The sequence below is a fragment of the Acidovorax sp. 107 genome, from assembly GCF_003058055.1.
Lineage (GTDB): Bacteria > Pseudomonadota > Gammaproteobacteria > Burkholderiales > Burkholderiaceae_C > Acidovorax.
Genome location: NZ_QBTZ01000001.1, coordinates 169876 through 283808 on the forward strand (window position 1 = coordinate 169876; position 113933 = coordinate 283808).

97 protein-coding genes, 1 tRNA gene and 1 pseudogene (2 of these 99 only partly in view) are annotated in these 113933 nt (G+C 64.9%); 60 read left to right on the forward strand and 39 right to left on the reverse strand.

Features of this window, described 5'->3' with window-relative positions; translation table 11 throughout:
- Nucleotides 1–635, reverse strand: partial view of a helix-turn-helix domain-containing protein gene (locus C8C99_RS00775; protein WP_233247134.1) — the 5' portion only. 277 nt of this gene lie to the left of the window's left edge; the window shows 635 of its 912 coding nt (coding positions 1–635); it begins with the start codon at nucleotides 633–635; its stop codon lies beyond the left edge, outside the window.
- A gap of 76 nt (nucleotides 636–711) precedes the next feature.
- Between C8C99_RS00775 and C8C99_RS00780 the strand changes: the two genes are divergently transcribed.
- A complete protein-coding gene (locus C8C99_RS00780; protein ID WP_233247135.1) occupies nucleotides 712–2166 on the forward strand; it encodes a cytochrome P450 in 1455 nt (484 codons plus the stop codon).
- A 27-nt stretch (nucleotides 2167–2193) separates the two neighbouring features.
- On the opposite strand, the gene mtgA is transcribed toward C8C99_RS00780, so the two are convergent.
- The 4 genes from mtgA to C8C99_RS00800 are packed head-to-tail and all read right to left on the reverse strand — an operon-like array spanning nucleotide 2194 to nucleotide 6815.
- Entirely contained in the window at nucleotides 2194–2928 is a 735-nt protein-coding gene (mtgA, locus tag C8C99_RS00785; protein ID WP_108624629.1) for a monofunctional biosynthetic peptidoglycan transglycosylase, read from the reverse strand.
- Between the two features lie 17 nt (nucleotides 2929–2945).
- On the reverse strand, nucleotides 2946–3791 hold the full coding sequence (gene aroE, locus C8C99_RS00790) for a shikimate dehydrogenase (protein WP_108624630.1): 846 nt from the start codon (nucleotides 3789–3791) through the stop codon (nucleotides 2946–2948).
- Nucleotides 3792–3836: 45 nt separating this feature from the next.
- Nucleotides 3837–4697: a TonB family protein gene (locus C8C99_RS00795; RefSeq protein ID WP_056637400.1), complete on the reverse strand. Its 861-nt coding sequence runs from the start codon at nucleotides 4695–4697 to the stop codon at nucleotides 3837–3839.
- Between the two features lie 42 nt (nucleotides 4698–4739).
- Entirely contained in the window at nucleotides 4740–6815 is a 2076-nt protein-coding gene (locus C8C99_RS00800) for a ribonuclease catalytic domain-containing protein (protein ID WP_056637397.1), read from the reverse strand.
- Between the two features lie 90 nt (nucleotides 6816–6905).
- On the opposite strand from C8C99_RS00800, the gene C8C99_RS00805 reads away from it, so the two are divergent.
- Entirely contained in the window at nucleotides 6906–8501 is a 1596-nt protein-coding gene (locus tag C8C99_RS00805; protein WP_108624631.1) for a Wzy polymerase domain-containing protein, read from the forward strand.
- A 30-nt stretch (nucleotides 8502–8531) separates the two neighbouring features.
- On the opposite strand, the gene C8C99_RS00810 is transcribed toward C8C99_RS00805, so the two are convergent.
- The gene (locus C8C99_RS00810; protein WP_056637395.1) at nucleotides 8532–9116 is read right to left on the reverse strand and encodes a YqiA/YcfP family alpha/beta fold hydrolase; all 585 of its coding nucleotides are present in this window, start codon (nucleotides 9114–9116) and stop codon (nucleotides 8532–8534) included.
- 113 nt (nucleotides 9117–9229) lie between these two features.
- Here C8C99_RS00810 and C8C99_RS00815 point away from each other — a divergent pair, with 113 nt between their 5' ends.
- The 7 genes from C8C99_RS00815 (at nucleotide 9230) to C8C99_RS00845 (ending at nucleotide 17346) form a co-directional block, all read left to right on the forward strand.
- On the forward strand, nucleotides 9230–11668 hold the full coding sequence (locus C8C99_RS00815) for a serine/threonine protein kinase (RefSeq protein ID WP_108624632.1): 2439 nt from the start codon (nucleotides 9230–9232) through the stop codon (nucleotides 11666–11668).
- Nucleotides 11669–11697: 29 nt separating this feature from the next.
- Nucleotides 11698–12873, forward strand: coding sequence for a rod shape-determining protein RodA (gene rodA, locus C8C99_RS00820; RefSeq protein ID WP_056637389.1), 1176 nt, complete (start codon nucleotides 11698–11700; stop codon nucleotides 12871–12873).
- Nucleotides 12874–12967: 94 nt separating this feature from the next.
- Complete coding sequence (locus C8C99_RS00825; protein ID WP_108624633.1) at nucleotides 12968–13306, forward strand: YegP family protein; 339 nt, start codon at nucleotides 12968–12970, stop codon at nucleotides 13304–13306.
- A gap of 91 nt (nucleotides 13307–13397) precedes the next feature.
- A complete protein-coding gene (tldD, locus tag C8C99_RS00830; RefSeq protein WP_108624634.1) occupies nucleotides 13398–14882 on the forward strand; it encodes a metalloprotease TldD in 1485 nt (494 codons plus the stop codon).
- A 111-nt stretch (nucleotides 14883–14993) separates the two neighbouring features.
- Nucleotides 14994–15533, forward strand: coding sequence for a hypothetical protein (locus C8C99_RS00835; protein WP_056637659.1), 540 nt, complete (start codon nucleotides 14994–14996; stop codon nucleotides 15531–15533).
- 282 nt (nucleotides 15534–15815) lie between these two features.
- A complete protein-coding gene (locus C8C99_RS00840) occupies nucleotides 15816–16937 on the forward strand; it encodes a 3-deoxy-7-phosphoheptulonate synthase (protein ID WP_056637379.1) in 1122 nt (373 codons plus the stop codon).
- Nucleotides 16938–17037: 100 nt separating this feature from the next.
- The gene (locus tag C8C99_RS00845; RefSeq protein ID WP_056637375.1) at nucleotides 17038–17346 is read left to right on the forward strand and encodes a hypothetical protein; all 309 of its coding nucleotides are present in this window, start codon (nucleotides 17038–17040) and stop codon (nucleotides 17344–17346) included.
- A gap of 55 nt (nucleotides 17347–17401) precedes the next feature.
- On the opposite strand, the gene mpl is transcribed toward C8C99_RS00845, so the two are convergent.
- Complete coding sequence (mpl, locus tag C8C99_RS00850; RefSeq protein ID WP_056637372.1) at nucleotides 17402–18823, reverse strand: UDP-N-acetylmuramate:L-alanyl-gamma-D-glutamyl-meso-diaminopimelate ligase; 1422 nt, start codon at nucleotides 18821–18823, stop codon at nucleotides 17402–17404.
- 205 nt (nucleotides 18824–19028) lie between these two features.
- Between mpl and C8C99_RS00855 the strand changes: the two genes are divergently transcribed.
- The 8 genes and pseudogenes from C8C99_RS00855 to C8C99_RS00885 all read left to right on the forward strand — a co-directional run bounded on the left by C8C99_RS00855 (nucleotide 19029) and on the right by C8C99_RS00885 (nucleotide 25807).
- Complete coding sequence (locus C8C99_RS00855; protein WP_056637369.1) at nucleotides 19029–19628, forward strand: hypothetical protein; 600 nt, start codon at nucleotides 19029–19031, stop codon at nucleotides 19626–19628.
- Entirely contained in the window at nucleotides 19625–20203 is a 579-nt protein-coding gene (locus tag C8C99_RS00860; protein WP_056637366.1) for a TlpA disulfide reductase family protein, read from the forward strand. The genes C8C99_RS00855 and C8C99_RS00860 overlap by 4 nt, the downstream gene beginning before the upstream one ends.
- A 169-nt stretch (nucleotides 20204–20372) precedes the next feature.
- A complete protein-coding gene (accB, locus tag C8C99_RS00865) occupies nucleotides 20373–20825 on the forward strand; it encodes an acetyl-CoA carboxylase biotin carboxyl carrier protein (RefSeq protein WP_056637365.1) in 453 nt (150 codons plus the stop codon).
- A 7-nt stretch (nucleotides 20826–20832) separates the two neighbouring features.
- On the forward strand, nucleotides 20833–22182 hold the full coding sequence (gene accC, locus C8C99_RS00870) for an acetyl-CoA carboxylase biotin carboxylase subunit (RefSeq protein ID WP_056637364.1): 1350 nt from the start codon (nucleotides 20833–20835) through the stop codon (nucleotides 22180–22182).
- 77 nt (nucleotides 22183–22259) lie between these two features.
- Entirely contained in the window at nucleotides 22260–23162 is a 903-nt protein-coding gene (gene prmA, locus C8C99_RS00875) for a 50S ribosomal protein L11 methyltransferase (RefSeq protein WP_056637363.1), read from the forward strand.
- 53 nt (nucleotides 23163–23215) lie between these two features.
- Nucleotides 23216–23281 (forward strand): annotated as a pseudogene (locus C8C99_RS24375) (zinc-ribbon domain-containing protein); the annotation flags it as partial.
- 582 nt (nucleotides 23282–23863) lie between these two features.
- Entirely contained in the window at nucleotides 23864–24874 is a 1011-nt protein-coding gene (locus C8C99_RS24110; protein WP_233247292.1) for a DUF3426 domain-containing protein, read from the forward strand.
- Nucleotides 24875–24907: 33 nt separating this feature from the next.
- Nucleotides 24908–25807 (forward strand): carbohydrate kinase family protein, encoded by a 900-nt coding sequence (locus C8C99_RS00885; protein WP_056637361.1) that lies wholly within the window; start codon nucleotides 24908–24910, stop codon nucleotides 25805–25807.
- 148 nt (nucleotides 25808–25955) lie between these two features.
- Here the strand turns inward: C8C99_RS00885 and C8C99_RS00890 are convergent, their stop codons facing one another.
- From C8C99_RS00890 to C8C99_RS00925, 8 genes are all read right to left on the reverse strand, one after another.
- Entirely contained in the window at nucleotides 25956–26564 is a 609-nt protein-coding gene (locus tag C8C99_RS00890) for a histone (RefSeq protein WP_108624635.1), read from the reverse strand.
- 187 nt (nucleotides 26565–26751) lie between these two features.
- Entirely contained in the window at nucleotides 26752–27948 is a 1197-nt protein-coding gene (locus tag C8C99_RS00895) for a ribonucleotide-diphosphate reductase subunit beta (protein WP_056637356.1), read from the reverse strand.
- 135 nt (nucleotides 27949–28083) lie between these two features.
- Entirely contained in the window at nucleotides 28084–31017 is a 2934-nt protein-coding gene (locus C8C99_RS00900; RefSeq protein WP_108624636.1) for a ribonucleoside-diphosphate reductase subunit alpha, read from the reverse strand.
- A gap of 376 nt (nucleotides 31018–31393) precedes the next feature.
- The gene (ampD, locus tag C8C99_RS00905) at nucleotides 31394–32026 is read right to left on the reverse strand and encodes a 1,6-anhydro-N-acetylmuramyl-L-alanine amidase AmpD (protein ID WP_056637352.1); all 633 of its coding nucleotides are present in this window, start codon (nucleotides 32024–32026) and stop codon (nucleotides 31394–31396) included.
- Nucleotides 32010–33569, reverse strand: a complete 1560-nt coding sequence (locus C8C99_RS00910; protein WP_108624637.1) for a sigma-54 dependent transcriptional regulator — start codon at nucleotides 33567–33569, stop codon at nucleotides 32010–32012. The genes ampD and C8C99_RS00910 overlap by 17 nt, the downstream gene beginning before the upstream one ends.
- A gap of 11 nt (nucleotides 33570–33580) precedes the next feature.
- Nucleotides 33581–35284: a nitrogen regulation protein NR(II) gene (locus C8C99_RS00915; RefSeq protein WP_056637347.1), complete on the reverse strand. Its 1704-nt coding sequence runs from the start codon at nucleotides 35282–35284 to the stop codon at nucleotides 33581–33583.
- A 22-nt stretch (nucleotides 35285–35306) separates the two neighbouring features.
- Nucleotides 35307–35534, reverse strand: a complete 228-nt coding sequence (locus tag C8C99_RS00920) for a PP0621 family protein (RefSeq protein WP_056637344.1) — start codon at nucleotides 35532–35534, stop codon at nucleotides 35307–35309.
- The gene (locus C8C99_RS00925) at nucleotides 35531–36328 is read right to left on the reverse strand and encodes an inner membrane protein YpjD (protein WP_056637342.1); all 798 of its coding nucleotides are present in this window, start codon (nucleotides 36326–36328) and stop codon (nucleotides 35531–35533) included. Before C8C99_RS00925 ends, C8C99_RS00920 begins: the two co-directional genes overlap by 4 nt.
- A 98-nt stretch (nucleotides 36329–36426) precedes the next feature.
- Between C8C99_RS00925 and ffh the strand changes: the two genes are divergently transcribed.
- Nucleotides 36427–37806, forward strand: a complete 1380-nt coding sequence (gene ffh, locus C8C99_RS00930) for a signal recognition particle protein (protein ID WP_056637341.1) — start codon at nucleotides 36427–36429, stop codon at nucleotides 37804–37806.
- A gap of 140 nt (nucleotides 37807–37946) precedes the next feature.
- On the opposite strand, the gene mdoH is transcribed toward ffh, so the two are convergent.
- From mdoH to C8C99_RS00990, 12 genes are all read right to left on the reverse strand, one after another.
- Nucleotides 37947–40034 (reverse strand): glucans biosynthesis glucosyltransferase MdoH, encoded by a 2088-nt coding sequence (gene mdoH, locus C8C99_RS00935; protein ID WP_233247136.1) that lies wholly within the window; start codon nucleotides 40032–40034, stop codon nucleotides 37947–37949.
- The gene (locus tag C8C99_RS00940; RefSeq protein ID WP_108624639.1) at nucleotides 40007–41521 is read right to left on the reverse strand and encodes a glucan biosynthesis protein G; all 1515 of its coding nucleotides are present in this window, start codon (nucleotides 41519–41521) and stop codon (nucleotides 40007–40009) included. The genes mdoH and C8C99_RS00940 overlap by 28 nt, the downstream gene beginning before the upstream one ends.
- A 239-nt stretch (nucleotides 41522–41760) precedes the next feature.
- Nucleotides 41761–43173, reverse strand: a complete 1413-nt coding sequence (locus tag C8C99_RS00945; RefSeq protein WP_108624640.1) for a sigma 54-interacting transcriptional regulator — start codon at nucleotides 43171–43173, stop codon at nucleotides 41761–41763.
- A gap of 14 nt (nucleotides 43174–43187) precedes the next feature.
- Nucleotides 43188–43859: a hypothetical protein gene (locus tag C8C99_RS00950; protein WP_233247137.1), complete on the reverse strand. Its 672-nt coding sequence runs from the start codon at nucleotides 43857–43859 to the stop codon at nucleotides 43188–43190.
- Nucleotides 43849–45312 carry an ATP-binding protein gene (locus C8C99_RS00955; RefSeq protein ID WP_108624641.1) on the reverse strand — a complete coding sequence of 488 codons (1464 nt, stop codon included), beginning with the start codon at nucleotides 45310–45312 and terminating at the stop codon, nucleotides 43849–43851. The genes C8C99_RS00950 and C8C99_RS00955 overlap by 11 nt, the downstream gene beginning before the upstream one ends.
- Nucleotides 45313–45357: 45 nt before the next feature.
- Entirely contained in the window at nucleotides 45358–46704 is a 1347-nt protein-coding gene (gene miaB, locus C8C99_RS00960; RefSeq protein ID WP_108624642.1) for a tRNA (N6-isopentenyl adenosine(37)-C2)-methylthiotransferase MiaB, read from the reverse strand.
- Between the two features lie 100 nt (nucleotides 46705–46804).
- Complete coding sequence (locus C8C99_RS00965; RefSeq protein ID WP_233247138.1) at nucleotides 46805–47260, reverse strand: hypothetical protein; 456 nt, start codon at nucleotides 47258–47260, stop codon at nucleotides 46805–46807.
- 168 nt (nucleotides 47261–47428) lie between these two features.
- Nucleotides 47429–47505, reverse strand: a tRNA-Met gene (locus C8C99_RS00970).
- 25 nt (nucleotides 47506–47530) lie between these two features.
- The gene (locus tag C8C99_RS00975; protein WP_108624643.1) at nucleotides 47531–48310 is read right to left on the reverse strand and encodes an enoyl-CoA hydratase; all 780 of its coding nucleotides are present in this window, start codon (nucleotides 48308–48310) and stop codon (nucleotides 47531–47533) included.
- Nucleotides 48311–48383: 73 nt separating this feature from the next.
- On the reverse strand, nucleotides 48384–50195 hold the full coding sequence (locus C8C99_RS00980; RefSeq protein WP_108624644.1) for a M61 family metallopeptidase: 1812 nt from the start codon (nucleotides 50193–50195) through the stop codon (nucleotides 48384–48386).
- A gap of 57 nt (nucleotides 50196–50252) precedes the next feature.
- Nucleotides 50253–50981 (reverse strand): DsbC family protein, encoded by a 729-nt coding sequence (locus tag C8C99_RS00985; RefSeq protein ID WP_056637652.1) that lies wholly within the window; start codon nucleotides 50979–50981, stop codon nucleotides 50253–50255.
- Nucleotides 50982–51009: 28 nt separating this feature from the next.
- Nucleotides 51010–52143 carry an FAD-dependent monooxygenase gene (locus tag C8C99_RS00990; protein ID WP_108626994.1) on the reverse strand — a complete coding sequence of 378 codons (1134 nt, stop codon included), beginning with the start codon at nucleotides 52141–52143 and terminating at the stop codon, nucleotides 51010–51012.
- Between the two features lie 92 nt (nucleotides 52144–52235).
- Between C8C99_RS00990 and C8C99_RS00995 the strand changes: the two genes are divergently transcribed.
- From C8C99_RS00995 to C8C99_RS01020, 6 genes are all read left to right on the forward strand, one after another.
- Entirely contained in the window at nucleotides 52236–53108 is an 873-nt protein-coding gene (locus C8C99_RS00995; protein ID WP_108624645.1) for an MOSC domain-containing protein, read from the forward strand.
- 85 nt (nucleotides 53109–53193) lie between these two features.
- Nucleotides 53194–54288, forward strand: coding sequence for a redox-regulated ATPase YchF (ychF, locus tag C8C99_RS01000; protein ID WP_056637318.1), 1095 nt, complete (start codon nucleotides 53194–53196; stop codon nucleotides 54286–54288).
- Nucleotides 54289–54459: 171 nt separating this feature from the next.
- A complete protein-coding gene (locus C8C99_RS01005; protein WP_233247139.1) occupies nucleotides 54460–55740 on the forward strand; it encodes a tyrosine-type recombinase/integrase in 1281 nt (426 codons plus the stop codon).
- 39 nt (nucleotides 55741–55779) lie between these two features.
- Nucleotides 55780–56052 (forward strand): helix-turn-helix domain-containing protein, encoded by a 273-nt coding sequence (locus tag C8C99_RS01010; protein ID WP_108624647.1) that lies wholly within the window; start codon nucleotides 55780–55782, stop codon nucleotides 56050–56052.
- Complete coding sequence (locus C8C99_RS23780) at nucleotides 56049–56567, forward strand: hypothetical protein (RefSeq protein WP_146185997.1); 519 nt, start codon at nucleotides 56049–56051, stop codon at nucleotides 56565–56567. Before C8C99_RS01010 ends, C8C99_RS23780 begins: the two co-directional genes overlap by 4 nt.
- A gap of 70 nt (nucleotides 56568–56637) precedes the next feature.
- Nucleotides 56638–56838, forward strand: coding sequence for a helix-turn-helix domain-containing protein (locus tag C8C99_RS01020; RefSeq protein ID WP_108626995.1), 201 nt, complete (start codon nucleotides 56638–56640; stop codon nucleotides 56836–56838).
- Nucleotides 56839–57345: 507 nt separating this feature from the next.
- On the opposite strand, the gene C8C99_RS23785 is transcribed toward C8C99_RS01020, so the two are convergent.
- Nucleotides 57346–58518: a hypothetical protein gene (locus C8C99_RS23785; RefSeq protein ID WP_146185998.1), complete on the reverse strand. Its 1173-nt coding sequence runs from the start codon at nucleotides 58516–58518 to the stop codon at nucleotides 57346–57348.
- A gap of 222 nt (nucleotides 58519–58740) precedes the next feature.
- Between C8C99_RS23785 and C8C99_RS01025 the strand changes: the two genes are divergently transcribed.
- The 4 genes from C8C99_RS01025 to C8C99_RS01040 all read left to right on the forward strand — a co-directional run bounded on the left by C8C99_RS01025 (nucleotide 58741) and on the right by C8C99_RS01040 (nucleotide 63897).
- Entirely contained in the window at nucleotides 58741–59652 is a 912-nt protein-coding gene (locus C8C99_RS01025) for a hypothetical protein (RefSeq protein WP_369867742.1), read from the forward strand.
- 132 nt (nucleotides 59653–59784) lie between these two features.
- On the forward strand, nucleotides 59785–60780 hold the full coding sequence (locus C8C99_RS01030) for a hypothetical protein (RefSeq protein WP_108624649.1): 996 nt from the start codon (nucleotides 59785–59787) through the stop codon (nucleotides 60778–60780).
- Nucleotides 60781–61119: 339 nt separating this feature from the next.
- The gene (gene rarD / locus C8C99_RS01035) at nucleotides 61120–61998 is read left to right on the forward strand and encodes an EamA family transporter RarD (protein WP_108624650.1); all 879 of its coding nucleotides are present in this window, start codon (nucleotides 61120–61122) and stop codon (nucleotides 61996–61998) included.
- Between the two features lie 261 nt (nucleotides 61999–62259).
- Complete coding sequence (locus C8C99_RS01040) at nucleotides 62260–63897, forward strand: bifunctional aminoglycoside phosphotransferase/ATP-binding protein (protein ID WP_108624651.1); 1638 nt, start codon at nucleotides 62260–62262, stop codon at nucleotides 63895–63897.
- A gap of 21 nt (nucleotides 63898–63918) precedes the next feature.
- Here the strand turns inward: C8C99_RS01040 and C8C99_RS01045 are convergent, their stop codons facing one another.
- Nucleotides 63919–64389, reverse strand: coding sequence for a YqaA family protein (locus C8C99_RS01045; protein ID WP_199226269.1), 471 nt, complete (start codon nucleotides 64387–64389; stop codon nucleotides 63919–63921).
- A gap of 163 nt (nucleotides 64390–64552) precedes the next feature.
- Between C8C99_RS01045 and C8C99_RS01050 the strand changes: the two genes are divergently transcribed.
- The 5 genes from C8C99_RS01050 (at nucleotide 64553) to C8C99_RS01070 (ending at nucleotide 68820) form a co-directional block, all read left to right on the forward strand.
- Entirely contained in the window at nucleotides 64553–65131 is a 579-nt protein-coding gene (locus C8C99_RS01050) for a M15 family metallopeptidase (RefSeq protein WP_108624653.1), read from the forward strand.
- A gap of 197 nt (nucleotides 65132–65328) precedes the next feature.
- The gene (gene dusB, locus C8C99_RS01055) at nucleotides 65329–66375 is read left to right on the forward strand and encodes a tRNA dihydrouridine synthase DusB (protein WP_108624654.1); all 1047 of its coding nucleotides are present in this window, start codon (nucleotides 65329–65331) and stop codon (nucleotides 66373–66375) included.
- Nucleotides 66372–66605, forward strand: a complete 234-nt coding sequence (locus C8C99_RS01060; protein WP_015015597.1) for a Fis family transcriptional regulator — start codon at nucleotides 66372–66374, stop codon at nucleotides 66603–66605. Before dusB ends, C8C99_RS01060 begins: the two co-directional genes overlap by 4 nt.
- Before the next feature lie 95 nt (nucleotides 66606–66700).
- Nucleotides 66701–68302, forward strand: a complete 1602-nt coding sequence (gene purH / locus C8C99_RS01065; protein ID WP_108624655.1) for a bifunctional phosphoribosylaminoimidazolecarboxamide formyltransferase/IMP cyclohydrolase — start codon at nucleotides 66701–66703, stop codon at nucleotides 68300–68302.
- A 41-nt stretch (nucleotides 68303–68343) separates the two neighbouring features.
- The gene (locus C8C99_RS01070; RefSeq protein WP_108624656.1) at nucleotides 68344–68820 is read left to right on the forward strand and encodes a c-type cytochrome; all 477 of its coding nucleotides are present in this window, start codon (nucleotides 68344–68346) and stop codon (nucleotides 68818–68820) included.
- 52 nt (nucleotides 68821–68872) lie between these two features.
- Here the strand turns inward: C8C99_RS01070 and pobA are convergent, their stop codons facing one another.
- Complete coding sequence (pobA, locus tag C8C99_RS01075; RefSeq protein ID WP_056637299.1) at nucleotides 68873–70057, reverse strand: 4-hydroxybenzoate 3-monooxygenase; 1185 nt, start codon at nucleotides 70055–70057, stop codon at nucleotides 68873–68875.
- 260 nt (nucleotides 70058–70317) lie between these two features.
- Between pobA and C8C99_RS01080 the strand changes: the two genes are divergently transcribed.
- Nucleotides 70318–71097, forward strand: coding sequence for an IclR family transcriptional regulator C-terminal domain-containing protein (locus tag C8C99_RS01080; protein ID WP_108624657.1), 780 nt, complete (start codon nucleotides 70318–70320; stop codon nucleotides 71095–71097).
- Between the two features lie 103 nt (nucleotides 71098–71200).
- Here the strand turns inward: C8C99_RS01080 and hemL are convergent, their stop codons facing one another.
- Nucleotides 71201–72511: a glutamate-1-semialdehyde 2,1-aminomutase gene (hemL, locus tag C8C99_RS01085; RefSeq protein ID WP_108624658.1), complete on the reverse strand. Its 1311-nt coding sequence runs from the start codon at nucleotides 72509–72511 to the stop codon at nucleotides 71201–71203.
- Complete coding sequence (locus C8C99_RS01090; protein WP_108624659.1) at nucleotides 72495–73451, reverse strand: bifunctional hydroxymethylpyrimidine kinase/phosphomethylpyrimidine kinase; 957 nt, start codon at nucleotides 73449–73451, stop codon at nucleotides 72495–72497. Before C8C99_RS01090 ends, hemL begins: the two co-directional genes overlap by 17 nt.
- Before the next feature lie 94 nt (nucleotides 73452–73545).
- On the opposite strand from C8C99_RS01090, the gene C8C99_RS01095 reads away from it, so the two are divergent.
- From C8C99_RS01095 to C8C99_RS01125, 7 genes are all read left to right on the forward strand, one after another.
- Nucleotides 73546–73719 (forward strand): rubredoxin, encoded by a 174-nt coding sequence (locus C8C99_RS01095; protein WP_082576697.1) that lies wholly within the window; start codon nucleotides 73546–73548, stop codon nucleotides 73717–73719.
- A 59-nt stretch (nucleotides 73720–73778) separates the two neighbouring features.
- On the forward strand, nucleotides 73779–74177 hold the full coding sequence (locus tag C8C99_RS01100) for a PleD family two-component system response regulator (protein ID WP_005796099.1): 399 nt from the start codon (nucleotides 73779–73781) through the stop codon (nucleotides 74175–74177).
- Complete coding sequence (locus tag C8C99_RS01105; protein ID WP_005796104.1) at nucleotides 74177–74542, forward strand: PleD family two-component system response regulator; 366 nt, start codon at nucleotides 74177–74179, stop codon at nucleotides 74540–74542. The genes C8C99_RS01100 and C8C99_RS01105 overlap by 1 nt, the downstream gene beginning before the upstream one ends.
- 15 nt (nucleotides 74543–74557) lie before the next feature.
- A complete protein-coding gene (locus C8C99_RS01110) occupies nucleotides 74558–75085 on the forward strand; it encodes a chemotaxis protein CheW (RefSeq protein ID WP_056637289.1) in 528 nt (175 codons plus the stop codon).
- Nucleotides 75086–75106: 21 nt separating this feature from the next.
- Complete coding sequence (locus tag C8C99_RS01115; protein ID WP_056637286.1) at nucleotides 75107–77395, forward strand: methyl-accepting chemotaxis protein; 2289 nt, start codon at nucleotides 75107–75109, stop codon at nucleotides 77393–77395.
- A gap of 51 nt (nucleotides 77396–77446) precedes the next feature.
- On the forward strand, nucleotides 77447–83665 hold the full coding sequence (locus tag C8C99_RS01120; protein ID WP_108624660.1) for an Hpt domain-containing protein: 6219 nt from the start codon (nucleotides 77447–77449) through the stop codon (nucleotides 83663–83665).
- A 109-nt stretch (nucleotides 83666–83774) separates the two neighbouring features.
- On the forward strand, nucleotides 83775–84947 hold the full coding sequence (locus C8C99_RS01125) for a PilT/PilU family type 4a pilus ATPase (RefSeq protein WP_108624661.1): 1173 nt from the start codon (nucleotides 83775–83777) through the stop codon (nucleotides 84945–84947).
- Between the two features lie 54 nt (nucleotides 84948–85001).
- Here C8C99_RS01125 and C8C99_RS01130 read toward each other — a convergent pair whose 3' ends face one another.
- Entirely contained in the window at nucleotides 85002–86486 is a 1485-nt protein-coding gene (locus C8C99_RS01130) for a deoxyribodipyrimidine photo-lyase (RefSeq protein WP_199226271.1), read from the reverse strand.
- A gap of 21 nt (nucleotides 86487–86507) precedes the next feature.
- Between C8C99_RS01130 and C8C99_RS01135 the strand changes: the two genes are divergently transcribed.
- The 7 genes from C8C99_RS01135 to C8C99_RS01165 all read left to right on the forward strand — a co-directional run bounded on the left by C8C99_RS01135 (nucleotide 86508) and on the right by C8C99_RS01165 (nucleotide 92589).
- Nucleotides 86508–87107: a YqgE/AlgH family protein gene (locus C8C99_RS01135; RefSeq protein ID WP_108624663.1), complete on the forward strand. Its 600-nt coding sequence runs from the start codon at nucleotides 86508–86510 to the stop codon at nucleotides 87105–87107.
- Entirely contained in the window at nucleotides 87104–87535 is a 432-nt protein-coding gene (gene ruvX / locus C8C99_RS01140; RefSeq protein ID WP_056637272.1) for a Holliday junction resolvase RuvX, read from the forward strand. The genes C8C99_RS01135 and ruvX overlap by 4 nt, the downstream gene beginning before the upstream one ends.
- Nucleotides 87532–88053, forward strand: a complete 522-nt coding sequence (pyrR, locus tag C8C99_RS01145; RefSeq protein ID WP_056637269.1) for a bifunctional pyr operon transcriptional regulator/uracil phosphoribosyltransferase PyrR — start codon at nucleotides 87532–87534, stop codon at nucleotides 88051–88053. The genes ruvX and pyrR overlap by 4 nt, the downstream gene beginning before the upstream one ends.
- A gap of 2 nt (nucleotides 88054–88055) precedes the next feature.
- Nucleotides 88056–89018, forward strand: a complete 963-nt coding sequence (locus tag C8C99_RS01150; protein WP_056066217.1) for an aspartate carbamoyltransferase catalytic subunit — start codon at nucleotides 88056–88058, stop codon at nucleotides 89016–89018.
- Between the two features lie 79 nt (nucleotides 89019–89097).
- Nucleotides 89098–90393 (forward strand): dihydroorotase, encoded by a 1296-nt coding sequence (locus C8C99_RS01155; protein ID WP_056637264.1) that lies wholly within the window; start codon nucleotides 89098–89100, stop codon nucleotides 90391–90393.
- Nucleotides 90394–90432: 39 nt separating this feature from the next.
- Nucleotides 90433–91170, forward strand: a complete 738-nt coding sequence (locus tag C8C99_RS01160; protein WP_108624664.1) for a 1-acyl-sn-glycerol-3-phosphate acyltransferase — start codon at nucleotides 90433–90435, stop codon at nucleotides 91168–91170.
- Nucleotides 91171–91356: 186 nt separating this feature from the next.
- Nucleotides 91357–92589, forward strand: coding sequence for a Yip1 family protein (locus C8C99_RS01165; RefSeq protein WP_108624665.1), 1233 nt, complete (start codon nucleotides 91357–91359; stop codon nucleotides 92587–92589).
- An 84-nt stretch (nucleotides 92590–92673) separates the two neighbouring features.
- On the opposite strand, the gene C8C99_RS01170 is transcribed toward C8C99_RS01165, so the two are convergent.
- The gene (locus tag C8C99_RS01170) at nucleotides 92674–93738 is read right to left on the reverse strand and encodes an ABC transporter ATP-binding protein (RefSeq protein WP_108624666.1); all 1065 of its coding nucleotides are present in this window, start codon (nucleotides 93736–93738) and stop codon (nucleotides 92674–92676) included.
- Nucleotides 93739–93859: 121 nt separating this feature from the next.
- On the opposite strand from C8C99_RS01170, the gene C8C99_RS01175 reads away from it, so the two are divergent.
- Nucleotides 93860–95500, forward strand: a complete 1641-nt coding sequence (locus C8C99_RS01175; protein ID WP_108624667.1) for an iron ABC transporter permease — start codon at nucleotides 93860–93862, stop codon at nucleotides 95498–95500.
- Between the two features lie 43 nt (nucleotides 95501–95543).
- On the opposite strand, the gene C8C99_RS01180 is transcribed toward C8C99_RS01175, so the two are convergent.
- The 3 genes from C8C99_RS01180 to C8C99_RS01190 all read right to left on the reverse strand — a co-directional run bounded on the left by C8C99_RS01180 (nucleotide 95544) and on the right by C8C99_RS01190 (nucleotide 100215).
- A complete protein-coding gene (locus tag C8C99_RS01180) occupies nucleotides 95544–97334 on the reverse strand; it encodes an ATP-binding protein (protein ID WP_233247140.1) in 1791 nt (596 codons plus the stop codon).
- Between the two features lie 432 nt (nucleotides 97335–97766).
- The gene (locus C8C99_RS01185) at nucleotides 97767–99206 is read right to left on the reverse strand and encodes an aldehyde dehydrogenase family protein (RefSeq protein ID WP_108624669.1); all 1440 of its coding nucleotides are present in this window, start codon (nucleotides 99204–99206) and stop codon (nucleotides 97767–97769) included.
- Between the two features lie 280 nt (nucleotides 99207–99486).
- Nucleotides 99487–100215, reverse strand: coding sequence for a FadR/GntR family transcriptional regulator (locus tag C8C99_RS01190; protein ID WP_056637252.1), 729 nt, complete (start codon nucleotides 100213–100215; stop codon nucleotides 99487–99489).
- A gap of 122 nt (nucleotides 100216–100337) precedes the next feature.
- On the opposite strand from C8C99_RS01190, the gene C8C99_RS01195 reads away from it, so the two are divergent.
- From C8C99_RS01195 to C8C99_RS01230, 8 genes are all read left to right on the forward strand, one after another.
- A complete protein-coding gene (locus C8C99_RS01195) occupies nucleotides 100338–101156 on the forward strand; it encodes an NAD(P)-dependent oxidoreductase (RefSeq protein WP_108624670.1) in 819 nt (272 codons plus the stop codon).
- An 8-nt stretch (nucleotides 101157–101164) separates the two neighbouring features.
- Nucleotides 101165–102046, forward strand: a complete 882-nt coding sequence (locus C8C99_RS01200) for an SMP-30/gluconolactonase/LRE family protein (RefSeq protein ID WP_108624671.1) — start codon at nucleotides 101165–101167, stop codon at nucleotides 102044–102046.
- A 42-nt stretch (nucleotides 102047–102088) separates the two neighbouring features.
- Nucleotides 102089–103066: a TRAP transporter substrate-binding protein gene (locus tag C8C99_RS01205; protein ID WP_056637245.1), complete on the forward strand. Its 978-nt coding sequence runs from the start codon at nucleotides 102089–102091 to the stop codon at nucleotides 103064–103066.
- A gap of 71 nt (nucleotides 103067–103137) precedes the next feature.
- Nucleotides 103138–103626, forward strand: a complete 489-nt coding sequence (locus tag C8C99_RS01210) for a TRAP transporter small permease (protein ID WP_056637243.1) — start codon at nucleotides 103138–103140, stop codon at nucleotides 103624–103626.
- A gap of 204 nt (nucleotides 103627–103830) precedes the next feature.
- Complete coding sequence (locus tag C8C99_RS01215) at nucleotides 103831–105123, forward strand: TRAP transporter large permease (protein ID WP_108624672.1); 1293 nt, start codon at nucleotides 103831–103833, stop codon at nucleotides 105121–105123.
- Nucleotides 105124–105168: 45 nt separating this feature from the next.
- Entirely contained in the window at nucleotides 105169–106743 is a 1575-nt protein-coding gene (garD, locus tag C8C99_RS01220) for a galactarate dehydratase (protein WP_369866885.1), read from the forward strand.
- An 83-nt stretch (nucleotides 106744–106826) separates the two neighbouring features.
- On the forward strand, nucleotides 106827–107765 hold the full coding sequence (locus C8C99_RS01225) for a DMT family transporter (protein ID WP_108624674.1): 939 nt from the start codon (nucleotides 106827–106829) through the stop codon (nucleotides 107763–107765).
- A 10-nt stretch (nucleotides 107766–107775) separates the two neighbouring features.
- Entirely contained in the window at nucleotides 107776–108846 is a 1071-nt protein-coding gene (locus C8C99_RS01230; protein ID WP_108626997.1) for an aldose epimerase family protein, read from the forward strand.
- Nucleotides 108847–108934: 88 nt separating this feature from the next.
- On the opposite strand, the gene C8C99_RS01235 is transcribed toward C8C99_RS01230, so the two are convergent.
- Nucleotides 108935–109861: a LysR family transcriptional regulator gene (locus tag C8C99_RS01235; RefSeq protein WP_199226275.1), complete on the reverse strand. Its 927-nt coding sequence runs from the start codon at nucleotides 109859–109861 to the stop codon at nucleotides 108935–108937.
- Nucleotides 109862–109998: 137 nt separating this feature from the next.
- On the opposite strand from C8C99_RS01235, the gene C8C99_RS01240 reads away from it, so the two are divergent.
- Together C8C99_RS01240 and C8C99_RS01245 are read left to right on the forward strand one after the other, a co-directional pair.
- Nucleotides 109999–110778 carry an SDR family NAD(P)-dependent oxidoreductase gene (locus C8C99_RS01240; RefSeq protein WP_056637228.1) on the forward strand — a complete coding sequence of 260 codons (780 nt, stop codon included), beginning with the start codon at nucleotides 109999–110001 and terminating at the stop codon, nucleotides 110776–110778.
- Between the two features lie 133 nt (nucleotides 110779–110911).
- Entirely contained in the window at nucleotides 110912–112435 is a 1524-nt protein-coding gene (locus C8C99_RS01245; protein WP_108624675.1) for a DegQ family serine endoprotease, read from the forward strand.
- Nucleotides 112436–112486: 51 nt separating this feature from the next.
- Here C8C99_RS01245 and C8C99_RS01250 read toward each other — a convergent pair whose 3' ends face one another.
- The gene (locus tag C8C99_RS01250) at nucleotides 112487–113530 is read right to left on the reverse strand and encodes an ABC transporter substrate-binding protein (RefSeq protein WP_108624676.1); all 1044 of its coding nucleotides are present in this window, start codon (nucleotides 113528–113530) and stop codon (nucleotides 112487–112489) included.
- A gap of 203 nt (nucleotides 113531–113733) precedes the next feature.
- Here C8C99_RS01250 and C8C99_RS01255 point away from each other — a divergent pair, with 203 nt between their 5' ends.
- Nucleotides 113734–113933, forward strand: the start of a protein-coding gene (locus C8C99_RS01255) for a response regulator transcription factor (RefSeq protein ID WP_015015552.1). Its footprint extends 460 nt past the window's final position; the window shows 200 of its 660 coding nt (coding positions 1–200); its start codon is at nucleotides 113734–113736; its stop codon lies off the right edge, out of view.

The following is a 113933-nucleotide window of genomic DNA, read 5'->3' on the forward strand; positions in this document are numbered from 1 at the left end:
CTGCGGCCAGGGGCGGACAGGGCGGCGCGCTGTGCGAGGTGTGCGGCCCAGTCGCCGTAGCGCTGTGTGGGCAAGGGTTGTGCGGGGCGGCATGCTTGCCAGCGGGGCTCCAGGAAGTCTTCCAGGTGCTGCATACGCGTAGCGTTGTCCGGTAGGTTCTGCACCGTCTCGCACAGGGCCAGCCAGTCGGGCGGCAAGACGGACTGCGCGTCCACCATGCGGTCGGTCAGGGCACCAGGGTCCACGCCGGTGAGTTGGTTCAGCGCGTCGGGCATGAACATCACCATCATGGCGTGCGTGGGGCCTGCGCAGTAGCTGGAGGTGGGGCGGGTCTGCGGGCCGGCCAGCACCCACCGGCCGGGGTAGGCCTCGCGCGGGCTGTGCTCTGTGGGCATGGTGTCGGGGCGCTCGGCCACCAGGGCCTCGCCGCGGCCTTCAAACCACCAGCTCAGGCTGCACAGCGGCGAGGCCGGAAAGCGGTTGATGCGCTGTGCATCGCTGAGCGTGTGGCCCACCGTGCTGCGCGCCATGGCGGCCCGCACGCAGGCAGTGAGGCTGGCGCGCGGCAGCCACAGTTCGCCCGAGGGGATCAACCCGGCGGGGTGCCGGGGGGAGAGGGGGGCCAAGCTTGCCATGGGGCGCGAGTGTAGGCGACGGGGGCTGTCGCAATCGTTCAATACGGCCCGGCTGCTGCGCTGCAGCATGCGTGGCATGAACTCGACCACCGCCCCTGTCGCGCCTGCCGCCACGGCCTCTGCCAGCGCCCCCACTGTTCCACCCACTCCCATTCAGCCCGGCGGCCCGCGCAGCCGCTGGTGGGGCCTGCCGCTGCTGCGCGCCATGCGGGCCGACTACCTGGGTTTTGTGACCCAGCTGCAGCGCGAGCATGGCGACCTGACCCGCATGCGCTTGGGGTACGAAGACGCGTGGGACCTGATGCATCCCGACCTGGTGCGCGAGGCGCTGGTCACCCATGCCGACCAGCTCATCCGCTGGGAGCGTGGCATGGAGGTGTTCGAGGAAGTGTTTGGCCAGAGCGTGCTGGTGACTGAGGGCGCCACCTGGCAGCGCCAGCGCCGCATGCTGATGCCCGCCTTCACGCCCAAGCGGGTGGCAGGCTACGCGCAGCTGATGACCGATGCCGCCCGCAGCGCGCTCGACGCGGCCGTGCCCCCGGGCCAGGCCGGCGCCCAGGTGGCGGTGGATGCGCTGTGGACGGACGTGGCCATGGACGTGATCCTGCGCACGCTGTTCAGCACCTCTGCGCAGGCCGATGCGCGCGAAGCCGCTTGGGCCACGCAGACGCTGTCGGAAACCGCCTTTCGCGAAATGTTCATGCCCTTCACCCTGCCCGACTGGCTGCCCCTGCCGGGCAAGGCCGCCAAGCGGCGCGCGATCCGGTCGTTGAAGAGGCTGGTCTGGCGCCACATCCACGCCCGCCAGGCCGAGGTGGCCGCACCCGGGGCCCCGGACCGCTCAGACCTGCTTCACATGCTGCTGGCTTTGCGTGATGAGTCAACGGGCGATGCCTTGTCGGCGCAAGATGTGTTTGACCAGTGCATCGTCAGCTTCCAGGCGGGGCACGAAACCAGTGCCACCACGCTGCTGTGGTGGACCCTGCTCATGGCCCAGCACCCCGAAGCCGCGCAGCGCGCCCAGTCCGAGGTCGATGCCGTGCTGAAGGGCGGCACCCCCGGTCCCGAGCACCTGGTCCAGCTGCCCTGGCTGGGCGCCACGCTCAAAGAGGCGCTGCGCCTGTACCCACCGATTGCCGCGCTGATGAGCCGCCGCACCACTGCGCCCATCACGCTGGGCGGCGTGCCGGTGCCCCAAGGCGCCATGCTGCGCATCACTCCCTGGGTGCTGCACCGCGATGCGCGCTGGTTTGTCGCGCCGGACCGTTTTGCGCCCGAGCGGTTTCTGGACGGCGCGCCACCCATCCCCCGGGGCGCGTGGATTCCGTTCGGCCTGGGGCCGCGTGTGTGTATTGGCCAGCACTTTGCGATGCTCGAGATGACGCTGTTGGCGGCCATGCTGCTGCAGCGCTACACGGTGCGGCTGCTGGAGGGGCGCGCCGTGGGAGCGCCCAGGTTTCAAGTGACACTGCGGCCAGAGGGGCCGTCTGCGCTGTGGCTGCAGCGGCGCGAGGCGCCGCAGGGGCGATAAGGCGCGCTGCTTACGTGTGGACGATGTTCAGGGCAGCTCCGCGCCGCCCATCCGTGCCAGGATCGTGCGCGTGCGCCCCGCCAGGTAGGCAGATCCGGGCGTTTTCTCGAACCGCTTGGGCGCAGGCAGCATCACCGCCAGGCGTGCGGCCTCGGCGGTGCTCAGGCGGCTGGCGCTCTTGCGAAAGTAATGCTGCGCGGCCGCCTCGGCGCCGAACACGCCTTCGCCCCATTCCACGTTGTTGAGGTAGATCTCCAGGATGCGCTGCTTGGAGAGCAACTGCTCCAGCGCCAGCGTGAGCACAAATTCCTGCCCCTTGCGCAGCAGCGTGCGTTCGCCCGACAGCAGCAGGTTCTTGGCCAGTTGCTGGGTGATGGTGGAGCCGCCGCGGATCTTGGCTGTGCGCACGGGGCGGTCGGGGGCGCGGGCCTGCGCCTTGCTGGCCTGGGCTTCGGCCTTGGCGTTGCGCTCCCAGGCCTTTTCGATGGCGTTCCAGTCCACACCATCGTGGTTCACAAAACCATCGTCTTCCGATGCGATCACGGCGCGTTTGAGGTGGTCGGAGAGGCTGGCATACGGCACCCACTGCTGGCGCCAGGGCACATGGCCTTTGCTGGCCAGCAGCGTCCAGGCTTCGGAGCGTTGGAAGGTGGTGGACTCGGGGTTGATCGCCTCCATGGCGGCAATGCGCAACACAAAGAACAGCTGCAGCGCCACGAAGGCGATCAACAGCAGTCCCAGCCAGCGCAACACGGCTTTCATCGTGGCGTCCCCGGGGTTCAGGCGGCGGTGGATGGCTGCATTTCGCGCAGCACCTGGGCCGAAGGCGGGCGTACACCGCGCCACAGCAAGAAGGCTTCAGCAGCCTGTTCCACCAGCATGCCCAGGCCGTCGCGGGGCACGGCGCCGTGCTGGCGCGCCCAGTCGAGGAAGCCTTGCGCAGCGGGGCCGTACATCATGTCGTAGGCCAGGGCGCCGGGGCGCAGCACACTGGCGAGCACCGGGATGCCGCCGCCAGAGAGGCTGCTGGCCGTGGCGTTGATGATGACGTCGAAATTGGTCGATAGCGCTAGTGGGTCTTGCGCTGACAGCTCTGTTTTTTGTAGCGTTGCCAGGGCGCTGTGCGACTGCACCAGCGCCTGCGCCTTGGCCAGGGTGCGGTTGGCCACAGTGATGTGGCGGGCCCCCGCCAGCAACAGCGGGCCCAGCACGCCCGCGGCGGCGCCCCCCGCGCCCACCAGCAGCACATCGCGCCCGGCCAGCGACACGCCCGCGTTGCGGGTGATGTCGGCCACCAGGCCCAGGCCATCGGTGTTGTCGGCGTAGATGCTGCCGTCGGCGCGGAAGGTGAGGGTGTTGGCTGCGCCGGCGAGCTGCACGCGCTCGCTGCACTCGGTGGCCAGGGCGGGCGCTTCGGTCTTGAAGGGCACGGTGACGTTGCAGCCACGACCGCCCTCTGCAGCGAACGCGCGCACGCCCTGGGCAAAACCATCCATGGGCACCAGACGGCGCTCGTAGGCAATGTGTTCGCCGGTCAGCTCGGAAAAACGGGCGTGGATGGCGGGCGAGCGGCTGTGGGCGACAGGGTTGCCCATCACGCAGTACAGATCGGGGGATTGGCTCATGGCAAAAGCTTGTGGGGGTGGCCCTGTGCGGAGCCGTGCCGGGAACTACCGGACGCTGGTTTCGAGGGTCTGGTCGCGGGTGAACTTGAAGCGCGCCACCATCGCGATCTGGTCGGCCTTTTTGCGCATCTCGGCATTGAAGGGGCCGAACGGGCCAGCGGCGCGGGCAATGGCTTCTGCACGGCGGTCCAGCGTGGCGTTGCCCGAGCCTTGCGCGATCTCGGTGCCCAGTACACGGCCGTCGTGGTTGACGGTGACGATCATCGTCAGCTCGCCGTACAGCTTCTTGCCGCCTTGCTCGGGGAAGTTCTCGGTGCCCTTGTCTTCCACCTTGCGGCGCAGCGCGTCGTAGTACACGGCGTAGGCCTCTTCGCGCGTGGCGGGGCTGATGTAGCGCTTCTTGGGGCGCGAGTTCTCTTCGTTGATGCGCTTTTCGATCTCGGCCAGCAGCTTGACGAGCTGACGGCGCTTTTCCTGCTCGCTGGCCTGGTCGGCGCTCTGGGCGGCCTGGCGCGGGTCGGGCGCGGGCATGGTCGCCAGTTGCTTGCGCAGCTGCGCCAGCAACTGGGTCTGCTGCTCCTGCATCGCATCCATCTTGCGCTGGGCTTCTTCGAAGTCGTCCCCGACCGTTGTCAGCGCGGTATAGGGCAGCGGGCTGGTGGCCCGGCCTTTCTCTGCGTCACCGCCGCCTGCCAGGTTGGCCTGGGCAATCGCCTGGGCCTTGTCGGGGCGCTCATTGGACTTGGCGTTGACCAGGATGACTTCGAGCGGCGTGTCCTGGAACACGCGGTTGAAGCCCTCAGGGTCGATGAAGCGCACCGAGATCAGTGCGGCGTGCACGGCAATCGACACGCCCAGCGCCAGCTGCAGCGTGCTGAAGGTGCGGAGGAAGGCGGGGAGTTTCATCGCCGGCAATTATCAAGGGGGATTCAAGGGGTTCGGGGGATATCAGGGCGCCGTGGCTGCCGCAGCGGCGTCGGCGGGTGCCTCGTTCACGTCCACGGCAATCGCAATCGGCCCGGCCACGGTGTCGTCGTCCTCGGCATCGTCCACCGGGCCGTCGTCGCTGGTGTCGGCCGGGTCGTCCAGGCGCTCGATCACGGTGCCGTGGATATCGAGGGTGATCTCGTCCACCTCACCCAGCTTGACCTTCAGGCGCGCGCCGCGCGGCAGGTTCTGCGCGCCCAGCACCGGGAAGACCAGCGGAATATCGTCCGCCCGCACCAAGAAGCTGCCGCCCGGGCCTTCCTTGAAGACGGTGGCGTTCAGCTCGGTGATGCCGTTCTGCTCTACATACTTGAGCGTCCAGAAGCGTTCCATGCCCGCCTGGTAGCCGTTGTAGGCGCTGTAGGCCGCGTCAAAACTGCTGATGATGGAGAACAGGTCGGCGTCCTTGGGCTTGAAGGGCGCGGCCAGCGCGGCCGTCTTGCCGTGGCGCGCGCAGGCAATGATCTGCCACTGGTTGACCAGGTCGGTGTAGCGGCGCAGGGGCGACGTGGCCCACGAATAGGCCTTCACGCCGATGCCCGCGTGCGGCAGCGCCTTGGTGCCCATGCGCACCTTCACGCCCGGCGCCATGCTGGCCTGGCTGCGGTAGATGCCGGGCACGCCCAGCTCCGCCATCCAGCTGCCCCAGGTGCTGTTGGCCACGATCATGGCCTCGGCCACGATCAGGTCGAGCGGTGCACCGCGCTGGCGCACGCTGATCTGCACCTGCTCGCTGCCCGTGGGCTCGGCGCCGTTGTTGCCCACCAGGCGGAAGTTGTAGTCCGGCCGGTTGAAGTTCTCGGGCTTGCCACGCACCACCTCGCGGCGGGCCTTGAGGTCCTTGGCGAGGCGGTGCAAAAATGATAGCTGTGGGCGCAATTCGGACAAGCGCTTGGGGTCGTTTTGGTGTTCAAACGACGGATCGGCCAGCCATTCTTCGGTCACCACGCTGTCGAGTTGGTCGTGGCGCAGGTTGGCGGCCACGTGCACGCGCTCCAGCTTGGTCTCGGAGCCCTTGAACTCCAGCGTGGCTTCGTCGATGGTGACGTAGAGCGACACGGCGGGGTTGGCGCGGCCTTCGTCCAGCGTGTAGGTCTGGACCACGTCGTCGGGCAGCATGGTGATCTTGTAGCCCGGCATGTAGACCGTGGACAGGCGCGCGCGGCCGAGCTGGTCGATGGCGCTGCCCGGCTGGATGGCCAGGCCGGGCGCTGCGATGTGGATGCCCAGCACCACGGTGCCGGTGCCCAGGCCCTGGACGGACAACGCATCGTCGATTTCAGTGGTCTGAGAGTCATCGATGGAGTACGCCTGCGCGGTGGACAGCGGCAGCTCGTCGGCAATGACGGGCGCCGTGACGGCCGGAAAGCCCGTGCCCTTGGGGAAGTTCTCGAACAAGAACCGCTTCCAGTGGAATTGGTAGCTGGAATCGATGGCGCCCGCCTTTTGCAGCAGGTCGAGCGGCGCGGTGTGCGTGGCGCGGCTGGCGTCGACCACGGCCTTGTACTCGGGCGCGTTCTTGTCGGGCTTGAACAGAATCTTGTAGAGCTGGTCGCGGATGGGCTGCGGGCATTCGCCCCGGCCCAGTTGCGCGGCCCATTCGTCGATCTGCGCGAGGAGGGCCTTCTTCTTCTCGATGGCGGCCAGCGCCTGCTGCAGGATCTCGGCCGATGCTTTCTTGAAACGGCCCTTGCCCGCGCGGCGGAAGTAATGCGGCGCGTCGTACAGGCGGAACAGCGCACCGGCCTGCTGGGCCAGGGTGGCGTTGTCGGAGAAATAGTCGCGCGCCAGGTCGGCAAAGCCGAACTCGTCTTCGGGCGCGAATTCCCAGGCCAGATCCAGTTCGATGGTCTCGGCCACGGCCTGGGCCTGGGCAACGAGTTCTGCCGGGGCGGGTTTTTCGAACTTCAGGAGGATGTGGGCGGCCTTGACCTTGACCCGTTTGCCAGAGTCCAGCTCGACCTGGGCGGAGGTATCGGCTTCGGACAGGATACGGCCGGCGAGGAATTTGCCGGCTTCTTCAAACAATGCGTGCATGGCGGCGATTGTCCCATGGGCGCCATCAGGCTCCCTGGTAGCGGCGCATATGATCCACGGCGCGTCATTTTTGCCCCTACCTGCCATCCCATGCCCTTTGCCACCATGGCCACGCCGCTGACACTGCTGGCTTTGGCGCTGCCTTTCCTGTTCTGTTTCGCGCAGGCGCCCATCAACAATTTCTGGCCCTTGCTGGCGTCCTGGGTCTGCGGCGCAGTGCTGGTGCTGCTGGCCTTGGCGCGCTCCGGCGGCTCGCAGGCGCAGGATCAGGAGGGGGAGACCGGGGTTGCGCCAGCCCTGGTGTCGAGCAGGCTGCTGGCGGCCGGCCTTCTGGTGGCGGCGCTGGTGGCGGCGGTCATTGGGCTGCTGCAGTATTTTCAGGGCGACCCCGGACTGCCGGGGATGCAGCCCTCTACCCTGGGGCAGGCCGTTGGCAACCTGCGCCAGCGCAATCAGCAGGCGACGCTGCTGAGTCTGGGCGTATGGGCTTTGCTGTGGGGCCTGGTGCAGGTGCGGGGGCATCTGGAACGCCCGTCCCACGCTGCGCCACCGCGTGGGCGGATGGAGTGGCCGGGCTGGCTGATCGGTCTGCTGATGGCCTGGGGGCTGGCATTGCTCGCGATGTCGGGTGCGGCCACAGCGTCGCGCACTGGGGCGGCGCAGTGGCTGTTGATGCTGGGTCTGATGCTGTGCTGGCGCGCGTCATGGGGGCGCCTGGTGCTGGGGTTGGGCGTGGTTGGTCTGGTGCTGTACGGTGCGGCGGCGTGGTGGCTGCCCCGTCTACTGCTGGATTGGACCGGGTTTGCCTCGGATGGGTTGTTTGTGCGCATCCTGGACGAAGAGCCAGGCTGCACCAGCCGTCGTGTGTTGTGGGCCAACGTACTGCATTTGATTGCGCAAAAGCCCTGGGCGGGCTGGGGCTGGGGCGAGCTGGACTACGCGCACTACATCACGCTGTTTCCGGGCGAGCGGTTTTGTGTGTTGCTGGACAACGCGCACAACCTGCCCCTGCACCTGGCGGTGGAGCTGGGCGTGCCGGTGGCGCTGGCCCTGTGTGGTGCAGTGGTGGTGTGGGTGCTGCGCGAGCAACCTTGGCGTGAGGCCGATCCTGCGCGGCAACTGGCCTGGGGCATCCTGGCGTTGGTGGGCCTGCACAGCCTGCTGGAGTTTCCGTTGTGGTACGGGCCGTTCCAGCTGGTCACGGTGCTGGCCATCGCGTTGCTGTGGCGCTGGCAGTTGCCCAGCTGGGCCACATCTGTGGGCGCGCGCCGGGTGATGGCGGCCGTCATTGTGGCGGCGCTGGCACTGGGAGCCTATGCAGGCTGGGACTTTTACCGCGTTGGTCAGCTCTACAAACCGCTCGCCGAACGCCCGCCATCCCTGCGCAATGACACGGTGCGCAAGGTAGGCGACACGCCGTTCTTCACCGACCAGGTCGATTTTGCGCTGCTGACCACGATAGAGCTTTCTCCCAGCAACGCGGGCCAGGTCTTTGCGGTGGCCAACAAGCTGCTGCACTTCTCGCCCGAGCCCCGGGTGATCGAGCCGCTGATCGAGAGCGCCACGATGCTGGGGCTGGATGACGAGGCGGCGTTTCACCTCAAGCGTTACCGCGCTGCGTACCCGGCGGACTATGCGCGCTGGCGGGAGCAGGGGCGGCGGCTTTCGTCACATCTGAAGCCCTGACCGGATGTGCTGCGCACGGCCGCAGCGCGCTCAGGCCAGCCGCAAGAACTGGCTGACCAAAGGCAGGTATTCCCCATAGTTGCCCAGCGCATGGTCACCCCCCTCCAGCACCACCTGCTGCGCTTGGGGGTAGCGCCCCACCATCTCGCGCCAGTCCAGCACTTCGTCGCCCTTGGCGATGATGGCGAGTTCCGGCGCAGCGGGCGGGCGGCCCCGCATGTCCAGGGCCTGCAGCTCCGCGATGTACTCCGGTAAAAAGTAAAACCGCTCGTTCGGGTTGTGCCAGGTGGTCTGCTCGCCGATGTAGCGGGCCAGGTCGCGCGCCGGGTCCACGGCGGGGTTGAGCATCACGCTAGGGCAGCCCGCGTGCTGGGCCACCCAGCTGGCGTAGAAGCCGCCGAGCGACGAACCGATCACGGCCATGGAGTTGCGGGGCCAATCGGCAATGCCCTGTGCCACCTGCGCCATGGCGGCCCGGGGCGATGGTGGCAACTGGGGGCACCAGACGGTGACGGAGGGGTGGTGCGCTGCCAGATGGGCGGCCGTCTGGCGGGCCTTGGCGGAGGAGGGGGATGAACGAAAGCCGTGCAGGTACAGCAGGTGGGTGGTGGTCATGGGCAGAAAGTGATCGGGGCAGGGGAATCACTGCTTTTACCGGGCTGGCGCAGGCATAAGATGTGGGTACCGGGGCGCCACACCGTGCGGCGCCTGTTTTGCTACCCCGCACCATGACCGATTTTGCCCCGCTTTCCACTGCCAGACGATGGGCGCTCGGATCAGGCGACAAGCCGCCTGCCTCGCTGGGCCGGTTTGAGCTGAAGAAGCAACTGGGCAGGGGGGCACAGGCCACCGTGTGGCTGGCGCTGGATCCGCGCCTGCAGCGCGAGGTGGCCATCAAGCTCATGCGCCCCATGCAGGACCAGGACCCGTCGGTGCTGGAACAGTGGCTGCGCGAGGCGCGCCATGTGGGGCGCCTGGCCCATCCCTACATCGTGCCGGTGTTCGAGGCCGACGTGCAGGGCGCGCAACCCTACATCGTTTTTGAGTACGTGCCGGGCCTCACACTGGCCGAGCACCTGGCCCAGCAAGGGCGTTGCACACCGCACGACGCCGTGGCCCTCATGGTGGATGTGCTCGATGGCCTGCATGCCGCCCACCAGTCGGGCATCGTGCACCGGGATCTCAAGCCGTCGAACATCATGATTGACGCCCATCGCCACGCCCGGGTGATGGACTTTGGCCTGGCCGCCCCTGTGCATGCCGGCCCGGACGCCCAACTGGCCAGCGGCACGCCTGCCTACATGGCGCCTGAGGCAGCGGCCGGCGCCGCGCCCACCCCCGCCATGGACGTGTATTCCGCCGCACTGGTGCTCGTCGAGATGCTCACGGGGCGCCCTCTCATCCACCAGAAGGACACCTGGCAGGCGCTGTACCGCATTGCCAATGACACCCTGGTGTTGCCCGCTGACCTGGGGCCCGGGGTGGACGACGGCCTGCGTGCCATCCTGCAGCGCGCCATGGCGCGTGAACCTGCGCAGCGCTACGCCACGGCGGCAGACTTTCGGGATGCGCTGCGTGCCTGGGCGGCACCGGCCAGTGCACCCACAGCCTCCAGCAATGCCACGCTCGATTTTTTGCTCCGGCGCATGCGGCACAAGAGCGACTTCCCGGCGCTGTCGGACTCGGTGGCGCGCATCCAGCGCGTGGCCAATTCGGAAGATGACAGCATCAGCGACCTGACCCACGAAATCCTGAAGGACGTGGCGCTCACCAACAAGCTGCTGCGCCTTGTCAACAGCGTGCATTACGCCCACGCCAGCCGGGGCACCATCAGTACCGTCTCGCGTGCGGTGAGCCTGGTGGGCTTCAATGCGGTGCGCAACATGGCGCTGAGCTTGGTGCTGCTGGACCACATGCAGGACAAGGCCCACGCCAGCCAGATGCGCGAGGAATTCCTGCGCGCCATGATGGCCGGCTCGGTGGCCGCCGAGCTGTGCAGCACCAGCCAGGCGGCCGAAGAGGCCTTCATCGGCGCGATGTTCCAGAACCTGGGGCGCATGCTGTGCGAGTTCTACTTTCCGGAGGAAGCCCGGCAGGTGCGCAGCCTGGTGGCCTCGGGGCGCATGGAGGGCAGGGAAGAGGCTGCTTCCGTGCAGGTGCTGGGCCTGGGGTTTGAGGACCTGGGGGTGGGCGTGGCACGCGTCTGGGGCCTGCCTGAGAGTTTGCAGCGCTGCATGCGCAAGCCGCTGGGCTCGCCCACGCAGCGCTCGCCTGAACAGGGCGTGGAGCGACTGCGTTGGGCCGCCCTGGCTGCCAACGAGGTGGCCACTACCCTGCTGTTTTGCGAACCCGCCCAACTGGAGGGGCAGTTGAGCCAGGTTGGCACGCGCTACGCACGCACGCTGGCGCTGTCAGCCGAGGCCATTGCCGACGCCGCGCTGCGAGCGCGCCACAAACTGGTGGCACTGGCCGAGGCGCTGGACCTGCGTGTGGCGCCCGACACCCCGGCGGCCCGCCTGCTCAAGCTGCCATCGGCTGCCGCGGCGCAGGCCGCACCCGATGACGCCCTGGGCGCCCACGAGTTGCGGGTGACGGAAACACAGCCCCTGCCCGCTGTGCTCGAATCCCAGGCGGGTGGGGCAGTGTCTGTGGCGCAGGTCAATGAAGTGCTGGCTGCGGGCATCCAGGACATCACCAACGCGATGGTGGAGAGTTTTCAGCTCAACGATGTGCTGCGAATGATCCTGGAGACCATGTTCCGTGCCCTGGGTTTTCGGCGCATGGTGTTTTGCCTGCGCGAGGCCCGCACCGACATGTTGACCGGCCGCTTTGGCCTGGGTGAGGGCAGCGAGGTGGCCGTGCGGTCTCTCAAGGTGCCCCTCAAGGCGCAAGGTGACCTGTTTGCCGCCGTGTGCCTGCGCGGCGCCGACACGCTGATCAACGACGCCACCGAGCCCCGCATGCAGGCGCGGCTGCCCGATTGGTACCGCAAGGGCATCAATGCGCCGTCGTTTCTGCTGCTGCCGCTGCAGATCAAGGGGCAGCCCTTTGCCCTCATCTACGCCGACCAGGCGACGGCGGGCGGCATTGTGGTGGATGACAAGGCCCTGGGCCTGCTGCGTACCCTGCGCAACCAGGCGGTGATGGCCTTCCGGCAGGCGGGGTGACGCGGTGGCATCCACCCGATAATCGGGGGATGGCCGTTGTTTTTGAAAAGCCCACGCTCGTTCAGCGTCTGGTGCCCCTGTTTCGGGGTTTTGACCTTCCGCTCCTGTTGCTGGTGTTGCTGCTGGCCTGTGCGGGGTTGCTGGCCATGTATTCGTCTGGCTATGACCACGGCACGCGGTTTGTGGACCATGGGCGCAACATGCTGATCGCGGGGGCCATCCTGTTCATGGTGGCCCAGGTGCCGCCCCAGAAAATCATGGCCTGCGCCGTGCCGCTGTACCTGACCGGGGTGGCCCTGCTGGTGGCGGTGGCGCTGTTTGGCATCACCAAAAAAGGCGCCACGCGCTGGATCAACGTGGGCATCGTCATCCAGCCCAGTGAAATCCTCAAGATTGCCATGCCGCTGATGCTGGCCTGGTGGTTCCAGAAGCGCGAGGGCACGCTGCGCCCGCTGGACTTTGCCGCGGCGGGCCTGCTGCTGGCCATTCCGGTCGGGTTGGTCATGAAGCAGCCTGACCTGGGCACGTCGCTGCTGGTGCTGGCGGCGGGGCTCTCGGTGATCTTCTTTGCGGGCCTGTCCTGGAAGCTGATCCTGCCGCCGGTGCTGATCGGCGGTGTGGGCATCGCTACCCTGGTGCTGCTGGGCGACCAGCTGTGCGCGGATGGCGTGCGCTGGGTGGTGCTGCACGACTACCAGCAGCAGCGCATCTGCACCTTGCTGGACCCCACCCGCGACCCGCTGGGCAAGGGTTTCCACATCATCCAGGGCATGATCGCCATTGGCTCGGGCGGCCTGTGGGGCAAGGGCTTCATGGCGGGCACCCAAACCCATCTGGAGTTCATTCCCGAGCGCACGACCGACTTCATCTTTGCCGCCTATTCCGAGGAGTTTGGTCTGGCGGGCAACCTGTTCCTGCTGGTGTGTTTTCTGCTGCTGGTCTGGCGGGGGCTGGCCATTGCGGCGGGCGCCAGTACCTTGTTTGGCCGCCTCATGGGGGGCGCGGTGTCGATGATCTTCTTCACCTATGCCTTTGTGAACATGGGCATGGTCAGTGGCATCCTGCCGGTGGTGGGTGTCCCCTTGCCCTTCGTCAGCTATGGAGGCACCGCCATGGTCACCCTGGGGCTGGCGCTGGGCATCCTGATGTCGGTGGCGCGATCCCAGAAGCAGGAAACCAAGGACCCTCTCCCCGCCGCGCTGTAGGGCCTTGTGGGCGCGGTTGCCCGCAACACGCCCTCGGGGTACAAACCGGCTGGCCAACCGTGTTTTGGCCACTCAGCATCCGGAGGGTTTCCCCATGGCGGCGAAGTTCGAGCTCAAGAAGTCGAAGAACGACAAGTTTGTCTTCAACCTGCTGGCCGCCAACGGTCAGGTCATCCTGACCAGCGAGATGTACGAATCTCGCGCCAGCGCGCTGGGTGGCATCGAGGCGGTGCGCAAGAACGCTCCGAACGACGGCCGTTTTGGCCGGCTCAGTGCCAAGAACGGGGCGCCGTATTTCACCCTCAAGGCGGGCAATGGCCAGGTGATCGGGCAAAGCCAGATGTATTCGGGTGCCAGGGCGCGGGATGAGGGCATCGAGTCGGTGCAGGTCCATGCCGCGCAGGCCGGGCTGGACGACCAGACGGCTGCTTGACGCCGCGAGCTGGCCCGCAGCGCACAGGGGCTGCGTGGGGGCATGCAGGCCCAGGGCCATCCAGGGACGATCGCGCGCCTAAAATGCCCCGATGACTTCCCGCTCTACCACTGCCGCGCCCCAGCGCGCTGCCACCAGCCAGCGCATCGATGTTGCCCGTGAACTGCTGCTGACCCCCTTCGGCCTGGATGAGGGCCACCTCGCCCGTGCCCTGGCCGAGATCCGCACCCACCAGGTGGACGATGCGGACCTGTACTTCCAGTACACCCGCAGCGAAGGCTGGAGCCTGGAAGAGGGCATCGTCAAGACCGGCTCCTTCAGCATCGACCAGGGGGTGGGGGTGCGTGCCGTCAGCGGCGAGAAGACGGCATTCGCCTATTCGGACGACATCTCCGAGGCTTCGCTGCTGGATGCAGCGCGCACCGTGCGGTCTATTTCGTCTGTAGCGCAGGCAGGAAAAGTGCGGGTTGCTCCTAAAAAGGTAGCGGCTGGCCGCAGCCTTTACCCCGGTGTGGACCCGATTGCCTCGCTGGACAGCACCGCCAAGGTAGCGCTGCTGGAGCGGCTGGAACAGCGCGCCCGCGCCAAGGACCCGCGCGTGGCGCAGGTGATGGCGGGGCTTGCCAGCGAATACGACGTGGTGCTGGTGGCGCGCGCCGACGGCACCCTGGCGGCCGATGTGCGACCGCTCGTGCGGCTGTCGGTCACAGTGATTGCCGAGCAGAACGGTCGCCGTGAGATGGGCTCCGCTGGTGGCGGTGGCCGTTTTGGCCTGGCCTATTTCGACGACGAGCAGATGGGCAAGTATGTCGATGAGGCCGTGAACGCGGCCCTGGTCAATCTGGAATCGCGTCCCGCCCCGGCGGGCGAGATGACGGTGGTGTTGGGCTCGGGCTGGCCGGGCATCCTGCTGCACGAGGCCATCGGCCACGGGCTGGAAGGCGACTTCAATCGCAAGGGCTCCAGCGCGTTCAGCGGCCGCATCGGCCAGCGTGTGGCGGCCAAGGGCGTCACGGTGCTGGACGATGGCACCATCGCCGACCGCCGCGGCTCGCTCAATGTGGACGACGAAGGCCACGCCAGCCAGCGCAATGTGCTGATCGAGGACGGCATCTTGAAGGGCTATATCCAGGATTCACTGAATGCGCGACTGATGGGCGTGGCACCCACCGGCAACGGTCGTCGTGAGAGCTACGCCCATATCCCCATGCCGCGCATGACCAACACCTACATGCTGGGCGGCGACAAAGACCCGCAAGAGATCATCTCCAGCATCAAGAAGGGCCTGTACGCCAGCAACTTCGGGGGTGGACAGGTGGACATCACGTCGGGCAAGTTTGTGTTCTCGGCCAGCGAGGCGTATTGGGTGGAGAACGGCAAGATCCAGTACCCCGTCAAAGGTGCCACCATCATCGGCAGCGGCCCCGAGTCGCTCAAGAAGGTGACCATGATTGGTAACGACATGCGACTGGACAGCGGCGTGGGCACCTGTGGCAAGGAAGGCCAGAGCGTGCCCGTGGGCGTGGGTCAACCCACGCTGCGTATCGAAGGCCTGACCGTGGGCGGCACGGCCTGAGGGTTGCGTTGTCAGCTTTGGCGGCGGAGCGGGTGTGGCGCGTGACTTCGCGGTTTCACCCGCTTTTTGGGGCTTGTACTGCGTGTTGGCCAGCGCACAATGGGTGACACCATGCCTGCCACGCGCCCCAGTCAATTGCTGACGCTCCAATCGTTTGGAGACATCAGCCGTTTTTTGCGCGAGGGCGTTGCGGACGAGGATTCGCGCCAACTGCGCGACAGCCTGGGTGTGTTGTCCATGCAGATCGACGAGGCGGTGCGCACCCGCCGCACCAGCACCGACACCACCGAGATCACCCGCCGCGTGGTGGCCTTGTCGCACAGTGCACGTGAGCACCAGCTCTTTTTGACCGGCCTCGGCTCCGCATGGCACGCGCTGTACGAGTTTGGCGCCTACCAGCGCGCCCTCCGGGAGCTGCGCAACGCCATTGCCGGCTGGCAGCAGATGCTGGAGCGCCGTAGCACTCAGGAGCGCGCCAGCTTTGACCAATTCGAACTGCTGGCTTGGCGCACGCTGGGTGAGGCCTTGCTGCTCATCGACATGTACGAACACCAGAGCGACCCCGCGAGCGACCTGCAGGATGCGCAACCGCGCCGCAAGCCCTCGGCATTGCAGCGCCTGCGTGCGTGGTTTCGGGGCGGGCGCCGATGAATCGCCCGGGCTTGATGTCTGTTGAGTGGCGGTCTGTCGTGCGTTTGCAACATGCGCAGGGTGCCGAACTGCGGCGCTCCTGTGCTACATTGGTTGCCATGCAAGTTCGCAGCGCGTTTTATTTTTGGTTTTTTATCTCGGTCCCCGGCGGATGAGAGGAAAACGCGCAAGCACACACAACCTCCCCATACCAACCGCCGAAGCTGCAAAGCCCGGCGGTTTTTTGTTTTTCAGCCCTCCCGTTTTTCCATCCACTCCAACCGACTCCACGAGGAAGCAAGCATGACGGCCACTACCAACCCCACCAGCGATGCCTGGTACCGCAGCGTCGAGAAAACCAGCCAGACCGACGACGAACGTATCAAGGACATCACCGTGTTGCCTCCTCCCGAACACCTGATCCGCTTCTTCCCGATTGGCGGCACGCCGGTCGAGACGCTGATCACCCAGACCCGCAAGAACATCCACAACATCATGGCCGGCAAGGACGACCGCCTGCTGGTGGTGATTGGCCCTTGCTCTATTCACGACCCTGCCGCCGCCGTCGAGTACGCCCGCCGCCTCATGGCCGTGCGCACCCAGTACGCCGACACGCTGGAAATCGTGATGCGCGTGTACTTCGAAAAGCCACGCACCACCGTGGGCTGGAAGGGGCTGATCAACGACCCCTACCTGGACGAGAGCTACCGCATCGACGAAGGCCTGCGCATCGCGCGCCAATTGCTCATCGAGATCAACCGCTTGGGCATGCCCGCCGGCAGCGAGTTCCTGGACGTGATTTCGCCCCAGTACATCGGTGACCTGATCAGCTGGGGCGCGATTGGTGCCCGCACGACCGAAAGCCAGGTACACCGCGAGCTGGCCTCTGGTATCTCGGCGCCCATCGGCTTCAAGAACGGCACGGACGGCAACATCCGCATCGCCACCGATGCCATTCAGTCGGCCAGCCGGGGCCACCACTTCCTGTCGGTGCACAAGAACGGCCAGGTCGCCATCGTGAACACCAAGGGCAACAAGGACTGCCACGTGATTTTGCGCGGCGGCAAGACGCCCAACTACGACGCTGCCAGTGTGGCTGCCGCCTGCAAGGACCTCGAAGCTGCCAAGCTGCCAGCCACTCTGATGGTGGACTGCAGCCACGCCAACAGCAGCAAGCAGCATGAAAAGCAGCTGGATGTCGCCCGCGACGTGGCGGCGCAATTGGCAGGTGGTTCGCGCAGCGTCTTCGGCCTGATGATTGAGAGCCACCTGACGGCAGGTGCTCAAAAGTTCACACCCGGCAAGGACGACCCTTCGGCACTCGAATACGGCAAGAGCATCACCGACGCCTGCCTGGGTTGGGACACCTCGCTGCAGGCGCTGGCTGAGCTGTCGGACGCCGTGAAAGCGCGCCGCGCCCGTTGACCGCTGGGTTCAGGGCAGGGTCTAAACTTGGGCCTCTCGCTGCACAACACGTGCAGCAGGGGGCTCAAGTTACCCCAAAAACGCAGAAAGGCGATCCATCATGCACAGCGAAGTGTCGGTCAAACTGGCCGCAAATCAGGAATACCGTTTTGACCTGGAGGGCGCCGAGCCCATGGCCCACGAGGCCGGTCGGCGCTGGCTCGACGACCAGTTCGTCGCGCTGGACTGTGAGCCCCTGCGCGCCAGCGGCAAGGTGCTGCTGGCCGACAAGGTGCTGACCGTGGCCCATGCGGCCGGGGCATTGATGCAGGACCCTGCGTGGTCCCGCGACTTTGCGCGTGCCGCCAGTGCCGCGCTGGCCAAGCCCATCGTGCGCGTGGACGTGCCGGGCATGGCCGTCACGTTCTGAGCGCTATTTGACAAAAATCGGCCGCTAGCGCTAGGGGAATATGCGCTAGAAGCTATTATTTTTGTAGCGCCTGCAGGAGCTTGGCATGGATGCCGCCAAAGCCCCCATTGCTCATGCAAACCACGTGGTCGCCCGGGCGCGCGGCCTGGGTGACCTGGGCCACCAGCGTATCGATGTCCGGAGCCGTCTGGGCGCGCTGGCCAGGGCCGACGCCCAGCGGTGCCAGCGCCTGCGCAGCATCCCAGTCCAGCCCCGCTGTGTGGCAGAACGCCAGGTCGGCGGGCTCCAGCGCCCAAGGCAGCTGGCTTTTCATCGCGCCCAGCTTCATGGTGTTGCTGCGGGGCTCGAACACCGCCAGGATGCGTGCGCCAGCGCCTAAAGTGCGGCGCAGACCGTCCAAGGTGGTGCGCAATGCGGTGGGGTGGTGGGCAAAATCGTCGTACACGGCCACGCCGCCCACGGTGCCGCGCAGCTCCATGCGCCGCTTGACGTTCTGAAAACTGCTCAGGGCGGCAGCCGCCTGTGCGGGCGCAACGCCCACATGGTGGGCCGCGGCCATGGCTGCCAGCGCATTGAGCTGGTTGTGCACGCCGGTCAGCGACCATTCCACGCGCGCCACGGTACGTCCCTGGTGCACCACGTCAAACGCCTGCGGGTCGCCCACGGCGTGAAAGTCGCTGACGGCGGCGCCAAAGCTGGTCACCTCGCTCCAGCAGCCGGTGTGCAGCACTCGGGCCAGGCTTTCTTCCAGGCCATTGACTACCACGCGTCCCGAGGGCGGCACGGTGCGTACCAGATGGTGAAACTGGCGCTCAATGGCAGCCAGGTCGTCAAAGATGTCTGCGTGGTCGAATTCCAGGTTGTTCAGCACGGCGGTGCGGGGCCGGTAGTGCACGAACTTGCTGCGCTTGTCGAAGAAGGCAGTGTCGTATTCGTCGGCCTCGATCACGAACAGCGGCGCAGCCCCGAGGGGCGTGGCGGCGGGCGCGGGGCGCTGTGCAGCGCCCAGGCGTGCGGACACGCCAAAGTTCAGCGGCACCCCGCCGATCAGAAAGCCCGGTTGCTGCCCGGCGGATTCCAGAATCCACGCCAGCATCGAGGTGGTGGTGGTCTTGCCGTGGGTGCCGGCCACGGCCAGCACGTGGCGGCCTTGCAGCACATGCTCGGCCAGCCATTGGGGGCCGCTGGTGTAGGGCAGCCCGGCGTCCAGAATGGCTTCCATCAGCGGAAACTTGGGGGAACCGTCGGCCAGCCGTGCACGGCTGACGACGTTGCCCACCACGAACATGTCGGGCTGGAGCGCGAGCTGATCGGCCCCGAAACCTTCGATCAGGTCGATGCCCAGCGCCCGGAGCTGGTCGCTCATGGGTGGGTAGACCCCGGCGTCGCAGCCCGTCACCTTGTGGCCCGCTTCGCGCGCCAAGGCCGCCAGGCCTCCCATGAACGTGCCGCAGATGCCCAGTATGTGTATATGCATGGGCGCAGATTCTAAGGCCGGGGGGTAGGTGTCCTCTTCAAGGCAAAAAGGACGGCTGGTGCCTATTCTGTCTGCCTGAGGTGCTCTCAAAATAATAGTTTCCCTGCTCGCTGGTTGTCTGGGTTGCCGGCGCTGCCTGGGGTCATCGACCGCTGCGTCACGGCTTCGCGCCACAATGCAGGTTCCTTAGTTTTCCAGCTCTGCCATGCACACACCTCTGAGCGAAGAAATCGCCCAAACGACGGCCCGCCTGGTGGTGGAGGAGGGGCTGGAGTGGGGCCCTGCCAAGCGCCGGGCGCTGCGGCAAATGGGCCTGCCGGCCCGTACCCCCCTGCCGGACAACGACTTGGTGGAAGAGGCTGTGCGGGAGTACATCCAGCTCTTTTGCGCCGACACCCAGCCGCGCGAACTGCGGGCACTGCGCCAGTTGGCCCTGGTGTGGATGGAGTGCATGGCGGCCTTCCGGCCCCATCTGGCGGGAGCGGTGTGGCACGGCACGGCCACGCGCCTGTCGGATATTTACCTGCAGTTGTTTTGCGATGACCCCAAATCGGCAGAGATCGCCTTGATCGATCATCATGTGGACTACGAACCGCGCACGGTCACAGGCTTTCATGGCGAATCGGTGGAGGCCTTGAGCCTTGGCAGTAAATCGCCAGAACTCAACGAAATGATCGGTGTGCATCTGTTGATTTACGACCTTGACGACCTGCGGGGCGCGCTCAAACCCGACGCCAAAGGCCGCACGCCGCGCGGTGATATCACGGCCGTGCGCCGTTTGCTCCAGGAAACCACGACCCCATGATCCAGTCCGCCGAATCTCTCGTCCCTGTGACTTCTGCTGCCGCAGCACCTTCTGCGGCGCGCAGGCGCTTGTTGTATGCCGGGGTGGCCGGGGCCGCGGCATTGGGTGGGGCGGGTGTTGCATGGTGGAAGTTTCAGCCCCATGCGGTAGAGCCGGGGGCTGAGCAGGCGCTCTGGGGGCTGGAGTTTGAAACGCCTGCCGGGAGCACTGTGACCATGAAGTCCCTGGCGGGCAAGCCGCTGCTGCTCAATTTCTGGGCCACGTGGTGCCCACCCTGCGTGGAAGAGCTGCCCATGCTCAACGCCTTCTATCGCGAACAATCTGCCAAAGGCTGGCAAGTGCTGGGTTTGGCGATTGATCAGCCTTCGGCGGTGCGCAAGTTTCTGACCCGCATTCCGCTCGATTTTCCGGTGGGGCTGGCCGGTTTGGGTGGTACGGATCTGGGGCGGTCGCTGGGCAACCTGACGGGAGGCCTCCCGTTCACGGTGGTCCTGGGCGGGGAGGGGAAAGTGCTGCATCGTAAAATGGGACAAGTGACAGCCCAGGACTTGCAACTCTGGGCAGGTCTGCGCTGAGGATGCGGCCCATAAACTTGTGCGGCATAGAGCTTCTCGGCGCATCTTCTCTTGGTGAGATAGCACTTTTCCATGTCGAAGTTCATGAAAAATGCGCGTGGAAGACTGCGATAGGGTGAAATTGGAGTAAATTCGCGCCCTATTCAGTTTTATAGCCGTTGGAGCTTCCATGGATCTGCGAAAACTCAAAACCCTCATCGATCTCGTGTCCGAGTCGAACGTCTCTGAACTCGAAATTACGGAAGCCGAGGGCAAAGTCCGCATCGTCAAGAGCGGTGGTGCCGTGGTTCAGCAGTATGTGCCGGCCCCCGTGGCCGCCCCTGTTGCTGCGCCAGCAGCCGCACCCGTGGCGGAATTGCCAGCCCCTCCCGCCGCAGCAGCCCCCGCAGGCCACATCGTCAAGTCGCCCATGGTGGGCACGTTCTACCGCTCGTCCAGCCCCGGTGCCAAGGCGTTCGTCGAAGTGGGCAGCCAGGTGAAGGAAGGCGAGACCATCTGCATCATCGAGGCGATGAAGATCTTGAACGAGATCGAGGCCGACAAGTCGGGCACGGTCACCCGCATCCTGGGCGAGAACGGCCAGGCGGTGGAATACGGACAACCTTTGTTCGTCATCGAATAAGGCGCGCATGTTCAAGAAAATCCTGGTCGCAAACCGAGGGGAGATTGCCCTTCGCATTCAGCGCGCCTGCAGTGAACTCGGGATCAAGGCCGTGATGGTCTATTCCGAGGCCGACCGCGACGCCAAGTACGTCAAGTTGGCCGAAGAGGCTGTCTGCATTGGCCCCGCACCTTCGCCGCTTTCCTACCTCAACATGCCAGCCATCATCTCGGCGGCTGAGGTCACCGACGCCGAGGCCATCCACCCCGGTTATGGTTTCCTGTCCGAGAACGCGGACTTTGCCGAGCGCGTGGAAAAGAGCGGTTTCCAGTTCATCGGCCCCACGCCTGAGTCGATCCGCATCATGGGCGACAAGGTCTCGGCCAAACAGGCGATGATCCGCGCGGGGGTGCCCTGCGTGCCAGGCTCCGAGGGCGAGTTGCCCGACGACCCGGTGCAGATCCGCCGTATCGCCAAGGCGGTGGGCTACCCCGTGATCATCAAGGCCGCAGGCGGCGGCGGTGGCCGGGGTATGCGCGTGGTGCACACCGAGGCTGCCCTGGTCAATGCCGTGCAGATGACCAAGGCCGAGGCGGGTGCAGCGTTTGGCAATCCAGCGGTGTACATGGAGAAGTTCCTCCAGAACCCCCGCCACATCGAGATCCAGATCCTGGCCGACAAGCACCGCAACGCGGTGTACCTGGGCGAGCGGGACTGCTCCATGCAGCGCCGCCACCAGAAGGTGATCGAAGAGGCGCCGGCACCGGGCATTCCGCGCAAGCTGATCGAGAAGATCGGCGAACGCTGCGTGGCTGCCTGCAAGAAGATCGGCTACCGTGGTGCGGGCACGTTCGAGTTCCTGTACGAGAACGGCGAGTTCTACTTCATCGAGATGAACACTCGCGTGCAGGTGGAGCACCCCGTGACCGAGTGGATCACGGGCGTGGACATCGTGAAGACGCAGATCATGGTGGCGGCGGGCGAAAAGCTGCCGTTCACCCAGCGCCAGATCGAGATCCGTGGCCACGCCATCGAGTGCCGGGTGAACGCGGAAGACCCGTACAAGTTCATCCCGTCGCCGGGGCGCATCACCACGTGGCATCCACCGGGAGGCCCTGGCGTGCGCGTGGACTCGCATGCCTACACCAACTACTTTGTGCCGCCGAACTACGACTCGATGATCGGCAAGATCATCGTGCACGGCGACACGCGCGAGCAGGCCCTGGCCCGCATGCGCACGGCGCTGTCCGAAACCGTGATCGAAGGTATCAACACCAATGTGCCGCTGCACCGCGAGCTGATGGTGGACGCCAAGTTCATGGCGGGTGGCACCAACATTCACTACCTGGAAGAGTGGCTGTCGCAGCACAAGCGCTGAGGCTGCACACCGCAGGTCGTTCGCATGCTGGCTCCTGGCAACGGGTGCCAGCATTTCACTTTTTCTGAGAAACGCCTATGTTTGAGCTGAGTCTGATGTGTCCCGAGGACCGGATTGAAGCGGTCAGCGATGCGCTGGATGCGCTGGATGCGCTCTCCGTGTCAGTGGAAGACGCCGACGCCCAGACCGACGCCGAACAGGCGCTGTTTGGCGAGCCCGGCATGCCGCCGCCGAAGGATGGCTGGCAACGCAGCCGCGTGGTCGCTTTGTTTCCGTCCGAGGTGGCGGCCCGCGAGGCGCAACAGTTGCTGGTGGTGCAGGACTTCTTTGTCGGCTGCCAGGTACTGGGTGTGGCCCAGGTGCCCGAGCAGGACTGGGTGCGGCTGACGCAGTCGCAGTTTGCGCCCGTGGACATCACCCCCGATTTCTGGATCGTGCCCACCTGGCATGAGCTGCCGGCCCAGGCAGTGCGCAGCATCCGGCTGGACCCCGGCCTGGCGTTTGGCACGGGCACGCACCCCACTACGCGCATGTGCCTGCGATGGATTGCGCGCCACGGCGCTACGCAGCCTGGGCAGGGCAACCCGCTGGGGCGGGTGCTGGACTATGGGTGTGGGTCCGGCATTCTGGCGATCGGCGCCGCCAAGTTCGGTGCCACGGACATTGATGCCGTGGATATCGACCCGTCTGCGGTGGAGTCCACGGTACAGAATGCCCAGGCAAACGAGGTCCTGCTACAGGCAGGCCTTCCTGACAAGGCGATGGGCGAGTACCAGACCGTGTTGGCCAATATTCTGGCAACTCCATTGCGCGTGTTGGCACCGTTGTTGTGCAGCTATGTGACTGCGGGGGGGAATCTAGTTCTGGCGGGCATTCTGGAGCGCCAGGCGGACGAGCTCAAGGAGGCCTATGCACCCTGGCTCCCCCTGGAGGTGGCGGACGCCGAAGACGGCTGGATCCTGATGACTGCGCGTCGCTGAGCCCGCGCGCGCCGCACTGTCGGTGGCGGCATGGCCCCTACAATCCATCGCTGATGAGCCAGATCACTCGCTGCCCGTCTTGCGCCACCACCTTCAAGGTCGTGGCAGACCAATTGCGCATCTCGGAAGGGTGGGTGCGGTGTGGCCAATGCAAGGAGGTGTTCGACGCATCGGCCCATTTGCTGCCCGTGGCGCCGACCGCGCTATTGCCCGAGGTGTCGCTGACGGACCTACGGGCGCCTACAGCGCCCGTAGCGCGGCAGCCGGATGCATTGGGGGCTTGGGGTGGAGGTAAGTCACCCGCTGTCGTTGCGCCCACTGCGGGAGGGGTTGCAAAGGCAGAAAATCCCCGCGCAGTGGACGGCGTTCCATCTCCTTTGATGGAGGCTGTTGCGGGCGTTGCCCCTCACCTCCCGCCCTACGGCATGCCCAGCGAGGCCCCTGCCACCCCGGTGCTCGATATCCCACGCCCTGCGGTTCCTGCTTTTCTTACCGCCGGTGCCCATGCCGACGCTTCCGTGGAGGAAGTTGTCGCTCCATTTGCGTGGCGGGCGCACAGTGCCCAGCGGGTGGTGCCTGGCCACGATGCTGCGGCACCGCTGTCCACCACCGCGCCTTTGAATCGTCCAGAGCCGGCAGAGACATCGGGCGCCGCACCCCGCGATGGAGCCCCCCCGCCGACCGTGTCGGCGCCAATGCCCTTGTACTCTACCGTCCTGCCGGAATCCGATGCCGTGGTGCACGACGTCACGCCAGGAGCAAGCGATGTGGTCCCTGGATCGTTCCCGCCCGCTCCTGCGCTCGTGAACCCGGCGGGCTACGAATTGCCCTTTGCAGAACTTCGCGATTCCGATGCAATTCTGGACGCATCCTTGAATGCGGATACCAAGGGCGCTGCCGGCCTCTCGGCAGAACTTGCGCCGCCGCAAGCAGCGCCGGTTTCTCTCGCTCCTTCCTTCAGCCTGGACACAGCAACCCCGGGCGATGCGCAGGGGGCTGAGCCTGCACCTGCGGCTGCGGCTGAACCAGCCTCTCCCGCGCCCGCGCTGCCTTCCGTGGACTTTGTGCCCAAGGCGGATGAGGCCGAGCCCTCGGCCATGAAGCTGGTGAAGGACGATTCGCACGCGGACGTCCTGCAGGCAAGGCTTGGACATTCCGTTGATGACGATGACGAGACTGACGCCCCACAGTCGGACCCCGAGGTCAGTTTTGTGGTGGCTGCGCGCCGCAAAGCCTTCTGGCGCAAGCCGGCGGTTCGGACGGTGTTGGGGCTCGTGTTTGTTGTCTCGCTGCTGGGCCTGGCCCTGCAGATTGTGGTGCAGGAGCGCGATGGCATCGCAGCCCTGGACATGCGCACCCGGCCCTGGCTGGTGATGCTGTGCGAGCCCTTGCATTGCGAACTCGCACCGGTGCGCCAGATTGCCGATGTGGTCATCGACAGTTCCTCCTTCAACAAAGCCCGGGGCGACAGTTACCAGCTGGCGCTGACGATGAAGAGCATGGCCACCATTCCGCTGGCGATGCCTGCGGTGGAGCTGACTCTGACTGATGCGCAGGACCAGCCTGTGTTGCGGCGGGTTCTGCTGCCCACCGACATGGCAGCTCCGGCGGAGCTGCCCGCGAAGGGCGAGTGGGGCACCTCCGTATCGGTGCTTGTGACCACGGGCGGCGCGCGCGTGGCGGGCTACCGGTTGCTGGCGTTCTATCCCTGATTTCTTCCAACAATCTACCGAGCTTCACTATCTATGGCTGCCCTCATTTGTGGTTCCCTTGCGTTCGACACCATCATGACTTTCGAGGGGCGGTTTGCCGAGCAGATCCTGCCGGACCAGCTCCACATCCTGAATGTGTCTTTCCTGGTCCCGTCGCTGCGCCGCGACTTCGGGGGGTGTGCAGGCAATATTGCCTACAGCCTCAAACTGCTGGGCGGCGAGCCGCTGCCCATGGCCATGCTGGGCAGTGACGGTGCCGACTATTTGCAGCGGCTGGAGTCGCTGGGGATCAGCGCTCGCCATGTCGGGCAGGTGCAGGACACCTACACCGCGCAGGCGATGATCATGACGGACCGTGACAACAACCAGATCACGGCCTTCCACCCTGGCGCCATGATGCAGGCCCATGCCAACCGCATTGGTGCAGACAGCAGCGTCGGCGTGGGGATCGTCGCGCCGGACGGGCGCGACGCCATGCTGGAACATGCTGCCCAGTTCGTTGCAGCGGGCATCCCGTTTGTGTTCGATCCGGGTCAGGGCTTACCCATGTTCAATGGGCAGGAACTGGCGCAGTTCATTGATCAGGCCACCTGGGTCACCGTCAATGACTATGAGGGAAAAATGCTCTGCGACCGCACTGGCTGGTCGCTGGCCGATATTTCCCGCAAGGTGCGGGGCCTGGTGGTGACGCTGGGCGCCGAGGGTTGCGAGGTCTGGGTGGATGGTGACAAGACCCATGTCCCTCCCGTGAAACCTGCCGCCGTGGTGGACCCTACGGGCTGTGGCGATGCCTGGCGCGGCGCGCTGCTGTTTGGTCTGGAAAAGGGCTGGCCACTCGTACGTTGTGCCGAATTAGGCAACCGGGTGGGCGCTCTCAAGATCGCGCAGCGTGGCCCACAGAACTACACGCTGGATTTCGATCCGCTGGCATAAGCCACTCAGCCAATGTTGCCCGCGTTGCGTTACGTCGGGCGATACAGCGCAACTTGCTCATCGGGCAACTTCCGGGAGTGCCCATACAAGATGCAGGCGAAAAAAACCCGGTGCGATAGCACCGGGTTGAGCGCATGGCGCGCCGGGATCAGGGCTTGTTGCCCGTAGGGAAGGGCCAGGCCGCCTGAGGGTTCAGGGTGGTCTGTGCAGCAGGGGCAGCCGCCGCAGGGGCAGGCGCCTTGGGGGCCTTCTTGGCCGGTGCAGCTTTCTTTGCGGGGGCAGCCTTGGCGGGTGCAGCCTTCTTCGCGGCTACGGCCTTCTTGGCAGGAGCGGCTTTCTTTGCCGGTGCTGCTGCCTTCTTGGCGGGTGCAGCCTTCTTCGCGGCTACGGCCTTCTTGGCAGGAGCGGCTTTCTTTGCCGGTGCTGCTGCCTTCTTGGCAGGTGCAGCCTTCTTCGCGGCTACGGCCTTCTTGGCGGGAGCGGCTTTCTTTGCCGGTGCTGCTGCCTTCTTGGCAGGTGCAGCCTTCTTCGCGGCTACGGCCTTCTTGGCAGGAGCGGCTTTCTTTGCCGGTGCTGCTGCCTTCTTGGCAGGTGCAGCCTTCTTCGCGGCTACGGCCTTCTTGGCAGGAGCGGCTTTCTTTGCCGGTGCTGCTGCCTTCTTGGCAGGTGCAGCCTTCTTTGCGGCTACGGGTTTGGCCGTTGTAGCCTTTTTCGCGGGAGCAGCCTTCTTAGCGGCCGGTTTTTTCGCAGTTGCCATCATGTTCTCCTTGGGTCAATTTGCAAAGAGCACTTCCTGTCTGCAGTGGACAGAAAGCGATCCATGGAGATGGATGAAAACTCCATCTCCATGAACACGGGAACGCCCCGCAGGGCAGCGCTCTGAGGCGCTGTCGGTGCTGGGCGTGGTGTAAAAATCCATGGTGGTGTGGCCTGCAAAAAAGGCGCTAGTCCCAGGACAGCGCACCACCGGACTGGTATTCAATAACCCGGGTCTCGAAGAAGTTGCGTTCCTTCTTGAGGTCAATCATCTCGCTCATCCACGGGAACGGGTTTTCTTCGTTGGGGAACAGTGTCTCCAGCCCGATCTGCGTGGCGCGGCGGTTGGCGATGTAGCGCAGGTAGCCCTTGAACATGGAGGCATTCATGCCCAACACGCCACGCGGCATGGTGTCTTCGGCGTAGCGGTATTCCAGCTCCACGGCCTTGAGGAACAGAGCCTTGATCTCGGCCTTGAACTCCGCAGTCCACAGGTGCGGGTTCTCCAGCTTAAGCTGGTTGATCAGGTCGATGCCGAAATTGCAGTGCATCGACTCATCGCGCAGGATGTACTGGTACTGCTCGGCGGCACCCGTCATCTTGTTCTGGCGACCCAGGGCCAGGATCTGGGTGAAGCCCACGTAGAAGAACAGGCCTTCCATCAGGCACGCGAAAACAATCAGCGACTTGAGCAGGGTCTGGTCGGTTTCTGGCGTACCTGTTTTGAAAGACGGATCCATGATCGCTTCGATGAAGGGGATCAGGAACTCGTCCTTGTCGCGGATCGACTGGACTTCGTTGTAGGCGTTGAAGATCTCGCTCTCATCCAGACCCAGCGATTCGACGATGTACTGATACGCGTGGGTGTGGATCGCTTCCTCGAAGGCCTGGCGCAGCAGGAACTGGCGGCATTCAGGTGCCGTGATGTGGCGGTAGGTGCCCAGCACAATGTTGTTGGCGGCCAGCGAGTCGGCGGTCACGAAGAAACCCAGGTTGCGCTTGATGATGCGGCGCTCGTCTTCGGTCAGGCCGTTGGGGTCTTTCCACAACGCGATGTCGCGCGTCATGTTCACCTCTTGGGGCATCCAGTGGTTAGCACAGGTGGCCAGGTATTTTTCCCATGCCCACTTGTACTTGAAAGGCACCAACTGGTTGACGTCTGTCTGTCCGTTGATGATGCGCTTGTCGGCCGCATTGACGCGGCGATGGGATGCTGCAGCGATCGGTGCAGTGGAGGTGCTCTCTACTGTGGCTGTGGTGGTCACAGGCTGCAGTGCGGGTGTCTGGAAAGACAGAGGCGGTTGCTCCACCTGGCGGTTGTTGGGCAGACCGCCGTCCAGTTGATTTTGCGATGAGGGCTTGACTTCTTCGTCCCAGGTCAACATAGATTTTCCAGTGTTCGGATTATGAAAGCAGTGCTGCGAAAAGAAAAGCACTGAAGCGTTGTGCAGCAAGGTTTTGTTGCTTCACAGCACCGGAGCAACGCCCCGGGCTAGTCCGAAGCGTTGCTGGCAAAGTGCTTACTGGCAGGCCTCGCAGCCAGGATCGTCGATGGCGCAGAACTTCACGTCCGTGGCTGGCACTGCTGCGGCCTGTTGAGAGACCGCAGCGGCAGCGGCTTCCAGCGGGCTTGGCTTGGCTTGCGTGGCGGCCGAAGCGCCGCTGTCGCTGCCTGACGAAACTGCATTGAGCTGGCGCGTGTTCACGGTGCTCATCTCGACGTGCGTGGCGCTTTGCGTGCGGAGGTAGTAAGTGGTCTTGAGACCGCGGATCCATGCGAGCTTGTAGGTGTCGTCGAGCTTCTTGCCCGATGCGCCGGCCATGTAGATGTTCAGGCTCTGCGCCTGATCGATCCACTTTTGGCGGCGCGATGCAGCTTCCACCAGCCATTGGGGTTCGACTTCAAACGCCGTGGAGTACAGCGCCTTGATGTCCTGTGGCACGCGGTCAATAGGATGCAGCGAGCCCTTGAAGTGCTTGAGGTCCATGATCATCACGTCGTCCCACAAGCCCAGGCGCTTCAAGTCGCGCACCAGACCACCGTTGATGACCGTGAACTCGCCCGACAGGTTGGACTTGACCGACAAGTTGCCGAACGAGGGCTCGATCGAGGCATCGACACCGATGATGTTGGAGATGGTGGCCGTGGGGGCGATGGCGACGCAGTTGGAATTGCGCATGCCATCCTGTGCAATCTTCTTGCGCAGGGCATCCCAGTCCAGCGTGGAAGAGCGATCCACTTCCACATAGCCGCCGCGCGCCTGCGAGAGCATGTTCAGCGTGTCGAAAGGCAAGATGCCGCGATCCCACAGCGAACCCTTGTAGCTCGAATATTGGCCGCGTTCGCGTGCCAGTTCGGTCGATGCCCAGTAGGCGTAGTAGCAGATGGCTTCCATCGACTTGTCGGCAAATTCCACCGCCTCTTGCGAAGCGTAGGGGATGCGCAGTTCATACAGGCTGTCCTGGAACGCCATCACGCCCAGGCCGACCGGACGGTGGCGCAGGTTGGAGTCACGTGCCTTCTTGACGGCGTAATAGTTGATGTCGATCACGTTGTCGAGCATGCGCATGGCAACCGTGATGGTCTTCTTGAGCTTGTCGTGGTCGATCTGGCCGTTCTTGATGTGCTGCAGCAGGTTGACGGAGCCCAGGTTGCAAACGGCAGTTTCGGTGTCGCTGGTGTTGAGAGTGATCTCGGTGCACAGGTTGGACGAGTGCACCACGCCAGCATGCTGCTGGGGCGAGCGCACGTTGCAGGCATCCTTGAAGGTGATCCAGGGATGGCCCGTCTCGAACAGCATGGTCAGCATCTTGCGCCACAGGTCGGTGGCCTGCACGGTCTTGGAGGGCTTGATCTCGCCACGCGCCGCCTTTTCTTCGTAGGCGACGTAGGCCTTTTCGAAGTCGGCGCCGAACAGATCGTGCAGGTCAGGCACGTTGGAAGGCGAGAACAGGGTCCAGGTGCCCTTTTCCATCACGCGGCGCATGAACAGGTCGGGGATCCAGTTGGCCGTGTTCATGTCGTGCGTGCGGCGGCGGTCGTCGCCGGTGTTCTTGCGCAGTTCCAGGAACTCTTCGATGTCCAGGTGCCACGTTTCCAGGTACGTGCAGACAGCGCCCTTGCGCTTGCCGCCCTGGTTCACCGCTACGGCGGTGTCGTTCACCACCTTCAGGAACGGCACCACGCCTTGTGATTCGCCGTTGGTGCCCTTGATGTGGCTGCCTAGTGCACGCACGCGGGTCCAGTCATTGCCCAGGCCACCGGCAAACTTCGACAGCAGGGCGTTTTCCTTGATCGACTCGTAAATGCCGTCCAGATCGTCTGGCACGGTGGTCAGGTAGCATGAGGACAGCTGCGAGCGCAGCGTGCCGCTGTTGAACAGCGTGGGGGTGGACGACATGAAGTCGAACGACGAGAGCACTTCATAGAACTCAATGGCGCGGGCTTCGCGGTCGGTTTCGTTCAGTGCCAGGCCCATGGCCACGCGCATGAAGAAGGCTTGCGGCAGTTCGATGCGGGTCTTCTTGACGTGCAGGAAATAGCGGTCGTATAGCGTCTGCAGGCCGAGGTAGTCGAACTGCAGATCGCGCTCGGCTTTAAGCGCAGCGCCCAGGCGGTTCAGGTCATATTGTTTGAGCAGGCGCTCGTCCAGCAGCTCGTTGTCCACCCCCTTCTGAATGAAGGTAGGGAAATAGTCCTTATAGGCCTGGCCCATGTCGCTTTGCGTCACGTCACGCCCCAGCACCTCGCGCACGATGGTGTGCAGCAGCAGGCGGGCCGTGGCGTAGGTGTAGTCGGGATCTTTTTCGATCAGGGTGCGGGCGGCCAGAATGGACGCCTTGTAGACCTCGTCCATGGGAACGCCGTCATACAGGTTGCGCATGGTCTCAGCGACGATCGGTGCTGCCTGGATGTCGGCGCCCAGGTTGGCGCAGGCCGATTCGATCAACGCGTGCAGCCGCAGGATGTCCAGCTGCACGCGTTGGCCGTTGTCGATCATGTGCATCACCGGGGTGGCGGGCGCGAGCTGTTCCTGGTGGTGGGCGCGCTCTTGCGTGCGGCGCTCGCGGTACAGCACGTAGGCGCGGGCGATTTCGTGGTGGCCGCCACGCATCAGACCCAGTTCGACCTGATCTTGCACGTCTTCAATGTGAAACGTACCACCGCCAGGACGCGAGCGCATCAGGGCGCGCACGACGTTGTGGGTCAGCGTGTCCACTACTTCGCGCACGCTGGCCGATGCCGCGCCTTGCGTGCCATGGACTGCCAAGAAGGCCTTCATCATGGCCACCGCGATCTTTTGCGGTTCGAACGGCACTACGGCGCCGTTGCGGCGGATGATCTGATAGTGCGCAAACGTGTTGGAGGCCGTGGCCGCAGGCGTTGCCTGGGATGCTGTGGCATCGGTGGCAACGGCAGGGGCAGTGGAAGGCGTGTTCAAAGCAGCTTGCATGGGTGTCCTCTTCTGTGGGCTGTCTGGGGTGGGCGTGCGGCGTGGAGTGCCGCCGCAGTGTGTGGGTGCTGCGCCGGACTTCAGTCTGGCGCACACTATATATGGTGTGTCCTGGTGGTTCAAGACACTACCGGTAGTGTACCGCCTGAATAAGCCCCCAAAACCGAAACAGCGTGTTCCCGGTCCCGGTGCTGCGGCCGCTGAGGTCGGCGGCCAGCCCCTGTGGATGCGACGCATGGGGTGAAAACCCGCGCAACGGCGCACGTTGGCGACGGATTTCCTGCGCCAGGCCGCGTGGCGCTTGGATGACAAAAGATGTGCAAACGCACAAAGAAAAATGTGCGTTGATGCGCCCGTGCGACAGTGAAACGCAGCGTCAGCGAGGCAGCTGCGACAGGCTCGTCCGTATGCCTTGCGGGAATCGCTGTACAGGCCAGCTCAATACCCCTTGAAGCCTCGGCCAGTCAAACCCCGGGCCGGGGTCTTGTTTGCGCCCGGGCGCAATGTGCTCATGCCCTGCGATGTGCTCGATGGGGTAGCGCAGCGCAACGTCCTGGCAGACCCTGGCCAGCGTTTCGTACTGCGCGGGCTCGAAGTGCAGACCCTCCAGGCCCTCCAGTTCGATGCCGATGGAGTCGTCGTTGCACTGGCTCCGACCCCGGTAGAACGATTGCCCGGCATGCCAGGCGCGCAGGTCGCAATCCACAAACTGCCACAGCGCTCCGGTGCGCTCGATGAAAAAATGCGTGGACACCTGCAGTCCGCGAATGCCTTGGTAATAAGGGTGGGCGTCCCAGTCCAGGGTGTTGGTGAACAGCTGCTGCACGGCCCCACCTCCATATTCGCCTGGAGGCAGGCTGATGGAATGCACCACGATCAGATCCACCTGCGAGGCGGGTACCGGGCGCGGCCCGTGGTTGGGCGACACCAGCTCTCGGGCTGCCCGGTGCCAACCGCCCTCCCATGGGGGCGAGGCGGCCGAGGATGTAGCCTCATCCCAAGTCGTCATGCGGGTCCTGGTCATTGGGCACGGTGATGTTCAGACGGGCGATGCGGTAGCGAATCTGGCGCAGGCTGATGCCCAGGCGTGCGGCCGTGGCGGTGCGGTTGAAGCCTGCTTCCTTCAGTGCGCGGATCAGGATCTCGCGCTCCTGCTGGTCCAGCCAGGCCTGCAAGTCGCTGGGCAGCGGCACCGTGCATCCGCTGGCCAGAAGCTGTGGGCCCTGGCCCGTGTCAGCAGAAGTCGATGCATAGATCCCCGATGAGGTGGGGGCGGTGCTGACCGATCCTTCGTGCGCAGGTGCTGGCGGGGCAGGGCGTGTCGTGAGTGTCTCTGCCGCGCCGTTTGTGGGCTCGTCCACATGCAGCTCGTCGCCGTCGCTCAGCGCCACTGCGCGGTGCAAGAGGTTTTCCAGCTCGCGAACATTGCCGGTCAGGGGGTGGGCGGCGATGGCGTTCAGTGCCCGGTCGGTGAGCTGAGGTACCGGCATGCCCGACTCGCCCGCAATGCGGGTGAGCAGCGCGGCACACAGGGCGGGCAGGTCCTCGCGGCGCTCGCGCAGCGGGGGGATCACGATCTCGATCACATTGAGCCGGTAATACAAGTCCTGGCGGAACCGGCCCGCCTGCACATCGGCCGCCAGGTCGCGGTGGGTGGCGCTCACGATGCGCACGTCCACGGTCTCTTCCTGGGTGGAGCCCAGCGGCCGCACGCTGCGCTCCTGGATGGCGCGCAGCAACTTGGATTGCATGGCCAGCGGCAGGTCGCCGATTTCGTCGAGGAACAGCGTGCCCCCCCGCGCGGCCTGAAAATAGCCGTCGCGGTCTTGCGACGCACCGGTGTAGGAGCCCTTGCGGGCGCCAAAGAATTCGGCTTCCAGCAGGTTCTCGGGGATGGCCCCGCAGTTCACGGCGACCAGGGGGCCGTCGGCGCGTTGGCTGCTTGCATGCAGGGCTTGGGCCACCAGCTCCTTGCCGGTGCCCGACTCGCCATGGATGAGCACGGGCGCCATGCCGCGGGACACCTTGGCCACGCGCTGCTTGACGTTGCGGATGGCTTCGGACTCGCCCACCAGGCGGTCCAGGGCGGTACTTGCGCTGCTGGACTCGGCGCCCAGCGCCGGGTTGGCCGAGCGGCTTGACCCGTTGCTGCGTGCGGCGCGGGGCGCAGGAACGCCGCCCGTGCCCTGGATGGCCGAGGCCACGACCGAGCGGAACTGCTTGAGGTCCACAGGTTTGGTGAGGTAGTCGAACGCCCCCGCACGCAGGGCCTCGACCGCGTTTTCTGCCGAGCCGTAGGCGGTCATGACCACGCAGCGTTCGCGGCGCTGCTGGTCGCGCAGGTCCTGCAGCAGCTCCATGCCAAACCCATCCGGCAGCCGCATGTCGGTGATCACAGCGTCAAAACGGTGGGCCTTGAGATGCTCGCGGGCCTCCTGCACGCTGGATGCGGTCTCCACGCGGTATCCCTCGCGCAGCAGGGTGAGCTCGTACAGGGTGCGCAGATCGGGTTCGTCGTCTACGACAAGGATGGAGGCGGCAGGGGCGTTCATGGAAGTGGCAGTCAGACCACAATGGTGTCGAACAAGGTGGCAGTGTCGGCGGGGCGGGTCGTGCGGCGGAAGCCCACAGTGAAGGCATTGCCGCCGACATCGCCGCGTGCAGTGGGGCGGCTCAGGCGCTGGTAGCTGATGGAGGCGCCATGTCGCTGGCACAGCTCCCGACAAATATAGAGGCCCAGACCGCTGGAGCGGCTCTCGGACGAGAAGAAAGGCTCGAACAGATGCCGCTCCACGGATTTGTCCATGGGCGCTCCGTCGCTCCACACCTGCAGGCTGACCTGGCCAGTGGGCGTGTTGCGCGTGGTCACCGACAGTGAGTCGGGCTCCGGGCCCATGTAGCGCAGGGCGTTGTCCAGCAGGTTGACCAGAACGCGACGCAGATGCTCGGGGTCAAACTCCACCTGGATGACACCTGTTTCCAGAGAGACCACGGCGCGCCGCCGGGCTGGGTCCTGAGCCTGCCAGTCGTTCCAGATCTGCGCGACCGTCTCATCCAGCGTCACGGTCGAGGCAGGGGCATGGCTGATCTGGTGCTGCACGCGCGCAATGTCCAGCACCTCTTCGGCGATGCGGGCCAGGCGGTCGGCGTTCTGCTGCACCATGTGCGCGAGGCGCTTTTGTGCCGGGTCGTGCAGGTCTTCTTCCAGCAGGGCATTGGCCTGGACGATGGCCGCCAGCGGGTTGCGGATCTCGTGGGCCACGGCGGCAGACATGCGGCCCATGGCCGCGAGTTTTTCGGTGCGTAGCCGCGCTTCCATCTCCCGCAGGTCGTGCAAGAACATCACGCACAGCCGCTCGGAGCGCGTTTGCAACGCTGCGTTACGGGACGATGTGAGCCAGGTGCGTACATGCAGTCCGGTGGGGCTCTGGCCTTCGTGCAGCAGATCGACGTCGGCCGTCTGGGGCTGCTCGTGCCGGAAGGTACGCCGCGCCAGGATCACCAGCGGGTGCCACGCCGCGGTGGACGTCAAGGCAAACGGCAACTCGGTCAGCGCCATGCCCCCCAGCAGCTGCATTCCAGCCGGGTTGGCAATGCGCACCACATCGCTTTCGTCCACCACCAGCACACCATCGGTCAGGTTCTGGATGACCAGTGCACTGACCTGGGTCTGCACGCGGGCCGCTACCTGGCTTTGTTGTGCCACCTCTTGCTCGCGCGCCAGGCGGGTCGCCAGCTGATGCACCAGGTAGCTCACGATGAAGTAACCAGTGCCGGTCAGTGCACTTTGCAGGTAGCGCTGCCCTTCATCTCCCGTGCTGTACTGGCCCACCCACCAGGCCCAGCCCAGCAGCAGCAGGGTGACTGCGGCGGTGGTGCCCAGGGCCAGGGTCAGCGTGCCCATGACCGCTGCGATCAGGATGGGCAGGCCGAACAGGGGCGTGTAGTTCATGGTGCCCGCATGCAGCAACTGCAGCGCGGTGATGGCAGCCAGGTCCACGCCGATGGAGGGCAGCCACTGCGGTCCGGCGCCGGGCGAGGGCGGGCCACGGCGCGAGAGCACGCGCACCACCACCGTAGCCACCAGGTAGGCCACGCACACCGCCAGCGGGGTGGGTCCAACCACTTGGTTGATGAGTTGTCCGGCGCCCTGCAACACCAAGAGCGCCAGGGCCACCATGACGCGGCCCGTCAGAAAACCGAGCCACAGCCGTGCGAAGGGGGCGTCTGCGGAAGGCGGCAGTGGGCCTGCGGGCGCTGCTTGCATGGTCACAACGGCAAGGCGTCGCTCAGGCCGGGCCCATGCGCCGGTGCTCGGCGCTGCAATAGGCCTGACTGCCCAGCATCAGGGCTTCGGCCTGCGGGATGTGGACGCCGCAGTGCGCGCAGGCTAGCATGTCCTGCGGCAGGGCAGGCGGTGTAGGGGGCGCTTTGGGCGCCGCCGCATCAGGGGCGCGGCGGCTGCGCCAGATACCTACGGCCACCGCGATGACGACCAACAAGACCAGGTACTTCATGCGCTGCGGCCCAGAACAACTTCCAATACAAAACGCGAGCCCACATAGGCCAGCAGCAACAGGGCCGAGCCCGCATACAACACACGCACCGCATTGCGCCCCCGCCAGCCAAAGCGGGCACGGCCCAGCAGCAGCGTGGCAAAGGTCAGCCACGAGAGCATCGAAAACACGGCCTTGTGGTCCCACCGCCAGGCCCGGCCATACAGCGTCTCGCCAAACAGCCACCCGGCCAGCAAGGTGGCGGTGAGCAGTACAAACCCCGCCGTCACGAACCGGAAGGTCAGTCGCTCCAGCGTCAGCAGTGGGATGCCGCTGTGCGGGTCTTCAGCCTGCCGGATGTGGCGCTCGGCGCGTGTCATGAGCCAGGCGTGTACCACCGCCGCTGCAAACAGGCCATAACAAGCAATGCCCAGCGCCAAGTGCAAAGGCAGCCAAGCGGATGCGGTCACGTGCAGGGGCTGCCCCGGGAACAGCATCGCCAGCACGATGGCGGCCGCGCCCAGCCCTGCCAGTACCCAGCGTGACTGCATTTGTGGAAACAACTGCCGTTCCACGGCATAGACCGTGAGCACCAGCCAGGCAGTCATCGACAGCGCGGGCGCAAAACCGAACCGGGGCGCATCGCCCCACAGGCCCCAGACCAGCACGGCGCCGTGCAGCAACCACGCGACCAGCAGTGCACTGCGTGCTGCTGCAGCCCCCAGGCGGGAGGCTGCAGCAGCCGGCACGGCATAGGCCACGGCAGCGGCCAGGGCCAGCAGCCAACTGACGGGGGAGCTACTCGTTAAAATCATGGGCACAGTTTAGCCTTTCGCCCACCGCCAGCGCCCTGGCGGGGCTGCGCACGCAACGCCCTTGTTGACGGCGCGCAGCCAATACCGGAAACACCCCTATGGCCTCCGCCCTTACTGACAAACTCACGCGCCTCGTCAAGGAGATGCGTGGCCAGGCCCGCATCACCGAATCCAACGTCACGGACATGCTGCGCGAAGTGCGCATGGCGCTGCTCGAAGCCGACGTGGCCTTGCCCGTGGTGCGCGACTTCATCGCCCGCGTCAAGGAAAAGGCCCTGGGCCAGGAGGTGCTGGGCTCGCTCAAGCCCGGGCAGACGCTGGTCAGCATCGTCAACCGCGAGCTGGCCGCCACCATGGGCGAGGGCGTGGCCGACATCAACCTGGCTGCCCAGCCGCCCGCCGTGATCCTGATGGCCGGCCTGCAAGGTGCGGGCAAGACCACCACCACGGCCAAGCTGGCCAAGCACCTGATCGAAAAGCGCAAGAAGAAGGTGCTGACTGTGTCGGGCGACGTGTACCGCCCGGCGGCCATCGAGCAGCTCAAGACCGTGACCAAGCAGGCCGGTGCCGAATGGTTCCCCAGCACGCCCGACCAGAAGCCGCTGGACATCGCCCGCGCTGCCCTGGACTACGCCAAGAAGCACTACTTTGATGTGCTGTTGGTCGATACGGCCGGCCGCCTGGCCATCGACGAAGCCTTGATGAAGGAAATCAAGGACCTGCACGCTGCGATCAACCCTGTCGAAACCCTGTTCGTGGTGGATGCCATGCAGGGCCAGGACGCCATCAACACGGCCAAGGCCTTCAAGGAAGCGCTGCCCCTCACCGGCATTGTGCTCACCAAGCTGGACGGCGACTCGCGCGGTGGTGCGGCGCTCTCCGTGCGCCAGATCACGGGGGCGCCCATCAAGTTTGCGGGTGTCTCGGAGAAGATCGACGGGCTGGAAGTGTTCGACGCCGAGCGCCATGCGGGCCGCATCCTGGGCATGGGCGACATCGTGGCGTTGGTCGAGCAGGTCACGGCAGGGGTGGACATGGAGGCCGCACAAAAGCTGGCGGCCAAGGTCAAGAGCGGTGACGGGTTCGACCTGAACGACTTTCTCTCGCAGATCCAGCAGATGAAGCAGATGGGCGGGCTTTCGAGCCTGATGGACAAGCTGCCCTCTCAGCTCACCGCCAAGGCCGGTTCGCTGGACATGGACAAGGCCGAAAAGGACATCAAGCGCAAGGAAGGCATCATCCAGAGCATGACCCCCCTGGAGCGCCGCAAGCCCGAACTCATCAAGGCCACGCGCAAGAAGCGCATCGCCAACGGGGCGGGCGTGCATGTGCAGGAGGTCAACCGCCTGCTCAAGGAGTTTGAGCAGATGCAGGGCATGATGAAGAAGATGAAGGGCGGCGGCCTGATGAAGATGATGAAGCGCATGGGCGGCATGAAGGGCATGGGCGGCGGAGGCATGCCCAAGATGCCTTTCTGAAAGGTTTTCAAGCCTTTTTGGCACTAGGCGCTACAACCATATGCCTGGGATGCTATAAAAATATGAGTGAATAAAAAAGCCGACACGTGTCGGCTTTTTTGTGGTTCGCCCGGCTGGGGGCGGTGGTGGGGTCTGGTACCTCAGGCGGTTTGCAAGGCCATGGGCCGTCCCATGCGCCCGGCGTGCAGCCAGGCGCGGCGCAGCACCGGGGGCGACCACGACTCCTCAGGAATCAGCAACAGCCGCTGGGCGCGCAGCGCACGGCCCAGCGTGATCTGGCTGGTCCACACCGCCAGCGGAATCGCCAGTGCCAGCGGCAGGCCCACGGGCATCAGCCACAACAGCGCGCTGCTGTCGATCAGCGCCACACCCGCAGCCAGCAGGGCGATCACCGCGCTCATAGGGGCCAGCTGGCGCACGGCGTGGCGCCAGGGCACGGCATGGGCCTCGCGCGGAGGCGACTTCCACTCCAACTTCAGGCCGGTCAACGCGATCAGCACGAACAGCGAATGCGCCAGCATGCGCACGGGCGCCTGCAGGATGGCCATGACGCTCTCCAGCGCGGCGCTCTTGAGCAGACTGAAAGCGCCGCCGTACTGCTTCTGTTCCCGGCGCATGAACACCGCCGTCACGCCCAGGATGCGGGGCAGGAACAGCAGGCATAAAGTCCAGGCCCACAGCGCGAGCAACTCGGCGGGCAGGATGTGCCAGTCGGCCACCAGCTTGGCGCCCGACAGCCACAGGGCCGTGCCCAGCGTGAGGAAGGCCAGCCACAGCGGCGCAGACAGATAAGCCATGGCGCCGGTGATGAACATGGAGCGGTGCACGGGGTGGATGCCGGGCTCGGCCATCAGGCGTGCGTTCTGCAAGTTGCCTTGGCACCAGCGGCGGTCGCGCTGCAGTTCGGCCAGCAGGTCGGGCGGTTGCTGCTCGTAGCTGCCGATCAGGTCGGCTACCAGCCACACGTGGTAGCCCGCGCGGCGCATCAGTGCGGCCTCCACAAAGTCGTGCGACATGATGCCGCCGGACAGACCGCCCGTGCCCTGGATGGGCGCCAGCGCGCAGTGCTGCATGAAGGGCGCCACGCGGATGATGGCGTTGTGGCCCCAGTAGTGCGATTCGCCCAGTTGCCAGTACTGCATGCCCAGCGTGAACAGGCGGCCGGTGACGCGCGAGGCAAACTGCTGCGCGCGGGCGTGCAGCGTGACATGGCCGATGGCCTGCGTGGCGGTCTGGATGATGCCGGCCGTGGGGTGGGCTTCCATCAGCTTGGCCATGGAAACGATGCAGTCGCCGCTCATCACGCTGTCGGCATCCAGCACCACCATGTAGCGGTAGTCCTTGCCCCAGCGGCGGCAGAAGTCGGCCACGTTGCCTGCCTTGCGGTGGGTGCGGCGTGTGCGCAGGCGGTAGTACACCTGCACCTGGGGCTGCTGGCTGTGCTGCGCCAGGGCGTTGCGCAGATCTTCCCAGGCGGCGCGCTCGGCGCGGGCAATGGCGGGGTCGTTGCTGTCGGAGAGCACAAACACGTCGAACGTGGTGCCATGGCTGGTGGCGGCCACCGACTCGCAGGTGGCACGCAGCCCGGCAAACACGGTGGCCACGTCTTCGTTGCAGATCGGCATGATGATGGCGGTGCGGGCGTCGGGCGCCAGCGTGTGCCCGGCCACGCTGCGCGCCGACAGCGCATGCCGGTCGCCGCGCAGCATCACCCAAAAGCCCATCAGCCCGGTCAAAAAGCCGGTCACCACCCAGGCGGACAGCAGGGCAAACAGCGCGATCTGGCCATAGCCCAGCCACGCGTTTTCGTAGTCGGGCTGCACGCTGGCAAACAGGGTGCTGGCCAGGGCCGTCGTCAGCACGGTGAGCAGCGCAAACGTCCAGCGGCGGCGCTGGGCTGCGCCTTGCCAAGCGGCGGTGGATTCAGCGGGAGCTTGTGCCACCGTAGTCGATGAGGGTTGCGGAGACGTACGGCCCGTCAGGCGCAGCAGCACGGCGGTGCCCACGCTGTTCCAGAACCCGCGCCAAGGCAGGGGCACCATGGAGTCGCGGTGCAGGGGCGGTGCCGTCACCGCATTGGGGTGGCGCTCTTCGCGTAACGTGCTGCGTCGGCTGGGGGCTGGCCGGGGGTAGGCCACACCGCGCCGCGCGACCAAGGCAGGGCCCGTGGATGCGTGGGTGCCGTGGGGGTCATGAGGGCTTACTCGGGAAGACTGATGTGCGTCCATGTTTCACTCACAGCGTGGTTGTCGTGTTGGAGAAAAGCGCGCAGCTCGATGGGCCGGTCGGCTTGCAGGCGCTGGATGCGAGCGGTCATGCGCCACCCGCCGGTGGCGGGGTTGCGGTAGGCAATGTTTTCCAGCACCTTGCCGTTGGCATCGCTGGTCACTACGGCCTTCACAGTGGCTTCGGCAGGTAGGGCCTTGAGGGCTGGCCCCTCGAAATCGACCACGTACTGCACCTGCTGGCGCAGGGCCTGGGTCGACAGCTTGGTGTAGCCCATGCCGCGGCGCGACTGGGTGGCCCAGGCGCTGGGTGGGCGCTGCTGCTCATCGCCCTGCCAGCTCAGCTCATAGGCAAATTCCAGCGGCTGGCCGGGGGCTGGCATCTGGGCGGGCACCCAGTACGCCACGATGTTGTCGTGCGTCTCGTCGGGGGTGTTCAGCTGCACAAGCTCCACGCGGCCAGCGCCCCAGTCGTGCAGGGGACGGACCCAGGCGCTGGGGCGGCGCTCGTAGCGGGCTTCCACGTCCTCGTAGCTGGCCCACTGGCGGTCGCGCTGCATCAGGCCAAAGCCCTTGGGGTTTTTGGTGGCGAACGAGGTGACCAGCGTTTGCCGGGGGTTTTGCAGCGGGCGCCACAGCCATTCGCCTTCGCCCGTGGCCACCATGAGTCCGTCGGAGTCATGCACTTCGGGGCGGAAGTCTTCTTTGCGCGGCTGGTTCTCGCCAAAGAAGAACATGCTGGTCAGCGGCGCAACGCCCAGTGTGGCGATGGGTGGGGTGCCCGAGACGGCGCGCACAAAAATGCGGCTGCGCACCGTGGTGGTGGTCTGCGCGCCGGGCTGGATGTCGAAACGGTAGGCGCCCGTTGCGCGTGGCGAGTCGAGCAGTGCGTATACCGTGACCTGGGTGGACAGCGGGTCGGGCCGCACCAGCCAGAACTCGGTGAAGCGGGGGAATTCCTCGCCCCGGCCGCCCACGGTGTCGATGGCCAGCCCGCGCGCCGACAGACCGTACTGCTGGCCTTTGCCCAGAGCGCGGAAGTAGCTCGCACCCTGGAAGACCACCAGCTCGTCCTTGTAGGCGCTGGAGTTCAGGTGGTTGTGCAGACGAAAGCCTGCAAAGCCCAGGTCGCCCCAGGCCTCAGGCCGCAGCTGGTTCTTGCCGTAGTTAAAGTCCGCGCGGCTGTAGGGGATGTGGCGCACGCCCTGGGGCGTCACCTCGTTGATCAGCACCGGCTCCTTCTGGTACAGCCCCAGATGGAAGAACATGGCCTCGTAAGGCAGCTTCTCGGCCCGCCACAAAGCGCGATCGGGGCGCCAGCGGATGTCGCGCACCTGGTCGTAGTTGAGCTGTGCGAGGTCGGCCGGGAGCTTGTCGCTCACGGGCCGGTAGGGTTGGCTGGCGCGTTCGCGGGCGAGGCGGGTCACGCTCTCGAAGTCAAAGCCCTGTGCGTGCGCGCCCCCAGCCAGCAGGGCGGTGGCCAAGGCCATTGCGGGCCCTGCGCGCCTGCCGATGTGGCGAAAAAAAGAGGGAAAAACTGCGTGCATGCCAGGCATAGGGCAAACCCTGTGCCAGCTGCAAAAAACGCTGTGAAATCAACGGGTTGGAGTGGCCTTTGCGTGTAAGCAGTTGTGCAATGGCCTGCGGGCACTGATCAGCCCCCGCTTTTTGTCGCCGGATGGCGACAGGGGGCGAGTGGTTGGATCAAAACACCCGGTAAATCAAAGACTTACTCGTGTCGCTCATCCGCGACATCGTCCGCATCGCCTGCATCCTGCTTGAACTGTCCAGGCGTCAGCGCGTGCTTTTGCAGCAGGCGGTAGAACTCGGTGCGGTTGCGTTGCGCCAGCCGCGCCGCATCGGCCACATTGCCATCGGTCATCTTGAGCAGGCCCACCAGATACTCGCGCTCGAAACGCTGGCGGGCCTCCGCAAAGCTGAGCACCTGGGTGGACGGGGTGCGCAGTGCGCGCTGCACCAGCGTCAGGGGCACCAGGGGGGTTGTGGACAGGGCGCACACCTGCTCGACCACGTTGTAGAGCTGGCGCACGTTGCCCGGCCAGGCGGCGGTGGTCAGTGCCTTGAGCGCCTCGGGCGCAAAGCCGGACAGGCGCTTGTCGTATTTGCGGGACAGCCGGTCCAGAAAGTGGTTGGCCAGTAGCGCAATGTCCTCGCGCCGCTCGGCCAGGGTGGGCAGCACCAGCGACACCACGTTCAGCCGGTAGTACAGGTCCTCGCGGAACTGCGCGCTGGCCATGGCGGCCTCCAGGTCCCGGTGCGTGGCCGAGATGATGCGCACGTCGATGGGCGTGGCCTGGCTGGCACCCACGGGGCGCACGGCGCGCTCCTGCAGCACCCGCAGCAGCTTGACCTGCAGGGCCGGGGGCATGTCGCCAATCTCGTCCAGCAGCAGGGTGCCGCCGTCTGCGGCCTGGAACAGCCCCTTGTGGTTGCTCACCGCATCGGTGAAGGCGCCTTTGACGTGGCCGAACAGCTCGGACTCCAGCAGCGCCTCTGGGATAGCGCCGCAGTTGACAGCCACAAACGGACGGGCCGCACGCGGGCTCGCGCGGTGGATGGCGCGCGCCAGCAGCTCCTTGCCCGAGCCGCTGTCGCCACGCAGCAGCACACTGGCGTCGGACTGGGCGACCATGTACGCCTCGGACAACAGGTCCGTCATGCGGTGCGACCGGCTCACGATCTCGGCCCGCCAGTCCTCGTTGGCATGCGGCTGCGCCACGGCAGGGGCGCTGAGCGCCAGCGCCTGCGCGATCTTCTCCAGCAGCTCCTTGCCGTCGTAGGGCTTGGTCAGGTAGGTGAACACCCCGCGCGACGTGGCCTCGACGGCGTCAGGAATGGTGCCGTGTGCGGTCAGCAGGATCACGGGCAGAGAGGGGTGGCGGGCACGCACTTCGTCAAACAGGGCCAGGCCGTCGCGCCCGGGCAGGCGCACATCGCTGAGCACCAGCTGCGGGCGCGCAATGTCAAGCTGCGCCAGTGCCGCTTCGGCAGAGCCTACGGCCACCACGTCGTGCCCGGCGGCTTTCAGGCGCAGCGACAGCAGCCGCAGCATGTCGGCGTCGTCGTCCACCACCAGGATGCGGGCGGGAGGGGCGGCACGGTGGGGGGCAGATGAGTCCATGGCGGGGGAAATGGTCAGGGGGCGGGCCGTGGCGCGGAGCCGTTGCCCATCGCTGGTGCGGACGGAGATGCGGCGGGCGCTGGGCGGGTGCTCAGGCTGCGTTCGATGGCGCGCACGGCTTCCAGGCGTTCGCTGAGCTGGTCGTTGCGGCGTTGGGTGTCGCGCAGTTGCTGCGCCTGGCGGTCGAGCTGGTCCTCCAGCCGGCGTTGTTGCAGAAGCCGGGCCTCCAGCAGCCGAGCCAGGGGGTGCAGGGGCTGTGCTGCGGGGCTGGTGTTGCTCAGTACACGCTGCACCAGGCCCAGCGCGCGGGCTGTGTCCACGGCCTGGCGGGTTTGCGCCAGGGCCGTGGCCAGCAGTAGCGGCGTGTCGGGGGTGGCCTCCTCCGCTTCGCCCAGTCGGGCGATTTCCTTGGCGAGTTCGGCAGGGGGCAGCTTGAGCACACGGTCCGTCTGGGCCAGCAGCAGCGCGACGGGGGTGTGGTTGGTGTCCGCGTCGGTGCTCCTTGCTTCGGCAGGGCCCACTTCCACCGTCGGGGCCACGGGCACGGCAATGATCATCGCGACCGGTGGCGTCTGGGCGGGGGCGGGTGGGGGCGTGGTGGTGGCACAGCCCGCCAGCACGACACCCAGTGCGAGCAGCGGCCATCGCAGGGCGTGGGAGGGAAGGGGAGGACTGCTAGGCGGCATGGGGAAGTTCGATGCGAAAGAAGGAGTGTGCGCCTTCGTCCACCAGGCGCACGCTGCCGCCATGGGCCTGCACATATTCCTGCACGATAGACAGACCGATGCCGGTGCCGCGCACGGCATCGTCCGGTTGGCGAACACCCCGGTAAAAGGGTTCAAACACGCGGTCACGGTCCACCCGGTCCACGCCGGGGCCTTGGTCAAAGACGTCCAGACGCACATGACCGGGAGGTTGCGAGAGCACCAGCCGCACCATGCCCTGGGGCGGAGAAAAGCGGATGGCGTTGGACAGCAGATTGCTGACGGCGGAAGTGATCTTGTCGGCGTCAACGGGCATGCGCACGGGCGGCCCCTCTACCCGCACGGTCAGGCCCTTGGCCTGCCACTGCAGCCGCTGGGCCTCGACCTGGGCCTCCAGCAGAGCCAGCAGATCGGTGTCGCGGCGCTGCAGCTGGCGAGCCTCAAAAGCGGCGGCATTGAAGCGCAGCAGGGCCTCGATCTCACCTTGCAGCTGCAGCGTGTTGTGGTGCAGGATTTGCGCGACCTCGCGCTGGCCTGCCGTGAGTTCGCCTGTCACGCCATCCTGCAGCAGTGCCACGCCCTCGCGCAGCGCGGCCAGCGGCGTCTTGAGTTCGTGGGACACATGGCGCAGGAAGCGCGCCTTGTCGGCATCCAGCTCCAGCAGCCGCAGCCGCAGCCATTCCAGTTGCTGGCCCAGCCGGCGCACGTCGTCCGGGCCGGAGATCAGCACCGGCTCGTCCAGCTGGTTTTCGCCCAGCTGACGGATCGCACTCTCCAGCCGCTTGAATGGCCGCGCGAGCCAGATGCCCAGCGACAACGCCAGCACCAGCGCCAGCACAATCGCGCCCACCACCTGGTGCGTCACGCTGCGGCGGCTTTGCTCCACCTCGTCCTGCAGTGCGTTGTTGCGTTGGGTGTTGATGTCCTGCACCGTCTGCACCATGGTGCCGTGCAAGGTCTCCAGGGCCACAAACTCTTCGGCAACCAGGCGTTCGTTGTCCAGGGCGCGGTCCGGCGGTGCGTCCAACAGGGCTCTGACGGCATCGAGGTGGGTGCGCCACGCCCCGGTTTGCGCAGCGGGCAGGCCTGCGGCCTGCAAATGGTCGAGCACGGTGAGGGCCTCGACGGCCATGTCATCGAAGCTGCGGCGCAGGGGCGCATCCCGCAGCACCAGGGACTGCCGCGCAGCACGCTCCAGGGCCTGGCCGCGCTGGTTCAGGCCTTGCGCGGCCGTGGTCAGCGCCGTGGCCTCGGCCGTGCCATGGCGGCTGAGCACCATGAGCTGCTCCAGCGTGTGCAAAGCCCGCAGCGAGCTGACCCCCAGCAAGCCGGCAATCAGCACGAACGCCAGCAGCAACAGCTGCTGGAAGGAGAGGCCATGCAGCAGACCTTCGGCGGGTGGCGGTGCCGTGGGCGGTGTGCTGGGGGTGGGCATTGCAGCCAAATGGGCGCGGGCGTGCGGGGCGTCGGTACCCGCGCGTCAGCCGGCCAGTGCGGCGGTTTCGTGCGTCAGTACCTCGCCCCGCAGGGTGTAGGCCTTGGCCTCGGTGATGGTCACATTCACCATCTGGCCCACCAGGCGGGGCTGGCCCACAAAGTTGACCACGCGGTTGCATTCGGTGCGGCCCATCAGTTCGGTGGCGTCGCGCTTGGAGGCGCCTTCCACCAGAATGCGCTGCACCGTGCCCACGCGGCTTTCGCTGATGGACTTGATGTTGGCGTTGATGACGCTTTGCAGGTGCTGCAGGCGGCGCAGCTTCACGTCGTGCGGCGTGTCGTCGTGCAGGCCCGCCGCAGGCGTGCCAGGGCGGGGGCTGAAGATGAAGCTGAAGCTGTTGTCGAAGTGGATGTCGTCGATCAGTTTCATCATCTTGTTGAAGTCGTCCTCCGTCTCGCCGGGGAAGCCCACGATGAAGTCACTGCTCATGGCCAGATCGGGGCGGATGGCGCGCAGCTTGCGCACCGTGCTCTTGTATTCCATGGCGGTATAGCCGCGCTTCATGGCCATCAGGATGCGGTCGCTACCGTGCTGCACGGGGAGGTGCAGGTGGCTGGCCAGCTTGGGCAGCTTGGCATAGGCCTCGATCAGCCGGGGCGTGAATTCGTTGGGGTGGCTGGTGGTGTAGCGGATGCGCTCGATGCCCGGAATGTCCGACACGTATTCGAGCAGCAGCGCAAAGTCGGCGATCTCGGCCGTGCCGCCCATCTTGCCCAGGTAGGCGTTCACGTTCTGGCCCAGCAGGGTGATTTCCTTCACGCCCTGGTCGGCCAAGCCAGCCACTTCGACCAGCACGTCGTCGAACGGGCGGCTCACTTCTTCGCCTCGGGTATAGGGCACCACGCAGTAGCTGCAGTACTTGCTGCAGCCTTCCATGATCGACACAAAGGCCGAGGCGCCTTCGACGCGTGCGGGCGGCAGGTGGTCGAACTTCTCGATCTCCGGGAAGCTGATGTCCACCTGCGGTTTGTCCAACCGTTCACGCTGGTTGAGCATCTCGGGCAGGCGGTGCAGGGTCTGGGGGCCAAACACCACGTCCACATAGGGGGCGCGCTTGATGATCTCGGCGCCTTCCTGGCTGGCCACGCAGCCACCCACGCCAATCTTTACGCCGCGCGCTTTCAGGTGCTTGATGCGGCCCAGGTCGCTGAAGACTTTCTCTTGCGCCTTCTCGCGCACCGAGCAGGTGTTGAAGAGGATGAGGTCAGCTTCGTCCACGTTCTGCGTGGGCTCGTAGCCTTGGGCGGCGTTGAGCACGTCGGCCATCTTGTCCGAGTCGTACTCGTTCATCTGGCAGCCGAAGGTTTTGATAAAGACTTTTTTGGCCATGGCAATTTCGCAAATAGCAAGCAAACACCGCGCCCGAAATGGCGCGGAGACTGTGAATGTCACAACGGCGCAGCGGCTTCGCGGCGGCGCAGGGAAGGGGTTACTTCAGAGCGGCGCCTGAGCCGGTCGTGATGTTGGTGATGATGGCGTCGCTGCCTTTGCGGGGCTGCGCAGCCTCGCCTTCGGTCAGGATCCAGGCGGCATGCAGCATGCCGGTGCTGTTCTCCAGCACGTAGTTGACCTTGAAGGTCTGGCCCATCACGGTGTGCGCCATGACCAGGGTGTTCTGAGGGCTGAACAGCCGCATGCCCGGGGCCATGCGGATGGTCTTGCCGTTGAGTGTGGCTTCAGACGCGGTGTTAATGCTCAAGGTGCCGCGCAGTGCGGCTTCAGGGAAGGGGCGCGAAAGGCCCAGGCCGGGCTGGGTCTGAGCCGAGGCAGGTGCCACGGCGCAGAGCGCTGTGCAGGCCACCGCTGCCAACAGTGCGGCCTGCCGAAAGCGGGACACCCGAGGGGCTGGGAGGTGGCAGGAAGAGGGTGTGGTGCAGCGGTTCATGGTTTACATCCAGGGGCTGAAGGCACAATTTTAGAAGGGGTTGCCAGCGTGGCACATCCCTTGGGCAAGTCAAGCGGCCCCGTGCATCGATGGGCACTGGAGCGGGTTTTGGGGCTCGCCTGAAAGAAAAAACCCACAGTGGGTTGACTCACTGTGGGTTTTTGTATTTGGTGGTCGTAGGTGGACTTGAACCACCGACATCAGCATTATGAATGCTGCGCTCTAACCAACTGAGCTATACGACCGCAGACCAAGATTATAGAACAAAAATTATTGGTGTGTGAAGTTTGCAGGGCGTTTGTTCATGAACGCGTCCATGCCTTCCTTCTGGTCCTGGGTGGCAAACAGCGCGTGGAACAAGCGGCGCTCGAACATCACCCCGTCGGCGAGTGTGCCCTCGAAGGAGCGGTTGACCGATTCCTTGGCCGCCATGACAGCAATCTGCGAGAAGCCGGCAACGATGATGGCAGCGCCCAGCGCTTCGTCCATGAGCTTGTCGTAAGGCACTACGCGGCTGACCAGTCCGGCGCGCTCGGCTTCGGTGGCGTCCATCATGCGGCCGGTCAGAGCCATGTCCATGGCCTTGGACTTGCCCACGGCGCGGGGCAGGCGCTGCGTGCCACCAGCACCTGGGATCACGCCCAGCTTGATCTCGGGCTGGCCGAATCTGGCGTTGTCTGCGGCGATGATGAAGTCGCACATCATGGCCAGCTCGCAGCCGCCGCCCAGTGCAAAGCCGCTGACGGCGGCGATGACGGGCTTGCGGATAGAGCGGATGGTCTCCCAGTTGCGGGTGATGTAGTCGCCCTTGTAGGTGTCGGCAAAGCTGTACTTGGCCATGGCGCCAATGTCCGCGCCCGCCGCGAAAGCCTTTTCACTGCCGGTGACGATCATGCAGCCAATCTTCTCGTCCGCATCGAACGCCTTGAGGGCGGCGCCCAGTTCATTCATGAGCTGATCGTTCAGCGCGTTGAGCTGCTTGGGCCGATTGAGCGTGATGATGCCGACCTTGTCCGCTTCAACGCGGACCTCGATGGTTTCGTAAGCCATGAAATCTCCTGGGGGTTGTGGTTGGTTATGCAAGCTGCAGCAATATACCCAAGCCGGTGGGGCCTTGTAGTCGTCAGGCCAGCCAGCGTCCCAGCGCCGCGGCATCTGCCACCGCCAGGCTGATGGTGTCTGGTGCCATGGATGTCGCGGCGGCATTGCGTCGGCCCTTGGTCGGGGCGTCGGCCAGCTGGGCCGGTGGCAGTTCCAGCGGCAGGCGCAACAGTCGCCCGTCGCGGGCAACCAATGCGTGCAGGCGGGTGTCGTTGCCCGCGTAGAAGCTCACGTCGTCGAGCTTGCTGATACGCCAGCCCTGGCCCTGCACTTCTACGCCCAACCATTCGTCGCCGGCAGACATTCCTGCCTTCTCTGCGGCACCGCCCCGCAGCACGGTCTTGATCTGCACACTGTGGTTCTCGGCCACGCGCAGGCCCAGGCGCTGGGCCAGTTGCGGCCGGTCGGCCTTGAGTGCCACACCGTGGGCGGCCAGCAGCTCCTCCAGTGGCAGGTCCACGGTGCTGTGCACCCAGTGCGCCAGCTCCTTGTCGAAGGGGCGGCCCGTGAGGTCGTGGATTACGGCGCGCAGATCCGCTTCGGTCATCGGGCCGCCCGCGCAGCGCTGCCATAACGTGCGCATCACATCGTCCAGCGTGGCTTTGCCTTCGCGCCGCAACGCCAGGTCCAAGCACAAAGCCACCAACGAGCCCTTGGTGTAGTAGCTGACTGTGGCGTTGGGTGTGTTCTCGTCCTGCCGGTAGTACTTCACCCAGGCGTCGAAACTGGCCTGGGCTAAGGTTTGCACCGACCGGCCCGGGGTTTGCAGCACCTGGTTGATGGTCTTGGTGACAAGCTTGAGGTAGGTCGCGTCGTCCAGCAGCCCTGCGCGGCGCAGCAGCAGGTCGTCGTAATAGCTGGTAAAGCCTTCGAAGAACCACAGCAGCTCGGTGTAGTTCTCCTGCGCATAGTCGTAGTGGGTGAACTCGGCGGGCCGCAAGCGCTTGACGTTCCAAGTGTGAAAGTATTCGTGGCTGATGAGGCCCAGCAGCGTGGTGTAGCCCTCACTGGCCCGCGCCTCGCCCTGGCGCGGCAGGTCACGCCGTCCGCAAATCAGCGCCGTAGAGTTGCGGTGTTCCAGCCCGCCATAGCCATCTCCCACGGCGTTGAGCATGAAGACATAGCTTTTGAAAGGCGCCTTGCCTTCGCGGTGCCAGAAGCGGATGGCGGTTTCACAAATTTTCTGCGTGTCCGCCAGCAGGCGCTTGCCATCGAACGACGGTGCCGTACCAGCCACCACGAACTGGTGGGCGATGCCGCAGGCCTTGAAGCGTCCCACCCAGAAATTTCCCAGCTCCACCGGGCAGTCCACCAGCTCATCGTAGTCCGCCGCCGCGTACAGGCCGAAGCCTTGGTTGTCTGCCTCCAGCGGCCGTAGACCTGTGGCAGCAGCCCAGGTCGCCGTGGCAGCCGTGCGTGCCAGCTCCAGTGTGTGGGGCTGTTTCTCCTGGCCATGCAAGCGCAGGCATAAGCTGGTGCCGTTGAAAAAGCCGCGTGAGGTGTCCAGCCAGGCGGTGCGTACGGAGCTGTCGTAGGCGCAGACCTGGTAGGTCAGCACCAAGGGCTTGCCCTCCGCGCATTGCACTTGCCAGCGGTGCTTGTCCAGCTGGGCCGGTTGCAAAGCGCGTTGGCCTTGTCGTGCCGCCAGCGCCTGCAGATTTTTGGAGAACTCCCGCACCAGGTAGCTGCCCGGAATCCAGACCGGCAATGACAGTTCTTGCGATGCCGCAGGCCGCTGCACCGTCAATGTCACCGTGAACAGATGTGCGTGCAGGTCCGTGGGTTCGATGCGGTAGTGGATGTCCGCTGCAGAGGCTTTGCGGGAGAGGGGCATGGCATGTGCCGCGGGAGGGCCGCGCGGGGTCGTCGGTCGAGGGACTTTCAGCGGGGGTCAGTTGGCGGATGACGTATCGCTGGCGGCTTCTGCCAGGCGCTTTTCCACTTCCTGGGCTCCAATGGCGCCGGGCACCCGGGTGCCGTTGGCAAAAATCAAGGTGGGGGTACCCGTGATCTTGTGCTTCTTGCCGAACGCCAGGTTGCGCTGCAGCGCGCTGGTATCGCAACTGGCGGCTGGCGCAGGCTTGTCACGCACCATGTGGTCTTGCCAGGCGGTGGCTTGTTCCTTGGAGCACCAGATGTTGCGCGACTTTTCTGCCGAGTCGGGGCTCAGGATAGGGTACAGGAACAGGTACACCGTCACATTGCTGATCTGCTGCAGATCGCGCTCGAAGCGCTTGCAGTAGCCGCAGTTGGGGTCTTCAAAAACCGCCACCTTGCGCTTGCCGTCGCCACGCACAATGGTCACGGCGTCTTTCAAGGGCAGGGCCGAGAAGCTGACCGCAGTCAGCTTGTTGATGCGGTCCTCGGTCAGATTGCGGCGTGCCTTGGAGTCGATGAGTTCCCCCTGAATCACGTAGTCGCCCTTGGCGTCCGTGTAGAACAGGTCGGTGCCGATGCGCACTTCGTACAGCCCCTTCATGGGCGTAGCGCGCACTTCATCAATCTTGTCCATTTGGGGGATGCGCTCGGCCAGGGCCTTGCGGATGGCGTCTTCCTGCGCGGTGGCGCTCAGGCTCAGGGTAGCTGCCGCGACGGTCAGCAAAGCGGTGGTCAGTTTCATCATGTTTCCGTTCAATCAACTTGCGTGATCAGCGCATCCCCATGGCCTGGCGTGCCACAAAATTCTTCAGCCAGTCACTGTGCTCAAAGCCCTTCATGCCCCAGTTGCGCAGCGCCTGCCAGGGCGCTTCCTGGCGCGCAAACAGCTGCTGCAGTCCATCAGTCGCCAGGCCCATCGCCACCAGGGCCGCCTTGCGCTGCCGTTCATAGCGCCGCAGCAGCCGCAGGTCGGCCACGCTGCGCCAGTAGTCACGGGTACGCAGTACGTCTGCCAGCGCCGCCACATCAGCCAGACCCAGGTTCAATCCTTGTCCTGCCAGTGGATGCACGTTGTGGGCTGCATCACCTGCCAGCACCCAGCTGCGGGCACCGACGCCCGCGGCTGACCCGGCGCCGCACCAGCGATCTGCCTTGGCCAGCTGCAGAGGCCATGTGGCGCGTTCTGCTATGAGTTCGAGGTTTCCGAGTGCCTGTTGGCTGGCTGTTTGCAATTCCTGCGCAAAAGCCTCGGCAGGCAACGCCATCAGCGCCGCGGCTTGCTCCTCAGGGACGGACCACACCACGGCGACAGAGTTCCCCTGAGGTCCCTCCAGCGGCAAAAAAGCCAGGATGCCTTGCGGCAAAAACCACTGGCGCGCCACCTGTCCATGTGGGTGTTCGCAGCGCACCCGGGTGGCAATGGCGTGCTGGGGATAGGGCGTCACGTCAAATTGAACGCCAAATTCGGCACGGGTGGTGCTGGAACGGCCTTCGCATACGACGGTCAGGGGGGCTGCCACGGGGCTGTCCACCACTTCTACCAGCGGCTGAAACCGCACGGCCTGAGCCAGGCGTTCTTCGAGGGCCGGCACATCCACGATCCACGCCAGCGCCTCCACCCCCTGGAGGGCGGCATCAAAATGAACGCGGCCATCCTGATCGCCCTGCACCTGCATGTGCTTGACGGCGGTGGCGTGTTCGGTGTCGGGCCAGCTACGCAGCGACTCCAGCAGGCTGCGCGACGCTGCATTCAGTGCGTAGGCACGCACGTCGGTGGCCGCCGCACTGCGCGGGGCAGGGGCCGGCACCAGAGCCACCTTCAGCCGTTCTCGCGCCAGTAACAACGCCAAGGTTCGGCCCACGATTCCGGTGCCACGAATACAGATATCAAAGGTTGGGGCCATGAGGGGCATTGTAGGAGGGGTCTTACCCACTTCCTGGACAGGGCAGAATTGCGGCCCGGCCTATCTGGCCCCCTTTTTCAGGAGCACCCGGCGTGAGTTTCCCTTCCGAGTCCGATCTGTCCGGCACCATTGCGCGGCTGTTTGTGTATCCCGTCAAATCCTGCGCGGGCATCGAGGTGCAGCAGGCATTGCTGACAGAGACCGGCCTGGATCTGGACCGCGCCTGGATGGTGGTGGATGCGCAAGGCCTGTTTCTTACCCAGCGCAGCCTGCCACGCATGGCGCTGATCCGGCCGCAACTCAAGAGCGACGAAATGGTGCTGCGCGCCCCTGGCATGCTGGCGCTGCATGTGGCGATCGACGCAGTGGAGGCCCCGGCCACGGTGACCGTCTGGCGCGACACGGTACCTGCGTGGGACATGGGGCCCGTGGCGGCCCAGTGGTTTTCTGATTTTCTGGGCCAGCCTTGCCGTCTGGTCCGGTTTGATCCCGAACACCGGCGTCTGTCCAGCCTGGAGTGGACTGACGGGGTCGAGGCACGCAATCAGTTCGCGGACGGGTTTCCGTTGCTCGTGACCAGCGAGGCGTCCCTGCAGGAGCTCAATGCCCGGCTCACTGCCGGTGGTCACGCTGCCGTGGGCATGGAGCGGTTTCGCCCCAATCTGGTCCTCGCTGGCGTGGAAGCCCACGATGAAGACCGCGTGGATGGGCTGCATGTGCAGGCAGACGATGCCACTGGTGTCCGCCTGCAGCCCGTCAAACCCTGCGCGCGGTGCCCTATCCCGAACATTGACCCGGCCACCGCCGAGAGCAACCCGTCAGTGGGCGATACATTGCGCAGTTACCGCCAGGACAAGCGGCTGGACGGTGCCATCACCTTTGGCATGAATGTGATCGTGCGTGAGGGGGCGGGCCAGTGGCTGCGCGTGGGGCAGCGCATCGCGGGCGATCTGCGGTTCGATTGAGAGCCTGATCCGGGCAGTCTGTAGCGAGTGCCGGGCGGGCCCGTAAAATCGGCGGTTTGTCTCCAGAACACCAGAAAGCCCTGCCATGAGCCTCCAATGCGGCATCGTGGGCCTGCCCAACGTCGGCAAGTCCACCCTTTTCAACGCGCTGACCAAGGCTGGCATTGCCGCCGAGAACTATCCCTTCTGCACCATCGAGCCCAATGTCGGCGTAGTGGAAGTGCCCGACCCCCGCCTGCAGCAACTGGCCGGGATCATCTCGCCCGAACGCATCGTTCCCGCCATCGTCGAATTTGTGGACATTGCCGGCCTGGTGGCTGGTGCCAGCCAGGGCGAAGGCCTGGGCAACCAGTTCCTGGCCCACATCCGTGAAACCGACGCCATCGTGAACGTGGTGCGCTGCTTTGAAGACGACAACGTGATCCACGTGGCTGGCCGTGTGGACCCGATCTCTGACATCGAAGTGATCCAGACCGAGCTGTGCCTGGCGGACATGGGCACCGTGGAAAAGGCGCTCAACCGCTACACCAAAGCCGCCAAGTCGGGCAACGACAAGGACGCCGCCAAGCTGGTAGCGCTGCTCACGCGCATCCAGGCCGCGCTCAACGAAGGCAAGCCTGCCCGCTCGGTCGAGATCACCAAGGAAGAGCAGCCCCTGCTCAAGTCCCTGTGCCTCATCACGGCCAAGCCCGCCATGTTTGTGGGCAACGTGAGCGAAGACGGTTTTGAGAACAATCCGTTCCTGGACCGCCTCAAGGAATACGCCGCCAGCCAGAACGCCCCCGTGGTGGCCATCTGCGCCAAGATGGAAGCCGAAATGGCCGAGATGAGCGATGAAGATCGCGACATGTTCCTGGCCGAGATGGGCCAGACCGAACCAGGCCTCGCGCGCCTGATCCGTGGCGCTTTCAAGCTGCTGGGCCTGCAGACGTACTTCACCGCCGGCGTGAAGGAAGTTCGCGCCTGGACCATCCACATCGGCGATACCGCGCCCCAGGCGGCTGGCGTGATCCACGGCGACTTTGAGCGTGGCTTCATCCGTGCGCAGACCATTGCCTTTGAGGACTTCATTGCCTACAAGGGCGAGCAGGGAGCCAAGGATGCGGGCAAGATGCGCGCCGAAGGCAAGGAATACGTGGTCAAGGATGGCGACGTTCTGAATTTCCTCTTCAACGTGTAAACAGGAAGAGCTGTTCTTCAGGGTTCGCCAATGTTCGAAGGTGTTGGCTAACCCATTGATAGATATAGGGAAAGTTGTTCGCCGGTGAACTAGATCGTTCGGGGGCATTTTCCATATATGGGGGCATGACAGGGGGCACGCACGGTGCATGCCCCCTCCCCAGGAGAAATCATGCCCCCAAACCACCTCGAAACCCGCATGGATGCTGGCGATGCAGCCGTTTCTCATGCTCCAAAACGTCCGACCCTGCGCGGTATCAGCGATGCAGCCCTTCGCGCCGCCAAGCCCACTAGCAAGCCCTACAAACTCTTTGCAGGCAACGGGCTTTATCTGGAGGTCAAGCCCAACGGAGCCAAGCACTGGCGCTGGAAATACCGTCTTCTTGGCAAAGAGAACCGCGTCGCTCTTGGGAGCTATCCGAAGCTGCCCCTTCGTGAGGCGAGAGAGGCCATGGAGGCCGCCCGCAAGTTGGTAGAGCAGGGTAAGCATCCTGCACAGCAAAAGCGCCTGGATCGCATCAAGCTGGGTTTGGAGCACTCCAACACCTTCGAGATCATCGCCCGCGAATGGGTGGGCCTTCGGGACTGGCAGGAAGTCACCAAGGCACGCCGGTTGAACATGCTGGAGCGCGTTGTGTTCCCCCATATAGGGGCGTTACCCGTCCGCCAAGTGGAACCCGCGCATGTGCTCGATATCTTGAGACGTGCTGACGCAAACAACGGCAACAGCGTGATGTGCGAGGCGAAGCGCACCATGTCTGCCATCTTTGAGTTTGCTATCTCCACACTCAGAGCCAAGGTTGATCCGGTCTATCCAGTCCGTAAGGCCTTGCCTGCCAACAAGACCCAGCACAAGCGGCCTTTATCTTTCGAGGAGGTTGGAGCACTGCTGAACGCGGTGGAAGGCCATGGCGGCTACTACCAAATCCAGGCCGCGTTCTTCCTCATGTGGTTGACCCTGGCCCGCCCATCAGAAGTGATCGAGGCCGAATGGTGCGAGTTCGATTTGGATCAAGCGTTGTGGCGCATCCCGGCACAGAGGATGAAAAAGCGCAAGGAGCACCTGATCCCCTTGCCGACCCAAGCCGTCGTATTGCTGCGAAGCCTACACACGCTCACAGGCAACCGAGCCCATCTCTTCCCCCACCGGGACGACAGGAGAAAACCGATGGTGACAGCATCGTTCCGGCAGATGCTGAAGGCCTTGGGCTGGGCAGGCAAGTTCAGCCCGCATGCCACACGCACCACGGGCAGCACACGGCTCAACGAGATGGGTTTCTCCCCAGATTGGATCGAACGCCAACTGGCCCACGATGAGCCCAATGCCGTGCGCCGCACCTACAACCACGCGGACTACCTGAAGGATCGTACTGCCATGATGCAGCGATGGGCCGACCTGCTGGACGAGTGGAAAAGGAAGACGGCAGACGCGATGAAACCCGTTTTGGGATAACCCAATTCAGGCTAGACAGTACGCGGAATGTCGAATCCCATGCATGCGTCTCGCTATGGCATCTTGCGAGCCCGCTTAGTTGAATTACGAGAAGCCAAAGGCCTGACCCAGACGGATATTGCCCTACAGTTGGGCAAGCCGCAAAGCTACGTCTCGAAGTACGAGCGTGGTGAGCGACGCTTAGACATCGTGGAACTGATTGCGGTGGCGAAGACCCTGGGCGTTGATCCTGCGCAGTTGTGTTCTGAGCTGGCCTGTGAGCCTTTATTCGAGAACTTTGACAAGATTTTTCATCCGGGAGGTTGTGAGTGAAGTATTCCGTATTGGGCGGATTGGTGTTGTCCGCTGTGGCCTTGTTGTCCGGTTGTTTGGGGCCGTCTTTACCTGAAGCCAAAGATGTGGCCGATGGACTCCGGGAAGGTTGGGCTCCTTGCAAAATGCTGCGTCCGGTTGGAATAAAAAAGACAAACGGGATAGATCGTGGAGACTTCTATCAAATGGAGGTTGAATACCGCCTGGAATTCGTTAAAGATGTAGCTAAGGAAGACATATGGGGGCAAGAATTTCCCGAGCTTATTCCTCGCGACTTCCCTTCTACGAAAGAGTACTTTGCGGCGATGGAGCCGCAATATAAAGCGAACAAACGAAAAGAGCAGTTCTGGGAGATGAATTGCCCAGAGCCTGCTTTTAGGAATTTCTGGCAATTTTCAACACTCCCTCAATTCAAGACGGTCTATGGAAAAGATGTTAAATCAGGAGATGGATTCGACGTCCAAGTGGTCTTTCACCTAGTCAAAACAGAGAAGGGCTGGATAGTCGGTAGGTAGACTGTCTGCAGATAGACGGCCTCAGATTGTGAACCTATATACAGTATTGAAACCACTGTGAGGTCGCATGATGAGAGTTATTGAGTCAGTTGCCGATGTTGGGGGCTTGTTTACTGTCAACGAGTTTTGTAAGTGGGCCAGTATTGGTCGCACCAAGCTTTATGCCGAGATGAATGCCGGAAGACTCATGGCAAAGAAGATTGGTAGCCGAACCTTGATCCCAAGAGCTGAAGCGCAAAAATGGATGGAGCAGCTACCTACGAAGCATTGAAGCCAGCACTCCAATAAAAAAGCCGATCATTTGATCGGCTTTTTTATTTTTTAGAAAAATTTTCACAAAAAGATAGAAGTTTTCCTTGTCAAACGCTACATAAAACGCCCCCCCCCGCTTTCCCCTCTGCATTCCTCTCCCTCTATCTATCTGTCTTTGGTGTTGGATTGGATGCTCTTTGAGAGAGTGAGTGATGGCAATGGTGATGTAAAGGAAATTTCTATGTCTATGAAGCTAGCTCTGAATAGAGCCGAGATGGCCCGTGAATCAATGATCCAGGCAACAGAGTGGCTGGACGCCAGAGGTGTTCACTACAGACACCTTCCACCTTCACAACTGAAGATCGGCCCCATCAACTACTGGCCTTCTACTGGCAGCATCACCGTAGACAACGAAACCGGCAAGCGCCCCTATCTGGGTCTGCAAGGCTTGGAACTTGTCTTGCTAGAGCTCCAAGGCCGTTACCCTGTCAGGCGTTCTGCATAGGGACGCTACGGCAGCGCTCTCCTAGGGTGATTTTTTCGGCGGGGTCTTCTTTAAGCTGTTGATTTCAAATGGATTTATTTTCCAGTCTGGTTTGAAATCTTCGGTTTTTCGGGGCTGGGTGTCGAAAATTGAGTCAAAGATGCTAGGGCCAAGAGGAGGACTTTTCACATTATGAGATTCATAACTTGCGTTCTGCTCTAGTGCCAAGCTTCGCGTGGGCTTGCCCTCAGAGTAGAGCCAGTTCTTGTCAGTGATGCCTTGCTCCAAGAGCGATGTGAAGTTGGACTGCTGCCGAGCTGCTTTGTTGACGTTCTGAGAATACGCCATCTTTTTTATGTGATGGAAGTTTCCCGGATTTTCATAGTGAGCCCAGATCAGTTCTTCTAAATAGACTCTCTCGCCGGTATGTGCGCTCTTTATCCAATGATTTCTGTTTATTCCTTTGTAGATGTACTGAAACAATGACCATTGCTTGAATAGGTCCATGCCATCATCTATGTCTACTTGAACAGAACGCTCATTGAACTGGGGCAGGGAATTAATCTTTTTTGCTCTTTTGAGAAGATATGTTGCGAGCTCTTCTGAATGTTCTGGCGGAATGTGGGTAAGTAAATGGGTGTGAAATCCAGATTTTGCAGAATATTCATTGACGTAGAACCAAAAGAATTTCACTCCTCTTTGTTTGTACCAATTCCTAAGATGGTGGAGAATTTGGTCGTGAAGATGTGAGAGCCCTTTTTTTGAATTCTTTGGGGTTATTCCAAGTAACTCGCTGCTTATTGTGATATGGGTGTTTAATGCGATCCCTTTTGCGTTTATAAAGGCGACGGCACTGTAAGCATCTATGAACTCTTCTACGCTGATCTCTCTGGGTAGTATGAATTTATTGTCCATGGAGAACGCCAGTTCTCCTGAGAGGCGCCTTACATCTTCTTTGTGGGCTTGCACTTTATCGCCCCTCAGCTTCTTTGACGTTAGAGAGTATTTTCTTGAGTCCCTGGCGAATTTTCGCGCTTGATACTCGATGGCTTCATCGTGCTCCTTCTCGGTCCTCCCAAATGCTGCGGCAAAGACTTCATCGTAGAATGACCCCTTGGATAGAGTAGGGTACCGGTCTCCTGGTCTGTATCCGCCATCGCCTCTTTCCAGAAGGCTTCTGGCTCGGAATGTCTCATTGTCATGGTGCTTGCGCATGCGTGTTCCTTCAAAAGTTAGTAGAGCCCAATATGGCTTTTAGAACTTGAAAAGTACACGTTATGTCTAAATGTGCTTAGGTGGCCTCGCCTTATGGGTGATGTCAGCTAAACAAAGTCGATCCTCCTTGGAATCTGAGGAACCAAGCGCTCCTCATTCCAAGGGCATTTCATGTATCAAGACCGACTTCCGCTAGTTCCCCCAGACATCCTCCAGGCACACATGGTGCATGAGCCTGGAGACACCCGCTTCAAAGCAGCAGCGAGGCTGTTGCAGGCCTTATGGCGAGCAGAGCGAGACATCCCCATGGGCACCCACGCCCCAGCCAATGGAGAACCCCGCAAGCTGGGTAGCCGCATTGAAGCCAGTTACGCCAAGCAGGGTGCCAACTTCCTCTCTCCTGCCATTGCCAAGCTGGCTTTCCGCGAGTCCGTTTATCGGGAGATTGGCGCAGTCATCGAGCAGGAGCGCCTATGGACCAACATGCTGTCCAGCCAGCCCCTCTGCTTCAACTTGTTCGGTGACCTGAAGCTCAATCCTGACAAGGGCAACAAGTTCTTTCAGCGGCTTTTCCCCGAATACGTTGCAGAGGTGGAAGGCATCTACTTCGAGCATTCACCAGGGCGTGGGGATGCCTCCTTCACTGCGGACAACACGGCCTTCGACGTGTTCGTGACCTGCCGTACCCCCGAGGGCAAACAAGGCTTTGTCGCTATCGAAGTGAAGTATTCCGAAGCCATGGCCGAGCCCTTGGCAACACTGCGCCCAAGGTATGACGAACTGTCCCGAGCCTTAGGCATTTACCGTGAGCCTGAGTCCCAGTCACTCAGGGGGAATCCGCTTCAGCAGCTATGGCGGGAGCACATGCTCAGCCGTGCAATGGTTGGCAACGGGCTTTATGAGTCGGGCCGATTCGTCTTGCTCTACCCCAAGCAGAACCACCACTGCGATAGTGCCGCCAAGCTCTATCAACGAGAGTGCATCAGTCCTGACCCTGCTGCATCAGGTTTCCAGGCGGTGACCTTGGAGGCTTGTCTGGCCGCATTCAAGGCCATCGGAGATGAAGAGGCAGCCCAAGCCCTGCATGAACGATACCTTGATTTCAGCAAGATCGAAGCAGTCATTTTCGGATAGTAGAGTTGCCGCTGACGCTGCCAAGCCTGATTTGGGATAACCCGAATCGGGTTACAGAATGGACACGGTTTCAACACCCAGCATGCGTCATTTCTGGCGCACGTCTCACACCAACATTTGTAGAACCTCAGCATGACCCCTGAAGAAAAAGCCAAAGTCAAGAAAATAGGAAACTGGATCGCTGGAATCTTCCTGGCGGGTTTCATCATCTCCAACGTGGGCGTGCTCGTTTATCACAAGCTGACAGACGCGCCAGAACCCCCCAAGGCTGAAATACAAGCGGTTCCCGTTCAGACCACGGCCAGCCCGCAAGGGCCGAAGGCCCTTTATCAGTATGCGGATGCAGGCAACGTCATGACCCTGCTGGATGGGCCTTGCGAACGTGCCGCGATTAAGAAAGACATCGCAGACGAGTCGGCACTCAATCCGGACATCATCAAGGCATTGGCTTTCAAAGACGATGCAGGGAAGACGCACTCAGGCTGCTATGCCATCTTGACCTCATCTGAAGAAGTGGTGTTCACCATCGAAGGGGACAATGCGCAGCGAACCCGCCTAGACCTCTCCTACTTCACCAGAATCAGCATTGCGGACAGGCTGGAGCGAAGCATCCTTGAGAAGGAGCCGAAGGGTGCGCCTGCTGAGCAAGTATCCGTTGGGGAGGCCAATCGCCAGAAGGTGCTCAACATGTTCAAGCCGCCTGAAGACGGCAAAGTTCACACGCCCCAAATTGCCTACTCCGGAAGTCAGATCGACCCCTTCAAGGAGAAGGGCCACAGCCTGGAGCCCGTCACTAACAAAGATCAAACCGCGCAGCTTCGCACTGAAGACGGCAAGAGGATTTGGACTCTGTTGACAGTGGCTCCTGATGTTGCTTGCACCAGCCAAAACCGCCAATTGGCTGTTGAACTTGGTCGTAAGCATGGCATTGATTTCGGAGCTGCGAAGTACGCAGAATCGGAGGTCTTTGCGATGGACAAGGGCAACGTTCGCCAACTCAAGACGATGCCTGCTTGCTATATCCGTAGCCCCGAGGGCGCTGTACAGGTCTTCTGGCTGGAAGGTGCTGCAACGGTAGCGGTAGACCAGTTCCGATCCAAGTGGAATGTGGCCCTGCTAAACAACTGACCGCCAAGATCGAATAGAGATCAAGGAGGTCAATTTCAGCTAGACTGAACTGAAGCAGGGAGCCCCCGTGTTCGCCACTGTTCATCCGTATCCGATGGATTTGGGGGCATGGCAGGGGGCACCAAGCGAGTAGAGCAGAGACGTTTATCAATCAAATCATGCCCTTACAGCGTCAATTCCTGTTCAACGTGTGACCCCCCCGCAGACCCGTGCGGGTCTGCGTGCGCGCTGCTCCCCGCCGTCCCTGTCTGCCCTTGGGCTGGCAGGGATTTTTTCTGGCGATGCCGCCGTTCGATCCCGCGGCCGTCCACCCATTCACCCGTTGTGGGTTTTTTGCGCATGAATACCGGAATCCTCTACGCCGCCCTCGCCTATGTCGCATGGGGCTTGTTCCCCCTGTACTTCAAGCAGGTGGCCGATGTGCCATCGCTGGAGGTGGTGATGCACCGCACGCTGTGGTCGCTGGTGGTGGTGCTGGGGTTGCTGGCCGTCCGCAGGCAATGGGCGTGGCTGGCGTCTGTGCTACGCCAGCCCAGGGTGCTGGGCGCCTTTGCGCTGTCGGCGGTGCTGTTGTCGGGCAACTGGCTGACCTACGTGTGGGCGGTGCAGAACCACCACGTGGTCGATGCCAGCCTGGGGTATTTCATCTTGCCGCTGGTGAATGTGGCGCTGGGCTTCGTGTTTTTGCGCGAGCGCCCCCGGCCGGGGCAGTGGCTCGCCGTGGCGGTGGCTGCGGCCGGTGTGCTGTGGCTGGCAGTGCAGGCAGGGCGCCTGCCCTGGATCGCGCTGGTGCTGGCGCTGACCTTTGGCTTTTATGGCCTGCTGCGCAAGGTGGCAGTGCTGGGCGCGCTGGAGGGGCTCACTCTGGAGACTCTGATGCTGGCGCCGGTGGCTGCTGTGGTGCTGGCGTGGTGGAGCTGGCAAGGGCAGGGCGCGCTGGTGCACGGGGACCTGTCCACCGTGGGGTGGCTGCTGTTGGCCGGGCCCATGACCGCCATCCCCTTGCTGCTGTTTGCCGCTGGCGCGCGACGCATCCCCATGTCCACACTCGGCATCCTGCAGTACATCTCTCCCAGCCTGCAGTTCGGGCTGGGGGTGTGGGTGTACCACGAGACCTTTCAGCCCGCGCGTCTGGTCGGTTTCGTGTTGATCTGGGCCGCGCTGGTGGTGTACAGCGTGGAGGGCTGGTGGACGCGTCAGCGCGTGGCGGTTGCCTGATCCGGCAGAGACGGATCGCTGCTGCCGCTGGGATGCGGGGGAAACGCGCTGTTCGTTCTTTGCCACCGCACGCCACAGTCCGCGAACTGTTTGAAAAAAGCCTGTTGCCGCCGTCGGATACCTTGTTTGTACGCGCCGGGTTGACATGCGGACTGCAATGCCCACACTGGGTGCCTGGTTCCATTTCCCATCCCTTTGCACCGGGTGCTTGGCGCCTTCCTCGCGGTTGCGTGTTGTTGCTGGTGCCACGATGTCCAGCCCATGCCCTCATCCACCGACCTGACGGCTGCATTCGCTACTGCCCGGTGGCACGTACACCTATTGCAGCACCAGCCACAGGCTTTTCCCCCTCCGGCTGATTCGCAGGGACCGGTGGAGTGCATAGAGACCCATATCTCCTGGGTGCTGTTGGCTGGCGACTTTGCCTACAAGTTCAAGAAGCCATTGCAGCTGGATTTTCTGGACTTCAGCACCCAGGCGCTGCGGTACGCGGCCTGCGAGGAAGAACTGCGCATCAACCGCCGCACGGCACCAGGCCTGTACCTGGGCCTGGTGGGCTTGGTCGTCGTTGCGGCAGAGTACGCGCCCGCCACGCTCCGGCTGGTGCCCTGGCAAGACGCTCCGCCTGGCGCCGAACCCGCTGTGTGGATGCGGCGGTTTTCCCAGGATGCACTGCTTGCTACCGCTGTGGACGAGCATCGCGTGGCGCCCGCGCAGATCGATCAGCTGGCACGTCATGTGGCGCAGTTCCATGCCGCTGCTGCGGTCGCTACAGGCGCTGAGGTTTGGGGCTCGGCGGCGGCTGCGCGTGCGCCGGTGGACGACTGCCTGGCCGCCCTGCGCGCCCCGGTGGCAGCCACACTGCCCGGTCTGGGCCCGTTGCTGGAGCAGGTGGCTGACTGGTGCCAGCAGCAAGCGCAGGCGCTGGCCCCCGTGTTCGAGGTACGGCGGGCGGGCGGCCGGGTGCGCGAATGCCATGGCGATTTGCATCTGGCCAACATTGCGCTCATCGACGGCCAGGCGCAGCTGTTCGACGCCCTCGAGTTCAACGCTGCCTTGCGCTGGATCGACTGCGTGGCTGACATTGCCTTTGTGGTGATGGATCTCGCGGCCCATGGCCGGACGGATCTCGCCTGGCGCTTTGTGAACCGGTGGCTGGAGCACACGGGCGACTATTCAGGCCTCTTGGTGTTGCGTTACTACGGTTGCTACCGTGCCCTGGTGCGGGCGCGGGTTGCCGCCTTGAGGCGCGATCCACCGGGGGGTGCCAGCGGCGCGCAGGCTGTGCCAGCCGTGGAGAGGTATCTGGAACTGGCGGCGGGGTGGACGGGGCAACCGGTTGCGCGCTGGCCGGTAGCACGTCCTGCCGCGTTGTGGCTGGCCCATGGCTTTTCCGGTGCAGGCAAAAGTACCCATGCGTTGACCCTGGCGTGCCAGCGCGGGATGGTGCGCGTGCGGGCCGATGTGGAGCGCAAGCGCCTGTTTGGACTGGCGCCAGAGGCTGCCAGCGATGGCATACCGGGTGGCATCTACACCGCCGAGGCCACGCAGCACACGCACGAGCGACTGGCGCAGGTGGCGCGCGAGGTGCTGGCGGCAGGCTACTCGGTGATCGTGGATGCCACGTTCCTGGACCGCGATGCCCGCGCGCTGTTCCTGGCCCTGGCCGAGTCTGTGCAGGTGCCGTGTCACATCCTGTCGTTCGAGGCCCCTTTGCCGGTGCTGCGCGAGCGTGTGCGCCTGCGTGCGTTGGCCGAAGGCGGCGCGTCAGAAGCGGATGTTTCGGTGCTCGACGCCCAATGGGCCCGCGCCCACCCGCTGCTGCCCCGCGAAGAGGCCATCACCCTGCACGTGGACACCACGGCGCCCGTGGACTGGGACCTGCTGTTGCCGCCCTGACCCCCGGCGACCGGCGGACTGCTATACCGACAGGTGCCCCGGCATGAAGTACAGCAGCACGCTGGTCATTGCCAAATAGCGCAGGAACTTGCCCATGGCCATATAGGCCATACATGGCCAGAATGGCAGCTTGAGCCAGCCGGCCACCGCGCACAGCGGGTCACCCACCACGGGCAGCCAGCTCAGCAGGCAGGCACGCGCGCCAAAGCGCTTGAGCCAGTTCAGTGCCCGCACTTCCGTGGTATTGCCCCGTGCCTTGTCCACCGCCTTGTGCGCCCCCAAGCCCATCCACCAGCTCACGCCGCCGCCCAGGGTGTTGCCCACAGTGGCCACCAGAATGGCGGGCCAGAACAGGTCGGGGTTGAGCTTGATAAGGCCAAAGACTGCGGGCTCTGACCCCAGCGGCAGCAGCGTGGCCGAGACGAACGACACCACGAAGACCGTACTCAGGCCGAACTGCGGCAATGCCAGCCATTCGAGCAACTGGTGCATCCAGATTTCCATAGCCGTCGAGTGTAGAGGGCGGTGTGGGCCTCTTTTGCCCCTGGGGGCTCTGTCCTACAACGGCGCGCGTCATTGGCGCATGGTCGGGCGCCGGGGGCTTTTGTATTGTGAATGCACATTGGCCCTGAATGACAACCCCAGGAGGTCGCCCATGCTGGTCCTGCCCGCCGCACCCACGCCCCACCACTCCCGCCCCGCTGCTCCCTGCCTCCCCGCGACCCGGTGGTCGTCGGTGGCTGTGGCGCTGTTGCTGGCGGCCTGTGCGCACAGCCCCCAGGCCGCCGTGCCTGCGCCGGGGCTCCAAGGGGGGCCAGCCCTGTGGGAGCCCGCCATGGCGTCTTGCGATAAAGACCCCACCGCGCGGCCAGCGCTGGAACGCATTGGCCGCGAGTTGCAGCCCCAAGGCATGGCGTTGCAGGCTACCTGCACTGCCGGCGGTGGCTGGGTGGTGCAGGTGCAGGTGCTGGATGGCACCAAGGCGCACACGGTGGTGCGCGGGCCGCTGGCCGACGGGCAGGCGGTGGACATGGGGACACCGTCGGGCGCGGTGCTGTCAGGCGCGGCAGCCGGGGCCAGCGGCTTCTCGCCCGATGTGTTGCACAACCGCCAGTGGCTGCGCACGCTCATGGCGCGCCACCAGTTCGACAATCTGCCAGATGCTTGGTGGCATTTCGCGCAGCGGGGCGTGCCGCCGGCACAGCCTGCAGACACCGATCTGGCCGCGCGGTGAGGTGAGACCCTGCCCTGGGGTCGAGCGGCTACAGGGTGAGAGAGGCGAGGGTGCGTGTCCATGGGGCTGAGTCAATGGAGCCCGGACCGCAGATAGAAACTGTGTGCGCCCCATTTCAGTTGCTGAAATTTTGAGCAGGTACAATCCCGCCTCCTTTTTCAGCATCTTTTGCTGCCTCTCGCTGCCCCTCCCCGCTCATGCAAATTGGCCACATTCCACTGGCGAACCGGTTGTTCGTCGCCCCGATGGCGGGCGTCACCGACCGGCCGTTCCGCCAGCTGTGCAAGGCGCTGGGCGCGGGTTACGCGGTGAGCGAGATGGTGACCTCGCGCAAGGACTTGTGGAACAGCCTCAAGACCTCGCGCCGGGCGAACCATGAAGGGGAGCCGGGGCCCATTGCCGTGCAGATTGCCGGCACTGATGCGCCGATGATGGCCGAGGCGGCGGTCTACAACGTGGAACGCGGCGCGCAGATCATCGACATCAACATGGGCTGTCCGGCCAAGAAGGTCTGCAACAAATGGGCGGGCTCTGCGTTGATGCAGAACGAAACCCTGGCGGTGGAGATTGCCGCTGCGGTGGTCGAGGCCTGCGCGCCTTTCAACGTGCCCGTCACGCTGAAGATGCGCACCGGCTGGTGCCAGGAGCACAAGAACGCTGTGCAGCTCGCGCGGCAGTTCGAGGCCGTGGGCATCCAGATGCTCACCGTGCACGGCCGCACGCGCGAGCAGGGCTACAAAGGTCAAGCCGAGTACGACACCATTGCCGCCGTCAAGGCGGCCGTGAAAGTGCCCGTGGTGGCCAACGGCGACATCACTTCGCCCGAGAAGGCGCGCGACGTGCTGGCCGCCACCGGTGCCGACGCGATCATGATCGGGCGCGCTGCCCAGGGCCGCCCGTGGATCTTCCGCGAGATCGGCCACTTTCTGGCCACGGGCGAACACCTGGCGCCACCGCTGGTGGCCGAGGTGCGCCGCTTGCTGCTGGACCACCTGCACGACCACTACAGCCTGTACGGCGAGCTGACCGGCGTACGCAGTGCGCGCAAGCACATTGCCTGGTACCTGCGCACGCTGCCGGGCGGCGAGGCCCTGCGGGCACACATCAATACGATCGAAGACTGCACCACGCAGTGGCAGGCCGTGGCCGACTACCTGGACGCCCTGGGCCAGCAGATGGACCGACTGCCTGCTGCCACCGACGTGGATGCCGACACAGAAGAACAAGAGGGATTGGCTGCATGAGCAAGAAACACATAGAAGAATGCGTGCGCGAGAGCCTGCAGGGCTACTTTCGCGACCTGGGCGGCGAGACGCCCGATGGCATGTACGACATGCTGGTGCGTGTGGTCGAGAGGCCGCTGCTGGAAGTCGTGATGCAGCAGGCCGACAACAACCAGTCGCGCGCAGCCGAATGGCTGGGCCTGAACCGCAACACCCTGCGCAAGAAGCTGGTCGAGCACAAGCTGCTCTGACAGAGGATGTCTGATTGCTATTTATTTTGTAGCTGTTTGCGCATGATGCACTAGCACTACAGCCCGTTTTTATTCAAAACCTCCGCACCACCACCATGAACGCACTTCTCTCCGTCTCAGACAAGACCGGCATCGTCGAATTCGCGCAAGCGCTGCATGCGCTGGGCATCAAGCTGCTGTCCACCGGCGGTACCGCCAAGCTGCTGGCCGACAAGGGCCTGCCTGTGACTGAAGTGGCCGAGGTCACGCAATTCCCCGAAATGCTCGACGGCCGCGTGAAGACGCTGCACCCCAAGGTGCACGGCGGCCTGTTGGCCCGCCGCGAGCTGCCCGAACACATGGCCGCGCTGAAGGAGCACGGCATCGACACCATCGACTTGTTGGTGGTCAACCTCTATCCGTTTGAAGCCACCGTGGCCAAGGCTGGCTGCACGCTGGCCGACGCCATCGAGAACATCGACATCGGTGGCCCCGCCATGGTGCGCAGCGCTGCCAAGAACTGGAAGGACGTGGGCGTGATCACGTCGGCCGACCAGTACGACGCCGTGCTGGCCGAACTGAAGGCCGGCGGCAAGTTGAGCGACAAGCTGCGCTTCGCGCTGTCGGTGGCCGCGTTCAACCGCATTGCCCAGTACGACGGTGCGATCAGCGACTACCTCTCGTCCGTCACGTTCGAAGAAGAAAAACTGTCGGAAACCTACGTGCCCACGCGCACCCAGTTCCCCGGCCAGAGCAACGGCATCTTCACCAAGGTGCAGGACCTGCGCTACGGCGAAAACAGCCACCAGCAGGCCGCGCTGTACCGCGACCTGTACCCCGCACCCGGCTCGCTGGTCACCGGCGTGCAGCTGCAGGGCAAGGAGCTGAGCTACAACAACATCGCCGACGCCGATGCCGCGTGGGAATGCGTGAAGAGCTTTGAAGCCGCCGCTTGCGTGATCGTCAAGCACGCCAACCCCTGCGGCGTGGCCGTAGGCCTGGACGCACTGAGCGCCTACAGCAAGGCCTTCCAGACCGACCCCACCAGCGCCTTTGGCGGCATCATCGCCTTCAACCGCGTGGTGGACGGCCCGGCTGCAGTCCAGGTCAGCAAGCAGTTTGTCGAAGTGCTGATGGCCCCCGACTTCACCGCCGAGGCGCTGGAAATCTTCAAGGCCAAGGCCAACGTGCGCCTGCTCAAGATCGCGCTGCCCGCCCACGGTGGCAGCAACGACTGGGAGCGTGGCCGCAACGCCATGGATGCCAAGCGCATTGGCTCGGGCCTGCTGCTGCAGACCGCTGACAACCACGAGCTGTCGCTCATCGACCTCAAGGTCGTGACCAAGAAACAGCCTACGCTCGAAGAGATGGAAGACCTGCTGTTCGCCTGGAAGGTCGCCAAGTACGTCAAGAGCAATGCCATCGTCTTCTGCAAGGGCGGCATGACCATGGGCGTGGGCGCCGGCCAGATGAGCCGCCTGGACTCCGCCCGCATCGCCAGCATCAAGGCGGGCCACGCAGGCCTGACCTTGCAAGGCACGGTCGTGGCGAGCGATGCGTTCTTCCCCTTCCGCGACGGCCTGGACGTGGTGGTGGATGCGGGTGCGACCTGCGTGATCCAGCCCGGTGGCTCGATGCGCGACAACGAAGTGATCGACGCTGCCAACGAGCGCGGCGTGGCCATGGTCTTCAGCGGCGTGCGCCACTTCCGCCATTGAGATGACGGTGATCGCAACGGGTCTTGCAGCGGTGCGCGTGCATGCACCGCGACGATGAGACCCCGCCACCCCGGCCTCGCTGGCTGGGGTGGGCCCTGGCGGTGTTCATGGCACTGGTGGTGCTGGGCATGCTCAACCTGGGCTGGCGCATGCTGCAGCCGGGGCCAGGTGCTGGCGGGCAAGGCAGCGCTGCCTCACCGCCCTCCGCATCGGCCGGACTTCGCCTGGTGGAAGCATCCGATTGCCTGCGCTGCCATGGCATGGAGCGCCACTACGTCGGCCCCTCGTTCCAGCAGATTGCAGCGCGGTACCGTGACCGCGCCGACGCGGTCGATTACCTGGCCGGCAAGATCCGCAGCGGCAGTGTGGGCGAGTGGGGCCGCACCGTCATGCCCCGCCACCCGCAAGTCACGGAAAGCCAGGCGCGTGAGATGGCGCAGTGGCTGGTGTCGCTGCCGCTGCCGTCTGCTGCGGCACCCGGGGCGCCTGTCTCAGAGGCCGCATCGGCGCCACGCTGACGGCGATGGCGACCGGGGCTACAGGGGTGAGGGGCGAGATGCCCGCTGGGGCTCAGGCCCCAAAGTTCATTGGCAGGCCCACATAGTTTTCCGCCAGCGACACCGAGGCCGCACGGGAGTGCACCAGGTAGTCCAGCTCAGCCTCCTGGATCTTCTGGCCAAACTCGCCGGTTTCTGGAAAGCGGTGCATCAGCGAGGTGAACCACCACGAGAAGCGCTCGGCACGCCACACGCGGCGCAGGCAGCGGTCGGAGTAGGTGTCTATGCCCACGGAGGATTTCTCGTTGTAGAACTCGGACAGGGCGGTCCACAGATACCCCACGTCGCTGGCGGCCAGGTTCAGGCCCTTGGCGCCGGTGGGGGGCACGATGTGGGCGGCATCACCCGCCAGGAACATGCGGCCAAAGCGCATGGGCTCGGCCACAAAGCTGCGTAGCGGGGCGATGCTCATCTCCAGCGCCGGTCCGGTCACCAGGTTGGCGCGGGCCTCGGGGTCCAGGCGGTTGCCCAGCTCGGTCCAGAACTGGTCGATGGTCCAGTTCTCGACCTTGTCGGTGGTAGGCACCTGCACGTAGTAGCGACTGCGCGTGGCGCTGCGCATGCTGCACAGCGCAAACCCGCGCTCGGTGTTGGCGTAGATGAGTTCGTGCGACACCGGAGGCACATCGGCCAGCACGCCCAGCCAGCCAAAGGGGTACACGCGCTCGTAGGTTTTGAGCAGGTCGGCCGGGGCGCTGGCGCGGCACACGCCGTGGTAGCCGTCGCAGCCCGCGATGAAGTCACAGGCCAGTTCGTGGGTCTGGCCGTCCTTCTCGTACGTCACGCGCGGGTGTTGGCCGTCAAAGTCGTGCACTTGCACGTTCTGCGCGTCGTACACGGTGGTCAGGCCTGCTGCTGCACGCGCATCCATCAGGTCGCGCGTCACTTCGGTCTGGCCGTACACCGTCACGCGGCTGCCGCCGGTCAGTTCGTGCAGGTCGATGCGGTGGCGCCGGCCCTTGAACAGCAGCTCGATGCCGTCGTGCGGCAGGCCCTCGGCATGGGCGCGGGCGCTCACGCCTGCCTGGTCCAGCAGGTCCATGCAGACCTTCTCCAACACCCCGGCGCGGATGCGGCCGAGCACGTAGTCGGGGCTGCGCTGCTCGATGATGACGGCGTCAACGCCAGACTTGTGGAGCAACTGACCGAGCAGCAGGCCGGCGGGGCCGGCACCAATGATGGCAACCTGGGTGCGCATGGGAAACCTCTGGGAAAGGGATGTGGAAGCTGGGGAGATACCGAAAACCAATGGCCTTGAGCGTAGGTTGATCCAGATCAAAGCGATATCCGACAACGCCGATTGCGTGCGATCAGTCGATGCTTTGTGCGATGATCGCGCAGTCTCAAGGGTGGCCGCGTCTGCAACCTGGGCCGCCATGGCTCTGAGTCGCTGCAGGGCCTCCGCCAGCGCTTGTGTCCCCCCGAGTCCATCCACCTGCAATTCACTCATCACCTCTCATGGCCTCCACCCCCATCGCCAAGGCAGACTTCATTGAAGGCATGGCCAAGGGCATGGCCGTGCTGGAAAGTTTTGACACCGAGCGCCAGCGCCTGAACGCCACCCTGGCGGCGCAACGCACGGGCCTCACGCGCGCGGCGGCGCGGCGGCACCTGCTGACGCTGGCGCACCTGGGGTATCTGGAGACGGATGGCAGCTACTTCTGGCTGGCGCCCAAGGTGCTGCGGTTTTCGGGCAGCTATCTTGCGTCTGCACGGTTGCCGCGCGTGCTGCAGCCCACGCTGAACCGGCTGGCCGCGCAGACCCAGCAGTCGTTCTCGGCGGTGGTGCTGGATGGGGATGAGGTGGTGATCGTGGCGCGCAGCGGCGTGTATGGCGCGCCTGCGCGGGTGCTGGCCTATGGCCTGCACCTGGGCGCGCGGCTGCCGGCCCACCCTACGTCCACCGGGCGGGTGTTGCTGGCGGCGCTGCCCCCGGCGGAGCTGACGGCCTGGCTCAAGAACCGGCCCCTGCACCGCCTCACGCCGCAGACGATCACGCAGGTGGGCCCGCTGCGGCAGGTGATCACCAAGGCGCGGCGCGACGACTATTGCTTGGCGGTGGAGGAGCACGAGCTGGGCGTGCATGCGCTGGCCGTGCCGCTGCGCAACCTGCAGGGCCACACAGTGGCGGCGCTCAACGTGGTGGCATCGCCCAAGCAGATGGACGAGGGCAGCCTGCAGCGCGACATGCTGCCGTTGCTGCAAGATGCCGCTCGGGAGTTGCGCGGACTGCTGTGAGTCTCCTCCGTTGCAAGCCTCGACGCCATGAAAAATGGCCCTCGTGAGGGCCATTTAGTGTCAAATTGGCATCAAGTGCTAGTGCAGTATGCGCTACCAGCTATTATTTTGAGAGCGTCTTGAACACTTCGCGCGCAGCAGCCACGGTGGCTGCCACATCGTCGGCGGTGTGGGCAGCGCTCACAAAACCGGCTTCGTACAGGGCCGGTGCGATGTAGATGCCCCGGTCCAGCAGACCGTGGAACAGTTGGTTGAAGCGCGCGCTATCGGTCTTGAGCACCTGGGCGTAGTTCTGCGGCAGCTCGGGCAGCAGGAAGAAGCCGAACATGCCGCCCTCGCAGTCGCCGCAGAACGGCACGCCTTCAGCATGGGCGGCCGCTTGCAGTCCATCGACCAGCGAGCGGGTGCGGGCCGACAGCGCATCGAAGAAGCCGGGCTTCTTGATTTCGCGCAGCGTGGCCAGCCCGCAGGCCGTGGCTACCGGATTGCCCGACAACGTGCCTGCCTGGTACACGCCGCCCAGCGGCGCGAGGTGTTCCATGATGGCGCGCGGGCCGCCAAACGCCGCCAGCGGCATGCCGCCGCCAATCACCTTGCCGAGCACGGTGAGGTCGGGTTGGAAGCCAGGGATGCTCTTGGCGTACACGCTTTGCGCGCTGCCCAGGGCCACGCGGAAACCCGTCATCACTTCATCCAGTACCAGCAGCGCGCCGTACTCGGTGCACAGCTCGCGGCAGCGCTTCATGAACGGCACGCTCGCGCGCACCAGGTTCATGTTGCCCGCGATGGGTTCGATCATCACGCAGGCCAGTTCCTTGCCGTGCAGGGCAAAGGCTTCTTCGAGCTGGGCGACATTGTTGTATTCGAGCACCAGGGTGTGCTGCACCACTTCAGGCGGCACACCGGCGCTGGTGGCATTGCCAAACGTGGCCAGGCCCGAGCCGGCCTTGACCAGCAGCGAGTCGGCATGGCCGTGGTAGCAGCCTTCGAACTTGATGAACTTGCTGCGGCCGGTGGCGCCGCGGGCCAGGCGGATCGCGCTCATGCCCGCTTCGGTGCCCGAGCTCACAAGGCGGATCATCTCCATCGAGGGCACCAGGCTCAGAATCTCTTCGGCCAGTTCCACTTCACGCTCGGTGGGTGCGCCAAAGCTGAAGCCTTCGAGTGCGGCCTTCTGCACGGCTTCCAGCACCGCCGGGTGGCCGTGGCCCAGGATCATGGGGCCCCAGGAGCCGATGTAGTCGATGAAGCGCTGGTCGTTGGCGTCCCAGAAGTAGGCGCCTTGTGCGCGTTTCACAAACCGGGGTGTTCCGCCCACGGCCTTGAAGGCCCGCACGGGCGAATTCACGCCGCCGGGAATCAGCGCCTTGGCGCGTTCGAACAGGGCAATATTGAGATCAGTGTTTGGTGTCATGGGGGGGCATCACAAAGCCCTCAAGGGCTTGTGCTTCATCAATCGTGGGTTCTTCTTCGCTGTCGTTCTCGTCGTCTTCCGGCTGCGCCCAGAACATGCGGTCGGGCACGATGTGCCCCATGCCGGGGCGAAAGCCCGCGTCCAGGCAGCGGTCGAGGTAGCCCAGCGCTTCGCTGGTGGCTTCGCCCAGATCGTTGCCGCTGGCCACCAGGGCGGTGAGGGCGGCCGACAGGGTGTCTCCCGCTCCGGAGAAGGTGGCGTCGAACAGCTCGAACTTGCCACTGCCCAGCACGGTCTGGGGTGAGGCCAGCACGTTCTCCACAAATTGCTCGGGCAAGGGGATGCCAGTGACTAATGTGTAAGGCACGCCCATCTCGGAGGCTGCGCGGGCAATGTCGCGCGCGGTGGGGCTGCGCTCGCCCGTCCAGTCCGGCAGCAGCCAGCGCCACAGCGTGCTGTGGTTTCCAACCAACACCGAGGTCTGGGGCAGCAGCAGCTCGCGGAAGGCGTCGAGGTACTCGTCAATCAGCTCTTCCCGCCACCAGGACAGGTTGGGCATGTAGGCGATCACGGGGACTTCGTCGTAGTCGGTCGTGATCTCGGCAATGGTGCTGATGTTCTCGGGGCTGCCGACAAAGCCGACCTTGATCGCCTGCACGGGCAGGTCTTCCAGCACGGCGCGCGCCTGCTCGGACACAGCCTCGTCGTCGAAGCAGAAGTGGTCGAAAATCTGAGCGGTGTCGCGGGCATAGGCTCCGGTGACCACGGCGATCGGGTGTCCGCCCACCGATGCAATGGTCGTGATGTCGGCGGTCAGTCCGCCGGCTCCGCTGGGGTCGCTGGCGTTGAATACCAGCACACAAGCCGGGCTCGCTTCCTCCGCGTCATCGTCGTCAATATCGGGAATTTCGGAGGGGGGAAGGGGGGCTTTGATGGTCATGGACCAGATCCTGCTGGAGGGGTGGCACGGAAGCTGCAGGCCGCGGAAATCGCTAGATACAATCGTTGCATTCTATGTGAAGGCCCTTTAAGCTGTGACCGACTTTAAAACTTGGATGTGTTTGATTTGCGGCTGGATTTATGACGAAGCAGAGGGTTCTCCCGAGCACGGCATTGCACCTGGCACGCCATGGGATCAGGTTCCAATGAATTGGACCTGCCCAGAATGTGGCGCCCGCAAGGAAGATTTCGAGATGGTCCAGATCTGAGGCGCTTCAGCACCATTTGCTGCTGCGTTGTTTATTTTCTCCATCGGGAGCAGTGACAATTGACTACAACAGGCGCATCTTTCAAAGTGCTCGTGGTGGATGACAGCAACACCATCCGTCGAAGCGCCGAGATTTTTCTCAAGCAGGGGGGGCACGAAGTCTTGTTGGCCGACGACGGCTTTGATGCTTTGGCCAAAGTCAATGATTACCAGCCTCAGCTGATTTTTTGCGACATCCTCATGCCCAAGCTCGACGGGTACCAGACCTGCGCCATCATCAAGCGCAATGCCCGTTTTGCAGATACTCCGGTAGTGATGCTGTCCTCCAAGGACGGCGTGTTCGACAAAGCGCGTGGGCGCATGGTCGGCTGCCAGGAATATCTCACCAAGCCGTTTACCAAAGACCAGCTGTTGCAGGCCGTGCAGCAGTTTGGCAATTCCCAACAAGGAGCCATGTAATGCCCATTCAGAAAGTATTGGTCGTCGACGACTCGAAGACCGAGTTGATGTTTTTGACGGACCTGCTTCAGAAAAAAGGCATGCAAGTCCGTACGGCAGAAAATGCCGAAGAGGCATTCCGTCGCCTGGCCGAAGAAAAGCCTGACCTCATCCTCATGGATGTGGTGATGCCTGGCCAAAACGGTTTTCAGCTCACGCGTGCCATTACCCGCGACCCCCTTTATGCCGACGTGCCCATCATCATGTGCACCAGCAAGAACCAGGAAACCGACCGTGTCTGGGGCATGCGCCAAGGTGCGCGCGGCTACATCACCAAGCCGGTGGATCCCGCCGAGCTGCAGGCAAAAATCGACGCTCTGAACTGAGGCTGCGGCGCGCTCATGGCAAACCGCGAAGCCCTACGGGAGCTCCAGACCCGACTTGCCAGCCGTTTGCAGGCGGCAAGGTCCGAAGGTACGTCCGTGTCCTCCTGGCTGGCTGTAGAGTCCGCCGGGAGTTTCTATCTGCTGCCCTTGGGGCAGTCCGGGGAGATCTTCCCCTGGGTGTCGGTGCAGGCCGTGCCTTACACCCAGAGCTGGTTTCTGGGTGTGGCCAACCTGCGTGGCGGCCTTGTGGGCGTGGTCGATCTGGCCGGTTTGCTGGGCTCTGCTGCCCCACGCACCGAGCAGGCCTTGTCCGAAGCCAGTCTGCTGGCGTTCAATGCCGCGCTCGAAGTCAACGCTGCGTTGCTGGTGGACCGCCTTGCCGGTCTGCGTGGCACGGATGCGTTCGTGTCGTCCGAGCCGCCCGCCGAGGATTCGCCCAGTTTCTTCGGTACCACCTATCTCGATTCCAGTGGCACACGCTGGCAGGAGCTGAACTTGCAGATCCTGTCCCAACATCCCGCTTTCCTGAGCATCAGTGCTTGAGTTTTTCTGTAAGGCTGCACCATGTCCGTCGTCAATCAATTTGGAAAACTGTTCAACCGGAAACCCGCCACGCCTGATGCTGGCGCAGCCACCGGCACGACCGACGATGGGCAGGACGTCCTGGCCACGGGAGCGCTCGACGGTTCGCAACTGCGTGACTCCTATCAGGCCGAAGGCATGAACAGTGTCCAGGGCGATCCCGATGGCTACACCCCCGAACTGACCGCGCCCGAGGCTGACGAGGATCTCATCAGCCTGCCGCTTCTGGGACGCTCGACCGCCGCGGGCCACCAACGCCGTCTGCTGGCCCTGCTGGCCGTGGGTGTGGTGGTGCTGGCCTTGATCGCCGGCTGGGTGCTGCAGCAAGCGGACCGGTCTGCGCAGCAGCTCGCTGCCACCGGCCAGTCTCTGATGCAGTCGCAACGTCTGGCCAAGTCGGTGTCGCAGGCGCTGGTGGGTAGTCCACAGGCCTTCCCCGACGTGGTCGAAAGCTCTGGCGTGTTGGCCCGCAACGTGCGCGCCCTCAATGCGGGTGACAACGAACTGGGTGTTCAGTCGCTGGGAGAGCCCTTCAAACCCGATCTGGATGCCGTCAACCCCCTGATGGAACGCGCCGAGCGCAATGCCAGCGTGGTGATGGGGCAGCAAAAGATCCTGACACAGGTGGGTGACGCTCTGCGCACCATCAACCGCCAGTCGTCCGACCTGCTGGAAATCGCCGAAACGGTCTCCTCGCTCAAGCTGCAACAGAACGCCCCTGCGGCCGAAATCTCTGCGGCAGGCCAGTTAGTGATGTTGACGCAACGTATCGGCAAGTCCGCCAACGAATTTCAGACCATGGAAGGTGTGAGCCCCGAGGCGGTGTTCCTGCTGGGCAAGGACTTGAATTCCTTCAAGGAAATTGCACAGGGCCTGCTCGAAGGCAGCCCCGAGCTGCGCCTGTCCGCCACCAAGGACGCGCAGACCCGCGAGCAACTGGATGCCCTGATCAAGCTGTACGAACAGACCCGCACCCAGGCCAGTGCCATTCTGGGCAACCTGCAAGGTCTGGTGTCTGCCCGCGAAGCGCAGTCCGCCATTATTGCCGACAGCGAACCACTGCGTCGCCAGCTGGAAGGGCTGCAAACCAAGCTGTCTGCGCAGACCGGTCTGGGTGCGGGCCAGTTCGCCGCTCTGGCCTTGGCGGGCTTGTTCGTGCTGCTGTGCGGTATCGGCATTTCGCGCGTCCAGCTGCTGGACAGCCGTGGTCGCCAAGCAGCGGCTGAAAATCAGCAACGCGACGCCAAGCGCCAGGAACAGGAGGCCAAGCGCGTCAACGACGCCAACCAGGCCGCCATTTTGCGTTTGATGAACGAACTGCAGTCGGTCGCTGAAGGTGACCTGACGCAAGAAGCCACCGTGACCGAAGACATCACGGGCGCCATTGCCGACTCCGTGAACTACACGGTGGAAGAACTGCGCCAGCTGGTGGGCAGCGTGCAGAACACGGCGACCCGCGTGGCACAGACGACCGCGCAGGTGGATAACACCTCGACCGAACTGCTGGCCGCATCGACCGAGCAGCTGCGCGAAATTCGTGAAACCGGCCGCTCCGTTCTGGACATGGCGACCCGCATTAACGAGGTGTCCACACAGGCGCAAGAGTCCGCCACGGTGGCCCGCCAATCGCTGCAAGCGGCTGACTCCGGTCTGCAGGCCGTGCAAAACGCCATCGGCGGTATGAACTCCATCCGCGACCAGATCCAGGACACCTCCAAGCGCATCAAGCGCCTGGGCGAATCCTCGCAGGAGATCGGTGAAATCACCGAGCTGATTTCCGACATTACCGAGCAGACGAACGTGCTGGCCTTGAACGCTGCCATTCAGGCAGCGTCCGCTGGTGAAGCTGGTCGCGGCTTCTCGGTGGTGGCGGAAGAAGTGCAGCGTCTGGCTGAGCGTTCCGCAGACGCTACGCGCCAGATTTCTGCCCTGGTGAAAGCCATTCAGACCGACACCCAGGATGCCGTGGCCGCTATGGAGCGCTCCACGCAGGGTGTGGTGGAAGGGGCTCGTCTGTCTGACAGCGCCGGTACCGCACTGACCGAGATTGACCGCGTGTCGCGCCGTCTGGCTGAACTGATTGAGCAGATTTCGTCTTCGACTTCCCGGGAAGCTGTTCTGGCCAACGAAGTGGCCGACAACATCCAGCACATTTTTGCGGTGACCGAACAGACGGGTGAAGGTACCCGCACCACGGCGCAGCAGGTGCGCGAGCTTTCGCACATGGCCGAGGAACTGCGCCAATCGGTGGCACGTTTCAAGATCGCCTGACGCAGCAGTTAGTCATCAACCAGCTGGCTCATTGCAGCCGGGGACGAATCCATGTCATCTATTGATGTCAACAATGCATCGGCCGCAGACGGGACCCAGGGAGATCAGGACCTGGGTCCTTTGGCTTGGGTGCTTGACGAGCTTCGCAAGTCGCTGGACGCTGCCGTCAAGGCAATGCGGCGCTTTGTGCGTGATGCCGAGGTAGCGCGCGAATCCGATCTGGCGGCGCTAGACGCTGGCCCCCTGCGCATTGCGCGCCAGCAACTGCATCAGGCCTGCGGTGCCCTGGAAATGGTGGGCATGGGGCCGCCCGCACTGGTGTTGCGGTCCATGGAGTCGGCGGTGCAGAAGTTTGTGCAGCGCCCCGAGACGTGCAGTGACGACGCTGCTGCAGTGATCGAGCGCGCCAGTTTCGCCCTGATCGAATACCTCGAAACCGTTCTGGCGGGCAAAGCCGTATCGCCGGTGGCGCTGTTTCCACAATACCGCGATGCACAGGCATTGGCAGGCGCCGACCGGGTGCACCCCGCCGACCTGTGGCCGGTGGAGCGTCGTTTCCGTGAACCCGAAGGCGCTGTGTCGCGCCCTCCGCTGTCCTACGGCCCTGAAGCCCGGGCGCGGCTGGATGCGGCGGTGCTTCGCATCGTCAAATCGGGTGACCTGAAGGCCGCCCTGAGCTTGCGCGACACCTGCCTGGGCTTTGTGGCCGCGCAAACAGACCGGCAGGCGCGTGCGTTCTGGAAAATCTGCGCAGGTTTCTTCGACGCCTTTGGCTCGGGTCTTTTGCCGCCGGATGTGTACGTCAAACGTGTGGCATCCCGTGTGCTCATGCAGTACGCCACGCTGGCCAAGGGTGACCCGACGATTGCCGACCGGCTGGTTCAGGATCTGCTGTTCTTTTGTTCGCAAGCCCGGGTGGCAGATCTGGCAGAGGATGCAGCGCCCTCGCTGCGTGCTGTTCGCCAGGCTTTTGCGCTGGACCGGTTCAAACCGGTGGACTACGAAACCGCCCGCTTCGGGCGTTTTGACCCCGCAGTATTGACGCAGGCGCGCAAGCGCATTGCTTCGGCGACAGAAACCTGGTCGGCCCTCGCAGGTGGCGACCGCAACAAACTCAAGCCGGCCGCAGACCAGTTCAGTCTGGTGTGCGATTCGCTGCGCAAGCTCCATCCAGGCAGCGAAAACCTGGCGCAGGCGTTGACGCGTGCCCTCGACTCCACCACCCGATCGGGCGAGCCCCCGTCGCCCGCGCTGGCGATGGAGGTGGCCACCTCGGTGCTGTACCTGCAGGCGGCTTTTGAAGAGCTGGACGCGGCAGACGACCAGATGGAAGCCCGCGCCAGCCGACTCGCAGAGCGACTGGACGCAGTCACGGCGGGCGCCGAGCCCGAGCCCCTGGAACAATGGATGGAAGAGCTGTACCGCCGGGTCAGCGACAACCAGACCATGGGCAGCGTGGTCGATGAACTTCGGGTGACCCTGGGTGAGGCCGAGAAGGCCATGGACCAGTTTTTCCGCAGCCCCAAAGACACCGGTGTGCTGGCGACCGTGCCCGGGCACCTCGCGCAGATGCGTGGCGTGCTGTCGGTGCTGGGGCTGGACCAGGCCTCGCTGGCTGTGGTCCGTATGCGCGACACGGTGGAGCGCCTGCTGATCAACGAGATGCCCGAAGAGGAACGCCAGAGCGCGTTTGAAAAGCTGGGCAACAGCCTGGGCGCACTGGGCTTCCTGATCGACATGTTGAGCTACCAGCGCACCATGGCGCGCAAGCTCTTTGTGTATGACGAGGACCTGGGCGAACTGCGCATCCTCATGGGCAAAACCCGTGCACGCGCCTCCGATGCCATGGAAGAAGCACCGGCCAAGCTGGAAGAGCGTTCTGCCACCGTGGTGCCCGACGTGATTCCCCGTTTTCCGGTGCAGGAGCCTGTCAGCGAACCCACGGACTTTGCTCCGTTCCCTGATTTTGAATCGGCCCCTGCGGCAGAGCCCGCCGGCCTGGCCCCGGATATCTCCTTTGACGTACCCGCTCCTGTCGTGGCGGCACCGGCGCCGGCACCAGCCGAGGCATCTTCTCTTGTGGCCGCGGCTGCGCCCGCCGCAGTGCCCGATGTGGAGGATGAACTGCTTGACGTGTTCCTCGAAGAGGCGCGTGAAGTGGTGGTCAACGGCTTGGCGGCCATTGACCAGCTGCGGGGCGAACCCGGTGACCTGAGCGAGCAGACCACGCTGCGCCGCGCGTTCCATACGCTCAAAGGCAGCTCGCGCATGGTGGGGTTGAATGACTTTGGTGAGGCGGCCTGGTCGATGGAGCAGGTGCTCAACGTGTGGCTTGCCGAGCAAAAGCCTATGCAGCCCAGCCTGCTGCAACTGTCAACGGACGCACTGCATGCCTTCAGCCGGTGGGCGGACGATATTGCTGCGGGCCGCGCAACCGGTTGGGACCCCGAGTCCTTCCGCCGGTCCGCCGATGCCATGCGTATGGATGGCACCCTGGTACCGCTGGTGGTGCCTTCCGATGGCCGCGTGTCCCCCGAGCCTGCAGCGCCGCAGGTTGAACCGGAAATTGCCGAGACAGCGTTGGAGCCGGTGGCTGCCTTGGCTGCCGAGGTGCCCCACGACGAGCTGACGGTGCCCGACTTCCAGGCCACTGAGATCTCGATGCGTGGGTCCGACCAGCCGGCCGAAGCCGTTGCCGCAGCGCCGGAAGCGGCCGAAGAAATTGACTTCTCGGTGTTCACGGCTGCGCTGAACGAGTCTGCTCACGAACCAGCGCCCGTGGTCGACCCGTCCAGTGCGGACTTTGTGCTCGATCTCGAACTGCCTGATATGGAGCCTGTGGCGGGTGCAACACCGGCGCAGGAGATTGCTCATGCAGACCCCGTCGATGTGCCGCTGGAAGCTCCGGCGGACGCTATGGACGAGGCGCTGTTGCTCCCAGAAGAACTGGTGCTCGATGCGGGCGAACTGAAGGACGTGGTGAGTGCCGATGCCCCTGCCAACGTCCCGTCGGATGGGTTGGAGGCCCTGGATGTTGCCGAGCTGGAGAAGCTGCTGGAGGCCGAGTCGGCCGAGGCAGCCGAATTGCTGGCTCCCGTCGCCGAGGTCGCAGCAAGTTCCGAGGCACTGCCACAGGACATCGGTGCGGATGTGGAGCCCGCGCCAGAGGTGCCAAATCTGCTCGATGCCCTGCCGCAGGAAGAAGGTGGCAGCGACGATGCCGTCAAGGTGATTGACACGCTGCGTATCGGTATCCCTCTGTACAACGTGTACCTGAACGAGGCCGATGAGTGGTCGCGCCGCCTGGTCACCTGCCTGCAAGAGTGGGCGCTGGAACTGCATGAGCCTCTGCCCGACGTGGCCGTGGCCTTGTCGCATTCTCTGGCCGGCAGTTCCGCCACCGTGGGCTTCACTGCACTGTCCGAAATGGCCCGCATGCTGGAGCACACGCTGCAGCATGTCCAGCTGCAGTCGGGTGGAACCCAGGAGCAGGCAGCGGCCTTCATGGCCGCGGCGGAAGACATCCGCCGCCTGTTGCATCAGTTTGCCGCTGGGTTCCTCAAAGAGCCCAGCCCTGAAGTGCTGGCCCAGCTGCGCCAGATTCTGGAAACCGAGGTGGTCAGCACGCAGTCTCCGCCCGAGGAGGATGCGCAGGCCTATCTCGACGCCGCAGAGCAGGTTGCCTCCCAAGCGCCGGAGGCTGGCTTGCTCACGGTGGACGCAGAACCCGAGGCCGAGCCTGCGGTCCCCGCTGCGCCTGTGCCTGTGGCGGGCCATGTGGCGCCTGCACTGTCTGCGGTCGTTCATGACCACGATCAGCGCATTGACGATGCCATCGCGCACGCCATTGCATCGATCCCGGACGCCGACGATGACATTGATGCGATCGACGTCATCGACCCCGACCTGTTCCCCATCTTCGAGGAAGAGGCGGCCGAGTTGTTGCCCCAGCTGGGCGGTGCGTTGCGGCAGTGGGCTTCGCGTCCGGACAACCTCAGTGCTCGCAGCGAAGTGTTGCGGGCCCTGCATACGCTCAAGGGTAGCTCGCGTCTGGCCGGTGCGATGCGCCTCGGTGAAATGGCCCACCGGCTGGAATCTGCGATTGAGCAGCTGGACGTAGAAACCGTCACCACAGACCAGATCGAGCCGTTGCAAGGCAGTTTCGACGGGTTGCAAGCCAACTTCGACGCGCTGCGCGCCATTGGTCAGAATCCTTCCGACACCGTAGTCGCCCTGCCGGTCGAGACGGTTCCCGCCTCCCGTGCCAATGTGGCAGACGCGGTCGAGCCCTCGGTCTCTCAACCTGCAGCACCTTCTGTCCGCCCACAGGCCATCACCGCTCCGGCAGTGCGCCTGCCAGGGCCGTCCCAGTTGGCGCCCCTGCGGGTGGCTGCCAACCAGTCTGTGCGTGTGCGTGCGCAGCTTCTGGACCGCTTGGTCAACCAGGCGGGCGAAGTGATGATCAGTCGCTCGCGCCTGGATGCGCGCCTGGGGCAGTTCCGCAGCTCGCTTGTCGATCTGTCGGGCAACCTGGACCGCTTGCGCCAACAATTGCGCGACATCGAGGTGCAGGCCGAGTCCCAGATGCAGTCGCGTCTGGCGCTGTCCAAGGATTCTGCAGCGGGCTTCGATCCGCTGGAGTTCGACCGCTTCACACGGGTGCAAGAGCTGACCCGCATGATGGCCGAATCGGTCAACGACGTGGCCACGGTGCAGCGCAACCTGCAACGCGCCATGGAAGGGGCCGAAGACGACCTGATCGCCCAGGGCCGTCAGGCGCGTGAGCTGCAGCGCGATCTGCTGCGCACGCGCATGGTGGAGTTCGAGGGCATTGCCGAACGCCTGTATGCCGTGGTGCGCCAGGCCTCCAAGGAGACCGGCAAACAGATCAAGCTGGACATCACCGGCGGCTCCATCGAAATGGACCGTGGCGTGCTGGACCGCATGACGCCCGCCTTCGAGCATTTGCTGCGCAATTGCGTGGCCCACGGCATCGAAGAGCCTGAAGTGCGTACGGCGGCCGGCAAGCCGGCGTCGGGCACCATCACGGTGGACCTGCACCACGAAGGCAATGACGTGTCAGTCGAGTTCCGTGATGACGGTGCTGGCCTGAACCTGCCGCGCATCCGCGAAAAGGCCCTGTCCCAGGGCATCGTGGAACCTGGCGTGGAACTGAGCGATGCCGATGCTGCCAACCTGATCTTCATGCCGGGCTTCTCGACGGCCTCTGAAGTGACTGGCTTGGCAGGTCGCGGCATCGGCATGGACGTGGTCCGTGCCGAGATCAACGCGCTCGGTGGCCGCATCGAAACCTCCACCGAGGCGGGCAAGGGCGCGGCGTTCCGCATGGTGCTGCCTCTGACCACGGCGGTGACGCAGGTGGTGATGCTGCGCTCGGGCGACCTGGCGATTGGCGTTCCGGCCAACGTGGTCGAGATCGTCCGTCGCACCTCGGCCCCCGACCTCGCAGAGGCCTACCGCACCGGTGTGTTTGACGACGGCATGGAGAAAATCCCGTTCTTCTGGTCCGGCGCTCTGCTGCAGTCCTCTGCACGCAGCACCGAACCTGCAGGCAAGACCCGGCCGGTCGTGATCTTCCGAAGCGCAGCACAGCGCATTGCGATGCACGTGGACGAAGTGCTGGGCAACCAGGAAGTGGTGGTGAAGAACCTGGGGCCGCAGCTGTCGCGTCTGCCGGGCCTGGCGGGCATGTCCGTGCTGGCCTCGGGTGCTGTGGTGCTCATCTACAACCCTGTGGCCCTGGCCACCGTGTATGGCGACCAGGTGCGTGCAGCCAGTGCCGACATGGCGCCGGCGCCCGATGCACAAGGTGTGGCTGGCACGGCCAAGGCCGTGGTGTCGCCCCAGTTGGCGGGCACCAGCCAGGTGCCGTTGGTGCTGGTGGTGGACGACTCCATCACCGTGCGCCGTGTCACGCAACGTCTGTTGCAGCGCGAAGGTTACCGTGTGGCGCTGGCCGCCGATGGCCTGCAGGCGCTGGAGCGTCTGCAGGAAGAGCGCCCGACGGTGGTTCTGTCCGACATCGAAATGCCGCGCATGGACGGCTTCGATCTGGCGCGCAACATCCGTGCAGATGGTGCCTTGCGTGATCTGCCCATCATCATGATCACCTCGCGCATTGCTGAAAAGCACCGCGAGCATGCGATGGAGCTGGGCGTGAACCACTACCTGGGCAAGCCCTATTCGGACGAAGAGTTGCTGAGCCTGATCCAGCACTACGCCCGCGTCGCGGCAGCTGCAGAGGCCTGACGCCATGCAGGACCACTCCCGGCCCGGCGGTATTGCGCGGGTGGGGAGTGCCCCGCTACCAACTTTGTCCATGCCCCGTGCGTGGACCCCTGCGGCCTGAGTCTGCCCGATGGACCCGCTGGACCCTGCCCGTCCCTCCGACCCCCGGCTGCTGGCCTGCCTGGCGCTGGTGGCACGTGAGCGCGCGTCTGACCTGTTCTTGCTGGCGGGCGCGGCGCCCACCATCAAGCGCCAGGGCGCGTTTGTGCCCATCACCCAGCAGGTCCTGGCGCCCAGCGATGTGCGAGAGATGGCCTATTCCATCTTGCGCGACGCCCAACGCAAGGAGTTCGAAGCCACGATGGAGTGCGACCTCTCGCTGCAGACCGCCGAGGGTGAGCGCTTTCGCGTGAACGTGCACATGCAGCGGGGGCAGGTCGGCATGGTGATCCGCCATGTGATTGCCCGGATTCCGACGCTGGAAGAGCTGGGGCTGCCGCCCGTGATCCAGCGGCTGGCGTTCCTCAAAGGGGGGCTGGTGTTGACGGTGGGGGCTGCAGGCTCGGGCAAGACCACCACCCTCGCGGCCTTGCTGGACCATCGCAATACCCATACCGGCGGGCACATCCTCACGGTGGAGGACCCCATCGAGTATTTGCACACGCACAAGAAATCGCTGGTGACGCAGCGCGAGGTGGGTCTCGATACCCTGTCCTACGACGAAGCACTGCGCCGTGCCATGCGCGAGGCGCCCAACGTGATCATGATCGGCGAGATCCGTGACCGGGCCACCATGCAGCATGCGCTGCACTATGCGGAGTCCGGCCATCTGTGTGTGTCCACCCTGCACGCCAACAATGCCAATCAGGCGGTGCAGCGCATCGTGAATTTCTTCCCCGAGGACGCCCACCGCCAGCTGCTCATGGACCTGTCGCTCAACCTGCGGGCAGTGGTAGCGCAGCGCCTGGTACAAGGCCTGGCGGGCCGCCTGGTGCCCGCGACCGAGATCATGCTGCTCACACCCTATGTGTCCGAACTGATCCAGAAGGGCCAGATCGACGAGCTCAAGACCGCCATCACCCGCAGTGGCGAGCAGGGCATGTGGAGTTTTGACCAGTCACTGCTGGGCATGGTGGAGGCGGGCGCTATATCGCCCGAAGAAGCCATTGCCAACGCCGACAACCGCACCGATGTGCGCCTGCGGCTGCGGCTGGCTGCGGGCGCATCGCTGGGCGGCGACGGCATGCAGATGGCGCCGGAGGAACCCCCGCCCAGTGATCCGCCACCGCCGGGGCATCGCTGACCTCACCCTGGTGCGGCTTCAGCCGCAGGGCCTGGCCCCAGGCGTGGCACGGCATCAGCCCGCAGCCGTCTTCACCACCGCATACCGCTCCAGCGTGCGCTGCCGCGCGGCGTCGTGCTCCACCACGGGTCGGGGGTAAGTGTCTCCCAGGCGCACGTCAGCTTCCTGCAGCTCCAGCGGGCGCGCGAGCCAGGGGGCGTGGAGTGCCTTGGTGGGGAGCGCAGCGAGCTGGGGCAGGTAGCGACGGATGAACTTGCCCTCCGGGTCGAACTTCTCGCTCTGGCTCACCGGGTTGAAGATGCGGAAATACGGCTGGGCATCGCACCCGCTGGAGCTGGCCCACTGCCAGCCGCCGTTGTTGGCGGCCAAGTCGAAGTCATTGAGGTGGGTGGCAAAGTAGGCCTCGCCCCGGCGCCAGTCGATGCCCAGGTCTTTCACCAGAAAGCTCGCCACCACCATGCGCAGGCGGTTGTGCATGTAGCCCGTCTGGTTGATCTGCGCCATGGCCGCATCCACCAGCGGGTAGCCGGTGCGGCCCTCGCACCAGGCGGCAAACAGCGCATCGGCCTCGGGGCCGGTCTCCCAGGCGATTGCGTCGTAGGCCGGCTTGAAGCTCTGGCCCACCACATGCGGGTGGTGGTGCAGGATCTGGAAGTAGAAGTCCCGCCAGATCAGTTCGCTGAGCCAGGTCGTGGCGCCCGGGTTACCCTCCAGCATCAGGCGGTGCGCCGTGCGCGCCAGCAAGCGCGGCGAGATGGTTCCAAACCGCAGGTGCACGCTGAGGTAGCTGGGGCCCTTTACCGCCGGAAAATTGCGCGTGTCCTCATAGCGTTCGATGCGGCCCAGAAAATCGTCAAACAGCTGCTGTGCGCCCTGAGCGCCCGTGGGCAGGCGCAGCTGGGACAGCGCTGTGGGCTCAAACCCGAGGTCCTGCAAGGTGGGCACGGGCTGGCAATGGCCTTGCGGTCGCGCCGCCAGATGGTGGGCATGGCGCTCCACCGGATAGCTCTTGAGCTGGAACGCATCGATCTTCTTGAGCCATGCATTCTTGTACGGCGTGAACACGCTGTACGGGTTCCCCGTCTGCGTCAGCACCTCGCTGCGCTCCAGCAGGGTATGGTCCTTGAAAGTGTGAAAGGCCTTGCCTGCGGCCGCCAGGCGCGTGCGGACCAGGCGGTCGCGGTCCAGCGCCTGGGGTTCGTCATCGTGGTTGGTAAAGACGGCCTGCACGTCCAGGGCGCTGGCCAGCGCCGGAATGGCGTCGCTGGCCACCGCGTGCCACACGATGAGGCCGCCCCGTTCCTGCCCCGAAAGCGTGTGCAGGGTGTCGTCCAGTTCCACCAGCGACTCCCGGATGAACTCCACCCGCCGGTCGGCGCGGGGCAGGGCGCCGAGGATGTCCTTGTCAAATACAAAGGCGCAGAACACCTGTTCGCAGCGCGTCAGCGCGTGGTACAGGGCGGCCTGGTCGTGCGCACGCAGATCGCGGCGGAACCAGACCAGGCCACGGGGGTAAGTGGGCTCGGGGGAGGGGGGCATGTTCACCGTTAAAATTGCGAGATGTCTTTCGATTCTGCGCCCATCAACCTGACGCATCACTTCCTGATCGCGATGCCCGGCCTGGAAGATGAGTCTTTTGCGCGTAGCGTCGTGTATCTGTGTGAGCACGGCGAGCGCGGTGCGCTCGGCCTCATCATCAACAAGCCCACCGACATCACCCTCAAGGGCCTGTTCGACAAGGTGGACCTGTCCCTGCGCCGTGAGGACCTCACCACGGCGCCCGTCTTCCAGGGGGGGCCGGTGCAGACCGAGCGCGGCTTCGTGCTGCACGAGCCCATGCTGACGAACAGCGCGGACACGGACGAGTCGGCCTACGCGTCCACCATGACCATCCCGGGCGGGCTAGAGATGACCACCTCCAAGGACGTGCTCGAAGCGCTGTCCACGGGGGCAGGCCCGCGCCGCGTGCTCATCACGCTGGGCTACTCGTCGTGGGGTGAGGGGCAGCTCGAATCCGAGCTGGCCGAGAACGCCTGGCTCACCGTGGCGGCTGATCTGTCGGTGATCTTCGACACCCCCGTGCCCGAGCGCTACGACCGGGCCTTGTCGCTGCTGGGCCTGAAGGCCTGGATGCTGTCGCCCGAGGCGGGGCACGCATGACCGGTTCGCCCGCTCAGCCCATCCAGCCGCCAGCCGTTCCTGCGCATTTCCAGACCTTTCTTGCTTTTGACTTTGGCCTCAAGCGCACGGGCGTGGCCTCGGGCAACCGCATGCTCAAGAGCGCCACACCACAGCGCACCATCCAGGCCGAGGGCGACGCCCGTTTTGCCCAGGTGGCCGAGCGCATCAAGGAGTGGCAGCCCGACGCGCTGGTGATCGGCGTGCCTTACCACCCCGACGGCGCGAGCCACGAAAACACTGCACGCGCGCTCAAGTTCGGCCGCCAACTGCGCGGGCGGTTTGGCTTGCAGGTGTTCGAGGTGGACGAACGCTACAGCACCACCGAGGCCATTGCGGGTGGTGCCAAGGATGCCGACGCAGCGTCGGCCTGCATCATCCTGGAACAGTTTTTGAGGAATCTCCCATGACCACCCCCTCCCCCGGCATGTCCGGCAGCCTGGTGCTCGACGCCGAGGCGTTGTACCGCGAGCTGCTGCGCGGCGTGCGCAGCATGCTCACCCCCACCACGCGCCTGGCAGGCATTGCCTCGGGCGGTGCCTGGCTGGCCGAGCGTCTGCAAAAAGACCTGGGCCTGGAAGGGCCCGCCGGTGTGCTCTCGTCGGTCATGCACCGCGACGACTTCGCGCAGCGCGGTCTGTCGGCCAGCGCACAGACCGCGCTGCCGTTTGATGTGAACGGCGCCGACGTGCTGGTGCTGGACGACGTGCTCTACACCGGCCGCACCATCCGCGCCGTGCTCAACGAGCTGTTCGACTACGGCCGCCCCGCCAGCGTGCGCCTGGCCGTGCTGGTGGACCGGGGCGGGCGCGAGTTGCCTGTGCAAGCCGACTTTGCTGCCGCACGCGTGGCCTTGCCTGCCGCGCAGTCGCTGGCCCTGGCCCGCGACGATAGCGGCACCTTCCAATTCCAAGTCAAAGAGGCCTGACCGTGCTGCACAAGCGCAATCCCCAACTCAACGGCAACGGCGAACTCATCCACCTGCTGTCCATCGAAGGGCTGCCGCGCGACATCGTCACGCACATCCTCGACACGGCGGCCAACTTCGTGAGCGTGAACGACCGCGAAGTGAAAAAGGTGCCCCTGCTGCGCGGCAAGAGCGTGTTCAACCTGTTCTTCGAGAACAGCACGCGCACCCGCACCACCTTCGAGATCGCGGCCAAGCGCCTGTCGGCCGACGTGATCAACCTGGACATCGCGCGCAGCTCGGCCAGCAAGGGCGAGTCGCTGCTCGACACCATCGCCAACCTCTCGGCCATGGCTGCCGATTTGTTCGTGGTGCGGCACAGCGAGTCGGGCGCGCCGTACCTGATTGCGCAGCATGTGGCGCCCCATGTGCACGTGATCAACGCCGGCGATGGCCGCCATGCCCACCCCACGCAGGGGCTGCTGGACATGTACACCATCCGCCACTACAAGAAGGACTTCAGCAACCTCACCGTGGCCATCGTGGGCGACGTGCTGCACTCGCGCGTGGCGCGCTCCGACATCCACGGCCTGACCACCCTGGGCTGCGCCGAAGTGCGCGTGGTGGGCCCGCGCACCCTGGTGCCGTCGGACATGGCGCAGATGGGCGTGCGCGTGTGCCACACGCTCGAAGAGGGCATCAAGGATGCCGACGTGGTCATCATGCTGCGCCTGCAGAACGAGCGGATGAGCGGCGCGCTGCTGCCGTCCAGCCAGGAATACTTCAAGAGCTTTGGCCTCACGCAGGAGAAGCTGCAACTGGCCAAGCCCGACGCCATCGTCATGCACCCCGGCCCCATCAACCGCGGCGTGGAGATCGACTCCGCCGTGGTCGATGGCAAGCAAAGCGTGATCCTGCCGCAGGTGACCTTCGGCATCGCGGTGCGCATGGCAGTGATGTCCATCGTCGCGGGGAATGAAGCGTGACCCATCGGGTGAATGCTCCTGTTTTAATAGCTGCTAGCGCATATATCACCGGCGCTATCGGCCTATTTGACTTGAAATCATGAAGATACTGATCCAAAACGGCCGGGTGATCGACCCCGCTTCGGGCCTTGACCAGACCTGTGACATCGCCATTGCTGCAGGCCGCATCGTGGGGGTCAACCGCGTGCCGCCCGACTTTGCGCCCAAGCGCGTGGTGGATGCCACGGGCTGCATCGTGCTGCCTGGCCTGGTGGATCTGGCGGCGCGCCTGCGCGAGCCCGGCCACGAGCACGAAGGCATGCTCGAATCCGAAATGGCCGCCGCCGTGGCCGGTGGCGTGACCAGCCTGGTCTGCCCGCCCGACACCGACCCCGTGCTGGACGAGCCCGGCCTGGTGGAGATGCTCAAGTTCCGCGCCGAGAAGCTGCACCAGTCGCGCCTTTTTCCGCTCGGGGCGCTCACGCGCAACCTGGCGGGCGAGGTGCTCACCGAGATGGCCGAGCTGACCGAGTCCGGCTGCGTGGGCTTTGGCCAGGCCGAGGTGCCGCTGGCCAGCACCCAGGTGCTGCAGCGCGCGCTGCAGTACGCCGCCACCTTTGGCTACACCGTGTGGCTGCGTCCGCAAGAGATGCACCTGGGCAAGGGCGTGGCTGCCAGCGGTGCGCTGGCCACGCGGCTGGGCCTGTCGGGCGTGCCCGTGGCGGCCGAGACCATTGCGCTGCACACCATTTTTGAACTGCTCAAGACCACCGGCGCACGCGTGCACCTGTGCCGCCTGAGCAGCGCTGCGGGTGTCGAGCTGGTGCGCCGCGCCAAGGCCGAGGGCCTCAAGGTCACCTGCGACATCAGCATCAACACGCTGCACCTCACCGAAAACGACATCGGCTTCTTCGACAGCCGCGCGCGCCTGACCCCGCCGCTGCGCCAGCAGCGCGATCGCGATGCCCTGAGCGCGGCGCTGCTCGATGGCACCATCGACGCGCTGGTGTCCGACCACACCCCCGTCGATGAAGATGCCAAGACCTTGCCGTTCGCCGAGGCCGAACCCGGCGCCACGGGCCTGGAGCTGCTGCTGTCGCTCGCGCTCAAGTGGTCGCAGGACAGCGGCGTGCCTTTGCAGCGCGCGCTGGCTGTGGTCACTGCCGAGCCCGCACGCGTGCTGGGCAATGCGCTGGGCACCTTGCAGGCCAGCGTAGGTCAGATCGTGGAAGGTGGCGTGGGTGACCTCTGCATCTTCGACCCGCAGGCCGCGTGGACGGTGCAGGACGACGCGCTCGCCAGCCAGGGCAAGCACACGCCGTTCTCGGGCTATGAACTGCCCGGCCGTGTGCGCATGACCCTGGTCGGCGGACAGGTCGCTTTTGACCGGGGCTGACGTGGCGCGCTGCAGCCAGGCCCAGGGCCGGGCCTTGTGATGAGATCCCTGCGCGCCTGCTGGCGGCTGCTGCGGCTGCTGGGCCACATTGCCAAAGGCCTGTGGATCGTGGCACTGCGTTTTCCAGCGCTGTCGCCCGACCAGCAGCACGCCCGCGTGCAGGTGTGGTCGCTGGAGCTGCTGGCCCATGCGGGCGTGAGCCTGCGCATCCTGGGGCAACCCCCGGTGACCGGGCCGGTGATGCTGGTGGCCAACCACATCTCCTGGCTTGACATCCCCGTGATGCATGCGGCGCGGCACTGCCGTTTTGTCTCCAAGTCCGACGTGCAGGGCTGGCCACTGATCGGCACCCTGGCCACGGCCGCAGGCACGCTCTACATCGAGCGCAGCTCGCGCCGCGATGCGCTGCGCATGGTGCGCTCGATGCAGGAGGCGCTGGAGCGTGGCGAAGTGCTGGCCGTGTTCCCCGAAGGCACTACGGGTGACGGGCGCGAGATGCTGCCCTTCCATGCCAACCTGCTGCAGGCCGCTGTGGCCGCGCAGGCGCCAGTGCAGCCCGTGGGCCTGCGCTTTGCCGACAAGGCCACCGGCGCCACCAGCTTTGCGCCGAGCTACATCGGCGACGAAACCCTGGTGGGCTCGATCTGGCGCACGCTCAGCGCCCCGCCCATCGAGGCCGTGGTGCACTACGGCCCGCCCGAGCTGGCAGGCGAGCGCGACCGCCGCACCTGGACGCAGCACCTGCACGACACGGTCGATCAACTGCGCAAGGCCTGAGAACGCACACAGGTTCCCTGGGTTCCCAACGAGCTGTCTTTGTGCGGCAAAAGCGTGCATATTCCACGCTTTGAGCCCGGCAGGTGGTCGTCTAGGTGGTCTGCCCGGCGCAATGTCCCGTATCGTCCGCGCTTTCCATTTGCCTGCGGTTCATCGCAGGCCTTTGCACACTGCCGGGAGGGCACCATGAACCTGATTGAACGCGCCAAAAGCATTCTTCTGCAACCCAAGGAGGCCTGGGCCACCATCGATGCGGAAGTCACCGACACCGCCACCCTGTTCACCCGCTACGCCATGGTCCTGGCGGCCATCCCGGCGGTCTGCGGTTTCATCGGCATGTCGCTGATCGGCTTTGGCGGCTTCGGCGTCACCATCCGCGTGCCTTTCGTGTCCGGGCTGGTGAACATGGTCGTGTCGTACGGGTTGAGTCTGGTGGGCTTGCTGGTGCTCGGTTTCATCATCGATACGCTGGCGCCCACCTTTGGCGGGCAAAAGAACGCCATCCAGGCACAGAAGGTGGCGGTGTACGCCAGCACGGCCGCCTTGCTGGGCGGTGTGTTCAGCCTGCTGCCATCGCTGGCCATGCTGGGTTTGCTTGCGGCGCTGTACTCCATCTACCTGCTCTACACCGGCCTGCCTGTGCTCATGCGCAGTGCGCCTGAGAAGTCGGTGGGCTACACGGTCGTGGTCATCATTGCGGCCATCGTGATGGGTGTGGTCATCGGTGCCGTCAGTGCGCTGTTCATGCCGCGCAGCGGTGCGTTGTTTGGCGGTGCCGACGCCCCTGCCATCACCATGAACACACCCGGCGGCAAGGTCTCCATCGACACCGCCGGCCTGGAAGCTGCGGGCAAGAAGATGGAAGAAGCCGCCCGCAAGATGGAAGAGGCCCAGAAGAGCCAGGACCCGGCCGCCATCGCCGCCGCCACGGGCGACGCCGCCAAGGCCGCTGCCGGTGTGCTGGGTGGGGGGCAGGCCATTGCGGCCCAGTCGCTCAAGGCGGCCCTGCCGGAGAAGCTGGCAGGCCTGCCCCGCACGGGTTTTGATGTGCAGGACGGTGCCGCCCTGGGCTTGCCCACCAGCCAGGCCAGCGCGCAATATGGCAACGACAACAAGCAGCTGCGCCTGGAGATCGTGGATGTGGGCGGCCTGGGGCAGATGGCGGTGATGGCCATGGGCATGGCGCAGGGCGAGAAGGAAGACCAGACCAGCGCCGAGAAGACCTGGCAGGAAGGCGGCCGCACCTTGCACCAGCGCTACGACAAGGACGGCAGCCACGCCGAGTTCAAGACCATCCTGAAGAACGGCCTCGTGGTCAGTATCGAGGGCGACAAGATCGGTGTGAAAGAGCTGCGAGCCCTGATGTCGCAGGTGGACCTGAACGGCCTGGAGGGCCTGCAGCGCAAGGGCAAGTCCTGAGCGGAAGGGTAGTTGCTATTGATTCAATAGCTATTCAGGCATGCTCGACTAGCGCATCCGACCGATTTTGATCCCAACACCCCCTTAGCCACGCGGAAACGTCACCACGTGGTCCACCTGGGCGCGGATGCCGATCCACTCGCCCAGCGCGTGGTCGTGGTGGCTGGGCACATGGGCCAGCACCGTGTGGCCGCTGGCCAGGCGCAGGGTGTACAGAAACTCCGAGCCCCGGAACGACTTGCGCACGATCTGCGCCTGCACGGGCGCATGATCGTCGTGCACGATGTCGTCGGCGCGCAGCAGCACATCACATTCCCCACCGGGGTAGCTGCTGGGCAGGGGGCACTCATCCAGGTCGGTCAGATCGCCCAAAGGTGTTTGGGCCACCACGTTATGGCCGCGCTGCACCAGCGTGGCCGGCGCAAACACACCGTGGCCGATGAAGTCCGCCACAAACCGCGTGGCGGGACGGTGGTACAGGGTGTACGCGTCGTCCCATTGGTGCAGGTGGCCCTCGTTCATCACGCCGATCACGTCGCCAATCGCAAACGCCTCGAACTGGTCGTGGGTGACGAACAGGGCCGTGGCGCCAGCGGCTTTCAGGATGCCGCGCACCTCGTGCGCCAGGCGCTCGCGCAGGTCCACGTCGAGGTTGGAGAACGGCTCGTCCAGCAGCATGAGTTGCGGGCGCGGCGCCAGCGCGCGGGCCAGCGCCACACGCTGTTGCTGGCCGCCAGAGAGTTCGTGCGGGTAGCGGTGCTCGCTGCCCTCCAGCCCCACAAGCTTCAGCACCTCAGCCACGCGCGCGGCCTGCTCGGCCCGGGGCAGCTGGTGGATGCCAAACGCCACATTGCGGCCCACCGACAGGTGCGGGAACAGCGCGTAGTCCTGGAACACCATGCCGATGCGCCGCAACTCGGGCGGCACGCTCAGGGTGGCGCTGCTGACCACGCTTTTGGTCAGGCGGATCTCGCCGCCCGTCACGGGCTCCAGACCGGCCACGGCGCGCAGCAGGGTGGTCTTGCCGCAGCCGGAGGGGCCAATCAGCACGCCGATGTCGCCCGCTTTCAGGCTGAGCGTGACGCCTTGCACGGCGGCCTGTGCACGGCCTGCGTAGTGCACTTCGAGTTGGGAGACCTCAAGAAACATATCCACGCATTTTAGGCGGGGTGGAGTGAATGCTTAAAATTCGCATTTGCATTCCTGGGCGCTGCGGTGTCCATGCCTTTGGGCAGGTGTGCGCTTTCTTCCTTCTGCCGAGCCCCCTGCCTTGCGCCGCACGCCGTCTTCTGTTCTTCGCAGCATCCCGCTGATCCTGTTTGCAGGCTTTTTGGCCTTGCCGGTGCTGGCGGTGCTGGCGTCGTGGTTGCCGCTGTCGGCCACGGGGCAGGGCGATGCGCAGGCGGGCGCCATCCTGCGCGAGATGGCTTCCACCGTGCTGCCCGGCTACGTGTGGACAACGCTGTGGCTGAGTGTGCTGGTGGCGCTGGGCGCCGCCGTGGTGGGCACCGTGGCGGCTGCGGCTGTGACGCTGTTCGACTTTCCGGGCCGCCGCACCTTTGAATGGTTGCTGCTGTTGCCCCTGGCCATGCCCGCCTACGTGACGGCCTATGCGTACACCGACTTTCTGCAGTTCAGCGGCCCTCTGCAGGTGGGCCTGCGCAACACCTTCGGCCTGGAAGGCCGCTTGCTGCCCGAAGTACGCAGCCTGGGCGGCGCCGTGTGGGTGTTCATCTTCTCGCTGTACCCGTACGTGTACCTGCTGGCACGCACGGCCCTGGGGGAGCGCGCCGCCCACCTCATGGAGGCCGCTCGCCTGCTGGGCGCACCGCTATCCCGCCGCATCCGCGCCGTGGCCCTGCCGCTGGCGCGCCCGGCTGTGGCGGCGGGCGTGGCGCTGGTGCTGATGGAAACCCTGGCCGACTTCGGCGTGGCCAGCTACTTCGGCATCCAGACCTTCACCACCGGCATCTACAAGGCCTGGCTGTCCATGGACAACCGCTTGGCTGCCGCGCAGCTGGCCACCATGCTGCTGGTGGTGGTGATGGCGCTACTGCACCTGGAGCACCGCGCGCAAAAGCGCATGCGTTTTGCCACCGGCGGCGGGCGCGCAGGCTCGGCCGAGGCCCAGCCGCTGCAACTTCGTGGTGTGCGGCGCTGGGCCGCCTGGGGTGTGTGCGCGCTACCAGTGCTCATGGGCTTTGTGGCGCCTGTGCTCTTCATGCTGCGCCCGCTGGCGGCCGACTGGTCGGTGCTGCCGTGGGGGCGTTTTCTGGAATGGGCCTGGCACAGCGTGCGCCTCGGGGGCATCACTGCCGCCCTGGCCGTTGCCATCGCGCTCGCTCTGGCCTTTGCGGTGCGCCGTCAGGCCGACGCCATCACGCGCGGCGTGGTGCAACTGGCCAGCGTGGGTTATGCCGTGCCCGGTGCCGTCGTGGTGGTGGGGCTGTTGCTGCCCGTGGGCTGGCTGCAGGCCGCCATGCCGCAGTGGGGCGTGGGAGGGCTGGTCACGGCCACGGCCTTGGGCATCGTCTGGGCCTATCTGGTGCGGTTCTGTGCGGTGGCCCTGCAGTCCATGCAGAGCGGTTACGCGCGGATTCCACTCAGCCTGGATGACTCGGCCCGCATGCTGGGCACGGGCAGCGCGGGCCTGCTGGCACGCGTGCACTGGCCGCTGCTCAAGCGGTCTACCGCAGCGGCCGCGCTGCTGGTGTTTGTGGACGTGATGAAGGAGCTGCCCGCCACCATGGTGCTGCGCCCCTTCAACAGCGACACCCTGGCCGTGGTCGCCTACCAGCTCGCGCGTGACGAGCGGCTGGGCGAGGCGGCCCTGCCGTCGCTGGCGCTGGTGGCGGTGGGGCTGGTTCCGGTGATTCTGCTCAGCCGGACGCTGCGCAGTCGGCGGCACTGACCCAACAACGCCGTGGCGCGCGCATCGCGCTGGGCGGCGTTGTTTACTGAGGCGCGGTACCTGGGTTGCGGGGCAGGGTGAGGGTGAAGCGCGACCCCTGGCCCTCCGCGGAGGACAGCGTGAGTGTGCCGCCCATCAACGCCGCCAGGGCCCGCGACAGCGCCAGCCCCAGGCCGGTGCCGCCGTGCTGATAGCTCACCTGGTCGTTGCCCTGGCGGAATTTTTCAAACACCGTTTCGTGCAGGTGCGCCGGGATGCCGGGGCCGGTGTCCACCACGTGGAAACGCACGGTGTCACCGGCGGTGTCCACCTCGATGGCGACCGAGCCCTCGGTCGTGAATTTCATGGCGTTGGAGAGCAGGTTGTTGAGCACCTGTTTGAGCCGCAGTCCGTCGCACAGCAGGGTGTGGGGGGCTTCGGGGTCGATGCGCACGTGGAGCGCCAGGTTCTTGTTGGCCGCCGTGACGGCGAAGAAATCAGCCGTGGACTGGACGATCTCTGCCACGTTCTGCTCGGTGGGCGTGTGGGGCATGGCGCCTGCTTCCACCTTGGCCAGGTCCAGGATTTCGGTGAGCAGGGCGTTGAGGTGTTCGGCCGCCTTGCGTATCAATCCAGCCTGCTCTTTGTATCGTGGCTGGTCCAGCCGCAGTTCCATCAGCTCGGCAAACCCCCGGATACTGGTGAGGGGCGTGCGCAGTTCGTGCGACACCGCCGCCAGGAACTCACTCTTGGCTTGGCTGGCCGAGCGGGCTTCGGCCTCGCTGACGCGCAGGGCAGCATTGGTGCTCTCCAGCTGGCGCACGCTGCGCACAAAGATGATCGCGGCACCCACCAGCGCGACGCTGAAGAGCGCCATGGTGAACAAGGCCACGTTGCGGCTGGCGCGCCATTCCTGCAAGGATTCGTCGGTGCTCGTGGCCACCACAACCAGCAGCGGATATTCGCCCACACGGCTGTAGGCATAGATGCGTTCGACGCCGTCCAGTCCACTGGAGCGCACATAGTTGCCGTTGCTCCCCAGTTCCTCCATGTTGTTGTTGGCCGCCCGCGCGATCACGCTGCCCATGCCCGCGCTCTGCCCGCCCAAGACACGGGCGCGCACGGTCCTGTCGTTGCCGATGAGGGTCACCACCCCGATGTGCCCCAGCTGCACACCCCGATAGACGTCCTCAAAATAGCCGGGGTTCACGGAGGCCACCACCAGGCCCGCGATGCCGCCGTTGACATCCGGGATCTTTCGCGATAGCTGGATGGTGGCTTTGCCAGAGACCTTGCCCACCACCGGCTTGCCCACAAACAATCCGTTGGGTGTCTGCTGCAGGCGCGTAGCCTCCGGCGCTTTCGGGTTCAGGTGCACCTGTACGTGCTCGCGCTCCGACAGATCGACATGGCCGGTTTTTTCGCCCGTGGGGTCGATGTTGCTGCCGATGAACCGGCCGTCGGGTCCTACCAGAGAGAGCTGGGTCAGGATCTGGGGCGCCAGCCCGGTTTCATTGGCGAACCGCGTGAAATCGGCCTTTTCAAAGTCGTTGGCCTGGACCGCGTCGCGCATGCGGATGGTGGCCTGGTCCACCGCCGCCATCACCCGCACAGTTTGTTCGCCCAGGCTCAGCGCCAGATTGCTGTTCTGTCGGACCTGCGCATTCATGGCATCGCGCCAGGACACATTCAGCAGGACGATTACCGTGGTCCAGGCCAGCAGCAGCACCAGGGCCGTGCCCCATGCCACCATGGTGCGCAAGGGCAGGCTCGACGGCCGCTTGGGTTGCAAGGACGGGCCGTCGGGGGGCTGATGCGCTGGGGGGGCTGCGGAAGGCGAGGCAGGGGCCGTCATGGGCGAGTGTTTAAGTAAGCAACTGCAACCATCATAGGCCTGCGGCCCGCGCGGACCGCAGGCCGGTGATTCGCGCGGCAAGTCGCCGAGCTGGGCACCCCACCTGCGGGACTCCATCACCACGCCGGCCAGGCGCACTGCCGACCCGCCCGGGCACCGCCCAATGAGCAGAACGTTCTACAACGGGCGACACCCTGGCAGGGGCCGCCAGTTCCCACAGACAACGAGACCCCTTGTTTCTGCCGGGGACGGCGGAGTGGCTGTGTTTGCTATACAAAATATAGCTGTAAGCACATGATTCACATGCGCCTTCGGCCAGTTTTGCTTCAATCCTGTGCGCGGGAGGCGTGCATGCTGTGGCGGCAACGCCGGGCTTCGCTCGCGCCCCGGCAGCTACTCAGGGGTGGGGTCTGTGGACCAGCCCCGCACCCATCAAGCCTGGGTATACGCGGTCTTCACCGTGGTGTAGAACTCCGCCGCGTAGCGCCCCTGCTCGCGCGGCCCGTAGCTGCTGCTCTTGCGGCCGCCAAACGGCACGTGGTAGTCCACACCCGCCGTGGGCAGGTTCACCATCACCATGCCAGCCTGGGCGTGGCGTTTGAAGTGCGTGGCGTGCTTGAGGCTGGTGGTGGCAATGCCGCTGGCCAGGCCAAAGGGCGTGTCGTTGGCCAGGGCCAGCGCTTCCTCATAGTTCTTGGCGCGCTGCACGCTCACCACGGGGCCGAAGATCTCTTCGCGGTTGATGCGCATGCCGGGCGTGGTCTCGGTGAACAGGGCAGGGCGCAGGTAGAAGCCGGGCGCACCGTCGGCGTTCTTCTCCAGTGCCTCGCCGCCGTAGGCGAGCTTGGCGCCCTCTTGCTGGCCGATGCCGATGTATTCCAGGTCTTGCGCGAGCTGGCGGTCGTCCACCACGGGGCCGATGTCGGTGCCGGCCTTGCGGGCGTCATCCACCTTCAGGGCCTTCATTTTCTCGACCATGGCGGCCACGAAGCGGTCGTGGATGCCTTCGGTCACGATCACGCGGCTGCTGGCGGTGCAGCGCTGGCCGGTGGAGAAGAAGCCGCTGTTGATGGCCGCGCCCACGGCCACGTTCAGGTCGGCGTCGTCCAGCACCACAAACGGGTTCTTGCCGCCCATTTCCAGCTGCACCTTGGCGCCGCGCGGCACGCAGGCGGCGGCCACGCGCTGGCCGGTGCCCACCGATCCGGTAAAGCTCACGCCCGCAATGCGCTCGTCTTCGAGCAGCACGGCGCCCACGTCCGAACCCCGGCCCATCACCAGGTTGAACACGCCGGCGGGCAGGCCCGCGCGGTGCAGGATGTCGGCCAGCGCCCAGGCAGAGCCCGGCACCACCTCGGCGGGCTTGAAGACCACCGTGTTGCCGTAGGCCAGGGCCGGGGCGATCTTCCAGGCCGGGATGGCGATGGGGAAGTTCCACGGCGTGATGATGCCGATCACGCCCAGGGGCTCGCGCGTGATCTCGATGCCCACGCCGGGGCGCACGGACGGGATCATTTCGCCACCGGGGCGCAGCGCTTCGCCCGCAAAGAACTTGAAGATGGCGGCCGCGCGGCCCACTTCGCCGATGGCTTCGGGCAGGGTCTTGCCTTCCTCGCGGGCCAGCAGGTCGCCCAGCTCGGCCTTGCGCGCGATGATTTCGTTACCCACGGCGTCGAGGATGTCAAAGCGTTGCTGGGGCGTGGACAGGCTCCAGGCTGGGAAGGCCGCGTGGGCGGCCGAGACAGCCTCCAGCGCCTGCTCGCGGCTGGCCACGGCGTAGTCGCCGATCACGTCGCGCGTGTCGGACGGGTTGGTGTTCTGGTAGGTGCGGACGCCTTCGGTCCAGGTGCCGGCGATCAGGTTTGCATGCATGGCTGTGTAGGTGTGTGGGTGGTTGAGAAAAGTCGAATCAAAGCCCCGGTGCCGGGATCATTTCGCTGAGAGAACTGCTCGCCGCAGACGGCTGCCATCCAGGCAAGCGCCGTGCGCCGGGGTTCGGCCACTGCAGGTTCATTGTTGTATGTCATCGTACAACATAAGTGAGATCTTGGGTACTGCGGGTAATTACTCATGGGACCACTGCACGCCTGCGCGGCCCACGGGGCAGCAGGCGGGCGCGCAGGGTGGGTGGTACCGGCACGGGCCTTCTGCGTCAGCTGGCCTCGGCCTGCGCGCGCCGGCGGCGCTCGCGGCTGTTGGCCAGGTGGGTGCGCATGGCGGCGCGGGCGGCGTCCGGGTCTTGGCCGACGATGGCGTCGTAGATGCTCTCGTGCTCGCCGTTGACCCGCCGCAGATACTGCCGCCGCTCATCGTTCGCCGAATCCATGGCGGCCAGGCGTGCGCGCGGAATGATCATGCTGCCCAGCGTGCCCATCAGCTCGGCGAAATGGCTGTTTTGCGTGGCGCGTGCGATTTCGAGGTGGAACTGGAAGTCCGAGGCCACGGCGTCCCGCCCCGCGTCCACGGCGGCGGCCACAGCGTCCAGCGCCTCTCGCATCACTTTCAGGTTGGCCTCGGTGCGGCGCAGCGCAGCCAGAGCGGCTGCCTCGGTCTCGACGCCAATGCGCAGCTCCAGCACGGCAATCACGTCACGCAGCGTGCTGAACTGGTCGGGCGTGATCTTGAAACCCGGGGCCTGCCCCAGGCCCAGCACAAACGTGCCGATGCCGTGCCGCGTCTCCACCAGTCCCGAGGCCTGCAGCTTGGAAATGGCCTCGCGCACCACGGTGCGGCTGACATTGAACTCGGCCATGATGGCCGCCTCGGTGGGCAGCTTGTCGCCCAGCCCCAGACGGCCGTCGCGGATGCGGTCGCCCAACGAGTCCACCAGCTCCAGGGCCAGGGTGCGGGGCTTGCGGCGGGGGGCGATGTCGGTGCTCATCTCTTGGTGTTATCCCTATGTATTGGCGGGGTTGAAAGGAGTACATTGCCTCTTCGTTGTATGACAACTGATGACGTTCAACCGCTTGTAACGCCACTGTACCAAGAACCTCCACAAAAGCCATGCCCTGTCACCCGACACCGATCCGTTTCCAGCGTTTGTTACTGACCGGAGCCGCCGGGGGCTTGGGGCGTGAGCTGCGCACGCGTCTGAAGGCGTACTGCACCACGTTGCGTCTGTCCGACATCGCCGACCTGGGCAGCGAGGCGCCCGGCGAAGAACTGCGCCCCGCGCGGCTGGAAGACGCCAGTGCCATGCTGCCGCTGCTCGAAGGGGTGGACGCCGTGGTGCACCTGGGGGGCGTGTCCACCGAGCAGCCCTGGGACCCCATCCTGCAGGCCAACATCGTGGGGGCGTACAACCTCTATGAGGCCGTTCGCAAGCAAGGCGTCAAGCGCGTGGTGTTTGCCAGCTCCAACCATGTGACCGGCTTTTACCGCCAGGACGAAGTGGTGGGCCTGCGCGACCCGGCACGGCCCGATGGCCTGTATGGCCTGTCCAAGGCGTTTGGCGAGGACCTCTCGCGCTTCTACTTTGACCGCTACGGCATCGAAACCGTGTGCCTGCGCATCGGCTCCTCCTTCCCCGAGCCGCGCAACCGCCGCATGCTGGCCACGTGGATGAGCTACGACGACCTGGAGCGCCTGGTGGTGGCCAGCCTCACGGCACCAGTGGTGGGCCACAGCATCATCTATGGCATGGGCGACAACACCACTGCCTGGTGGGACAACACACTCGCTCGCCACATTGGCTACCGCCCGCAGGACAGCTCCGAGCCCTTCCGCGCCAAGGTGGAGGCCGCAGACCCGCAGCCCGACCTGACCGACCCGGCCGTGATCTACCAGGGCGGGCCGTTTGTGCGCACCGGTCCGTTCGAGTGAGCGAACCCATGGAACTCTTGCTGCCTCACCACCAGGACCAGGTGGGCGAAAGCCCGCTGTGGAGCCCTGCCGAGCAGGCGCTGTACTGGGTGGACATTGAAGGCCGCGCGCTGCGCCGCCTGCGCTGGGCCGACCGGAAACTGATGAGCTGGACGACCTCTGAGCGGCTGGCCTGTATTGCGTTGCATGCGAGCGGTGGGCTCATCGCCGGCATGGACACCGGTGTCTTCCACCTGCAGCCTGCCGACGACGGCACTTTGGTCTGGACTCTCATTTCTGCCGTGCAGCACCCGCAAGCTGGCATGCGCTTCAACGACGGCCGCTGCGACCGCCAAGGGCGCTTCTGGGCTGGCACCATGGTGCGCGACATGTCGCTGGCCCAGCCTGCGGGCGGCCTGTACCGACAGGATGCACGCGGCCTCTCGGCGCCGCAGGTGCAGGGCCTGGTCACCCAGAACGGCTTGGCCTTCAGCCCCGATGGCGCCACCATGTACCTCAGCGACAGCCACCCCAGCGTGCAGAAGATCTGGTCGCTGGACCTGCACGACGACGGCAGCCTGGGGCCGCGCCGCGAGTTCGTGGACATGCGCGAGCTGCCAGGCCGGCCCGACGGCGCTGCCATCGACACCGACGGTTGCTACTGGATCTGCGCCAACGATGCAGGTCTGGTGCACCGCTTCACCCCATCGGGCGTGCTGGACCGCTCGCTGCCCGTGCCGGTCAGCAAGCCCTCGATGTGCAGCTTTGGCGGGTCCGACATGGACCTGCTGTTCATCACCTCCATCCGCCCCGGCCAGCCGCAGGGCAACGATGCAGCCCACGGCGGCGCGGTCTTCGTGACCCGCCCGGGCGCCCAAGGGCTCGCAGAAGTCCCGCATCAGCCCGCCTGAGCGCAGCGCGCCAACCCCATTCAACCCCGGAGACAAAGCACCATGAACGTTCCACACCTCTTTGGCCGCGTGGCCATCGCCGCCGGCATCCTGCTCGGCAGCCTGGCCGCTCAGGCCACCGAGTTCCGCTCGTCCGACATCCACCCTGAGGACTACCCCACCGTGCTGGCCGTGCGCCACATGGGTGAGACGCTGTCCAAGGCCACCGGCGGCAAGCACAGCATCAAGGTCTACGCCAAGGGCTCGCTCGGCATCGAGAAGGACACCATCGAGCAGACCAAACTGGGCGCCATCGCCATGACGCGCGTGAACGTCGCGCCCATGAACAACATCTGCCCCGCCACCATGGTGCCCACCATGCCGTTTCTGTTCCGCGACAAGGAACACATGCGCAAGGTGCTGGACGGCGCCATTGGCGACGAGATCCTGAAGGACTGCGAATCGCAGGGCTTTGTGGGCCTGGCGTTCTATGACTCCGGCGCACGCTCCATCTACACCGTCAAGAAGCCCATCAAGACCCTGGCCGACGTCAAGGGCCTGAAGGTGCGCGTGCAGCAGAGCGACCTGTGGGTCTCGCTGCTCGAAGCCATGGGCGCCAACGCCACTCCCATGCCGTTTGGCGAGGTTTACACCGCGCTCAAGACCGGCCTGGTGGACGCTGCCGAGAACAACTACCCCAGCTACGAAAGCTCGCGTCACTTTGAGGTGGCCAAGTATTTCAACAAGACCGAGCACTCGATGGCGCCCGAGATCCTGTTGTTCAGCAAGCGCGTGTGGGACAAGCTGAGCGCCGACGAGCAAAAGGCGATACGCGCAGCCGCGAAGGAGTCGGTGGTGTACATGCGCAAGCTCTGGGACGAGCGGGAGGAGAAGTCGCTGGCCGTCGTCAAGGCTGGTGGCGCTGACATCGTGGAAGTGGACAAGGCGCCCTTCAAGGCGGCCATGAAGCCGGTGTACGACAAGTTCCTGAAGGACCCCAAGCTCCAGGACATGGTCAAGCGCATCGACGCGGTGAAGTGATCCTGGCGGTCCCTGCCGCAGGGCCGTGTGCGCTGCGGCAGGTTCTATTTTTTGTCCTCTGAATGTTCTCTATGTACACGCGACTTTGCGCCTTCATCGCGCGCACCTGCCTGCAGCTCGGCGTGGGGGGGCTCGTCCTTCTGGTCTGTGCCGTGCTCTACCAGGTCATCGGCCGCTACATCTTCAACGATACCCCCACCTGGGCCGAGAGCGGCGCCGTGCTGCTGGTGCTGTACGTGACCATGCTGGGCATGGCCGTGGGTGTGCGTGACGCGGGCCACATCGGCCTCGAATCCTTCCTGGTGCTGGCGCCCGACGGGCTGCGCACCAAGCTCGAATTGCTGATCCATGCGCTGGTGCTGCTGTTCGGCATCGTCATGGCCTGGAACTGCGGCGTGCTGGCCGAATCGGTGGCGCCCTACAAGATTCCCACGCTGGGCATCTCCGAAGCCTTCAAGTACGTGCCGCCCGCCATGGCCGGCGTGCTGGTGGCCATGTTCTCGCTGGAACACATCCTTGCCATCCTGCGTGGCGTTGAAGTCGAGCCTGCCTGGCACTAAAGAGACTGGGAATCCCTTGTCCATGCCCGCCTTGCACGCCAAAACGCCCCGGCTCGTCGTTGCAAATGCTCGCCATAGCGCTGGCTATGGCTGCGCTTTGCGCCTAGATCCGGGGCGTTGTGGCGCGCCTTTCGGGCACAGCCAAGGAATTCCCAGCCTCTAAGCCCGCTCCTTAAACGTCTTCATAAAAATTCCATCACCATCATGGCGTTGACCATCCTGTGCGTGAGCTTCACGCTGCTGCTGCTGCTGGGCGTGCCCGTGGCCTTCTCGATCGGCCTGTCCTCGCTGGCCACCATCCTGTATGAAGGCCTGCCGCTGGCGGTGGGCTTCCAGCAGATGATTTCGGGCATGAACCCGTTCTCGTTTCTGGCGATCCCGTTCTTCATCTTCGCGGGCGAGATCATGATGTACGGCGGCATTGCCGACCGCATCGTCAACTTCGCCAAGAGCGTGGCAGGCCACGTGCGCGGCGGCCTGGGCATGAGCAATGTGCTGGCCTGCACGCTGTTTGGCGGCGTCTCGGGCTCGCCCGTGGCCGACGTGTCTGCCATGGGCGCCGTGCTCATTCCGCAGATGAAGAAAGAGGGCTACCACGCCGACTACGCGGTGAACGTGACCACGCACGCCTCGCTGGTGGGTGCGCTCATGCCCACGTCGCACAATCTCATCATCTTCACGCTGGCCGCTGGCGGCAAGGTGAGCATTGCGGCGCTGATCCTCGCGGGCATCGTGCCGGCCCTGCTGCTCACCATCTGCAACCTGGCTGCCGCCTACTTCGTGGCCGTCAAGCGCGGCTACCCCGCCGGCACCTTCCCCGGCTGGGAGATCGTGTGGATCTCGTTCCGCGCCTCCGTCCCCGGCCTGGCCGTGGTGGTCATCATCATTGCGGGCATCTTGTCGGGGGCGTTCACGGCCACCGAGTCGGCGTCGGTGGCGGTGCTGTGGGCGTTGATCCTTTCGGTGTTCGTCTACAAGAAGCTCACGCGCGAGCAGTTCCTCAAGGCCGCGTCCAAAGCCGTCAAGACCACGGGCACGGTGCTGCTGCTCATCGGCATCTCGTCGATGTTTGGCTACCTCATCGGCCTGTACGGCGTGGCCGAACTCACGGGCGATGCGCTCAAGTCCATGAGCACCTCGCCCTGGGTGATCTTCCTGTCGGTCAACATCATCCTGTTCGTGCTGGGCACCTTCCTCGACATGGCGGCCACCATCCTCATCTGCACGCCCATCTTTCTGCCCATCTGCCAGCAGTTCGGCATGAGCACCGAGCAGTTCGGCATCGTCATGCTCATCAACTGCGCGCTGGGCCTGAACACGCCGCCCGTGGGCACCACGCAGTTCATCGGCTGCACCATCGGCGGTATCTCCGTGGGCGAGGTGATGAAGACCATCTGGCCGTTCTACAGTGCGCTCATCGTGGCACTGATGCTGGTGACCTACGTGCCCCAGTTTTCGATGTGGCTGCCGGACCTGGTGCTGAAGGCGGGTGGCTGAGCACGGCCATGCAGCACATGAAGTGGACATGAAGTGAACGATCCGATGCGAGAACCCCTCACCATCCGCATGCATGCGGACGACAACGTCGCCATCGTCGCCAACGACGGTGGCCTGCCCGCCGGCACGGTGCTGCCCCCGGGCGTGCCGGGCGCAGGCATTGCGCTGCGCGACAAGGTGCCCCAGGGCCACAAGGTGGCGCTGCAGGACCTTGCCGAGGGCGATGTGGTGCGACGCTACAACGTGCCCATCGGTTATGCGCTCAAGGCCATCCCGGCCGGCAGCTGGGTGCACGAGCGCCTGCTCCAGATGCCATCAGCCCGCGCGCTCGAAGGCCTGCCCATGGCCACCGTGAAGCCACCGGTGCTCGAACCCCTCACGGGCTATACCTTCGAGGGCTACCGCAACGCCGATGGCTCGGTGGGCACGCGCAACATCCTGGCCATCACCACTACCGTGCAATGCGTGGCCGGTGTGGTGGCGCAGGCGGTGGGCCGCATCAAGGCCGAGCTGCTGCCGCAATACCCGCAGGTGGACGACGTGATCGGCCTGGAGCACACCTACGGCTGCGGTGTGGCCATTGATGCGCCCGACGCCATCATCCCCATCCGCACGCTGCGCAACATCAGTCTCAACCCCAACTTCGGTGGCGAGGTCATGGTGGTCAGCCTGGGCTGCGAAAAGCTGCAGCCCGACCGCCTGCTGCCCCCGGGCAGCTTCCCCATCACCGACGAGCGCGACGCGGCGCTGGGCCCCGAGACGGTGTGCCTGCAGGCTGACGAACATGTGGGCTTCATGTCCATGCTCGACCACATCGTGCAGAGTGCGCGTCCCCACCTGGAGCGCCTGAACGCGCGCCGCCGCGAGACTGTCCCAGCCAGCGAGCTGGTGCTGGGCGTGCAGTGCGGTGGCAGCGACGCGTTCTCCGGCGTCACAGCCAACCCGGCCGTGGGCTTTTGCGCCGACCTGCTGGTGCGCGCGGGCGCCACGGTGATGTTCAGCGAGAACACCGAGGTGCGCGACGCCGTGGAGCAGCTCACCAGCCGCGCCGCCACTCCCGAAGTGGCTGACGCTATCGTGCGGGAGCTGGGCTGGTACGACCGCTATCTGGACCGGGGCCGCGTAGACCGCGCGGCCAACACCACGCCGGGCAACAAGGCAGGCGGGCTGTCCAACATCGCCGAGAAGGCCATGGGCTCCATCATCAAGAGCGGCACCGCGCCCATTGCGCACGTGCTGGCCCCGGGCGAGAAGCTGCGCAGCGACCAGCGCGGCCTGGTGTACGCCGCCACACCCGCGAGCGACTTCATTTGCGGCACGCTGCAACTGGCCGCGGGCATGAACCTGCACGTGTTCACCACCGGCCGGGGCACGCCCTACGGCCTGGCCGAATGCCCCGTGGTCAAGGTGGCCACGCGCAGCGACTTGGCGCGCCGCTGGCACGACCTCATGGACATCAACGCCGGCAAGATCGCCGATGGCGAGGCCACCATTGAAGACCTGGGCTGGGAGATGTTCCACCTGCTGCTCGACGTGGCCAGTGGCCGCAAGAAGACCTGGGCCGAGCAGTGGCAGCTGCACAACGCGCTGGTGCTGTTCAACCCGGCGCCGGTGACCTGAAGTTTTAGGGGCTATGGCTCCTTGTGTTTCCCCTCCAACAGCCCTTGCCTGCAAGGGCTGTTGTCCTTGAAAGACCGCTTCGCATGGGATCTTCTCGTTTTTCCGACCGCAAGGTCGTGGTGGCGCTGGCGCTGCTCTGCTGCCTGCTCTGGGGCAGCTCGTACCCGGCCATCAAGACCGGCTATGCCTGGTTCGGCATCTCACGCAATGACATCCCCACGCAGCTCGTATTCGCAGGCTGGCGCTTTCTGGGCGCAGGTCTGATCCTGCTGGCCTGGGCCGTGGCCATGCGCAAGGCCATCTGGGGCCTGGGGCCCGGTGCCGGGCGCCCGCTGGTGGTGCTGGGCCTGGCGCAGACCACGCTGCAGTACGTGTTCTTCTACGTGGGCCTGGCACACACCACGGGCGTCAAGGGCTCGATCATGAACGCCACGGGCACCTTCTTCAGCGTGCTGCTGGCGCACTGGGTGTATCACAACGACCGCCTGAGCCACGCCAAGCTCTGGGGTTGCCTGGTGGGTTTTGCGGGCGTGATGGTGGTGAACCTGGGGCGCGGCGCGCTGGACCTGGACTTCACGCTGCTGGGCGAAGGCTTCGTGGTGATCGCCGCCTTGGTGCTGGCCGCTGCCAGCATCTACGGCAAGCAGGTGTCGCAGCGCATGGACTCGGTGGTGATGACGGGCTGGCAACTGGGCCTGGGTGGCGTGGCACTGTTGGCCATCGGCTGGACGCTGGGCGGTTCGCTCGCGGGCATCACCTGGGGATCGACGGTGCTGCTGGTGTACCTGGCGCTGCTGTCGTCGGCCGCGTTTTCGCTCTGGAGCATCTTGCTCAAGCACAACCGCGTGAGCCAGATCACGGTGTTCAACTTCACCGTGCCGGTCTTCGGTGCCGCGCTGTCGGCGCTGTTTTTGGGCGAGGCGCTGTGGGAGTGGAAGAATCTGCTGGCCCTGGTGCTGGTGTGCGCCGGCATCTGGCTGGTGACGCGCGATGCGCCTGCCGCACCGCCCGCCGCCAAATAAACTGGCGGCCATGGCTTATTCCCTTTCGCGCGACGCTTTTAGGCAAACACTCAACGGTCAGCCCACTGACCTGTACACCCTGCGCGGCGCCGGTGGGCTGCAGGTGGCGGTGAGCAACTACGGCGCCCGCCTGGTGCAGGTGGCGATGCCCGACGGGCAGGGCGGCCTGGTGGATGTTGCGCTGGGCTACGACAGCCTGCAGGGCTACCTGGATGGGCAACTGTCGATGGGCGCTCTCATTGGCCGCTGGGCCGGCCGGCTGCGCCACGGACAGCTTGCGCTGCCCGATGGTGCGGTGCTGCAACTACCCACCAACAGCGGCCCGCACCACCACCACGGCGGCCCGCTGGGCAGCCGGTTCCAGGTGTTCACGGTGACCGAGGTGCGGCCCGATGCACTGCGCCTGCAGCACATCTTTCGCACGCAGGACGACAGCGTGCCCGGCACGGTGCGGCTGACGCTGGACCTGGCCGTGGCGCCCGACAACGCGCTGCACATGGCCTGGACCGCCGAGGTGGCCGATGCGCCGACCGTGGTCAACATCACCGGCCACGCCTTCTTCAACCTGGCCGGGGCGGGGAGCACGCATGGCCACGTGCTGCAGGTACCCGCCAGCCGCTACGTGCCGTTGGCGGCCGACGTTTGCCCCACCGGCGTGCTGGAGTCGGTGCAGGGCACGCCGTTCGACTTCCAGCAGCCCCGCCGGGTGGGGGATGCCGTGGCGCAACGCAGTGAACAACTGGAGCGCGCGGGCGGGCTGGACCACTATCTGGTGTTGGGCGATGTCGGCGGCGATGTGCACCTCGGTGCGCAGCCCGCCGGGTCGCTGCAGCCACTGGCACAAGCGCTGCCCACCACGCCCGCAGGCCTGCGCCCGGTAGCGCTGCTCAGCGACCCAGCTAGCGGACGCGCCTTGCAGGTGTGGGCCACCGCGCCGGGCGTGCAGGTGTACGCCGGCCACGGCCTCTGTCTGGAGCCGATGGAATACCCCGACGCGCCCAACCACCCCGGCTTCAAAGCCCGCTGGTGGCAGCCGGGCGAGGTGGTTCGCGGGGCCATCGTCTATCGCTTCACCGGCTGATTCTTTTGCCGGGCGTTTGATTTTGGAAGGTTTTGGCACCTGGTGCTTGTTTCACAAGCGCTGGTAGCTACTCAATTGATAGCGTCACTTACTGGATTGCAGCGGCTTCGCGCAGGAGGTGGTCCCGTACCACGGCAGCCAGCCAGTCCATCACCACGCGCACGCGTTGCGGCAGGTGGCGCCGGTGGGCGTACAGCAGCGTCACGGGCATGGGCGGGGCAGGGTGGTTTTGCAGCACCTCCACCAGCAGCCCCTTGTCGATCAGCTCGCGCACGCCCAGCAGCGGTGCCTGGATCAGCCCCAGCCCGGCGGCGCAGGCACCCAGGTAGGCCTCGGCGCTGTTGACGGTGACGCGCCCGCCCATCGCGTGAAACTGGGGCGCGCCACCCGCCTCTGCGGTCTCGAACCCCGCCGAGCGCGTGCCCAGCGTGCTCACGTAGTGCACCAGGTCGTGCTGCGCCAGGTCGGCCAGCGTGCGGGGCGTGCCCTTCTTCGCCAGGTAGTCGGGGCTGGCGCAGGTGGCCACGCGCACCACGCCCAGCGGGCGCGCCACCAGGCCGGGCTCGGCCACCGGGCCCACGCGGATCACGCAGTCAAAACCCTCGCGCACCAGGTCCACGCGGCGGTCGGTGCTGCTCAGCTCCACCTGCAGCTGCGCGTGGCGCTGCAGCAGCTCGGGCAGGCGCGGCAGCACCAGCTGGCGCGCGATGCCGGTGGACATGTCGATGCGCACGCGCCCGCGCAGGTCGGCGCCCTCGGGGTGGGCGAACAGGGTCTGCAGCTCCTCCACGTCGTCCAGCAGGTCCTTGCAGCGCTCGTAGTACACCTGCCCGTCCTGCGTCAGCTGCACGCGCCGCGTCGTGCGGTGCAGCAGGCGCGTGCCCAGCTGCGCCTCCAGTTGCTGGACGGCCAGCGAGGCATTGGCCTTGGGGATGCCCAGCACCTGGGCCGCCTGCGTGAAGCTGGCCAGTTCGGCCACGTGGGCAAAGATCTGCATGCGGTCCAGGGGGTTCATGGCTTGGATTGGTTGTTTGGTTTGAACAATCAATTCAATTTTGCATGGTTTATGTTTTTCTTGGGAGTCAATAAAGTTCTCCCCATGCCCGCCGCACCCTGCGGCAGGCGCCCAAGCCCCACACCGAGGACCTTGCCATGACCGCACCCGCCAACACTCACTCCACCCCCATCGTTCTCATCACCGGCGGCAGCCGGGGCCTGGGCCGCAGCGCCGCGCTGGCGGCTGCGAAGAGCGGCATCGATGTGGTGCTGACCTACCGCCAGCAGGCCGCCGAGGCCCAGGCGGTGGTGGCCGAGATCGAAACCCTGGGGCGCCGCGCCGTGGCGTTGCCGCTCGATGTGGGCGACGTCAGCAGCTTCGAGGCGTTTGCCGGCCGGTTGTCGCAGTCCCTGCAGTCCGGCTGGCAGCGTGATCGTCTGGACTTTCTGGTCAACAACGCGGGCATGGGCGTGCACGCACCCTTTGCCGAGACCACCGAGGCGCAGTTTGACGCGCTGGTCAATGTGCACCTGAAGGGCGTGTTCTTCCTCACGCAGCGCCTGCTGCCGTTGATGAATGACGGCGGCCGCATCCTCAACCTGTCGTCGGGCCTGGCTCGCTTCGCCCTGCCCGGCTACGCGGCCTACGCGGCGATGAAAGGCGCCATCGAGGTGCTCAGCCGCTATCTCGCCAAGGAGCTGGGACCGCGCGGCATCGCGGTGAACGTGGTGGCCCCGGGCGCCATCGAGACGGACTTCGGCGGCGGCGCCGTGCGCGACAACGCGCAGCTCAACGCCTTTGTCGCCAGCCAGACCGCGCTGGGCCGCGTGGGCGTGACCGAGGACATCGGCCCCCTGGTCGCAGCGCTGCTGCAGCCCGCCACGCGCTGGGTGAACGCGCAGCGCATCGAGGCATCGGGCGGCATGTTCCTGTGATGCGGCGCCAAGCTGGCGGTGGCGGTGGTGTGGCCTGGCGGGGGCGCCGGGGGCCATCGGGGTCTAAGTTTCGTCTAAGTGTTGGTGCCCACACTGCTTTTCATCGCAACTCCGATGGCAAAGGCACCACACCATGAATACGACAACGCTCACCTCTACCCCCCGCCGCCTCATCCTGGCCCTGGTGGCCGCTGGTGCGGTGGGTGCCACGGGCGCAGGCTTCATCACCGGGCACCAGGCCCGCGCCCTGACCCCGCCCCCCGCCATCGTGGCCCAGACGCCCGCCGCCCCCGGCGGGGCCTTGCCCAGCTTCGCGCAGATCACCGCGCAAAACGGCCCGGCAGTGGTCAACATCAGCGTGACGGGCAGCACCAAGGCCGCGATGGCTGATGACGACGGCGAAGACGAAGGCCAGCCCGCCGCGCGCCAGGGCCGGGCGCCGCAGATGGACCCGAACGATCCCTTCTACCAGTTCTTCCGCCAGTTCGGCTTTCCGGGCGGCATGGGCCCGCAGGCCCAGCCCAACGTGCCCACGCACGGCCAGGGCTCGGGCTTCATCGTCAGCCCCGATGGCTTGGTGCTGACCAACGCCCATGTGGTCAAGGGTGCCAGCGAAGTCATCGTCAAGCTCACCGACCGGCGCGAGTTCCGCGCCAAGGTGCTGGGCTCCGACCCCAAGACCGATGTGGCCGTGCTCAAGATCGACGCCAAGAACCTGCCCACCGTGCGCCTGGGCAGCACCCGCGACCTGCAGGTGGGTGAATGGGTGCTGGCCATCGGCTCACCCTTTGGCTTTGAAAACAGCGTGACGGCCGGCGTAGTCAGTGCCAAGGGCCGGTCGCTGCCCGACGACAGCCTGGTGCCCTTCATCCAGACCGACGTGGCGGTGAACCCCGGCAACTCCGGTGGTCCGCTGTTCAACGCCCGTGGCGAGGTGGTGGGCATCAACTCGCAGATCTACAGCCGCTCGGGCGGCTACCAGGGGGTGTCGTTCTCCATCCCCATCGAGCTGGCCGCCAAGATCAAGGACCAGATCGTTGCCACCGGCAAGGTGCGCCACGCGCAATTGGGCGTGGCGGTGCAGGAGGTGAACCAGGCGTTTGCCGAGTCGTTCAACCTCGACAGGCCCGAAGGCGCGCTGGTGGCCAGCGTCAGCAAGGGCAGCCCTGCCGAGAAGGCCGGCCTGCAGGCGGGCGACGTGATCCGCCAGGTGGACGGTCAGCCCATCGTGGCCTCGGGCGACCTGCCCGCCTGGGTGGGCCAGGCGCAGCCGGGCCAGCAGGCCAAGCTGTCGGTATGGCGCCAGGGCAAGCCGCTGGAGCTGACCGCCACCCTGGGCGACGCCAGCGACAAGGCAATCAAGCAGGCGCGCAACGATGACGCCGTGGGCAAGGGCCAACTGGGCCTGTCGCTGCGCCCGCTGGACCCGCAGGAGCGGCGCGCGGCGGGCTTGAATGAAGGCCTGGTCATCGAGCAGGCGCGCGGCCCTGCTGCTGCGGCCGGTGTGCAGCCGGGCGACGTGCTGCTGGCCATCAACGGTGCGCCCATCAAGGACATCACGCAGGTGCGTGCCGCCATGGCCAAGGCGGGCAAGTCGGTGGCGCTGCTGATTGAGCGCGACGGCGACAAGATCTTTGTGCCCGTGCGCCTGGGCTGATCCATGGCCTGCGCCCGCCGTCGGTTGCTACCCTGCGGCGGGCGCTGCGCATCAGCGCGGCAGGGGCTCCACTTCCTTCGTCCATCGGTCGATCAGGCGGCGGCGTTCGGCGGCCTTGCCGTATTTCTCGAAGTCGTATTTGATGAGCTTCACGTTGTCCAGCGTCGGGATGCGAGGGTCCATCTTGAAGGTCTTGTTGGCAGGCACCTGGTAGCTGCCCACCTGGGCGCCCACGGCCTGGCCTTCGGGGCTCATCAGCCAGTCGTAATATTTTTTGGCGTTGTCCATGTTGCGCGCGCCCTTGACCAGCGCAATGCCGCCCACCTCGTAGCTGGTGCCTTCACAAGGCGCCTGGGTTTTCACCGGGTACTTGTCGGCCTTCCACTTCTCAAAGTTGAACATGAAGGTGATGCCCACACCCACCTCGCCCTTGGCCACGTTGGGCGCCTGCGCCTGGCCGCTGCGGGTGTAGGTGGTGGTGTTCTTGTGCAGGGCCTTGAGGTATTCGAAAGCCTTGTCTTCGCCCATCAGTTGCACCAGCCCTGCAATCACGGTGTAGGCCGTGCCGCTGGAGGCGGGGTGCGAGATTTCGACCTCGCCCTTGTAGGCGGGCTTGATCACGTCGGACCAGCACTGGGGCTCGGGCAGCTTTTTCTTCTTGAGCGTTTCGGTGTTGTAGCCAAAGCCGATGGCCGAGCTGTAAAAGCCCCCCACCTGGTGGCCCGACATGGCGTACTGGCGCACGCTCCAGCTGTGCAGGTCATGCAGGTAGGCGGGGCGGTATTCGGCCAGCAGGCCTTGCTCGGCCGCCTGCAAAAAGGGGTCGCCCGTGCCGCCCCACCAGATGTCGGTCTTGGGGTTGTTGGCCTCGGCGCGCAGCTGCGCGGCAATCTCTCCCGTGCCCTTGTGGGCCTGGTTCACCTTGATGCCCGTCTTGCGGGTGAACTCCTTGGCGGCTGCTTCGCACCAGGGCGCGTCGGTGCTGCACAGCGCGTTGACCACACCCTGCGCCTGGGCGCCCGTGGCAGACAGTGCCGCCAGCGCAACGGCCGCAGCAACGTGGTGGAGAGGGGGAAATGTGATTGGAATTGCCATCGGTCTTGCTCCTTGTCTTTTGTCGTAATGGCCCGGCCCCTGGGGCGGGCGGTGTGCGCGTGGCGCTTTCATTGTGACAGTGATGTGTCAAATTCAAGTCGTTCTGGCAGCCCGGTGCTGTGCCAGCGTCCATGCCGCCGCTATCCTTGGCAGCCAGCCCTTTTCCTGCACTCCTGACCGACCGACCTTTCTGCCCCCTTGCCATGCGCCTGCTGCTTGTTGAAGACGATTCCATGATCGGCGAAGCCGTGCTGGACCTGCTGCGCGCTGAGCAGTACGCGGTGGACTGGGCGCGCGATGGCGATGCGGCTGACACGGCCTTGCGCACCCAGGCATACGACCTGGTGCTGCTGGACCTGGGCCTGCCCAAACGCGACGGCCTGGCCGTGCTGCGCGACCTGCG

Bases quoted from the DNA above. Each gene is read 5' to 3' on its own strand.
- C8C99_RS00780 (WP_233247135.1), top strand. From the start codon at position 712: ATGAACTCGACCACCGCCCCTGTCGCGCCTGCCGCCACGGCCTCTGCC.
- mtgA (WP_108624629.1), bottom strand. From the start codon at position 2,928: ATGAAAGCCGTGTTGCGCTGGCTGGGACTGCTGTTGATCGCCTTCGTG.
- aroE (WP_108624630.1), bottom strand. From the start codon at position 3,791: ATGAGCCAATCCCCCGATCTGTACTGCGTGATGGGCAACCCTGTCGCC.
- C8C99_RS00795 (WP_056637400.1), bottom strand. From the start codon at position 4,697: ATGAAACTCCCCGCCTTCCTCCGCACCTTCAGCACGCTGCAGCTGGCG.
- C8C99_RS00800 (WP_056637397.1), bottom strand. From the start codon at position 6,815: ATGCACGCATTGTTTGAAGAAGCCGGCAAATTCCTCGCCGGCCGTATC.
- C8C99_RS00805 (WP_108624631.1), top strand. From the start codon at position 6,906: ATGCCCTTTGCCACCATGGCCACGCCGCTGACACTGCTGGCTTTGGCG.
- C8C99_RS00810 (WP_056637395.1), bottom strand. From the start codon at position 9,116: ATGACCACCACCCACCTGCTGTACCTGCACGGCTTTCGTTCATCCCCC.
- C8C99_RS00815 (WP_108624632.1), top strand. From the start codon at position 9,230: ATGACCGATTTTGCCCCGCTTTCCACTGCCAGACGATGGGCGCTCGGA.
- rodA (WP_056637389.1), top strand. From the start codon at position 11,698: ATGGCCGTTGTTTTTGAAAAGCCCACGCTCGTTCAGCGTCTGGTGCCC.
- C8C99_RS00825 (WP_108624633.1), top strand. From the start codon at position 12,968: ATGGCGGCGAAGTTCGAGCTCAAGAAGTCGAAGAACGACAAGTTTGTC.
- tldD (WP_108624634.1), top strand. From the start codon at position 13,398: ATGACTTCCCGCTCTACCACTGCCGCGCCCCAGCGCGCTGCCACCAGC.
- C8C99_RS00835 (WP_056637659.1), top strand. From the start codon at position 14,994: ATGCCTGCCACGCGCCCCAGTCAATTGCTGACGCTCCAATCGTTTGGA.
- C8C99_RS00840 (WP_056637379.1), top strand. From the start codon at position 15,816: ATGACGGCCACTACCAACCCCACCAGCGATGCCTGGTACCGCAGCGTC.
- C8C99_RS00845 (WP_056637375.1), top strand. From the start codon at position 17,038: ATGCACAGCGAAGTGTCGGTCAAACTGGCCGCAAATCAGGAATACCGT.
- mpl (WP_056637372.1), bottom strand. From the start codon at position 18,823: ATGCATATACACATACTGGGCATCTGCGGCACGTTCATGGGAGGCCTG.
- C8C99_RS00855 (WP_056637369.1), top strand. From the start codon at position 19,029: ATGCACACACCTCTGAGCGAAGAAATCGCCCAAACGACGGCCCGCCTG.
- C8C99_RS00860 (WP_056637366.1), top strand. From the start codon at position 19,625: ATGATCCAGTCCGCCGAATCTCTCGTCCCTGTGACTTCTGCTGCCGCA.
- accB (WP_056637365.1), top strand. From the start codon at position 20,373: ATGGATCTGCGAAAACTCAAAACCCTCATCGATCTCGTGTCCGAGTCG.
- accC (WP_056637364.1), top strand. From the start codon at position 20,833: ATGTTCAAGAAAATCCTGGTCGCAAACCGAGGGGAGATTGCCCTTCGC.
- prmA (WP_056637363.1), top strand. From the start codon at position 22,260: ATGTTTGAGCTGAGTCTGATGTGTCCCGAGGACCGGATTGAAGCGGTC.
- C8C99_RS00885 (WP_056637361.1), top strand. From the start codon at position 24,908: ATGGCTGCCCTCATTTGTGGTTCCCTTGCGTTCGACACCATCATGACT.
- C8C99_RS00890 (WP_108624635.1), bottom strand. From the start codon at position 26,564: ATGGCAACTGCGAAAAAACCGGCCGCTAAGAAGGCTGCTCCCGCGAAA.
- C8C99_RS00895 (WP_056637356.1), bottom strand. From the start codon at position 27,948: ATGTTGACCTGGGACGAAGAAGTCAAGCCCTCATCGCAAAATCAACTG.
- C8C99_RS00900 (WP_108624636.1), bottom strand. From the start codon at position 31,017: ATGCAAGCTGCTTTGAACACGCCTTCCACTGCCCCTGCCGTTGCCACC.
- ampD (WP_056637352.1), bottom strand. From the start codon at position 32,026: ATGACGACTTGGGATGAGGCTACATCCTCGGCCGCCTCGCCCCCATGG.
- C8C99_RS00910 (WP_108624637.1), bottom strand. From the start codon at position 33,569: ATGAACGCCCCTGCCGCCTCCATCCTTGTCGTAGACGACGAACCCGAT.
- C8C99_RS00915 (WP_056637347.1), bottom strand. From the start codon at position 35,284: ATGCAAGCAGCGCCCGCAGGCCCACTGCCGCCTTCCGCAGACGCCCCC.
- C8C99_RS00920 (WP_056637344.1), bottom strand. From the start codon at position 35,534: ATGAAGTACCTGGTCTTGTTGGTCGTCATCGCGGTGGCCGTAGGTATC.
- C8C99_RS00925 (WP_056637342.1), bottom strand. From the start codon at position 36,328: ATGATTTTAACGAGTAGCTCCCCCGTCAGTTGGCTGCTGGCCCTGGCC.
- ffh (WP_056637341.1), top strand. From the start codon at position 36,427: ATGGCCTCCGCCCTTACTGACAAACTCACGCGCCTCGTCAAGGAGATG.
- mdoH (WP_233247136.1), bottom strand. From the start codon at position 40,034: ATGGACGCACATCAGTCTTCCCGAGTAAGCCCTCATGACCCCCACGGC.
- C8C99_RS00940 (WP_108624639.1), bottom strand. From the start codon at position 41,521: ATGGCCTTGGCCACCGCCCTGCTGGCTGGGGGCGCGCACGCACAGGGC.
- C8C99_RS00945 (WP_108624640.1), bottom strand. From the start codon at position 43,173: ATGGACTCATCTGCCCCCCACCGTGCCGCCCCTCCCGCCCGCATCCTG.
- C8C99_RS00950 (WP_233247137.1), bottom strand. From the start codon at position 43,859: ATGCCGCCTAGCAGTCCTCCCCTTCCCTCCCACGCCCTGCGATGGCCG.
- C8C99_RS00955 (WP_108624641.1), bottom strand. From the start codon at position 45,312: ATGCCCACCCCCAGCACACCGCCCACGGCACCGCCACCCGCCGAAGGT.
- miaB (WP_108624642.1), bottom strand. From the start codon at position 46,704: ATGGCCAAAAAAGTCTTTATCAAAACCTTCGGCTGCCAGATGAACGAG.
- C8C99_RS00965 (WP_233247138.1), bottom strand. From the start codon at position 47,260: ATGAACCGCTGCACCACACCCTCTTCCTGCCACCTCCCAGCCCCTCGG.
- C8C99_RS00975 (WP_108624643.1), bottom strand. From the start codon at position 48,310: ATGGCTTACGAAACCATCGAGGTCCGCGTTGAAGCGGACAAGGTCGGC.
- C8C99_RS00980 (WP_108624644.1), bottom strand. From the start codon at position 50,195: ATGCCCCTCTCCCGCAAAGCCTCTGCAGCGGACATCCACTACCGCATC.
- C8C99_RS00985 (WP_056637652.1), bottom strand. From the start codon at position 50,981: ATGAAACTGACCACCGCTTTGCTGACCGTCGCGGCAGCTACCCTGAGC.
- C8C99_RS00990 (WP_108626994.1), bottom strand. From the start codon at position 52,143: ATGGCCCCAACCTTTGATATCTGTATTCGTGGCACCGGAATCGTGGGC.
- ychF (WP_056637318.1), top strand. From the start codon at position 53,194: ATGAGCCTCCAATGCGGCATCGTGGGCCTGCCCAACGTCGGCAAGTCC.
- C8C99_RS01005 (WP_233247139.1), top strand. From the start codon at position 54,460: ATGCCCCCAAACCACCTCGAAACCCGCATGGATGCTGGCGATGCAGCC.
- C8C99_RS01010 (WP_108624647.1), top strand. From the start codon at position 55,780: ATGCATGCGTCTCGCTATGGCATCTTGCGAGCCCGCTTAGTTGAATTA.
- C8C99_RS01020 (WP_108626995.1), top strand. From the start codon at position 56,638: ATGAGAGTTATTGAGTCAGTTGCCGATGTTGGGGGCTTGTTTACTGTC.
- C8C99_RS23785 (WP_146185998.1), bottom strand. From the start codon at position 58,518: ATGCGCAAGCACCATGACAATGAGACATTCCGAGCCAGAAGCCTTCTG.
- C8C99_RS01025 (WP_369867742.1), top strand. From the start codon at position 58,741: ATGGTGCATGAGCCTGGAGACACCCGCTTCAAAGCAGCAGCGAGGCTG.
- C8C99_RS01030 (WP_108624649.1), top strand. From the start codon at position 59,785: ATGACCCCTGAAGAAAAAGCCAAAGTCAAGAAAATAGGAAACTGGATC.
- rarD (WP_108624650.1), top strand. From the start codon at position 61,120: ATGAATACCGGAATCCTCTACGCCGCCCTCGCCTATGTCGCATGGGGC.
- C8C99_RS01040 (WP_108624651.1), top strand. From the start codon at position 62,260: ATGCCCTCATCCACCGACCTGACGGCTGCATTCGCTACTGCCCGGTGG.
- C8C99_RS01045 (WP_199226269.1), bottom strand. From the start codon at position 64,389: ATGCACCAGTTGCTCGAATGGCTGGCATTGCCGCAGTTCGGCCTGAGT.
- C8C99_RS01050 (WP_108624653.1), top strand. From the start codon at position 64,553: ATGCTGGTCCTGCCCGCCGCACCCACGCCCCACCACTCCCGCCCCGCT.
- dusB (WP_108624654.1), top strand. From the start codon at position 65,329: ATGCAAATTGGCCACATTCCACTGGCGAACCGGTTGTTCGTCGCCCCG.
- C8C99_RS01060 (WP_015015597.1), top strand. From the start codon at position 66,372: ATGAGCAAGAAACACATAGAAGAATGCGTGCGCGAGAGCCTGCAGGGC.
- purH (WP_108624655.1), top strand. From the start codon at position 66,701: ATGAACGCACTTCTCTCCGTCTCAGACAAGACCGGCATCGTCGAATTC.
- C8C99_RS01070 (WP_108624656.1), top strand. From the start codon at position 68,344: ATGCACCGCGACGATGAGACCCCGCCACCCCGGCCTCGCTGGCTGGGG.
- pobA (WP_056637299.1), bottom strand. From the start codon at position 70,057: ATGCGCACCCAGGTTGCCATCATTGGTGCCGGCCCCGCCGGCCTGCTG.
- C8C99_RS01080 (WP_108624657.1), top strand. From the start codon at position 70,318: ATGGCCTCCACCCCCATCGCCAAGGCAGACTTCATTGAAGGCATGGCC.
- hemL (WP_108624658.1), bottom strand. From the start codon at position 72,511: ATGACACCAAACACTGATCTCAATATTGCCCTGTTCGAACGCGCCAAG.
- C8C99_RS01090 (WP_108624659.1), bottom strand. From the start codon at position 73,451: ATGACCATCAAAGCCCCCCTTCCCCCCTCCGAAATTCCCGATATTGAC.
- C8C99_RS01105 (WP_005796104.1), top strand. From the start codon at position 74,177: ATGCCCATTCAGAAAGTATTGGTCGTCGACGACTCGAAGACCGAGTTG.
- C8C99_RS01110 (WP_056637289.1), top strand. From the start codon at position 74,558: ATGGCAAACCGCGAAGCCCTACGGGAGCTCCAGACCCGACTTGCCAGC.
- C8C99_RS01115 (WP_056637286.1), top strand. From the start codon at position 75,107: ATGTCCGTCGTCAATCAATTTGGAAAACTGTTCAACCGGAAACCCGCC.
- C8C99_RS01120 (WP_108624660.1), top strand. From the start codon at position 77,447: ATGTCATCTATTGATGTCAACAATGCATCGGCCGCAGACGGGACCCAG.
- C8C99_RS01125 (WP_108624661.1), top strand. From the start codon at position 83,775: ATGGACCCGCTGGACCCTGCCCGTCCCTCCGACCCCCGGCTGCTGGCC.
- C8C99_RS01130 (WP_199226271.1), bottom strand. From the start codon at position 86,486: ATGCCCCCCTCCCCCGAGCCCACTTACCCCCGTGGCCTGGTCTGGTTC.
- C8C99_RS01135 (WP_108624663.1), top strand. From the start codon at position 86,508: ATGTCTTTCGATTCTGCGCCCATCAACCTGACGCATCACTTCCTGATC.
- ruvX (WP_056637272.1), top strand. From the start codon at position 87,104: ATGACCGGTTCGCCCGCTCAGCCCATCCAGCCGCCAGCCGTTCCTGCG.
- pyrR (WP_056637269.1), top strand. From the start codon at position 87,532: ATGACCACCCCCTCCCCCGGCATGTCCGGCAGCCTGGTGCTCGACGCC.
- C8C99_RS01155 (WP_056637264.1), top strand. From the start codon at position 89,098: ATGAAGATACTGATCCAAAACGGCCGGGTGATCGACCCCGCTTCGGGC.
- C8C99_RS01160 (WP_108624664.1), top strand. From the start codon at position 90,433: ATGAGATCCCTGCGCGCCTGCTGGCGGCTGCTGCGGCTGCTGGGCCAC.
- C8C99_RS01165 (WP_108624665.1), top strand. From the start codon at position 91,357: ATGAACCTGATTGAACGCGCCAAAAGCATTCTTCTGCAACCCAAGGAG.
- C8C99_RS01170 (WP_108624666.1), bottom strand. From the start codon at position 93,738: ATGTTTCTTGAGGTCTCCCAACTCGAAGTGCACTACGCAGGCCGTGCA.
- C8C99_RS01180 (WP_233247140.1), bottom strand. From the start codon at position 97,334: ATGACGGCCCCTGCCTCGCCTTCCGCAGCCCCCCCAGCGCATCAGCCC.
- C8C99_RS01185 (WP_108624669.1), bottom strand. From the start codon at position 99,206: ATGCATGCAAACCTGATCGCCGGCACCTGGACCGAAGGCGTCCGCACC.
- C8C99_RS01190 (WP_056637252.1), bottom strand. From the start codon at position 100,215: ATGAGCACCGACATCGCCCCCCGCCGCAAGCCCCGCACCCTGGCCCTG.
- C8C99_RS01195 (WP_108624670.1), top strand. From the start codon at position 100,338: ATGCCCTGTCACCCGACACCGATCCGTTTCCAGCGTTTGTTACTGACC.
- C8C99_RS01200 (WP_108624671.1), top strand. From the start codon at position 101,165: ATGGAACTCTTGCTGCCTCACCACCAGGACCAGGTGGGCGAAAGCCCG.
- C8C99_RS01205 (WP_056637245.1), top strand. From the start codon at position 102,089: ATGAACGTTCCACACCTCTTTGGCCGCGTGGCCATCGCCGCCGGCATC.
- C8C99_RS01210 (WP_056637243.1), top strand. From the start codon at position 103,138: ATGTACACGCGACTTTGCGCCTTCATCGCGCGCACCTGCCTGCAGCTC.
- C8C99_RS01215 (WP_108624672.1), top strand. From the start codon at position 103,831: ATGGCGTTGACCATCCTGTGCGTGAGCTTCACGCTGCTGCTGCTGCTG.
- garD (WP_369866885.1), top strand. From the start codon at position 105,169: ATGCGAGAACCCCTCACCATCCGCATGCATGCGGACGACAACGTCGCC.
- C8C99_RS01225 (WP_108624674.1), top strand. From the start codon at position 106,827: ATGGGATCTTCTCGTTTTTCCGACCGCAAGGTCGTGGTGGCGCTGGCG.
- C8C99_RS01230 (WP_108626997.1), top strand. From the start codon at position 107,776: ATGGCTTATTCCCTTTCGCGCGACGCTTTTAGGCAAACACTCAACGGT.
- C8C99_RS01235 (WP_199226275.1), bottom strand. From the start codon at position 109,861: ATGAACCCCCTGGACCGCATGCAGATCTTTGCCCACGTGGCCGAACTG.
- C8C99_RS01240 (WP_056637228.1), top strand. From the start codon at position 109,999: ATGACCGCACCCGCCAACACTCACTCCACCCCCATCGTTCTCATCACC.
- C8C99_RS01245 (WP_108624675.1), top strand. From the start codon at position 110,912: ATGAATACGACAACGCTCACCTCTACCCCCCGCCGCCTCATCCTGGCC.
- C8C99_RS01250 (WP_108624676.1), bottom strand. From the start codon at position 113,530: ATGGCAATTCCAATCACATTTCCCCCTCTCCACCACGTTGCTGCGGCC.